This is a genomic window from Nostoc sp. DedQUE04 (assembly GCF_034530995.1).
Classification (GTDB): Bacteria; Cyanobacteriota; Cyanobacteriia; order Cyanobacteriales; family Nostocaceae; genus Nostoc.
Genome location: NZ_JAVRCA010000003.1, coordinates 129,486 through 241,871, shown reverse-complemented (window position 1 = coordinate 241,871; position 112,386 = coordinate 129,486). Strand labels below are relative to the sequence as shown.

At 41.6% G+C, this 112,386-nt stretch carries 104 protein-coding genes, 1 tRNA gene, 3 pseudogenes and 1 CRISPR repeat array; of the genes and pseudogenes, 63 read left to right on the top strand and 45 right to left on the bottom strand.

All coding sequences use genetic code 11. From position 1 onward, the window contains the following. Nucleotides 1–35 precede the first annotated feature (35 nt). The 3 genes from RM049_RS03705 to RM049_RS03695 form a co-directional block, all read right to left on the bottom strand. Nucleotides 36–353 (bottom strand): hypothetical protein, encoded by a 318-nt coding sequence (locus RM049_RS03705; RefSeq protein ID WP_322703195.1) that lies wholly within the window; start codon nucleotides 351–353, stop codon nucleotides 36–38. Between the two features lie 59 nt (nucleotides 354–412). Continuing rightward, nucleotides 413–763: a helix-turn-helix transcriptional regulator gene (locus RM049_RS03700; protein WP_322702512.1), complete on the bottom strand. Its 351-nt coding sequence runs from the start codon at nucleotides 761–763 to the stop codon at nucleotides 413–415. 250 nt (nucleotides 764–1,013) lie between these two features. Beyond that, on the bottom strand, nucleotides 1,014–1,256 hold the full coding sequence (locus RM049_RS03695; protein WP_322703194.1) for a hypothetical protein: 243 nt from the start codon (nucleotides 1,254–1,256) through the stop codon (nucleotides 1,014–1,016). A gap of 78 nt (nucleotides 1,257–1,334) precedes the next feature. Here RM049_RS03695 and RM049_RS03690 point away from each other — a divergent pair, with 78 nt between their 5' ends. The 8 genes from RM049_RS03690 (at nucleotide 1,335) to RM049_RS03655 (ending at nucleotide 5,146) form a co-directional block, all read left to right on the top strand. Beyond that, nucleotides 1,335–1,697 (top strand): hypothetical protein, encoded by a 363-nt coding sequence (locus tag RM049_RS03690; protein ID WP_322703193.1) that lies wholly within the window; start codon nucleotides 1,335–1,337, stop codon nucleotides 1,695–1,697. A gap of 127 nt (nucleotides 1,698–1,824) precedes the next feature. After that, on the top strand, nucleotides 1,825–2,052 hold the full coding sequence (locus RM049_RS03685) for a hypothetical protein (protein ID WP_322703192.1): 228 nt from the start codon (nucleotides 1,825–1,827) through the stop codon (nucleotides 2,050–2,052). A 115-nt stretch (nucleotides 2,053–2,167) separates the two neighbouring features. Then, nucleotides 2,168–2,479, top strand: coding sequence for a hypothetical protein (locus tag RM049_RS03680; RefSeq protein WP_322703191.1), 312 nt, complete (start codon nucleotides 2,168–2,170; stop codon nucleotides 2,477–2,479). Nucleotides 2,480–2,557: 78 nt separating this feature from the next. Continuing rightward, nucleotides 2,558–2,818 carry a hypothetical protein gene (locus RM049_RS03675; protein ID WP_322703190.1) on the top strand — a complete coding sequence of 87 codons (261 nt, stop codon included), beginning with the start codon at nucleotides 2,558–2,560 and terminating at the stop codon, nucleotides 2,816–2,818. 8 nt (nucleotides 2,819–2,826) lie between these two features. Then, nucleotides 2,827–3,237, top strand: a complete 411-nt coding sequence (locus tag RM049_RS03670) for a hypothetical protein (RefSeq protein WP_322703189.1) — start codon at nucleotides 2,827–2,829, stop codon at nucleotides 3,235–3,237. Further along, on the top strand, nucleotides 3,237–3,428 hold the full coding sequence (locus RM049_RS03665; protein WP_322703188.1) for a hypothetical protein: 192 nt from the start codon (nucleotides 3,237–3,239) through the stop codon (nucleotides 3,426–3,428). Before RM049_RS03670 ends, RM049_RS03665 begins: the two co-directional genes overlap by 1 nt. A 102-nt stretch (nucleotides 3,429–3,530) precedes the next feature. Further along, nucleotides 3,531–4,448 carry a hypothetical protein gene (locus tag RM049_RS03660; RefSeq protein ID WP_322703187.1) on the top strand — a complete coding sequence of 306 codons (918 nt, stop codon included), beginning with the start codon at nucleotides 3,531–3,533 and terminating at the stop codon, nucleotides 4,446–4,448. Nucleotides 4,449–4,564: 116 nt separating this feature from the next. Then, entirely contained in the window at nucleotides 4,565–5,146 is a 582-nt protein-coding gene (locus tag RM049_RS03655) for a thioredoxin family protein (RefSeq protein WP_322703186.1), read from the top strand. A gap of 101 nt (nucleotides 5,147–5,247) precedes the next feature. Here RM049_RS03655 and RM049_RS03650 read toward each other — a convergent pair whose 3' ends face one another. Together RM049_RS03650 and RM049_RS03645 are read right to left on the bottom strand one after the other, a co-directional pair. Beyond that, on the bottom strand, nucleotides 5,248–5,760 hold the full coding sequence (locus RM049_RS03650) for a hypothetical protein (protein ID WP_322685102.1): 513 nt from the start codon (nucleotides 5,758–5,760) through the stop codon (nucleotides 5,248–5,250). Nucleotides 5,761–6,605: 845 nt separating this feature from the next. Beyond that, on the bottom strand, nucleotides 6,606–6,869 hold the full coding sequence (locus tag RM049_RS03645) for a hypothetical protein (RefSeq protein WP_322703185.1): 264 nt from the start codon (nucleotides 6,867–6,869) through the stop codon (nucleotides 6,606–6,608). A 160-nt stretch (nucleotides 6,870–7,029) separates the two neighbouring features. On the opposite strand from RM049_RS03645, the gene RM049_RS03640 reads away from it, so the two are divergent. Next, nucleotides 7,030–7,476, top strand: coding sequence for a hypothetical protein (locus RM049_RS03640; RefSeq protein WP_322700710.1), 447 nt, complete (start codon nucleotides 7,030–7,032; stop codon nucleotides 7,474–7,476). 79 nt (nucleotides 7,477–7,555) lie between these two features. Here the strand turns inward: RM049_RS03640 and acsF are convergent, their stop codons facing one another. Further along, nucleotides 7,556–8,632, bottom strand: a complete 1,077-nt coding sequence (gene acsF / locus RM049_RS03635) for a magnesium-protoporphyrin IX monomethyl ester (oxidative) cyclase (protein WP_322703184.1) — start codon at nucleotides 8,630–8,632, stop codon at nucleotides 7,556–7,558. 696 nt (nucleotides 8,633–9,328) lie between these two features. Between acsF and RM049_RS03630 the strand changes: the two genes are divergently transcribed. After that, nucleotides 9,329–9,826: a TM2 domain-containing protein gene (locus RM049_RS03630; RefSeq protein WP_322700712.1), complete on the top strand. Its 498-nt coding sequence runs from the start codon at nucleotides 9,329–9,331 to the stop codon at nucleotides 9,824–9,826. Between the two features lie 122 nt (nucleotides 9,827–9,948). Here the strand turns inward: RM049_RS03630 and RM049_RS03625 are convergent, their stop codons facing one another. Further along, complete coding sequence (locus RM049_RS03625; protein ID WP_322703183.1) at nucleotides 9,949–10,641, bottom strand: DUF2996 domain-containing protein; 693 nt, start codon at nucleotides 10,639–10,641, stop codon at nucleotides 9,949–9,951. A gap of 312 nt (nucleotides 10,642–10,953) precedes the next feature. Continuing rightward, a complete protein-coding gene (locus RM049_RS03620; RefSeq protein ID WP_322703182.1) occupies nucleotides 10,954–12,000 on the bottom strand; it encodes a DMT family transporter in 1,047 nt (348 codons plus the stop codon). A 256-nt stretch (nucleotides 12,001–12,256) separates the two neighbouring features. Here RM049_RS03620 and RM049_RS03615 point away from each other — a divergent pair, with 256 nt between their 5' ends. After that, nucleotides 12,257–12,619: a hypothetical protein gene (locus RM049_RS03615; RefSeq protein ID WP_322685097.1), complete on the top strand. Its 363-nt coding sequence runs from the start codon at nucleotides 12,257–12,259 to the stop codon at nucleotides 12,617–12,619. Between the two features lie 1,286 nt (nucleotides 12,620–13,905). Next, nucleotides 13,906–14,895: a water stress protein WSP1 gene (locus RM049_RS03610; RefSeq protein ID WP_322703181.1), complete on the top strand. Its 990-nt coding sequence runs from the start codon at nucleotides 13,906–13,908 to the stop codon at nucleotides 14,893–14,895. A gap of 96 nt (nucleotides 14,896–14,991) precedes the next feature. Here the strand turns inward: RM049_RS03610 and RM049_RS03605 are convergent, their stop codons facing one another. Both RM049_RS03605 and RM049_RS03600 read right to left on the bottom strand, forming a co-directional pair. Next, on the bottom strand, nucleotides 14,992–16,509 hold the full coding sequence (locus RM049_RS03605) for an NYN domain-containing protein (protein ID WP_322703180.1): 1,518 nt from the start codon (nucleotides 16,507–16,509) through the stop codon (nucleotides 14,992–14,994). Nucleotides 16,510–16,572: 63 nt separating this feature from the next. Continuing rightward, entirely contained in the window at nucleotides 16,573–17,445 is an 873-nt protein-coding gene (locus RM049_RS03600) for a D-alanyl-D-alanine carboxypeptidase family protein (protein ID WP_322703179.1), read from the bottom strand. A 383-nt stretch (nucleotides 17,446–17,828) separates the two neighbouring features. Here RM049_RS03600 and mnmG point away from each other — a divergent pair, with 383 nt between their 5' ends. The 4 genes from mnmG to RM049_RS03580 all read left to right on the top strand — a co-directional run bounded on the left by mnmG (nucleotide 17,829) and on the right by RM049_RS03580 (nucleotide 23,560). Next, on the top strand, nucleotides 17,829–19,751 hold the full coding sequence (gene mnmG / locus RM049_RS03595; RefSeq protein WP_322703203.1) for a tRNA uridine-5-carboxymethylaminomethyl(34) synthesis enzyme MnmG: 1,923 nt from the start codon (nucleotides 17,829–17,831) through the stop codon (nucleotides 19,749–19,751). A gap of 399 nt (nucleotides 19,752–20,150) precedes the next feature. After that, nucleotides 20,151–20,333: a hypothetical protein gene (locus RM049_RS03590; protein ID WP_322673737.1), complete on the top strand. Its 183-nt coding sequence runs from the start codon at nucleotides 20,151–20,153 to the stop codon at nucleotides 20,331–20,333. Further along, nucleotides 20,303–21,652 (top strand): hypothetical protein, encoded by a 1,350-nt coding sequence (locus RM049_RS03585; RefSeq protein WP_322673736.1) that lies wholly within the window; start codon nucleotides 20,303–20,305, stop codon nucleotides 21,650–21,652. Before RM049_RS03590 ends, RM049_RS03585 begins: the two co-directional genes overlap by 31 nt. Before the next feature lie 930 nt (nucleotides 21,653–22,582). Next, nucleotides 22,583–23,560 carry a bestrophin family protein gene (locus RM049_RS03580; RefSeq protein ID WP_322673734.1) on the top strand — a complete coding sequence of 326 codons (978 nt, stop codon included), beginning with the start codon at nucleotides 22,583–22,585 and terminating at the stop codon, nucleotides 23,558–23,560. Between the two features lie 96 nt (nucleotides 23,561–23,656). Here the strand turns inward: RM049_RS03580 and RM049_RS03575 are convergent, their stop codons facing one another. From RM049_RS03575 to RM049_RS03550, 6 genes are all read right to left on the bottom strand, one after another. Continuing rightward, nucleotides 23,657–24,277 (bottom strand): hypothetical protein, encoded by a 621-nt coding sequence (locus RM049_RS03575; RefSeq protein WP_322703178.1) that lies wholly within the window; start codon nucleotides 24,275–24,277, stop codon nucleotides 23,657–23,659. A 28-nt stretch (nucleotides 24,278–24,305) separates the two neighbouring features. Next, nucleotides 24,306–25,670: a tRNA (N6-isopentenyl adenosine(37)-C2)-methylthiotransferase MiaB gene (gene miaB / locus RM049_RS03570; protein WP_322703177.1), complete on the bottom strand. Its 1,365-nt coding sequence runs from the start codon at nucleotides 25,668–25,670 to the stop codon at nucleotides 24,306–24,308. A 149-nt stretch (nucleotides 25,671–25,819) separates the two neighbouring features. Beyond that, nucleotides 25,820–26,383, bottom strand: coding sequence for a retropepsin-like aspartic protease (locus RM049_RS03565; RefSeq protein ID WP_322685092.1), 564 nt, complete (start codon nucleotides 26,381–26,383; stop codon nucleotides 25,820–25,822). A gap of 326 nt (nucleotides 26,384–26,709) precedes the next feature. After that, nucleotides 26,710–27,483, bottom strand: coding sequence for a nucleoside phosphorylase (locus RM049_RS03560; protein ID WP_322703176.1), 774 nt, complete (start codon nucleotides 27,481–27,483; stop codon nucleotides 26,710–26,712). 108 nt (nucleotides 27,484–27,591) lie between these two features. Next, nucleotides 27,592–28,719 carry an SAM-dependent methyltransferase gene (locus tag RM049_RS03555; protein WP_322703175.1) on the bottom strand — a complete coding sequence of 376 codons (1,128 nt, stop codon included), beginning with the start codon at nucleotides 28,717–28,719 and terminating at the stop codon, nucleotides 27,592–27,594. Between the two features lie 359 nt (nucleotides 28,720–29,078). Then, entirely contained in the window at nucleotides 29,079–29,678 is a 600-nt protein-coding gene (locus tag RM049_RS03550; protein ID WP_322703174.1) for a macro domain-containing protein, read from the bottom strand. A gap of 319 nt (nucleotides 29,679–29,997) precedes the next feature. On the opposite strand from RM049_RS03550, the pseudogene fusA reads away from it, so the two are divergent. From fusA to RM049_RS03530, 4 genes and pseudogenes are all read left to right on the top strand, one after another. Beyond that, nucleotides 29,998–32,001 (top strand): annotated as a pseudogene (fusA, locus tag RM049_RS03545) (elongation factor G). 816 nt (nucleotides 32,002–32,817) lie between these two features. After that, nucleotides 32,818–33,888: an acyltransferase family protein gene (locus tag RM049_RS03540; protein WP_322703173.1), complete on the top strand. Its 1,071-nt coding sequence runs from the start codon at nucleotides 32,818–32,820 to the stop codon at nucleotides 33,886–33,888. A gap of 461 nt (nucleotides 33,889–34,349) precedes the next feature. Next, nucleotides 34,350–35,231, top strand: a complete 882-nt coding sequence (locus tag RM049_RS03535) for a GNAT family N-acetyltransferase (protein WP_322703172.1) — start codon at nucleotides 34,350–34,352, stop codon at nucleotides 35,229–35,231. A gap of 62 nt (nucleotides 35,232–35,293) precedes the next feature. Next, nucleotides 35,294–36,082, top strand: a complete 789-nt coding sequence (locus tag RM049_RS03530; protein WP_322703202.1) for a Uma2 family endonuclease — start codon at nucleotides 35,294–35,296, stop codon at nucleotides 36,080–36,082. A gap of 13 nt (nucleotides 36,083–36,095) precedes the next feature. On the opposite strand, the gene RM049_RS03525 is transcribed toward RM049_RS03530, so the two are convergent. Then, nucleotides 36,096–36,812 carry a molybdopterin-dependent oxidoreductase gene (locus RM049_RS03525; RefSeq protein WP_322703171.1) on the bottom strand — a complete coding sequence of 239 codons (717 nt, stop codon included), beginning with the start codon at nucleotides 36,810–36,812 and terminating at the stop codon, nucleotides 36,096–36,098. A 95-nt stretch (nucleotides 36,813–36,907) separates the two neighbouring features. Here RM049_RS03525 and RM049_RS39210 point away from each other — a divergent pair. Further along, nucleotides 36,908–37,168 (top strand): annotated as a pseudogene (locus RM049_RS39210) (AAA family ATPase); the annotation flags it as partial. A 54-nt stretch (nucleotides 37,169–37,222) separates the two neighbouring features. On the opposite strand, the gene bioF reads toward RM049_RS39210, so the two are convergent. From bioF to RM049_RS03500, 4 genes and pseudogenes are all read right to left on the bottom strand, one after another. Then, the gene (gene bioF / locus RM049_RS03515; RefSeq protein WP_322703169.1) at nucleotides 37,223–38,443 is read right to left on the bottom strand and encodes an 8-amino-7-oxononanoate synthase; all 1,221 of its coding nucleotides are present in this window, start codon (nucleotides 38,441–38,443) and stop codon (nucleotides 37,223–37,225) included. Between the two features lie 91 nt (nucleotides 38,444–38,534). Then, entirely contained in the window at nucleotides 38,535–39,167 is a 633-nt protein-coding gene (gene ruvA / locus RM049_RS03510; RefSeq protein ID WP_099101282.1) for a Holliday junction branch migration protein RuvA, read from the bottom strand. Next, complete coding sequence (locus RM049_RS03505) at nucleotides 39,167–39,925, bottom strand: sucrose-phosphate phosphatase (protein WP_322703168.1); 759 nt, start codon at nucleotides 39,923–39,925, stop codon at nucleotides 39,167–39,169. The genes ruvA and RM049_RS03505 overlap by 1 nt, the downstream gene beginning before the upstream one ends. Nucleotides 39,926–40,065: 140 nt before the next feature. Next, nucleotides 40,066–40,260, bottom strand: a pseudogene (locus RM049_RS03500) (DUF1877 family protein); the annotation flags it as partial. A gap of 844 nt (nucleotides 40,261–41,104) precedes the next feature. On the opposite strand from RM049_RS03500, the gene RM049_RS03495 reads away from it, so the two are divergent. Both RM049_RS03495 and rdgB read left to right on the top strand, forming a co-directional pair. Next, nucleotides 41,105–42,541: a phosphoglucomutase/phosphomannomutase family protein gene (locus tag RM049_RS03495; RefSeq protein WP_322703167.1), complete on the top strand. Its 1,437-nt coding sequence runs from the start codon at nucleotides 41,105–41,107 to the stop codon at nucleotides 42,539–42,541. Between the two features lie 82 nt (nucleotides 42,542–42,623). Further along, entirely contained in the window at nucleotides 42,624–43,205 is a 582-nt protein-coding gene (rdgB, locus tag RM049_RS03490; RefSeq protein ID WP_322703166.1) for an RdgB/HAM1 family non-canonical purine NTP pyrophosphatase, read from the top strand. Between the two features lie 125 nt (nucleotides 43,206–43,330). On the opposite strand, the gene RM049_RS03485 is transcribed toward rdgB, so the two are convergent. From RM049_RS03485 to thiD, 3 genes are all read right to left on the bottom strand, one after another. Next, nucleotides 43,331–43,669, bottom strand: a complete 339-nt coding sequence (locus RM049_RS03485; RefSeq protein WP_012410794.1) for a P-II family nitrogen regulator — start codon at nucleotides 43,667–43,669, stop codon at nucleotides 43,331–43,333. Between the two features lie 357 nt (nucleotides 43,670–44,026). After that, nucleotides 44,027–44,635 (bottom strand): hypothetical protein, encoded by a 609-nt coding sequence (locus tag RM049_RS03480; protein ID WP_322700732.1) that lies wholly within the window; start codon nucleotides 44,633–44,635, stop codon nucleotides 44,027–44,029. Nucleotides 44,636–44,841: 206 nt separating this feature from the next. Then, nucleotides 44,842–45,675 carry a bifunctional hydroxymethylpyrimidine kinase/phosphomethylpyrimidine kinase gene (gene thiD, locus RM049_RS03475; RefSeq protein ID WP_322673716.1) on the bottom strand — a complete coding sequence of 278 codons (834 nt, stop codon included), beginning with the start codon at nucleotides 45,673–45,675 and terminating at the stop codon, nucleotides 44,842–44,844. 511 nt (nucleotides 45,676–46,186) lie between these two features. On the opposite strand from thiD, the gene RM049_RS03470 reads away from it, so the two are divergent. Further along, nucleotides 46,187–46,348: a hypothetical protein gene (locus RM049_RS03470; protein WP_322703165.1), complete on the top strand. Its 162-nt coding sequence runs from the start codon at nucleotides 46,187–46,189 to the stop codon at nucleotides 46,346–46,348. 231 nt (nucleotides 46,349–46,579) lie between these two features. Continuing rightward, the gene (locus RM049_RS03465; RefSeq protein WP_322703164.1) at nucleotides 46,580–49,465 is read left to right on the top strand and encodes a choice-of-anchor D domain-containing protein; all 2,886 of its coding nucleotides are present in this window, start codon (nucleotides 46,580–46,582) and stop codon (nucleotides 49,463–49,465) included. Nucleotides 49,466–49,742: 277 nt separating this feature from the next. Here RM049_RS03465 and RM049_RS03460 read toward each other — a convergent pair whose 3' ends face one another. Then, nucleotides 49,743–50,171, bottom strand: a complete 429-nt coding sequence (locus tag RM049_RS03460; RefSeq protein ID WP_322703163.1) for a hypothetical protein — start codon at nucleotides 50,169–50,171, stop codon at nucleotides 49,743–49,745. Between the two features lie 119 nt (nucleotides 50,172–50,290). Between RM049_RS03460 and RM049_RS03455 the strand changes: the two genes are divergently transcribed. Together RM049_RS03455 and RM049_RS03450 are read left to right on the top strand one after the other, a co-directional pair. Next, entirely contained in the window at nucleotides 50,291–52,141 is a 1,851-nt protein-coding gene (locus tag RM049_RS03455) for a S8 family peptidase (protein ID WP_322703162.1), read from the top strand. Nucleotides 52,142–52,267: 126 nt separating this feature from the next. After that, the gene (locus tag RM049_RS03450) at nucleotides 52,268–52,501 is read left to right on the top strand and encodes a hypothetical protein (RefSeq protein WP_289796246.1); all 234 of its coding nucleotides are present in this window, start codon (nucleotides 52,268–52,270) and stop codon (nucleotides 52,499–52,501) included. On the opposite strand, the gene RM049_RS03445 is transcribed toward RM049_RS03450, so the two are convergent. Together RM049_RS03445 and recA are read right to left on the bottom strand one after the other, a co-directional pair. Further along, nucleotides 52,488–52,811 (bottom strand): thioredoxin family protein, encoded by a 324-nt coding sequence (locus RM049_RS03445; protein ID WP_094347267.1) that lies wholly within the window; start codon nucleotides 52,809–52,811, stop codon nucleotides 52,488–52,490. The two genes, RM049_RS03450 and RM049_RS03445, sit on opposite strands and share 14 nt — an antisense overlap. A 371-nt stretch (nucleotides 52,812–53,182) precedes the next feature. Continuing rightward, nucleotides 53,183–54,262 carry a recombinase RecA gene (gene recA, locus RM049_RS03440; RefSeq protein ID WP_292865143.1) on the bottom strand — a complete coding sequence of 360 codons (1,080 nt, stop codon included), beginning with the start codon at nucleotides 54,260–54,262 and terminating at the stop codon, nucleotides 53,183–53,185. A 493-nt stretch (nucleotides 54,263–54,755) separates the two neighbouring features. Here recA and RM049_RS03435 point away from each other — a divergent pair, with 493 nt between their 5' ends. From RM049_RS03435 to RM049_RS03390, 10 genes are all read left to right on the top strand, one after another. Next, nucleotides 54,756–55,289 (top strand): hypothetical protein, encoded by a 534-nt coding sequence (locus RM049_RS03435; RefSeq protein ID WP_322703161.1) that lies wholly within the window; start codon nucleotides 54,756–54,758, stop codon nucleotides 55,287–55,289. A gap of 12 nt (nucleotides 55,290–55,301) precedes the next feature. Beyond that, nucleotides 55,302–55,742: a hypothetical protein gene (locus RM049_RS03430; RefSeq protein WP_322703160.1), complete on the top strand. Its 441-nt coding sequence runs from the start codon at nucleotides 55,302–55,304 to the stop codon at nucleotides 55,740–55,742. An 8-nt stretch (nucleotides 55,743–55,750) separates the two neighbouring features. Beyond that, the gene (locus RM049_RS03425) at nucleotides 55,751–56,206 is read left to right on the top strand and encodes an HNH endonuclease signature motif containing protein (RefSeq protein WP_322703159.1); all 456 of its coding nucleotides are present in this window, start codon (nucleotides 55,751–55,753) and stop codon (nucleotides 56,204–56,206) included. Between the two features lie 148 nt (nucleotides 56,207–56,354). Continuing rightward, a complete protein-coding gene (locus tag RM049_RS03420; RefSeq protein WP_181931398.1) occupies nucleotides 56,355–56,624 on the top strand; it encodes a type II toxin-antitoxin system Phd/YefM family antitoxin in 270 nt (89 codons plus the stop codon). Next, entirely contained in the window at nucleotides 56,611–56,892 is a 282-nt protein-coding gene (locus RM049_RS03415) for a type II toxin-antitoxin system RelE/ParE family toxin (protein ID WP_322703158.1), read from the top strand. The genes RM049_RS03420 and RM049_RS03415 overlap by 14 nt, the downstream gene beginning before the upstream one ends. A gap of 61 nt (nucleotides 56,893–56,953) precedes the next feature. Continuing rightward, entirely contained in the window at nucleotides 56,954–58,222 is a 1,269-nt protein-coding gene (gene xseA, locus RM049_RS03410) for an exodeoxyribonuclease VII large subunit (RefSeq protein WP_322703201.1), read from the top strand. Beyond that, nucleotides 58,215–58,442 (top strand): exodeoxyribonuclease VII small subunit, encoded by a 228-nt coding sequence (gene xseB / locus RM049_RS03405; protein ID WP_099102361.1) that lies wholly within the window; start codon nucleotides 58,215–58,217, stop codon nucleotides 58,440–58,442. Before xseA ends, xseB begins: the two co-directional genes overlap by 8 nt. Before the next feature lie 253 nt (nucleotides 58,443–58,695). Beyond that, complete coding sequence (locus RM049_RS03400) at nucleotides 58,696–60,954, top strand: ATP-binding protein (protein ID WP_322703157.1); 2,259 nt, start codon at nucleotides 58,696–58,698, stop codon at nucleotides 60,952–60,954. Beyond that, nucleotides 60,951–61,430, top strand: a complete 480-nt coding sequence (locus RM049_RS03395) for a response regulator (RefSeq protein ID WP_322703156.1) — start codon at nucleotides 60,951–60,953, stop codon at nucleotides 61,428–61,430. Before RM049_RS03400 ends, RM049_RS03395 begins: the two co-directional genes overlap by 4 nt. A 947-nt stretch (nucleotides 61,431–62,377) precedes the next feature. Then, complete coding sequence (locus tag RM049_RS03390) at nucleotides 62,378–66,520, top strand: PAS domain-containing protein (protein WP_322703155.1); 4,143 nt, start codon at nucleotides 62,378–62,380, stop codon at nucleotides 66,518–66,520. Between the two features lie 3 nt (nucleotides 66,521–66,523). Here RM049_RS03390 and RM049_RS03385 read toward each other — a convergent pair whose 3' ends face one another. The 5 genes from RM049_RS03385 to RM049_RS03365 all read right to left on the bottom strand — a co-directional run bounded on the left by RM049_RS03385 (nucleotide 66,524) and on the right by RM049_RS03365 (nucleotide 72,349). Beyond that, complete coding sequence (locus tag RM049_RS03385) at nucleotides 66,524–67,531, bottom strand: chemotaxis protein CheB (RefSeq protein WP_322673705.1); 1,008 nt, start codon at nucleotides 67,529–67,531, stop codon at nucleotides 66,524–66,526. A 749-nt stretch (nucleotides 67,532–68,280) separates the two neighbouring features. After that, nucleotides 68,281–68,760: a plasmid segregation centromere-binding protein ParR gene (locus RM049_RS03380; protein ID WP_322673704.1), complete on the bottom strand. Its 480-nt coding sequence runs from the start codon at nucleotides 68,758–68,760 to the stop codon at nucleotides 68,281–68,283. 5 nt (nucleotides 68,761–68,765) lie between these two features. After that, entirely contained in the window at nucleotides 68,766–69,929 is a 1,164-nt protein-coding gene (locus RM049_RS03375) for a ParM/StbA family protein (protein WP_322673703.1), read from the bottom strand. A 239-nt stretch (nucleotides 69,930–70,168) separates the two neighbouring features. Continuing rightward, on the bottom strand, nucleotides 70,169–70,801 hold the full coding sequence (locus RM049_RS03370; protein ID WP_322673702.1) for a DedA family protein: 633 nt from the start codon (nucleotides 70,799–70,801) through the stop codon (nucleotides 70,169–70,171). A gap of 465 nt (nucleotides 70,802–71,266) precedes the next feature. Next, nucleotides 71,267–72,349: a Gfo/Idh/MocA family protein gene (locus RM049_RS03365; protein ID WP_099102323.1), complete on the bottom strand. Its 1,083-nt coding sequence runs from the start codon at nucleotides 72,347–72,349 to the stop codon at nucleotides 71,267–71,269. A gap of 338 nt (nucleotides 72,350–72,687) precedes the next feature. On the opposite strand from RM049_RS03365, the gene queC reads away from it, so the two are divergent. Beyond that, nucleotides 72,688–73,365 carry a 7-cyano-7-deazaguanine synthase QueC gene (gene queC / locus RM049_RS03360; RefSeq protein ID WP_322703154.1) on the top strand — a complete coding sequence of 226 codons (678 nt, stop codon included), beginning with the start codon at nucleotides 72,688–72,690 and terminating at the stop codon, nucleotides 73,363–73,365. 88 nt (nucleotides 73,366–73,453) lie between these two features. Here the strand turns inward: queC and RM049_RS03355 are convergent, their stop codons facing one another. Together RM049_RS03355 and RM049_RS03350 are read right to left on the bottom strand one after the other, a co-directional pair. Then, entirely contained in the window at nucleotides 73,454–74,887 is a 1,434-nt protein-coding gene (locus tag RM049_RS03355; RefSeq protein WP_322703153.1) for a hemolysin family protein, read from the bottom strand. An 88-nt stretch (nucleotides 74,888–74,975) separates the two neighbouring features. Then, nucleotides 74,976–75,677: a hypothetical protein gene (locus tag RM049_RS03350; RefSeq protein WP_322674734.1), complete on the bottom strand. Its 702-nt coding sequence runs from the start codon at nucleotides 75,675–75,677 to the stop codon at nucleotides 74,976–74,978. A gap of 295 nt (nucleotides 75,678–75,972) precedes the next feature. On the opposite strand from RM049_RS03350, the gene RM049_RS03345 reads away from it, so the two are divergent. After that, a tRNA-Ile gene (locus tag RM049_RS03345) sits at nucleotides 75,973–76,045 on the top strand. A 98-nt stretch (nucleotides 76,046–76,143) separates the two neighbouring features. On the opposite strand, the gene RM049_RS03340 is transcribed toward RM049_RS03345, so the two are convergent. Beyond that, a complete protein-coding gene (locus RM049_RS03340) occupies nucleotides 76,144–76,578 on the bottom strand; it encodes a hypothetical protein (RefSeq protein ID WP_322703152.1) in 435 nt (144 codons plus the stop codon). 106 nt (nucleotides 76,579–76,684) lie between these two features. On the opposite strand from RM049_RS03340, the gene pyrE reads away from it, so the two are divergent. Together pyrE and RM049_RS03330 are read left to right on the top strand one after the other, a co-directional pair. Then, on the top strand, nucleotides 76,685–77,308 hold the full coding sequence (pyrE, locus tag RM049_RS03335; protein ID WP_094347288.1) for an orotate phosphoribosyltransferase: 624 nt from the start codon (nucleotides 76,685–76,687) through the stop codon (nucleotides 77,306–77,308). 16 nt (nucleotides 77,309–77,324) lie between these two features. Beyond that, the gene (locus RM049_RS03330; RefSeq protein WP_322674737.1) at nucleotides 77,325–77,651 is read left to right on the top strand and encodes a hypothetical protein; all 327 of its coding nucleotides are present in this window, start codon (nucleotides 77,325–77,327) and stop codon (nucleotides 77,649–77,651) included. A gap of 278 nt (nucleotides 77,652–77,929) precedes the next feature. On the opposite strand, the gene RM049_RS03325 is transcribed toward RM049_RS03330, so the two are convergent. Together RM049_RS03325 and RM049_RS03320 are read right to left on the bottom strand one after the other, a co-directional pair. Continuing rightward, complete coding sequence (locus RM049_RS03325) at nucleotides 77,930–79,444, bottom strand: sensor histidine kinase (protein WP_322703151.1); 1,515 nt, start codon at nucleotides 79,442–79,444, stop codon at nucleotides 77,930–77,932. Next, on the bottom strand, nucleotides 79,441–80,124 hold the full coding sequence (locus RM049_RS03320; protein WP_322684369.1) for a response regulator transcription factor: 684 nt from the start codon (nucleotides 80,122–80,124) through the stop codon (nucleotides 79,441–79,443). The genes RM049_RS03325 and RM049_RS03320 overlap by 4 nt, the downstream gene beginning before the upstream one ends. 148 nt (nucleotides 80,125–80,272) lie before the next feature. Between RM049_RS03320 and RM049_RS03315 the strand changes: the two genes are divergently transcribed. The 3 genes from RM049_RS03315 (at nucleotide 80,273) to aspS (ending at nucleotide 83,533) form a co-directional block, all read left to right on the top strand. After that, nucleotides 80,273–80,542 (top strand): hypothetical protein, encoded by a 270-nt coding sequence (locus tag RM049_RS03315; protein ID WP_322703150.1) that lies wholly within the window; start codon nucleotides 80,273–80,275, stop codon nucleotides 80,540–80,542. Nucleotides 80,543–80,688: 146 nt separating this feature from the next. After that, a complete protein-coding gene (locus RM049_RS03310; RefSeq protein ID WP_322703149.1) occupies nucleotides 80,689–81,339 on the top strand; it encodes a hypothetical protein in 651 nt (216 codons plus the stop codon). Nucleotides 81,340–81,745: 406 nt separating this feature from the next. Further along, nucleotides 81,746–83,533: an aspartate--tRNA ligase gene (gene aspS / locus RM049_RS03305; protein WP_322674742.1), complete on the top strand. Its 1,788-nt coding sequence runs from the start codon at nucleotides 81,746–81,748 to the stop codon at nucleotides 83,531–83,533. A 182-nt stretch (nucleotides 83,534–83,715) separates the two neighbouring features. Here aspS and RM049_RS03300 read toward each other — a convergent pair whose 3' ends face one another. Then, nucleotides 83,716–84,354 (bottom strand): DUF4241 domain-containing protein, encoded by a 639-nt coding sequence (locus RM049_RS03300; protein ID WP_322703148.1) that lies wholly within the window; start codon nucleotides 84,352–84,354, stop codon nucleotides 83,716–83,718. A 216-nt stretch (nucleotides 84,355–84,570) separates the two neighbouring features. On the opposite strand from RM049_RS03300, the gene RM049_RS39205 reads away from it, so the two are divergent. The 4 genes from RM049_RS39205 (at nucleotide 84,571) to RM049_RS03280 (ending at nucleotide 88,509) form a co-directional block, all read left to right on the top strand. Next, nucleotides 84,571–84,969 (top strand): DUF3011 domain-containing protein, encoded by a 399-nt coding sequence (locus RM049_RS39205; protein WP_416212608.1) that lies wholly within the window; start codon nucleotides 84,571–84,573, stop codon nucleotides 84,967–84,969. A gap of 355 nt (nucleotides 84,970–85,324) precedes the next feature. Further along, nucleotides 85,325–86,605, top strand: a complete 1,281-nt coding sequence (locus tag RM049_RS03290; RefSeq protein WP_322703146.1) for a pitrilysin family protein — start codon at nucleotides 85,325–85,327, stop codon at nucleotides 86,603–86,605. A 112-nt stretch (nucleotides 86,606–86,717) separates the two neighbouring features. Continuing rightward, nucleotides 86,718–87,581: a fructosamine kinase family protein gene (locus RM049_RS03285; protein WP_322703145.1), complete on the top strand. Its 864-nt coding sequence runs from the start codon at nucleotides 86,718–86,720 to the stop codon at nucleotides 87,579–87,581. Nucleotides 87,582–87,870: 289 nt separating this feature from the next. After that, nucleotides 87,871–88,509, top strand: coding sequence for a histidine phosphatase family protein (locus RM049_RS03280; RefSeq protein WP_322703144.1), 639 nt, complete (start codon nucleotides 87,871–87,873; stop codon nucleotides 88,507–88,509). Nucleotides 88,510–88,735: 226 nt separating this feature from the next. Here RM049_RS03280 and ltrA read toward each other — a convergent pair whose 3' ends face one another. The 3 genes from ltrA to RM049_RS03265 all read right to left on the bottom strand — a co-directional run bounded on the left by ltrA (nucleotide 88,736) and on the right by RM049_RS03265 (nucleotide 92,407). Further along, the gene (gene ltrA, locus RM049_RS03275; protein ID WP_322703143.1) at nucleotides 88,736–90,604 is read right to left on the bottom strand and encodes a group II intron reverse transcriptase/maturase; all 1,869 of its coding nucleotides are present in this window, start codon (nucleotides 90,602–90,604) and stop codon (nucleotides 88,736–88,738) included. Between the two features lie 753 nt (nucleotides 90,605–91,357). After that, nucleotides 91,358–91,498, bottom strand: a complete 141-nt coding sequence (locus RM049_RS03270; protein ID WP_322703142.1) for a hypothetical protein — start codon at nucleotides 91,496–91,498, stop codon at nucleotides 91,358–91,360. A gap of 42 nt (nucleotides 91,499–91,540) precedes the next feature. Then, nucleotides 91,541–92,407 (bottom strand): WYL domain-containing protein, encoded by an 867-nt coding sequence (locus RM049_RS03265; RefSeq protein ID WP_322703141.1) that lies wholly within the window; start codon nucleotides 92,405–92,407, stop codon nucleotides 91,541–91,543. Nucleotides 92,408–92,725: 318 nt separating this feature from the next. Here RM049_RS03265 and cas3 point away from each other — a divergent pair, with 318 nt between their 5' ends. The 12 genes from cas3 (at nucleotide 92,726) to cas2 (ending at nucleotide 105,058) form a co-directional block, all read left to right on the top strand. Further along, a complete protein-coding gene (cas3, locus tag RM049_RS03260; RefSeq protein WP_322703140.1) occupies nucleotides 92,726–94,858 on the top strand; it encodes a type I-D CRISPR-associated helicase Cas3' in 2,133 nt (710 codons plus the stop codon). Nucleotides 94,859–95,194: 336 nt separating this feature from the next. Continuing rightward, nucleotides 95,195–95,659: a hypothetical protein gene (locus RM049_RS03255; protein WP_322703139.1), complete on the top strand. Its 465-nt coding sequence runs from the start codon at nucleotides 95,195–95,197 to the stop codon at nucleotides 95,657–95,659. After that, nucleotides 95,622–95,882: a DUF433 domain-containing protein gene (locus tag RM049_RS03250; RefSeq protein ID WP_322703138.1), complete on the top strand. Its 261-nt coding sequence runs from the start codon at nucleotides 95,622–95,624 to the stop codon at nucleotides 95,880–95,882. Before RM049_RS03255 ends, RM049_RS03250 begins: the two co-directional genes overlap by 38 nt. Then, nucleotides 95,879–96,265: a DUF5615 family PIN-like protein gene (locus RM049_RS03245; protein ID WP_322703137.1), complete on the top strand. Its 387-nt coding sequence runs from the start codon at nucleotides 95,879–95,881 to the stop codon at nucleotides 96,263–96,265. Before RM049_RS03250 ends, RM049_RS03245 begins: the two co-directional genes overlap by 4 nt. Further along, nucleotides 96,262–99,561 carry a type I-D CRISPR-associated protein Cas10d/Csc3 gene (cas10d, locus tag RM049_RS03240; protein ID WP_322703136.1) on the top strand — a complete coding sequence of 1,100 codons (3,300 nt, stop codon included), beginning with the start codon at nucleotides 96,262–96,264 and terminating at the stop codon, nucleotides 99,559–99,561. The genes RM049_RS03245 and cas10d overlap by 4 nt, the downstream gene beginning before the upstream one ends. 44 nt (nucleotides 99,562–99,605) lie before the next feature. After that, the gene (cas7d, locus tag RM049_RS03235; protein WP_322703135.1) at nucleotides 99,606–100,640 is read left to right on the top strand and encodes a type I-D CRISPR-associated protein Cas7/Csc2; all 1,035 of its coding nucleotides are present in this window, start codon (nucleotides 99,606–99,608) and stop codon (nucleotides 100,638–100,640) included. Between the two features lie 6 nt (nucleotides 100,641–100,646). Next, nucleotides 100,647–101,354, top strand: a complete 708-nt coding sequence (cas5d, locus tag RM049_RS03230; protein WP_322703134.1) for a type I-D CRISPR-associated protein Cas5/Csc1 — start codon at nucleotides 100,647–100,649, stop codon at nucleotides 101,352–101,354. A 114-nt stretch (nucleotides 101,355–101,468) separates the two neighbouring features. After that, nucleotides 101,469–102,089, top strand: a complete 621-nt coding sequence (locus tag RM049_RS03225; protein ID WP_174712088.1) for a 2OG-Fe(II) oxygenase — start codon at nucleotides 101,469–101,471, stop codon at nucleotides 102,087–102,089. Further along, nucleotides 102,079–102,915, top strand: a complete 837-nt coding sequence (cas6, locus tag RM049_RS03220; RefSeq protein ID WP_322702264.1) for a CRISPR-associated endoribonuclease Cas6 — start codon at nucleotides 102,079–102,081, stop codon at nucleotides 102,913–102,915. Before RM049_RS03225 ends, cas6 begins: the two co-directional genes overlap by 11 nt. A gap of 31 nt (nucleotides 102,916–102,946) precedes the next feature. Continuing rightward, complete coding sequence (gene cas4 / locus RM049_RS03215; protein ID WP_322703133.1) at nucleotides 102,947–103,540, top strand: CRISPR-associated protein Cas4; 594 nt, start codon at nucleotides 102,947–102,949, stop codon at nucleotides 103,538–103,540. 212 nt (nucleotides 103,541–103,752) lie between these two features. Beyond that, nucleotides 103,753–104,757, top strand: a complete 1,005-nt coding sequence (gene cas1d, locus RM049_RS03210) for a type I-D CRISPR-associated endonuclease Cas1d (protein WP_322691612.1) — start codon at nucleotides 103,753–103,755, stop codon at nucleotides 104,755–104,757. 13 nt (nucleotides 104,758–104,770) lie between these two features. Continuing rightward, nucleotides 104,771–105,058 carry a CRISPR-associated endonuclease Cas2 gene (cas2, locus tag RM049_RS03205; RefSeq protein WP_322674756.1) on the top strand — a complete coding sequence of 96 codons (288 nt, stop codon included), beginning with the start codon at nucleotides 104,771–104,773 and terminating at the stop codon, nucleotides 105,056–105,058. A gap of 267 nt (nucleotides 105,059–105,325) precedes the next feature. Then, a CRISPR array of direct repeats spans nucleotides 105,326–106,230; the repeat unit is 37 nt; unit sequence ATTGCAATTTATCAAAATCCCTATTAGGGATTGAAAC. A 290-nt stretch (nucleotides 106,231–106,520) separates the two neighbouring features. On the opposite strand, the gene RM049_RS03200 is transcribed toward cas2, so the two are convergent. Then, nucleotides 106,521–107,105 (bottom strand): NAD(P)H-dependent oxidoreductase, encoded by a 585-nt coding sequence (locus RM049_RS03200; RefSeq protein WP_322691611.1) that lies wholly within the window; start codon nucleotides 107,103–107,105, stop codon nucleotides 106,521–106,523. Between the two features lie 161 nt (nucleotides 107,106–107,266). Here RM049_RS03200 and RM049_RS03195 point away from each other — a divergent pair, with 161 nt between their 5' ends. The 3 genes from RM049_RS03195 to RM049_RS03185 are packed head-to-tail and all read left to right on the top strand — an operon-like array spanning nucleotide 107,267 to nucleotide 108,439. Then, nucleotides 107,267–107,509 carry a hypothetical protein gene (locus tag RM049_RS03195; protein WP_322674758.1) on the top strand — a complete coding sequence of 81 codons (243 nt, stop codon included), beginning with the start codon at nucleotides 107,267–107,269 and terminating at the stop codon, nucleotides 107,507–107,509. Next, nucleotides 107,506–107,895 carry a type II toxin-antitoxin system VapC family toxin gene (locus RM049_RS03190; RefSeq protein WP_322691610.1) on the top strand — a complete coding sequence of 130 codons (390 nt, stop codon included), beginning with the start codon at nucleotides 107,506–107,508 and terminating at the stop codon, nucleotides 107,893–107,895. The genes RM049_RS03195 and RM049_RS03190 overlap by 4 nt, the downstream gene beginning before the upstream one ends. Before the next feature lie 55 nt (nucleotides 107,896–107,950). Further along, the gene (locus tag RM049_RS03185; protein WP_322703132.1) at nucleotides 107,951–108,439 is read left to right on the top strand and encodes an NUDIX hydrolase; all 489 of its coding nucleotides are present in this window, start codon (nucleotides 107,951–107,953) and stop codon (nucleotides 108,437–108,439) included. Here RM049_RS03185 and RM049_RS03180 read toward each other — a convergent pair. The 3 genes from RM049_RS03180 to RM049_RS03170 all read right to left on the bottom strand — a co-directional run bounded on the left by RM049_RS03180 (nucleotide 108,436) and on the right by RM049_RS03170 (nucleotide 112,238). Beyond that, nucleotides 108,436–109,170 (bottom strand): amino acid ABC transporter ATP-binding protein, encoded by a 735-nt coding sequence (locus RM049_RS03180; RefSeq protein WP_322674759.1) that lies wholly within the window; start codon nucleotides 109,168–109,170, stop codon nucleotides 108,436–108,438. The two genes, RM049_RS03185 and RM049_RS03180, sit on opposite strands and share 4 nt — an antisense overlap. Next, nucleotides 109,163–110,653, bottom strand: coding sequence for an ABC transporter permease subunit (locus RM049_RS03175; RefSeq protein ID WP_322703131.1), 1,491 nt, complete (start codon nucleotides 110,651–110,653; stop codon nucleotides 109,163–109,165). The genes RM049_RS03180 and RM049_RS03175 overlap by 8 nt, the downstream gene beginning before the upstream one ends. A gap of 604 nt (nucleotides 110,654–111,257) precedes the next feature. After that, a complete protein-coding gene (locus tag RM049_RS03170) occupies nucleotides 111,258–112,238 on the bottom strand; it encodes a 2-dehydropantoate 2-reductase (protein ID WP_322703130.1) in 981 nt (326 codons plus the stop codon). Nucleotides 112,239–112,386 lie beyond the last annotated feature (148 nt).

Here is a 112,386-nt window from a genome sequence, read left to right as displayed (position 1 = left end):
TTTCTTAAATCCTTTTCCAGCAAGCTTTTCGAGACTTAACGGGAAAAGTCAGGTTCCAGAACGTGGCTTGATTCCCACTGCTCCCAAGCTTGCTCAAATTCGGTCAGATTTAAAAAATCGTCTGGGTCGGGTGGTTCATCACTGCGATCGTAAAAAACAGAAACTTGACCGTCGTCATCTACTTGACGCGGTGCTTCTCCGAAGTGTGCAGGATTCCAACGATCGCCATTGGTTATTTCATCCCAGTAAGAATCGTAATTAGGGGGGAAGGGGGGAGCCGCAGCTTCTTCGATCGACTCCACCGCGAACAATGTCAGCTGCCTGTGGGCCGCTCCGTTGTCGGATTCCGTCATAATTAGGTTTAGTGTTAATCCCCGTCGCAGTGCTTGCTTACAGCACTGCGGCGAATTTTTTAGATTTCGGACTTATGCGATCGCTTGAGTTGCTTCCAGTCGTCTGGAAGTTCGCCCACCTCTGTAATGCCCAAATCTCTGCATATAGCTTTCAACTGAGCAAGGGATGGGCCATCATCAAGTAGGTCAGCGACATCTATCTGCATTGACTTTGCAAGAATCTTAAGGGAAACCCCCAGTTCACGAGCTAATGCAATAGCACGATCAAACCTGGGGATAGATTCTCCCCTCTCCCAGTCACCAATAATACGAATGCCTACTTTCATTCGACGGCTTAATTCTGGTTGAGTTAGGTTTGCGCTTTCTCGAAGTCCTTTCAAGGTTGGCTGCTCTCGATTTTCTTCATTCATACTAGCAAATTAGTGCTAGCAGTAAACTGCTTGAAATAAAAAGTATCTGGCAGTAAACTGCTAGTTAGTGGACAAAAAAGACCAGCCGATGTAACTGACTCGGTAAGGGACAGGTATTTTGGCTGGTTTCACCTAAAGTGTCTCATCTCAGTAGCAAATGCCAAATCCGGGAAATTAACACTTATGTGTAATAGCCGTTGAAAGCTGATGAAGAGTGTTTCAGGCTACCAGTGTCCCGTAAGTGGTGAAGTCAGCGAGTCGAGAACTGAAGTGTTTGTCTATACAAGTCGCGGCTTAGATAAAAGCTGGTGACGTGCATTTGTATGGGCCCCCAATCTGTAACCGATCTTAGTAGGGCATTCCACATTACCAATGGGCTTATGCCGACGTGGTGACACGGTGGGCTGTGGAAATTAAGACCTGGGTGAAAATCCCGTAGAGGCTGGCGTGTAGGTAATGGCTCACGCACAGATGCACGATCGCGAAATTGCATTCCACCGTGTGGTTATGCAATTGCTCACAGTTTCTTATGAATTTCGCGCAAAACTGCGGCCGGTCGCACTTTTTTTATATGACAGAGATTAAGGGAAAGTATGTAACACGAAAAAAACGGATTCGCCAACTAGAAACAGAAATTGAGCAGCTAAAAAACCAGGTTTTGACCCTCACTCAACTGCTTGATGATGCTCACGGGATAATTTACCGTTCCCGTCCTGGCTTGGCACGTGCCGTCGAGCGAGATTTCCATGAAGAGTTGCTGCCATCAGAATTACCGCCCGCAGCGCTGGTAGCGATCGCTAAAAAAAGGGTACAGCGCAAAATCCGCAATTTATCAATTGCACCCCGCGCCGACTTGGTGATGGATCGCGATCGCAATGGCCGCCTAATTATTAAGGGCACAGCTAACTCTTCAGCACCGCGCCCTCAAACTTAACTATTTTTCTAGGAGGAATATGCCTATGAAATAACTTTGATTTATATAAGCCGAAAGTACTTTCAACCAGTCAATTGAAGTGGTTTTCCGCGACTGCCTCACAGAGTTTGGATTAGGGGGTTAATTCATGACTATCAGAGAATACGACACGGACGACCAGCAACAAGCTAATGACTTGCTTGCTGAAACCACATCTAACTTTGTTGCATATCTAGCGATAGAGTACAACTTGCCTGTCACACGAGCTAGTTACCTGTGTGGCTTAATCTTGCAAGTTTTACCTGAAAAGATGCACGAAACACCTGACTTTCGTGAAAGCATTCGGCAGATTGTAGCCATACAGTTTTCACAATAGGGGCAACGTTAATTCAAAAGCGATCGCAGTCTGGTTGAGAAGTGCGATCGCAAATGAATTCATCTACCTAAACACTTCAAACTTGTACAAGTAAAAAATAGCACATTTTGAGCAAATGCAAGTAACAACTATCACTTACCAAAGAGTTCTAAATCTCGGCGACTACAATTCGTGCAGATTAGAGAAAACTGCCGTAATACCTGATGACTATGAAGACGAAGAAATTGCGACACAAAATCTTATAGAAAGTGTTGAGCACCAAATTCATGAGGAGAATATACACAACCAACTCGATAAAGAAATCAGAGACAGGAAGAAAGAATTAACGGCGCTCTCTTTAGAGGTTGAGAGTTTAAAAAATGAACTCCAAAGACTCGGAAAAATCAAGGATGAGCCAGACTCAGATGATATCCCCGACGGATTTTAGCTGAAGTTTTTTAGGCGAACGCCTCCCTACCAAAGAATGCGATCGCCCAACTATCGATACCAAAGTTAGTTTACCAAAATGCACACCATTATTAATACCCCATCCGTGTTTAGTTGCAAATTACCGGCCGCTGGCTGGATAAATCTCGCCCAAATCCGCCAAATTCAATTTGAAGACTTACCCTCCCGCACTGCCGTAGTAACTTGGCACAACGGTGACAAGCAAACATTCTTCGGTGAAGATGCTGCAAGTCTTCTCGCAGCCTGGGAGGAAGCAGTCACACTATTAACTGAACGCCCTGGCAATCACCGATTAAAAAATCGTAGAGTTTTTTCTTAGGTAAAAAGATGAAAATCAAAACACTCCATGCACATTTCCTTATTTCAATTGGTAGTTACAGCAATGAGCGAATTGGCTTTTCAGTTGAATTAGATGAAACAGAATCTATTGAATCAACTGTAGAAGAGTTGCGAGAAAGAGCTAAAAGAATTGTCGGCAAAAAAGCTGAAGACCTTTACGATGAGAGGAGTAAAATTTGGCGCGAATGTGTTGAATTAGAAAAGAAGCTCAATACATTACGTAAAGAATGGGATGCTACGGCTGAATTCTTAAAAGCCCAAGGACTAAATCCTACTGCTCCTTCAATGCCTCAATTCAGAAATTTGCTTACTGCTGTCACTGTTAAAAGTGAAGTTGTCACCGAAACAGAAGATGAGGAAAGCGATAATTACGACGAAGATGATGAGGATTATATGTAATGACTAACAATATTCCACATCCAGATCCAACCTGGGATTACTACATTGAATGGCACAAGTTAATTAGGGCTAAAGCTCAGTTAGATAAATTAATTGAGTTTATCTCAAAGGTTGAAAATGCCACAGAAGACACTCAAGAAATATTGATAAAGGACTTACACTCACTTACCGACACTCTCGAAAGCATATAACCGCCTGATGAGGCTAGTGTGTCCAAAGCATCCGCAAGTTAATTAGAGAAAGTGCAGCGTTCAGAGTGAACTGCACCACTGAATTGTGGCGTTTATATTTTCATGCACCGCCCCGAACCAATCGACGAGCTGCGCGACCTCTGTCAGCAACTCGAACATCTCAACCGGGTGCAATCGCCAATTGTGAATTATGCCCGTCAACTGTTGGCGTGGCAGTTCCCAGAAGTGGCGCACACTAGGAGCGCATCTGCCAAGCCAGGATTGCTACCGCCCCTTTGGGCATGGTTAGCTAAGAGGCTGGAAATTTCGCCAGCTGGGAAAACCCGAATTGAAAATAGCTATAAAATTTCCATTGCCAAGGACTACGACATTGAGTTTGACCCCATCTTGGAACTACACGCTAATTGGATGTGCGATATCTCACTTTTTGAGCAGCACTTAGAAGCGAGAATCACTCAAATGCTGTATCTAAGTGAATTTAAGCCATACATGAGCGTGTTTGACAAATTCGGTTTTGGCTTGCGAGTGCGATCGCGGTTGCTGACGAGAATTTATCCCTTTGAGTCTTTCTTGGGTGTAAATGGTAAACCCGTAATTGAATACGAAGTTAGAGAAGTGAAGAGAACCGAGCGCGATCGCAAAAACGGAGAAACCACCGTGAGGCGTTTGGCTGGTGAAACCAAACGCATTAAACGCAACCGCAGCCGCGACACTTTCAAAATGCGTTTGGGTATGGGTACTGTTCTGGAACAGTCGGGGGATGGACTTGTTGAAAAGGCTAGCAGTTCGTCGCTGTGCCGAATCAGCCTGTGGCAGTACGTCTTAACCGGCGTGGAAACTGGAAGGCTACCAAGCAATGACCTGACCAAGGAATTGATTAGCTACCGTGACTCACTCAAAGCTAACGTCACCGAACAAGGTGAAAAGCTGCTAGGCGGTAAACACATTCAGGGAAAGCTCATGAGCAAGGTCGTTAACCTACTGTTCCAAGAATTGTGTAAACTGATTCCCGTGACCTGATGCGATCGCCCTTCATTTGTATGAAGGGTTTTTAAATCTTTCAAACTTTCAGTTACCCTGAAAATATACTGATAACAAAAACCGTTAATTATCAGCGTAAAAATATTGGGTGAACTATGGCTTTAACTGCTTCAACTATGTTGCCGCTAGGCACTAAAGCGCCAGATTTTAATCTACCGGAAGTAGTATCTGGAAAGGCAACTTCACTTTCTACCTTTGCAGATAAAAAAGCATTGTTGGTAATGTTTATTTGTCGGCATTGCCCGTTTGTAAAACACGTCCAACAACAATTAGTGCAGTTAGGCAGAGATTATTTTACAAGTGATTTAGCGATCGTTGCTATTAGTGCTAACGATGCAAAAAATTATCCAGATGATGCGCCAGAGTCGTTACAAGCATTTGCAACAGAACAAGGGTTTAATTTTACCTTATGCTACGACGAGAGTCAGGAAACGGCGAAAGCTTACACAGCAGCTTGCACGCCAGATTTTTTTGTATTTGATGAGCAACGCCAACTTGTGTATCGGGGACAATTAGATGATAGCCGCCCCAGTAATGGTAAACCTGTAACAGGTGCAGATTTACGCGCAGCCATTGAAGCAGTGCTAGCGGGTAAACCTGTTACGAGCGAGCAAAAGCCGAGTGTTGGTTGCAATATTAAATGGAAACCAGGAAACCAACCCAGTTATTTTGGTTAAGAGGGATTGGGGATTGGGGATTGGGCATGGGGCATTGGGGATTGGGCATTGGGCATTGTAAAAACTTTTCCCTACTCCCTACTCCTTAGTGCCCACACCTATTAATGTTTAATTTCTAAATTTAATATGTAGTATCCTAATTGGACTTTTTCTGCCCACAATTCATATTCCAGCCGCAAATTCTCTGGCAAGGGATGTCCGTTGAGAGTTAGGCTACGAGTAAAATTTCGTAAACGAATCGGATCGTTAGGTTGCAATGACTCAGTTGGCAACCAATAGCGACTAATGCCATAAACACCTTGTTCCCAAAAGTGACGATAACTCACTTGAGCGTTACCTTGCATAGTCATGATGACTCGGTAAGGGGAAATCTCCAGCCACAATATTCTGGGACTGTTAGGGGCGTAAGCTTTGCTCTTGCTTTGAGGAAGTGTGTCTTCTGGACTTATGACACTCTCTACTTCGCAGCTAATTAAAGGTGGTGCGGTCATCAGTAAATGAAACCGATCGGTATCCTTTTGATACAATGTTGCGGCAGTTTCGACAACAGACCAGATCGGTAGGTCAGTGGAAATAAGTGATAAGCACACGGGCTTGCGGTGATGGGTCAGCATGGGAGCGATAAGGGCTAAAAGCTATTGAACAAAGTGAAATGAACACTCTAGCTGTCTAATAGGTCGGGCTAAGAAACTAAATAGTAAAGCAGGCTTAATATTAATGAATCCGTTGATTTGTTAATAAGCTACACAAATCTGGATGAAACAGGTAGAATGTCAGCTTACACAGTAAAAATGGTACTTTTATCTAGAGAGAGCTAATTCGTAAGTAAAGCTTGTAAATATTCTAAGGCTATAGCCTCAAAACAGTGGCAGTCGTTTAGATGCTAAAAACCTTCTTCAGGGAGACTTACCGTAGATTGGAGTAAGTTTCATACAGCCAAAAGCAATAGGATACTAGGAAGGAAGTCACCAGAAGCGACAAACTAAGTCGCTGATGAAGTTCCAGTGTATTCAAATGCCAGTGTATCCTAATGTCGGCTTCTGTTATATCCGTAAAAACTCACGAAAACCTTTCTCACCAAAATATTGCTGAGTAAAAAGTAAAATTCATTGAGTCAGCAATACTTTGGTCTGCCCATTGCGCGTCTGGCAGAGAAGAAAAAGCAAAGATTTCCATTTCAAAGCAGCAAAATATGAGTAACCGTGTGAAGTGAAAGTTGCATCTACGGTTTCACTTCAGGAGGTAGGAGGCAGAAGGAACCCACATTTACAACATGGGATTGTGGCAATGACACTTTGTCTCTCGCGCTATGCGCCTTGATACAATTCTTTTTTTGATTGGGCAATGACTCAGAAGTAAAGTTTTGACTTCTGCCTCCTGCCTGGTTGTTGAGCGTAGCGATGCACTGAGCTTGTCGAAGTGTCGAAACACCGCCCCCTGCCTTTATTTGTGAAATATCTTACTTCAACTGGTCAAATTTTGAATATCCGATCGAGTCGATTTCAATAAGCAAAAAGGCATATTGCTTTCTCATTTCAGTAGATTCAGCAAGCAAAAAGGCATATTGCTTTCTCAAAATGCTTGATTGCTTTCTCATTTCGGTATATCGCGCATTCATTTCGGTAGATTCAGCAAGCAAAAAGACATATTGCTTTCTCAAAATGCTTGATTGCTTTCTCATTTCGGTAGATTTAGCAAGCAAAAAGACATATTGCTTTCTCAAAAGCTTGATTGCTTTCTCATTTCGGTATATCGCGCATTGATTACGACATCGCTATGTAACAAAAAGCATTAGAGAATTGCCGGAGTTCTCTCAAGCCGATCGATACGGAAGTTTTTTAAAGTAAAGAATATTAACCGTACTGTATTACAAAGTTCATATCATGGCTCGGAGAAAAAGAACCTCTCAGGTGTTAGAAAAAGCAGTGCGTCGTGCTGCTAGCATCAACTCAATCGATCCGAATTTAAATCTAGGCAATGGACTTACCCTACCGTCCTTCTCAACCCTAATTGAGACGATGCGAACTAGAGAAAATTTATACAACACTGCTCTTTCCAACCTGGATAAGTTGTACCATGAAATGCTCCAAACAGAGCGCGAGTTGGCAGATATGGCAGAGCATATGCTCTTAGGAGTTGCTACTCAGTATGGTAAAAGTAGTGTGGAGTACGGTATGGCAGGAGGTGTTCCGAAAAACCAGCGCCGCAAGGGACTGCGAGGGGAGTCACCAGTTTCTAATTTAGAGCAACCGTCATTTATTGCTGGTGTGAACGGCAACGGCAGCAAAAATGGCAACCAGAATGGAAACAAAGCAACAACAGCAAGTTAACTTGTATTCGCTAGCAACGACAAAAAAAGTGGCTCTGCAATCAGCAGAACCACCAAAGCTTTCGCAAATTTGTTATAAATTAACGAACTGCCCCTTGAGCAGAAACAGTATCAATCGGTTTCATCAGGTACAGCCGCAATAACTGCCAGCCGTTGGAGATGTAAAGCGGTAATTTTTGGAAGAATTGCAAGAATTTGGGAGTGTTGGAGTTAGCGATCGCACCCAACTTCTCATTATTGTTTATACAAACATCCAAGCGCTGATAAAACTCTGGATTCTCTACATCCAGCATCAGTGGGAATACCCTACCTGCGTTTTCGTTGGTCTTCTTAATTACATGGATATCGTATTCCCGTGCATCCAATCCCAAGGTGGCATAAAAGTCCTTGCGTTGGATGTCATTGAGATACATTGTCGCAAATACCGACAACAGGAAGAACCGACTCCACAGCCGTGCTTTCCAATCATTCAACATTTGCGGCTGGGATTTCATCACCGCATCAAAGAAATCACCGTGACGGTTTTCATCCTGACACCAGTTTTCAAAGAACCGGAAGATTGGATAAACCCGGTCTTCAGGATGTGCTTCTAAATGGCGATAAATGGTGATGTAGCGCCAATAACCGATCTTCTCAGAAAGATAAGTAGCGTAGAAGATGAATTTCGGTTTAAAGAAGGTATAACTGCGACTCTTAGTCAAAAACCCTAAATCTAGGGACAGATTAAAGTCCGACAAAGCTTTGTTCAAAAAGCCAGCGTGACGCGCTTCATCCCGTGACATCAGGTTAAAACACTCTGCCAAAACAGGGCTTTTTCCTTTCAAGCGACGACCAAGTTCTTTATACAGCAAAAAGCCAGAAAACTCTGCCGTACAAGAACGTTCTAGAAATTCAACGAACAATTTGCGAGTTTCCCCGTCAATATGATCCCAGGATTGTTCAAACTCGGCATCCCGAACAAAGTGGTGGCGGTTGTAGTCAGTGCGGAACTCTTCGAGAATGGCTTGTAACTCGTCTTCATTGACGGAGATATCCATCCGGGCCATTTCATCAAAATCGGTAGTATAAAACCGAGGTGTTAACAGGGTTTCTTTTGCCGGGACTTTAATCCCTGGCCGGATTTCTTCAAAGCCTGGTTTTTTGAGGGAATCTACCATGTCTTGATTTCTCTTTCGTCTTTATTATCTTAAGTAGACCTTTCGGGTGACGTTCCTACGTCTCTACCGCCACGGTAACGGCAGTTCCTCATGGGGAAACCCCGTTGGCGCTAGTCTCTCCCTTTGGGAGAAGACCGGACTGCCTCACCAGAAATCCTCTGGCAAACCGTAACAGCCCACAATAATCCAATTGTATAAAGTTCAGTCTACCAAGGTGCGGGTGAGAAATTTCTAAGCAAAACATTAAGAGTTGCAACAATCATTCCATATTTGCGGAATCAAAAATCGCGGATTGGTAGTCAAATAAATATAGTTCAGCAAGCAGCATTATGTCGTTGAAGTGGAGTAGCACTTACCTCTTGATTTTCAAAGCACTACTATCTCAGTAATTTTCTCTGGTTGTTACTACAATAAATTTATGGGGTTCTATTAATACATTAGACAGCTTAAAATTAACAATTCATGAGTAGCATAATTACTGAAAAATCTAAGTAATTTAGTTATTTTTTGCACCTTTTTCAATAATTCTAGATTAGACAATGCCCACAACTTCAAATCAGAACAGCAGTGTCTATGATGAAAATTGTTAGAAAGCAACTGGTGCAAGATGTAAGTCTAGCTATTAGCACTTGGTATAAAAAACAGTCCGAAAAACCATCTTAAACAATAGAGTAAATCCAAAGGGTTGAAAACAAGATGAATCTTGAAAACAATCAGCAGCATAAAGACCGACTTCTTGTCTCTTATATCTTGTGTGCAGTCGGATTTATTGGGGTAGGAGGATTGCAGCGTTTCTACAATGGCAAGATCGGAACTGGTTTGTTATGGCTGTTGACTGGTGGTGTGTTTGGTATAGGGCAGTTCGTGGATTTGTTCTTTATCCCCAACATAGTTGACGAATACGAACATAACTTGAGATTAAAAGCGGGTGTATCTCCCTTTGGTGTGCCGTTGAATCAAGTAGTAGTTGCTTCTCAAGTCCACCAACCAACAGGCAACCAACTCATGATGAAACTGATTGAAGCGGCGGAAAACAAAGGTGGTATTTTAACTGTCACTCAAGGCGTAAAGTTTACAGGAGCCAGCTTTGCTGAAGTGGAAGCTACTCTCAAAGAGATGTACAAATCAGGTTATGTAAAAATTGATAACGACCCCAATACTGGAGCCGTTACCTACCATTTCCACGAGCTTTAATTGTTATTAGTCATTTGTCATTTGTCATTTGTCATTTGTCCTTTGTTATTTGTTATTTGTCATTTGTTAAAAACCAATGACCAATGACCAATGACCAACAACTAATGACCAATGACCAATGACTAATTTCTACCTAACCACTTTTGACCGTCCAAGCGCTGAACTAAGCCATATACCAACAAATCGAGGGTAATTTTGCGCTCATCGATTAAGAATGACTCAAGAGTGCTAGGTTTTTTACCTTCATTACAAGAAAATCCCTTTTTTCCTTGAATATCTTCATCGGGGAAGTACAGGTTAAACTGACGCTTACCGATTTCTGACCAACTGCCAATAATTTGCCAGCATTCTTCGGCGGATTCAAAGCCAGTGATTGACATCTTCTGCTTGGCAAAAGACACCTGTAAATCTTGCACACCTTTTTGAGCGATCGCTTTTTGTAAAGCTGGCAAGTAGTCTTGCTCAATGAACTCTACAAATGGCTTATTTTCAACAGCTGGGGCTTTTTCCTTTTTAGGGGCTTTAGCGGCGGGTTTTTCTTCTGTTGCGTCGTCGTCGGCGGGTTTTTCTGCTTTTGCGGCTTTAGCTGCGGCGGCGGGTTTTTCTCGCTTGGGTGATGCAGCAGCTGGTTTGGCAGCATTGGGATTATCTTCGGGGTTTGCGGCTTTAGGATCTGGCGCGTTGGCAGTAGGAATATCTGTGGCTTCGGGTGAATCTGTACTAGGAGCGTGTTCTTCAGCTACACTGGGAGCTTGCTTGTCAACAGTGCTGGGAGCTACTTCTCCCGCTTGATTGTGATTGGTTGGGTCTGCCATTGCTCAGGTCAATCCTTTAATCTAGCTTTGGGAGCGATCGCTCACCTTGATGTATCGGGTATTTTTATTTTGACATACTAGTACCTCTGTGCAGAATTCGTAATTTGTATTTGTAATTTGTAATTTATATACCGCCAGGGTTTCATTTATTTGGGATGGGTGGTTTACTTGCAATACTGTTCGGTTAAGGTAAGAGACGCGATGCGCTGTCTCTACAATATTTAGACGCGATGAATTGCCGTCAAGACAATATTCAGTCTTTTGTCTTGACGGCGATAAATCACGTCTTTAGCGATCTAGAATTTTCATCCTTCAAATCCCTTTGAATCCCATACCAGTTTCTACCTGTTGCTTTGCTGGAGTAGAATTTACCTTGCTGCTAGCAGTCTGACGCCTAGTGCCAACTTGGCTCAAGAATATACCTACTAAAATCAAGCTACCGCCAATATATTGAGGTCGGGTAGGGGCTTCACCCAAAATTAAATAAGCTGCTATAATTCCTACGATTGGGCCAAATGAGCTAATTAAGGAAGCTGTAGATACAGTGGAAGTTTTCAAGCCTTTAACCCAAAAAGACTGGCCTACCACCACAATCAACCCGCCATAGAGAAACATCCACTGCCACAAGAATGGTGAGAGAACATCAGCGAAATGATCCTTGCCATAGAGGACTAAAGCAATAAAGAAAAAGATTACAGTTCCTAGTGCAGTCCGAAAGATGCTATAGATTCCCAAAGGAATCTGCGAAAGGTGTTTCTTGCTAATAATCGTAGAAGCGGCTATGGCCACAGATGCAGCTGCGGCTAAAAGTTCCCCTATACCTAAACTGAAACCTGCCATGTTTATCATGGTTTCTGTTGGAGGTTGAAGGATAATAGTTAGGATAACGCCAACAAAAGCTGCGATCGCACCAATAAATTCCCAAATATTTACTCGTTCTTTCAATAACCAGACTGATAAAGCCAAAGTTAGAGGCGGTTCCAAACGTCCCACCAAGATGACATTGTTCACCCTTGTGAGTGCCAATGCCTGGAAAATTAAGCCAGGGGCTAACGCTCCTGATAAAATAGCTACTGCTGTTAGACTGACCCAATCTTTCCTTGAGAGTTGTTTCAAATTAGCTTTGTTCCACTGCCGCCCATAGATTAGGATCAGAAGTATCAAAGCGCAAAGGTTTCCCACGAATAAAACATTACATAAAGAAATCGGATTGCGGTTGCCGATCAAATATTGAACGCCAATTTCTGTTAGCTTCCGAGTAACAGCACTAGATGCTCCAAAAATTAGCATTGCTAGCCAGAGATATGTTTGTCCCGAAATTCTATGGATTTGGCGATGTATTCTTTTGGCTCTAGTCACAATAACATCACTGCAATGAAAGCATTGCTCATCATATTAAGTTATCCTTACGCACTTCAAAATGAGGTTTTGTTGAGAAAATACTTAAATTATCCTGTGACTTTGAGTAACCATGATTACCTGAGAAAATCCTGAGAATTGACTAAATTTTCTCAAGGGATAAATTCATAAAAATAGTGGCTTAGTTTCAATAAGCTCTCACTGCCACCTGAGATGCTTGGGATGTTCAGGATAAAACAAAGAAGAGAAGTAATAAATGAAACTCGCACCCTTACTTACAAGTGTAGCCTTGGTTGGTTTTTTCACAGTTTGGGACGTACCATTAAAGGCGATCGATCCGTCATTAGTGCAAGCATCAGCAGCCGAAGAAATGTCTGTAGCACAAAAATTAGATTTGCTTACTAAAAGTAAGGGTCAAATTGGTAGTGGCGATCAACTACGTCGTTTCTTTTTTGGTGACTTGGAACCAATCGGTATCCAGGTAGGTGGTGCAGGTCATGTAGTTAACCTTTATAACAAAGCTAATGATGTCACATTCGCTTACTGTTCGCATTACGATGTGATTGTAGCGATTAAGAAAGGTAAGGTAACTAAATTTGAACCCAGCGAAGTGAAATAATAATAAATCCACTTTCAGGGTAACTGAAACTAGAGCAGCAATTGAATTGTATCTAGGTTGCAATATATAAAGAAAAGTCCGGAGTAGTGGAAACGTCTCCGGCTTTATGCTGTGCGTTTGCGCTTTAGCAAAAGTTTGATTTAGTTCTGGCAAAAAAATATGAGGTTTTTGGAATAATCAGGATAAAGGGAAAAGGTAAAACATGAAATTTTATTTTTTATATTGCCTTTAAACTATTATTTAATTATTGCTGTTTCAGGTATTTCAAAATGAAGATTTTCAAAGCGATCGCCTTGTAAGCAAAAATCTTTTAATAGCTATTAAATTAATTAGTTTATGCAAACTCACAGTTAATCAATAACAGTTTCATAAACAGAAAATTTACTTCTATATTTATGTGTCCCAATTATTTTTACTTTGTTGAAACAATATAAAAGGGAGCATACCAATTTTGCCAAAAGATACAGGACTGATACAAAAACCCTGTAAAAACCTCTTTCGTTGGCGCTCTTGACGTCCTTCTCCCAAGGGGAGACGCTAATACCAATTCAAAATTCAAAATTCACGCATTAAGAAAGTGAGAATTAGCATAGGTTTTATGGTTTGCATCTGTATCATATTTTTTGTGAATTGGTAGAACGCGAAGGCGGATCATTATTTCATTATTGTTCTCAGCCAAAATTCCGTATAAAAATAAACTTGCGCATTTGGGATGCTCCCATCTAAAAAGCAGATTGTCGAGTGAAACTACTCAGCAACTACTAAATCTTAACCAAGGTGCTATTAAACCTTAATGATTAGGAAAAATTTTCTTAACATTAGTCAAATATACTGTTACTAAGATAACTTCAAATAAAGGTTGTAACCTAATTTTTTGACTTCAAATCGCAAATTAAAGATACTTAATTTTTGGTTAATTGTAATTAAATTTTGAAATAATCTGTTCCAAAAAAATGTGTGTAAGTGTGTGTAAATAAATGTAGTTTTGAGATTTATACCTCCGACATAAAGTTCTCACACTTCCTACTTTTACAGGTTGAGCAAATAGTAATTACAACAATCTTGAGTTAAGTTGTCCTAACCTGTTTACAGTCAAAAATTTAGTATTATTTCAGTTTTGCAAACTTCTCGGCTATATAAGCAAAGTAAGATAACGCAGACTAATCTAAATTTTCAGCCTGGGAAAGTTAGCTTTGTTTGTATTGTACTAGCTTTTAGTCAGGTAGCAGTTTGCATATTTGGAGTGTTCCCAAACGTTTTACAGTTTGAATAAGGGGAAAATTCTCATGGCTCTTTACGGCTATACCATTGGAGAAGACCGCGACGGCAACGCTAGTAATGGCAAGCAGCTTGACGTTTACCGCTTTTCGATCCCTTCTGGGCCTGGAGGTTCTATTACTCCTACAAGAGTAGGTACAGTCAATCTTCCAGCTACTGCTACTACCGCCGATTTAGAAGGTTTGGGAACTAACCCTCGTACCGGAAGGGTAGGTGCGGTTAACGAAGCACGCGTTACTGGTGCTACAACACCAATCGATCCAACTGTTACTGTCGTTAATAATGTAGATCAGCCTTTTGCTCCAGCCACGACCTCACCAACCCGTACATCATCTGACCTACGTCGTTTTGGATTTGAGTCAGGTGCTGACTTTGGACGTGACTATTCAGTAGCTGCTCAACCAATTGTTCTATACAACATTTCAGGGAATCCGAATCCCGCAAATGGGCCAGTAGGAAGCTCTCTTTATAAAATTACTACAGCTACCCCTGGAACTGTTAGCCTTGTAGACGGCTTTGGCGCACCTACTACTACTGCACAAAGACAAGGAACTCAACCTACCAATCCTGGAAAATTTGCCGATGGATTAGCTATCGACAATCTCAATCCTGGTAGAACTCGCGCTCTTGCTAGCGATTTCAGGACTAATGATGGAGATGGAAACCAGCTTTATAAAGTCGATCTACTCACTGGTGAACTATCTGCACCGATTACTCTAAGAACTCCTTCAGGACAAGCTCTGAATGTCAACGCAGATTCTGGGTTGTCATTTACTAACTTCGGTTCTCAAAGATTGCTGGGTTGGCTGGAAACTGGCGCTGTCTATGAGATCACAGGCTACCAAGATGAACTTGCTGCATCAGGTCTAGGTTTAGGTAGTGCCACAGGTACTAATGGCGCTGGCTTTGCAACCGCCACCTTACTTGGTAACGTTAATTTACCAAATGCTGTGAGCGGAGTCGTTGATTATGAAGGCTTTACGATTGTTAATGAATAACAGTCGTCAATAGCATACTCTTTCTTCAACTCTTGTAAAAAGTACTTTTGCAAGAGTTGAAGAACGGAGCTAAGGATAAAAAAGTGCCAAGCGGGATTATGACTGATTAACTGAGTTTGTAGTAAGCACTTTAGTCATTAAATAAGAGCTATCACTATTCAAAGTTTTATTTGATGAGCCATTAGAGCCTATAGTTAACGTTTCTCTCAAAATTAATTTATTGTTCTCAATCGATAAACAAATATTTGTTCCTTCAATAATTTTTTTCAAAAAAGTTGTCAGTTTTTCAACATGCTTTTCTCTTTTTTGGTCAAAGGCTGGAATTTTCTCTCTCAATATTTTGTGAATTTGAGATATAGGAATACCACCTTGTTTCAACTGACTTAATTGCTCAATATTCTGCTTTAATTCCTCTAAAGCTTTCTTCGTTACTACTAAAATATCATCATTTAATGAACTCTCGCTAGTTACTTCATTAGTTGGAATATCCTCTATTTTTACCTGGGGAGCAGGTATAGGTATAAAGCGATCGCAAACAGACTTGAGAATACGATTAATTTGTCCTTCGTAAGCACATCCAATTACAGTTTTTCCATACTCATGGAGCTTTTTAGCTAAAGCGGCAAATGCACCATCGCCTGATACAATAACGAAAACTTGCAACGTAGGACGACTCTGGGCTAATTCCATAACATCAATGGCTAGTTGCATATCTGCTGCATTCCGTTTATGGCTGTAATCAAAAATTTGAATTGCTTCGATGCCAAGTTCTTGAATTTCATTCTTGAGTAGCCTTAATCGAGAATCACTCCAGTCGGCATAAGCACATTGGATAGCAATTTTATTAACTAAGTTAGTATTTTCTAGATTTGTTTGAATTTGTTTAAGAGAAAAATTTAGGTTAGGGTTGCTTCTACCCATTGTTAAATTTTCAATATCATAAAAAATAGCTGTATTGAACTGCCCAATATTAGGTGAAGTATGAGCCGTGGAAGTAAACTGCTCTACACGAATCTGACGCTGCTTTAACTCTTTTAACTCAGCAATTAAAGACGTTATTTCTGGCGCTGACTCTGAACTACTCGTTTCCTGTTTTAACTCCGTAATTGTTGTTGTTAAGTCATTAACTTGTAATTTTGCTTGTTGTAATTCTTCTTGTAACTGCTCAGTTAATGTATTAATCTGACTCTGGGTTTGGACAGTCTGCTCCCGAAGTTCCCCAATGGTTCTGGAGAGAATATACTGGCGTTGCTGATAAGCTGTTACTAAAGCTTGTTGAACGATATCACATTCTTTGGGAAAAGCTTCACGGGTACACACTTGTAAAACTGTTTCATAACCTGCGATCGCAATTTCTAAATTACTAGCAATGTTCCCTTGTTCAAACTCTTGAATAATGGTACTCAGTTTGATAATGACTCTAGCTAAATTAATAGCAATGGCAGGTTCTTTAGCAAAGCGATCGCTTACCCATTTTCGCAACTTTAAAGCTAAATCCTCGTTGAGTTTACTTAAGTTATGTTGCAGAATTGGATATACTTCCTGATTTTGATAAGTTGCTCTCAATAAATCAATTAGAAAGTCTTGCTCCTGGTTAGCAGCTTCATTTGGCATAGCTAAATCCCTGACAATACACATTTAAGTTTAGTATTCCCAAGTTTTCATACTATTGAACAATTAAAGCGGCGTAATCCAATAAGTAATGCCTCTAATAGCTTGTTTTTTAAAACCATACAAAGATAAATTATCTTCAGATAAACCCACATAAGTCCAATGTGGAACATCGTTTTCTACAGTTTGAAACCAACCATTTTGATTAAGAGCTTTTCTCTGCTCTTTACTACCTACACGTAAATCAATGGCTAATCCCCAGAGATGTTGTGAAGTTCCGGGGGGGGCAACTAAACCGAGAATTTTTGTTTCTTTACCTTGTTGAACTTTTGCTAAAACTCGATCGTTAGCATACTTGTGCCAAAATCTTAAATTCGTGTTGAAAGTGCGAGTGCAATCACCAGAGCCATAACCAGATTTTAGCGGAATTTGTTGTTGTTCTCGCGCTTTATTTAAAGCATCAGCCGCCGATTTTTGTAAATAACAGTCGTTAGTGCCATCAACATGACCCATTGTTAAAGTAGCTTGAAACTCTTGGGTTTCTTGTTCATTAACAAAGATATCTTTTGGCGGTAGTTTAATCCCAATATCGGGATTTACAAATACTGCACCATAGCTTCGTAGCAAAGTATATTCATAAGTACCAGGTTGGGGAATTGTAGGTAATTTTCTAGCGATCGCAGATAAAAAACGCTGTTTAGCATCTAATTTGGGATCGGGAATAAATGGTTCCGAGCTTGTATTTTTAGAGGTATCTATACAAGGTAATGAATTATTAATCAAGCATTGTTGTAATGGTTGAGCAGTTATAGCAACTTTGTGGTGGGTAATCTCATTGCTAGCGACTAATACAAAAATCATCAATATAACGATACTGATGAAACTTGTCTTTCTAATAAACCTAGTAATATTTCTTTGATTTCTGAGGGTAAGTTTCATTCTAAATAATTAATTAGCGATCAAAAATAAAGTTAATACTTTTTTTGACGATATTGATTATTGCTGAATTAAAATCGCAGATAGTTTATCGACACTGAACTATCGTTAAATTCAAATTCGATAAAACATCTAATATATACCAGTTGTAAATTAATTTGTGCTGGGTTAACGCTCTGAACAATAACTGCGAACGAAAAACCGGAATATTGTCACAAATTTTAAAAAGATGAGATTTTTCACTTATTACTAAACTTAAAAAATGGAACCTTGCTTTTAATTGAGTACTAGTAAGTTTGATAACTTTTTTATCAGAAAGTTACATCCATGAAACCACTGGAACAGTTAAAATTGAAAAGAACTCTAAGCTTGCCGATCCTGTAAGTATGACCATGCACAATTCCGTTGAATTCCAAGACGCTTTTGATGTCATAGTCGTCGGTGCAGGTCACTCCGGTTGCGAAGCAGCTCTCGCCTCTGCACGCCTCGGTTGTCGTACCCTGCTATTGACGCTCAACTTGGATAAAATCGCTTGGCAACCTTGTAACCCAGCAGTAGGTGGCCCGGCTAAATCTCAGTTGACTCATGAGGTAGATGCACTCGGCGGGGAAATTGGTAAAGTAGCAGACCGCACCTACTTGCAAAAACGTATCCTCAACTCTTCACGGGGGCCTGCTGTTTGGGCATTACGCGCCCAGACAGACAAGCGCGAATATGCAGCGGTGATGAAAAATGTTGTTGAGAATCAAGAAAACTTGACAATCCGCGAAAGTATGGCAACAGATTTGGTGCTGGGCGCTAACAATGAAGTCATCGGCGTTGAAACATATTTTGGTGTAGGATTCCAATGTAAAGCACTCATCTTGACAACCGGCACCTTCCTGGGAGGCAAAATTTGGGTTGGTAACAAATCAATGCCAGCCGGACGCGCTGGGGAATTTGCGGCTGAAGGATTGACACAAACCCTAAATCGCTTGGGATTTGAAACCGGCAGACTTAAAACTGGAACTCCGGCGCGGGTAGATAAGCGATCGGTAGATTATAGTAAAATGCTCATCCAGCCAGGAGATGAAGATGTGCGCTGGTTTAGCTTTGACCCAGATGTGTGGATAGAACGGGAACAGATGCCTTGCTACATCACCCGCACAACCGCCGAAACCCATCGCCTGATTCAAGAAAATTTGCACCTGTCGCCAGTTTATGGTGGTTGGGTAGAAGCCAAAGGGCCGCGCTATTGTCCTAGTATCGAAGATAAGATTGTCCGGTTTGCCGATAAAGAAAGCCACCAAATCTTTATTGAACCAGAAGGAAGGGATATACCCGAACTTTATATTCAAGGGTTTTCTACAGGGTTGCCAGAAAATTTGCAACTGCAAATGTTGCGGACTCTCCCTGGTTTGGAAAAATGTGTGATGCTGCGTCCCGCTTATGCAGTGGAATATGACTATTTACCAGCAACTCAGTGTTACCCCACACTAATGACTAAAAAGATTGCGGGGCTGTTTTGTGCTGGGCAGATTAACGGCACCACAGGTTATGAAGAAGCTGCTGCTCAAGGGCTGGTGGCGGGAATTAATGCCGCTCGATTTGTTCGCTCTCAAGAAATGATTGTCTTTGCCCGCGAGCAAAGTTACATTGGAACGCTAGTTGATGACCTGTGTACAAAAGACCTACGGGAACCTTATCGGATGCTTACAAGTAGGTCAGAGTACCGATTGCTATTGCGTTCTGACAATGCCGACCAACGTCTGACACCCTTGGGAAGGGAGATTGGTTTAATTGACGATCGCCGCTGGGATATGTTTACCCAAAAACAGGGTAATATCACCACAGAAAAACAAAGACTGCAAGCCACACGAGTTAAAGAACATGATGAAATTGGAATAGCGATCGCATCTGATACCCAACAAGCAATTAAAGGTTCGATTACCCTCAACGACTTGTTGCGGCGTCCAGGATTACATTACGTCGATCTCGACAGGTTCGGACTGGGAAACCCCAACCTCAACCGGGCCGAGAAAGAAGGCGCAGAAATTGACATCAAGTATTCTGGCTATCTCGCAAGGCAACAAAATCAAATTGACCAAATTGCCCGCCAAGCGCACCGCCAGTTACCTGGGGATTTAGACTACACAACAATTGATACTCTTTCTAAAGAGGCACGGGAAAAGCTGACTCACATAAAACCACTTACCCTTGGTCAAGCTGCACGTATAGGTGGTGTCAACCCAGCGGATATTAACGCCTTATTATTATATCTAGAATTGCGTAGAAGCAAGAGCCAGTCAGAGTTTCCAGCGTTAGCTTAACACAAGCTTGATAAAGACTGAGTATAGTAGTAGGGAGAGAGATTGGTATGATAGATGACATAAAGATTAGTAGTGGCATCATCAACAATCCCCAGATGCAAGTTGAGTTTAATACCAACACTCAATCAACTTATCTCAATTAGATGGGGGATTGGATGTTTCATTATTCAGGAGGCAGGAGGCAGGAGTAACCCACGCACAACTGCATAGGATTGGCGAAAGACCGGAGGCAAAGCGGCTCCTCTGTTTGTTTATCGCCCGATACATCTCAATACAATTCTTCTTTTTAAACAGGGTAATTACCCAAATCTGAAGTTTTTATTCATACTTATTTACTTCAGTAATAACTGCCCTCGACCTACTGCCTCCTCTGATAATCCTAATTTTCAGGCAGTCTCAATGAAACAAGTTTCACCACCAAGTATGAAAGAGGGACTGGGGACTGGAAACTGGGAACTGGTATTTTTACTCAGCACTCAGCACTCAGCACTCAGCACTTTCAAGTCAGTAGAAGTGGCGTTTCCTCGTCCAAGCAACAACCCAGAACGTCTATGTTACAAGAAGCCAGCACCCGTCTCATAGTACCAGAACCATCAGAAGACTTAATCACCAACGAGCCTTGGTCGATAGAAAACTATGCTGATGGCCTAATGGATGAACTCTTTGCCGATATCGACTACATTCTGGATGCTAGTGGTAATCTGCCTTCTCAAACTGTTAGGCACAGTAGTCAGAACAGATCGAGCCACTCTGTTGCTGGAGTTTCCGCCCAAGCTCAACGCCAATCGCCTCCAGAATACGTGCCTCTGCAAACAGTTATGATACCACAGATTACTCTGAACCAAGGAGTACAGTCAGTTGCTCAAGATCGGCACAAGCAATTGAGTACCGTTGTATTTGACACCTCTACTGTTAAACCAGTTAGTAGAAAGCGTCAAAAAACTAGTTCGGTTTTGGGCAAACTGCTGATTGTAGGAACAACTTTAGGCGTGGCGATCGCTAGTACGATCTACTTGGTGCAGTCTGGAGTCGTATATCTTTTAAATAACAAATTGCCTGAGTCAGCGCTTCTATTGCCGCAATCGCAGTCACGGTTGCCCGTAAAAACAGAAATTGAGGCAGAGTTAGTTGACTATATGCTCCAATCGCTGGCTGTTATAGATAAGCAAGGAGCAAAAAGCAATCAAAAATCTTTCAATCCAGGATTCTCCAGTCAGGCAAATACTAACCAAATAGCCTTTGGTCGCCAGCAAGCAACTGGTAATCTACCAGCACTTCCACTTCTAGCTAATAATACACCACCTGCCCCTAATCGTTCTGGAAGCGTTGTTGAGCGCATCTATGTCCCCGTTTATCAAGCGCCGTCACCAATGCGCTACGCCCTTCCAGCCATTCCGGGGACTCCCACACTTTTACCACAAGTTGCCAGCGCGTTACGGGTATCTCAACCTAATGTTGTCAAAACTGCCCTGAATACAGTGCGACAAGCTGCCAAGCCTGTAACTGTCAATATGTTAGCTGCGGCTGTACGAGCCGAACTAAAACCGGTGGCAGCCAAAACTGCACCCATTACCGTGCGCCAAACACCCAAACCTCTGCCTGCATTACCAGTAGTTCCATTGCGTGCTGCACTCGCACCAGAGTCAGAACCAACTATTACCCAAGAACAAGTATATCCGGCAACGGCGATCGCAGTTGCTCCGAGTAATACCTTAGAGGGATTGCTAGAGTTGGGCAACAAATCTGCCGCTTTGTTTAAAATTGATGGCGTGACTCGCCGCATCAATATGGGTGAAAGTATCGGCTCAAGCGGTTGGACACTAGTAGATGTCAGTAATGGCGAAGCAGTCGTCCGACGTAACGGCGAAGTGCGATCGATTTATGCAGGACAGAAACTATAAATTTTTTAACTCACTATCTGATTGAGGGGAGTTTAAAGATTAAACTCATCTATTACCATTAACAGTACTGCGACCAGCAATAATTGATTGAAATAATTTGATTGCGTCAAATATTCCTCTGTTAGTTCTCTGCCTTTATCTGCACTGTTAGGATTGCCTGCTGATATGTAGCCTGACTAATGCGATCGCGCCTTAATAGTTTTAATATTATCAGCTTTATTGATAGCAAGATCGCTTTTACCTCCAACATACTCTAGTAACTATTGAGCGAAGATTAATTTTTTGAGAATTTGCCGATTGATTTCAGTAACTTTGATACTTTCAATGCCAAGTTGTGTAAATACTGTTGATAAATCTTTATTAAAATAAGTTTCAACTAAATCATCTAGTAATCATATAGTTTTGTCCTTTTAAAAAGGATTTGCATAACTCTTCACCCAAGAATGGTTTTCCTCAAAATGGACATCTAAAATTGGGTAACTTCCTGGCTTAATATCAAATTTAATTGGGTTGATTTCCTTTGATAGCTTAAGAGTTACACATTCGCTACACTGCTATTAACCCAAGATGTTTAGGCGTAGTCTGTCGTAGACATCGCTCTGTCGGTAAGAAAAATTAAATATTTATTATAAATAGCTGAAAATTTTGTCTAATTATCTCATAAAGCAGCGAAATACCACAACCTTTAATCAATATAAGCAGAAAATCAGGTTTGTGGTGAAGAATTGGAAGACAGTATTGAATTTCCCTACCTAAAGATAGTTCACAGAAATAAATTTCAATGTTAGAACTACTATAATTTATGTTTATTATAGTTCCATTATGGTGACTATATGAAAACCTACATCGTGTATACGTCTTCCTTAAGCAAGATATATTTAGCTAAAAAAGTTAGTTTGCTAATTGATGTAATCCTCAAACCTTAACAACATGAAACAACCTAACTATTTTCAAAATAATTCTAAAAACTCTTTAAGAGAAAAGTATCATCTTTACAAAGGCGAAAAGCTGAACTGGCTTCAAGTAACTCTTCGGCTTGAAAGGTCAATTATCTCTATTATTCTTCCTTGGGTAATTTTTTGTACTATATATGGTACTTTCATATCATTTTTAGCTCATTTAGGATTACCAATAGCATTTTCAGATTCTAGCAATATTCTTACCAATGCTGTTTTAAGCTTTAATATTGGCTTTACATTACTATTAGTCTTTCGGACGAATACAGCCCATGATAGATTTTGGGAAGGTCGTCAACTATGGGGAGCTTTAGTTAATACATCGCGTAACTTAACTCGTGGAATTGCGATAATAGTTAAAGAGAAGACACCACAAGATAAATTAGAAAAAGAAGCAATGCTTCGGTTAGTGACTGCTTTTGCAGTTGCAATGAAGTTACATCTTAGATCGGGGCCTTTAGACACTCAGTTGGCATCATTAATGTCTGAAAAACAATATTTATACCTCCAAGATAGCGATCATCCTCCACTACAAATTGCTTATTGGATAGGAGATTACTTGCAGTATCAGCATGACCGAAATTGCCTAAATGTCTATCAACTAACTACTTTACATAATTGTGTAAATGAGTTAGTAGATATTTTAGGCGGTTGCGAACGTATTTTAAAAACGCCATTGCCTTTGATATATACTATTAAATTAAGACAACTGTTATTAATTTTTTGTCTTATATTACCTTTGGAAATTGTGAGCTTTTTAAATTGGTGGACTGGGATAGTAATGGCTTTTGTCAGTTTTACATTATTAAGTATTGAACAAATTGGTTCAGAAATTGAAGAACCTTTTGGCTTTGATCCTAATGACTTACCTTTAAATACTATTTGCAATACAATCTCAAACAATGTTGAAGAATTAATCAGGCTTACTTCTAACAATGTTCGTTCTTATTAAATCCATAAATAAGTTTTATCAGTCAAGTTTTGATGAGAAAGGAGAGGTTTTTCCTTTATTAAACATAGAAAATACTTGGTTGAAAAATATAATAGTTTAATAAATAGTTCGCCAAGCTTTTACCGTCCCTTTACCAATTTCGCTATCAACAGTTTGACCTCCTTCTAAAACTAGTCTGATATCTAAATTCTCATCTGGAGCATTTTTCAAAGCAGTGGCTAATTCTGGACTGACAGCAAATGTGCCGGTTGAACCGTCTAATTGAAAAACTTTTTCTCTGACCTTGAGCAAAAGCTTATCGACTTTTTTAGTCGTGACAAATCTTAGATAGTCAGGTCTGGGATACACACGACCTGCGGTGTAGAAAGAAGACATTGCTTGACCCGAATTTACTGTTACGAGTACTCGAATGCTCGAAGGTGTCCACAAACTAATAACTTGCGTTGAACCCCCACGGTACAAATAGCCACCTAAAGAATTGCGGTCGAAAACTCCAACCAACTCCCCTTCAAAAGGGTCAACAATTCTTACGGCTTTAGACCAAGGCACATCCATATCGGGGGACAGTCCAGCCGATTTGACCATTGGCAAATCGTTTGATGCTTGAGCAAGAATAGCTATTTCTTGAACAGTGAAAGCAGCACAATGTTGAGGGGAAATTACAGCCAAGCTAGCCCCAAAAAGAAGAACTGGAATCGTTTGCGGTAACTTCATCATAAATCAGGGTATAATCTTCAAATACTTCTTAGTGCAAAACAGTTTGCCTCACTTCAACTGGTTCACCCGTCAAACTAAAAGGTCGAACTTCGGTAATTTTTACCTTTACTAACTGCCCTTTGAGTTCTTTGATGTTGCCGCTAAAAAAGGTCAAACGATTACCGCCAGTGCGTCCCATCACCTGGGTTGAATCTTTAGGATTTTGGTCTTCTACTAAAACTTCTTCAATGCGTCCAAAGTAACGTTGCGATCGCTCTGCTACTTTTAAGTTTCCCAGATGATTGAGCCGTTGCAGGCGATCGCTTTTAATTTCTTCACTCAGTTGATTGTCCCACAAAGCGGCTGGTGTCCCCGGACGCGGCGAATATGCTGCTGTATTCAACATATCAAAGCCAATATCTTCCACCAGTTTCAGGGTATTTTCAAACTGTGCTTCTGTTTCCCCAGGAAAACCGACAATTACATCGGCACTAATCGAGGCATCTGGCATATACCGCCGAATGGTATCGATAATCCGGCGATATTTCTCATGGGTATAACCCCGCGCCATCGCCTTTAAAAGTTCGTTATCCCCAGATTGAAAGGGAATGTGGAAGTGTTCGCACACCTTGGGTAACTCAGCACAAGCCTGAATTAATCTTTCAGTAAAATAACGGGGATGGCTAGTAGCAAATCTTAACCTTTCAATTCCCGGTACATCATGTACGTAATAAAGCAAATCTGTAAAGTTGTGCAGATGCCGACCTTCTGGTGTGACTCCAGGTAAATCTCTGCCGTAAGCATCAATATTTTGACCGAGTAGAGTAATTTCTTTGTAACCTTGCCGTCCTAATTCTGCCATTTCAGCCCGGATAGCTGACGGCGTGCGAGATTGTTCGACACCGCGCACATTGGGAACTACGCAATAAGTGCAGCGTTCGTTACAGCCGTAAATCACATTTACCCAAGCGGTCACTGTACTATCTCGTCGCGGCTGGGTGATATCTTCAATAATGTGAACTGCTTCGGTTGCAACAACTTGGTTGCCTTCAAATACTGACTCCAGCAAATCTTTCAGACGGTTGGCGTGTTGTGGGCCCATTACCAAGTCTAATTCTGGCACTCGCCGCAACAGCGCTTCTCCTTCTTGCTGGGCAACACAACCAGCGACAATGAGGGTTAAATCAGGTTGCTCGTGTTTGCGCTTTGCTTGTCTGCCAAGATAGGAATATACCTTTTGTTCAGCATTATCCCGAATTGTACAGGTATTGTAGAGAATCACATCTGCATGATTCGGATCTTCACACCACTCAAAGCCCATGTCTTCCAAAACGCCAGCCATGCGCTCTGAGTCAGCTTTATTCATCTGACAACCGAAAGTAGTAATGTGATATTGGCGTTTAGAAGTGGTCATGGGCAATTATGCTGAATCAGCGTAATGTATGTCAGGTTTATTTCTATTCTATAACGCTCTTAACCGGCTTCAGGAGTGCTGAGTACCTTGGCTCAGATTCCTTTTAATATTTCAATATAAAAACCTCAAAAAGTTACAAGCTGCAAGCATTAGCGGTGATGAAATTCAACTTCTGTTTCCAGAATTTTAATATCATAGTTGCCAAAAAAATCGTGCCCTAGTAGCCCGATGCTTGCTTTTGGTGCGATCGCTACTTGAAGATTATTGGCTGTAACTCCACCTACTGCAATAGATTTTACCTTACTGGTTGAGAATTTTACTTCACTACCATCAGCAATTTGGGCTTGCATTGTACCTGTAGCCTGGAGGTTAAGTGTATTCGCCATATCTTGAGTGATAATGGTTCCACTAGCACCTGTATCTACAATCATTTCAAAGGTTTTTTTGTCGTTGAAGGTGACATCAATCACAGGAGTTCCACCAAAACGGCGTTTGATTGAGACTCGAAAAACTCTATTGTCTGAAGGTGCAGCTATGATATTGCCACAAATTCTTCCCAATCCAACGGTTTTACCAGAGGAAGTTATCATGTAACACGCTCCTGGATCGTCTGCTGTTGCCCGATGAGAGAATGCTAAAAATATCAGCGTCGGCATTAGTGCAATTGCAGCTAGATTAACGGTTGTAATCCAACGCCTCCAAGCATTCTTCATGTTATACCGCGCTCCATTTTTTTTGACTACTCTTAATATCTAAACTCATCATGGTGGCTGTAAAACATGGTGTTAAAAGAACAGGCTTTTAATATAAAAACTTAAATTATATCTATCTAAAATAGACATTTATAACCACTTTTTTAGTTTTTAATTAGCTAATTTTTTATATATGTATCTCAAAAATATAAAATCGCATCTTACTCAATACATCTTACATAGAATTACTGATTGGAAAATTAAAGATTAGGTAAAGACATGATGAAACTACTTAGAGCAGATTCAATCTGACATACTAATAAGTTGGATAAGATAAATTTGTTAGCTTACTCAAAGGTTGCTGCTGTATTTACAGCAGTTGCGATCGCATTTTTAACGGCGATATCTTTTTGTTCTAGAATGATATTTTCACTATCAGTACGCGAAGCAACTACACCGCAAATAGCTGCTGCGACAAAATTATAGACTCCTGCCATTTTGAATAGTGTGCCGCATTCCATCTCGTAATTCAAGATATTCAAGTGCCGATATTCTTCTGTGATGCCATGCAGCGATCGCATTAAATTTGGATTGGCTGAATCAGTGCGTTCTTGTCCTTCGTAAAAAGTATCAACTGATGCCGTAATTCCGATGTAATGTTCAACCTTTAATTCTCGTGCGGCTTTAACTAAAGCAACTGTAAGAAAAGGATCGGCTGCGGCTGGATATTCCACAGGTGCAATGTCATTCGCTGCACCTTGGCGGCATAATGCTGCACTGCTAATAACAACGCTACCGACTGGTATATAAGATTGAATGGAACCGCAAGTTCCAATGCGAATAATTTGCCGGATTCCTACTTGTACCAACTCATTGACAACAATACTTAATGAAGGCGCACCCATACCACTTGTAGCTGATAAGATGCTGCGACCATTAGATAAGTATCCAACATAGCTATTGAGTCCGCGATTTTCTGACAACACGCGGACATCTTGTAAATAAGTTTGGGCAATTAGGTGCGATCGCTCTGGATCGCCAGATAATAGAGCCATATTAGGAGCCGATGAACCTAAATCATCTTGCCCAAAGCCAATGTGATAGAAACGTTTATTTGCCATTCAATGCTACTCACACACTTATTGTTGGCTCCTACAAATAAAAAGCCAAAAATTGCTCTCGATAGGTTGGGCGATCGCTAGATTATTAGGACTTATGCAATTAACTTATCATGCATGAACCAACAAGTATTGACCATTACCAAGAATTTCACCATCACAACCGTCAAAATACACAATGCACAAGAGTAAATAAAGTCTCCACATCCGGCAGAACTTGCCATAGTTCATGCCATAATTTAAATCTTTGACTTTAGCTTGGTTCTGGTCAAAACTCATCAACCAATTTATCAGAGTCTTTGAGTAGTTAGCGCCATTTAAATACCATTGATTAATAGTTTTCAGGTCTGTATTAATCTTTGGGATGACATCATAACTCCATACCCGCATGTTTGGAAAAACATATTTGTCGATAAAAGGATGGGTTATATTATAAGGTAATCTGGTTGTGATTATGTGAATTAACACCTTGCCATCATCTTTGAGGAGAGAAGCCAGTTTTTGAAATGATTTCGTTAAATTCCCTACATGTTCAAACAGGCCAATCGCCATAACTTTATCAAACTTATTCTCAAAATCAATATCATTAAAGTCCTTTTCATATAGAGTGAATCTATCTGAACTGAGGTAACTGGTAGGGTCTCGCATTTTTTTCCGCATATATTCGCATTGCCCGTGGCTCAAATTAAGAGCCGTTACTTTTACATGCGGAAACCGGGAAAGAATGTAATTTGATGCAGAACCCCAACCGCATCCCAAATCTAAGATTTCATCTCCGTCTTCGATGCCTGCTTTTGCGATCAAATCATCGAGCATCTGCATTTGAGCTTGCTCAAGGTTAGATGCTCCTTTTTCCCATAAAGCCATTGTGTATTTGGGATATAAAAGTTCTGTCTCTTTTAACATTAGACTGAACATTTCTTCGGGTAGGTTGTATTGAATCTTCATTAGTTCGTGTGACCCTTCTGCAAGGCGATCGCTTTCTTGCAACAGCCATTCATAGGGAACTAAAAGAGAAGGAAAATATTTGTAGCTGATTTGCATGGAGAGATTTAAAAGGGATTTAAGCAGAGTATCGGGGATTTTTAGCCCATTGATATAAGCCTCTGCTCCTGCCATTACGATTGCATTGAATGCAGCGATCGCTGTGCGGTTAGCTTGGTAAGCAATTCGGTTTTTGTTATTCACATCTACTAAAAGAGTATGTCTTTGGATTTTGTCTGTAATGCTGGAAGTCATGTATACATTACCTTAGATTTTTAGTTATATTAAATTTATGACAAAACTAAATAATCGTCTTTTACCATTTCGGTCGACGCTAAATTCAAAACTCCCATAAAATCAAGGATTTATCACTCCCTGATTCTACTTAAAATGGTAAAATACGAGAAATAAAATTGAGAGTCAGAAAATCAATTTATGTATTAAAAATTAATATTTTTTTATGAACTTTAATAAGAACATAAAGCTCCCTTAATTAATAGTGTTTATCTTCAGGTTGCAAAAATATTTGATAAATTGCATTTAAATTTTTAACACCATTGGGAACACTATATTTTCCCTGGTAATGAACTCAGACTATTATCCAAAGTCCTACTTTACCTAAAATCTCCTCCTTCCCATATCTGAAGTTGTCTTTCAGCCGCAACTATGCAATTGAGATATTTAGGTGGATAGAGAAAATGGTCATAAGCTAATGCCATCTGTCTAGCAGCTTCAGTGTATGGCACTCGTCCTATTCCCGTACCCAATCCAGGACAGGCAATGGTGTTAATTTTTTGCCTAGCGTGTTGATTATGGTGGCGAACTGCCAGCAGCATCGCCCACATCGCAATATAAGGAATATCTGTCCCAGCAATAATCATGGGAACTCGCATAGTCGGTGTATGAGCCAAAAAAGGATGTTTGTGATGGCCTGTTTCCACAATCATTGATGTTCCCACAGGCTGTTCGCCCAAATAATCCTCAAGAATGCGCTGCTGGACTCTTGCCATTAAGGAAGGGCCGAAAAAACGGATAATTGCCGCATCTATGCCACCATCCATCATTCCAAAAGAGTTAGCAGGGCTGACCATACAATCAAAATCTGGCAACCACTCGAAATAGTTATTCACTATTTCTACATTGGGTAAGTAATTAAAATGTTCTTCAAAGGCTGCACACAACAAAGAGTCGGGAGCTACCAATATCAATTTCAAGCTTTCATTTCCTCCGCTTGAATATCTATTTTAAACGTCAGCTAGGGCAAATATCAACTGTCTGACTTTTCGCGTCAGCTAGAAAGGCCCACGAAAAACCTAACCCCCTAACCCCCAACTCGTCGCGGGAAGGGGGAAAATTCAAAGTCTCTCTCCTTTTAGGAGAGAGAAATAGAAGTGAGGTTTTTCAGATATCGTAAAAAGTCAGAACTGTTTGTCTGTATTATCAGCCTTGTCTTTTATTTATACTACATATATAATACAAAAAATATCACCACTCAGTTGGTGACTGTTTGTCGCTTGAACAAAAGGAAATTTTATGATTCCCCGAACACGCATCCGAAATATTGGTATCTCTGCCCACATCGACTCTGGTAAAACTACGCTGTCAGAGCGAATTCTCTTCTACACGGGCAGAATCCACGCTATTGAGGAAGTGCGGGGAGGCGGTAAGGGTGCAACGATGGATTTTATGCCAGAGGAAAAACTACATGGTATAACCATCACTTCTGCTGCTACCACCTGCTAGTGGCACGATACGCAAATCAACCTGATTGATACACCTGGACACGTAGATTTCACAATTGAAGTGGAACGCGCCCTGCGGGTATTGGATGGGGCAGTGATGGTGCTGTGTGCTGTGGCGGGCGTGCAGTCCCAGTCCATTACGGTGGATCGGCAAATGAAGCGCTACCGAGTGCCGCGTTTGGCGTTCATCAACAAAATGGATCGGACGGGAGCAGATCCATTTCGTGTAGTACAGGGAATACGCGATCGCTTGCAACTCAATGCAATGTTGATCCAGTATCCTATCGGCAGTGAAGACCAATTCCAGGGAGTGATTGACCTGGTAGAAATGACTGCTGACTACTTTGAGGGTGAAAACGGGGAAAATCACGTCAAAAATTCGATTCCCGAAGCTCTTAGGGATGAGGCGCAACAGGCACGGGAGAAGTTGCTAGATACTTTGTCGCTGTTCTCAGAACCGATGACGGAGATGCTACTGGCGGGTGAGGAAATTCCCAAAGCATTCATTTGGGAAACCATTCGACAGGCAACCTTGAGTCTAGAATTCACGCCTGTACTGCTGGGTTCGGCATTCAAAAATAAAGGAGTACAAAACTTATTGGATGCAGTTACGCTTTATCTACCATCTCCTATAGATAGAGAAGTGGTCAAAACCGCAGAGTCGGTGAGTGTCTACCCTAACCCCGATGCTTCTTTGATAGCATTGGCATTTAAACTCACTGTCGAATCCTTTGGGCAGTTGACCTATACCCGGATTTACTCTGGGACGCTCAAACCCGGCGATACCGTCTACAACTCGCGGACTGAACAGCGAGTGCAAATCGGTCGCTTGGTGAGAATGCACGCCAATAAGCGAGAAGAGGTAAAAGTTGCCGTTGCTGGGGATATTGTGGCTCTGTTGGGTGTAGATTGTGCTTCTGGTGATACATTCTGTTCTGGAGAACCACTGGTATCTCTAGAGAAGATGTTTGTACCGGAACCAGTAATTACGCTGGCAATTACGCCCAAGAAACAGGAAGATAGCGATCGCCTTTCCAAAGCACTCAATCGCTTTCAAAGGGAAGACCCCACCTTCCGGTTGAGTATCGACCCCGAATCAGGATCAACTCTGATTTCTGGGATGGGCGAACTCCACTTGGAAATCTATCTCGAACGCATTCAACGAGAATATAATGCCGAGGTTTACGTTGGTAATCCTGCCGTGGCGTACCGGGAAACCATTAGGCAACAAGCTACTTTTGACTACCGATTCAAGAAACAGTCAGGCGGCCCCGGTCAGTACGCCCATATTACTGGATGGATTGAACCCACAGATCAGCCGTTTGTCTTTGAGAATCGAGTGGCTGGGGGTGCGATTCCCAAAGAATATATCCCGGCGTGTGAGAAAGGTTTCCGTGAGGCGATGCAATCAGGACAGCTGGAAGGCTATCCGGTAACTGGGGTGAAAGTCGTTCTGGATGGTGGTTCTTATCACCCAATTGACTCTTCAGAATTGGCTTTCCGGTCAGCTTCCCATCAAGCAATTGAAGGTGCGATCGCTAATGCAAAACCCTACATCCTGGAACCCATCATGCTTGTTGAGGTGGAAACACCCAACGAGTTTATGGGAAGGGTTCAGGGTGACTTATCCTCCCGTCGAGGTTTGTTGTTGGGTTCCGAGACAATGCAGGGATACACGGTGATTCGGGCAGAAGTAGCGCTGGCGCGAATGTTTGGGTATTCTACAGAATTGCGATCGCTCACTTCTGGCATGGCTACTTTTTCAATGGAGTTTGCCTGCTATCGGCAGTCCTGAACCAACATTAGCAATTAGTATCTCCAGCTTGTCCGATCAAAAAGACAAGCTGGAGCTTAATTAAATCATTTAATCAGAGAAAGCCGTAGGGCCCAGCAGTAAATACCGTTCGGTTAAGGAATTTCTTTGTTGAAGCAGGCTGTTCTTGAGCAAGGGAAGAAAAGAAGCTGTTCTTGAGAGAAGAATTACTGAACAATGACCCTCTTTTCTCCCCTGCCTCTCATCTACCCCTGCTTCCCCTGCTTACCTCAACGCAGAAATTCCTTAACAAAACGGTATTGCCCCAACTGGGGAGAGCATCAACAACGCCGTTGTTCCCAGGTCTAATTATTCAATCACGTCTTTATCATCAGTTTTTAGCGCCTTAAGAGGGTGTTTGAAAAGTTTTGAGGGGTCAAATTTTATGCTAATCGCTTCACCACTATCCTGCATAATCTTCTTGTGCGGTCGGGTCTTAATGCTTAATTTTATAGACTTAAATTTCTGCCAATAGAGAGATGTTTATTTAATACTAAATTCTTCTTTACTAGGTATCCTTGCAATAAAGGGATTTTTGCAATTGTATAAAAATTTGTACTTCGCTAAGTCCTCAGTAATTTATCATAATCTAAATAAGTATATCCAAGGGAAGAAATAATCTTAATGCAGATTTTTAGCAATTGATTTTTATCATAAATACTGTTAGCCTTATGATTTACAACTTATAACAATTTTGTGCAGATTAATTAGAAAATAATATATATGAGACAAAATTTATTGTTTTATAAAAAAGTCTATGGTATAGCCTTAATTTTGTAGTATAAAAAAATAATTAAAATGGTAAAATCAGAAATAGTTGAGCGTATAGTAAAAGAAAGAATTGAATGGATTGATTGTTGGAAAGGTCTTGCCATAATTACAGTTGTTGTAGGACATATAGTCAACCCGATATCGAAATATATTTACTGGTTTCATATGCCGCTTTTTTTCTTTATCAGTGGATATCTCTATAAAGAAAAAACTGACTACTATACTTTTTTTAAGAAAAAAATATTTCATCTTCTAGTACCCTATTTTTCATTTCTTTTTTTATTTACTCTATTTCAGTATTTACCATTGATAATTGACAGTTGGCAGCAAAAAAAATTATTGCCGATAGATCAAATTATCATATATACATTGATGATAATTTGGAAACAATTATATGGTGGGGCAAATCTGGTGCTTTGGTTTGGTGTATTTTGGTTTGTAACTTGTTTATTTCTTACGCAGCAGGTATATAACCCGATCTATATAAAGTTTGGCTCTAATAATTGGCTGATGATAAAAATTATTCTTGGCTGTTATTGTTTAGCAATGATTAATTATTACTTCCTTAAAAATGTTATTTTCCCTTGGAATATTAATGTAGTTGCAATGGCACTTCCATTTTATTGGTTAGGACACATGGCAGCTAAATCATTATTAATTAATTCGAGGACATTAATATTAGTAATAATAATATTTCTGTCTGCATTTTTACTAGATAATAGGTCTTTGCTATATTTCAATTTTAATATGAAAAATACTACCTATAGTGTATTAGTTTTTAATGTAATCATAGCTTTGTCTGGTATTATTATTACACAGCAATTGGCGATACTACTTCATAATAAGTCTTACATAGGAAATGCCCTACGCGAACTTGGTAGTGCTTCTATGCTCATTATGTATTTGCATCAACCAATACAAATAACTATTAAAAATTACCCAATATTTGCATCTCCAGGAATTAGGGTAATAGGTGCATTATTGATTTCATATATTATCTACAAACTTATCATCAATTATTCAATTATGCGTAAGCTTTTCTTGGGTGATTTTTCAACTTATGCAGTAGTGGAAACTATCAAGAACTCAAAAGTATAAATTTGCACCCAATACTTTTCGGTTGTGGACACCGCCAGCACTGCGGTGTAAAGCCTACGCCAAAAGTGTGGTAACAGGTTCATTGTTATAGCTGGGGACTGGGGACTGGGGACTAGGGACTGGGGACTGGGGACTAAGGACTGGGTGAAAAGTCTTTTTGTGTTTAGGTTCGATCGTCTGTTGATGTCCTAACACTACTGGCGACGGCTATAAATGCGCGATCGCTCTTAGTAAAACGTGCCATCCTATTTACAGGTGCTAATAACCAAGCAGCCCAAGCAGTTTATCAACAAATTGGCTTTTTGCCTACTGGCGAGAAGTATAGCTTAGTCTTATTTGAAGTAATGAGTAATAAGTAATAAGTAATGGGTATTACTCATTACTCATTACTCATTTATTTTTTCTGGATTTGCTGGAATTGATTTTGTAGTCTCTACTGAATTGATTGTAATACTTGAACTATGAGCCAGTATCGTTTCAAACAGTCATTTTCTGCCGATCCCAGCTTAAGCGATAAGCTTTTTGACTTGATGGAAGTCACATTTCCCGGACTCAGCAGTTTAGCAGAATGTGCAAGAAAACTAGGTGCATCCTGGGAAACAGCTTCAACTCCCTTTATTCGCTTTCATGATGATATAGCTATTACCCATGTGGGAGTGTTAGAAATTCCCATGCAAATTATGGGACAAAGGCTCACTGTCAGAGGAGTTCATGGAGTAGCTACCCGTGCAGAATTTCGCCGGAGAGGGTATTACCGGGAAGTGATGCAGGAAGTGCTAGGGTATTGCGATCGCGATCGCCTTTATGAAACCCTGGTACTGACGACACCACAACCAGAGTTGTACTTACCTTTTGGCTTTCGTGTTGTCGAAGAACACATCTTCAAAATTAAGTGTAACTCCACAAGTAGCACTGATAGCTTCAGAATACTGGATTTTACCAATACTAAAGATTACACATTGCTACACAGACTTTTGGAAACACGCATTCCTGTCTCTAATATAGTTGGCGTAGTCAACGAAAAACCTGTGTTCTGTGTCAATGAAGGAAGTCGTCCCTTATATTATGCAGAAGATTTAGATTTAATCGCCTGTATGGAGATAGAAGATAACCGACTTCATCTTTTCGATTTAGTGACAACGCAGATATGTTCTTTGAAGAATATTCTTAGTAAGATACCTCAACCCATTGAAGAAGTAGTGATTTACTTTAGTCCAGAACTTCTGGATGTCAAAGATGTGCAAGCATTCACCCATACATTTGATGAAACCGTGCTGATGGTTCGTGGTAAATTTGCAGCAGAAGGCGAGAAATTTATGCTGCCGCGTTCTGCAAGGTGTTGAGTTACTCAAAAACAATTAAATCATAATAGAACTGAGAGTTTCATCATCAGGATTGCTTTATGATGTATCAAACTGACCCGCCGCGATCGCCAAAAGATGTATTGCCAACCATGTACGATCTTCCTAGTGAAGACCCAGAGGAGCCTGGTTTGCCCGATCAGTTTCATTTATTGCAACCTCGTCTGTTAGACGAAACCTTTCGTCCACCAAATTATCCAAGCGACGAGATATTTGTTGCTAGCGATCTGAATCTTTATTACGATCCGCGCCGTCCACTATGGTATAAGCGACCAGATTGGTTTGCCGTTTTAGGTGTTTCCCGCCTCTATGAACAACGAGATTTACGTTTAAGTTATGTCCTTTGGCAAGAGGGAGTTCAGCCTTTTATTGTGGTTGAATTGCTGTCTCCAGGTACTGAAAAGGAAGACTTAGGGCAAACATTGCGGGATATCAAGCAACCACCAGCAAAGTGGGAAGTATATGAGCAGATTTTGCGTGTGCCTTATTATATAGTATTCGATCGCTACAAATATGAGTTAAGGGTATTTAAGTTAGACGGTGGTCGTTATGCTGAAATCACACTGTCAGAGTCGCGCTTCTGGATACCAGAACTAGAATTAGGCTTGGGTGTTTGGCAGGGACGCTATCAAGATGTAGAACAGCCTTGGTTACGGTGGTATGATTGGACAGGCTGCTGGGTATTGACTTCTACAGAACAAGAAAGTCAAAGGGCTGAACAAGAAAGTCAACGGGCTGAACAGCAAAGTCAACGGGCTGAACAAGAAAGACAACGGGCTGAACGGTTGATTGCACAATTGCGATCGCTAGGTGTTGAACCCGATTTAGATTAGCTTTTTGCCTGTTTTATAGCCCTGCAAACCACTCATAGCCTCGATCTTCCCAATAACCTTTAGTAGGTAACAAATTGCTGACGAATGTAATTTGAGTTACCCATTTGCTTTGCTTGTAGCCTAGTTTAATTGGGGATGCTAGGCGCATCGGCGCACCATTATCAACTGATAAGGGTTGTCCATTCTTTTGATAAGCCATGAGAGTTTGGGGATGTATGGCAGAAGCAAGATCCCAGCTTTCATAGTAGCCATCGGCAGATTTGAAGTAGACATAACGGACATTTGACTTCGGCTGTACCAGCGCTACTAAATCTCGTAATCGCACACCTCCCCATTGAACGATCGCAGCCCAGCCTTCAACACAGACATGGCGAATTACCATTGAAGTCAAGGGAAGTTTTTGAATATCTGCCATGCTCAATTGCATCGCATTATTAACCTCACCATCAATTATTAAGCGAAACTGTGCCGGATCGATTTGCGGGGTAAAATCAAAGGTATTAACCAGCAATTTATCTGCTTCTATGGCACTGACAGGAAATTCAGGTATAGGTTTTTGAGTTAGCAGAAGTGCTTCAAGACTTTGGTTTAGTGGCTCAGAGATTTGCCGCAAATTATCTGAGAACAAATCTGTTCCACAGCCACCAAGAAGAAAACCTACCCCTGAAAGTCCAGATACTTGCAGTAACCGACGACGGGATAGGGTAGGTTTGGGAAGAATCAGACTCATAAAACCTCTACAGAAAAATAGATTTCACTAAACGGACGCTTTCTGCTTCAATACTTGTAAACAGTATGACAGTAAGAACAGCGATCGCCAGAGTAGCAGGAAAGAGGGACAAACTGTCTTCTTCTCAAGTTGAACTGATGCTGATAGCAGGATACTCCGGTATTGGCAAGTCAGCATTGGTGCAAGAAATTTATAAACCGATTACGCAACAACGGGGCTACTTTATTTCAGGCAAATTTGACTAGTATCAGCGCAATATTCCTTACTTTGCGATCGCTCAAGCCTTTAAATCACCGATCGAACAATTACTGACTGAAGAGGATGTACAACTGTGTCAGTGGCGAGACAACCTCATGGGAGTTTTTAAGACTTTATCAATAAGTATGTAATTACGAATTACGAATTACGAATTACGAATTACGAATTATATTGCAATCCTTCAGCACTGCTACCAATTTTTCAATATGTGCTACTTCATGAGTTGCCATTAAAGATATTCTGATTCGACTTGTGGGCACTGTGGGGGGACGAATTGCTGGGGCAAAAATGCCAGCATCTCTTAGCTGTTTTCCAGCTTTGAGCGCATCTGTAGCATTAAGTAATTGAAAACATAATATGGGTGATTCAGAAGGCAGCAATTTCAGGTTAGGTAACTGTTGCAGCAAAGTTTTCAGATAATGTATATTTCCCGACAATTGGGCGCGGCGTTGCGGTTCTTGTTGCACTATTTTAATTGCTGCTAAGGCCGCGGCTGTATCAGCAGGTGAAAGCCCAGTGGTATAAATCCAACTGGGTGCGCGGTTTTGCAAAAAATCAATTAGGGCACTACTTCCTGCTACATAACCGCCTAAACTACCTAAAGCTTTACTCAAAGTGCCAACTTGAATTAACGGCTTTCCCGTACATCCAAAATGTTCGACACACCCAGCGCCAGTTTTTCCTAGTACCCCAGTGGCATGAGCTTCATCGACTAGCAGCATACAGTTAAATTCATCAGCGAGATCCAACAGTGCAGGCAACGGACATAAATCGCCATCCATGCTGAAGACGGTATCAGTAAGAATCAAACAGCGTCGGTAGTTTTGTCGCTGTTGACTCAACTGAGTTTTCAATACTGCCATATCGCAGTGTGGGTATTCCACAACTGCTGCACCGCTAAGAATCGCTCCATTTTTCAGACTGGAATGATTGTACTGGTCAGAAAATATTAAATCGCGCTTGCCTACAAGGGCAGTAATTGCACCCAAATTGGCTAGATACCCGGAACTAAATACCAAGGCATCTTCTGTTTGTTTGGTAGATGCGATCGCCTCTTCTAACTCCCTGTGTAACTCCCGATGCCCACTGAGTAATCTCGAACCAGTACTACCAGTCCCAAATTCCGCGATCGCAGCAGTTGCAGCCGCCATCAACCGTTCATCTCCAGCCAATCCCAAATAGTCATTGCTGGCAAAATTAATTACCTCTTGCCCAGCTAAAACCACCGTTGCACCCGGACGACCACTGATCGGTTGTACTGAGCGATACCAGTCCGCCCGATGAATTGTTGCTAACGACTGTTCTAGCCAAGCATAAGGATCGGTGGGGAATGGGGACTGGGGACTGGGGACTGGGGATTGGGAATTGGGCATTGGGCATTGGGCATTGGGCAGGGGGCAGGGAGCAGGGGGAGAATAACTAATAACAAATGACAAATGACAAATGACCAATGACAAATGACAACTAAACTTGTTCGCTACTGAGATGAGCGATCGCTTGTTTAATCCAGTCTTCGACATAGGCATCTTTGGGTAGTCCGATGTCTTCGCTGACCACATGCAGGGCGTGACTGACTTCATGGGCAGTATATCCCAAGGCGAAGAGGGTCATTTGCACTTCTTCGAGAATTCCTGGTGCTGGCCCGCCTGTGGCGACGAAGAACCCGGCTGATTTGCGCCACTCGACTAATTTGCTTTTCAGTTCCAAACAGATGCGTTCGGCGATTTTTTTACCGACACCGGGAGCCTGAATGAGGATTTGTGTATTGCCAGCGATAATTGCTTGGACTAAATCTGGTAGTTCCAGAGTGTCTAAGAGGGCGATCGCTAAGGCTGCACCAATACCTGTGACAGTCAGCAAGTGGCGAAATAAATCGCGTTCGGCTGGGGAAGCAAAGCCATAAAGAAAGGGCACTTCTTCACGAATTTGCAAATGGGTAAAAATTTGCGTTACTCCTCCCGATTCTGGTAACTGGTTTGCTAGGCGTTGGGGAACTTGCAAATCATACCCCAAGCCATTCACTTCCAGAGTCAGAATCACGCGATTAGCGCCAATTGTTTGGATACCAGCGACTATACCTTTTAAATAACTAATCATTACAAGAGACCAAAATAATTTAAGCCTTCGATAATTCCACCTGCACAAAATCCTCTTGCCAGGTAGTGATAGTCTGCGGGATGCTCATTGTGCCATTGGAGTAACTCTTTTCGGGCATTCCCCACAATGATTCCCCGTTCGTTGCCTACAGCAAATAAAGCAATATCATTACCCGAATCACCACAGACAACTGTTTGTTCTGCTGCAAATTTCCACTTCTGGCGCAAAAACTGCATTGCTTGACCTTTATCGCTGGTCAGGGGTACAATGTCAAGGTCTATTCCGCTACTGTAGATTAACTTTACATTTAATTTAGCTTTTTGCAACTCAGCTTCAAGTTGTGGTAGAACATTCGCAGATACTTCTTGTTCTAAAAAACAACTCACTTTGAAGGGACGCTGTTCTGAATCTGGTTGCCGAACTAACTCAGGATATTTTTTTGTAATAGATAATACAGTTTCCCGTTCCCATCCGGGAGAAAGGATTTCTGACCAACCTGAGTCTGGAGTATCAGTACCATCAAGGTAAATTTCTGTACCCACAGATAGGACGAGGGCATCGGGTTGCAAAAGATTTTTTTGAGCTTGGAGTTCTTTGTAAAGTACAGGCGATCGCCCGGTAGAATAAACGATTTTAGTACCGTATTCTTGGCGATGTTGACTCAGCAGTTGATTTAGTTCTGGTAAAGCGCTGTCATCACCCACAGTCCGGTATACGAGGGTGTCATCTAAATCGGTTACAAACAGAAATGGTTTCATGATTAATACCTCTTGCAAAATCTCGTTATTCTACCGTGTGAGGGGGCTTTTGCAAGAGATTTCTTTGTTGAAAACAAAATATTGTATCAGACACTAAATTCGAGGATCAATGCTTAACTAAACTGTATTCTATGTAAAGCTCAGGATATGTATAACAACACTACATCACCACACTTAGCTGCTTCTTGAAAGAACTCTACCACGTAGATATAGTAATCAGTTATGTACTCTAATGCTTCCTTTCCTTCTTGCCATATATGTGGATAAACGTCTGCTGTCAAAAGTGCTGAAGGATCGAAGCGGGCTTCCAGATCGGTCTTAGAAATCTCGCTTAATTCTTTTGCTACTTAATATAGCCTTCCGATTTCCGATTTCACTGGTTCATTATCTCGTTTCCAAGCGCAGCCTGGGAACGAGTCAAGCCTCATCAAACCAAGTTTTTAGGACTTGTGTGTACACTCTAGCCTTTTATGATATCTGTATATATTTCAGGAAATAAATCAATTTATAAGTTCATTACAATGATTGCTGCAAATACTTAAACCTTTCTTATATATGGAAGAACATTAGCTGCAAAGTATTAAGCCTTTGCAAGAAATAATTATACATTAGCTGTAAATACTTAAGCCTTTCTTATATATGGAAGAACAATTGTTGCAAAGTATTAAACCTTTGCAATAAATAATTATACATTAGCTGCAAATACTTAAGCCTTTCTTATACATGGAAGAACGTTAGCTGCAAACGCTCAATTTTTGACAACTAATGTTTAAATTTGAGCGATGTCGAATGAGACTTAGCACCAAAAAACAATGTAGAGACTTAGTACTACGTCTCTTTGGCTTAATGCACTACGATACAATCAATTTAACCACCTCTACTGCCTGCGCTCGTAGTCAACACCTCTTCACAACATTCGACTCCAACTGATTCTCCCTCCGACATTCCGCCTCTTGAGAGTGGCGATCGCCTACATTTGTGATGACCCGTAGGCAAAAATGGATAAAGTCGAGCTTAGTCTTTGGTTTTATTCCTCTGTTCAAGCTACCCCTAGATTTTAAAAAATTAATCATAAATTTTGTGTTGAATATTATTAGTACATACTTTTACTAGATTCTTTTTTTACTCTGCACACTGTATAAATGCTAGAATCCTCAAGTAGACAGTTAGGATACTTAGATGCCAGTTGTAACTAACTCAATCAAGTTTGGTACAGACGGCTGGCGGGGCGTTATCGGTGACGAGTTCACCTTTGAACGCCTAGCCCTGGTCGCGCCAGTTGCCGCAAAAGTATTATATGATACGTATTTTTCTACGGTGGGTAGCCGGACAATAATTGTCGGTTACGATCGCCGATTCATGGCCGAAGACTTTGCTCGTGCTGTTGCCGATACTGTCTCTGCTGTCGGCTTTGATGTGCTACTGAGCGAAAGCTTTGCCCCAACTCCAGCTTATAGTTGGGCAGCAAAAGAACTCAATGCTTTGGGGGCGCTGGTAATTACAGCCAGCCATAATCCTAGTGCATATTTGGGGTTAAAAGTCAAGGGATATTTTGGTGGGTCGGTACCGCCAGAAGTCACAAAAGAGATAGAAGCGCAGTTGTCGGTTGGAGTACCACTAGCAGCTACCCCAGGCAAGCAAGAGAAGTTCGATCCCTGGCCCAGTTATACCCAAGCGCTAGAAGGTAAAGTTGATATCGCTAAACTTCGAGAAGCGATCGCATCTGGCAAACTGACATTATTTGCCGATGTTATGCATGGCGCGGCGGCTGGCGGATTGGCGAAACTACTAGGCGATCGAGTCAAAGAAATCAACAGCGATCGCGATCCCCTCTTTGGAGGCGGTGCGCCGGAACCATTGCCGAAATACCTTTCAAAGCTATTTGAAGTCATCAAGACTCACCGAGAAACCGATCAATCGGGTTTAACAGTGGGGTTAGTATTTGATGGAGACTGCGATCGCATTGCAGCAGTAGATGGAGAAGCCAACTTCCTCAGCTCCCAAGTATTAATCCCGATATTAATCGACCATTTAACCCTGCGGCGCGATTTTAAGGGTGAAATAGTTAAAACTGTTAGTGGTTCCGACTTGATGCCCCTTGTAGCAGCACTACATAACCTGTCAGTCTTTGAAACAGCAGTTGGTTATAAATACATCGCTGACAGAATGTTAGTAGCAAAAGTGTTGCTGGGCGGTGAAGAATCGGGAGGAATTGGCTATGGCAGCCATATTCCCGAACGCGATGCATTGCTGTCAGCATTGTACGTACTAGAGGCGATTGTCGAATCTGGTTTGGATTTAGGTGAATATTATCGCTACTTGCAGAAACAAACAGGATTTATCTCAGCATACGATCGCATTGACTTGCCCTTAGCAAATATGGAAGTGCGATCGCGTCTTTTGCAACAATTGCAAACCCAACCCTTAACGGAAATTGCAGGGAAAGCAGTGATTGATTGCCAAACAATTGACGGCTACAAGTATCGCCTTGCAGATAAAAGCTGGTTAATGATTCGCTTTAGCGGGACTGAGCCAGTTTTACGCCTGTACTGCGAAGCCTCGACAATTGAGCAAGTGCATCAAACTCTTGCTTGGGCGAAACACTGGGCGGAGTAAAATTAGTGAGGAGTTGAGAGTTAGGAGTTAAGAATTAATAACTCATAACTTATCACTCCTAACTCCTAACTGATAACTTTTTATGACATTACTTGTAGTAGCCACAGGAAATCCAGGTAAGTTGCGGGAAATGCAAGCTTACCTGGAAAATTCTGGTTGGGAATTAACCCTCAAGCCTGAAGAGTTGGAAATTGAAGAGACGGGCGAAACTTTTGCCGCTAACGCTTGTCTAAAAGCGTCACAAATTGCTAAAGCTACAGGAAACTGGGCAATTGCTGATGATTCAGGCTTGCAAGTAGATGCCCTAAATGGCGCACCAGGAGTTTATTCTGCACGTTACGCCAAAACCGACTCAGAACGCATTGCCAGGGTACTCAAAGAATTAGACAACGAGGTAAATCGGCAAGCTCAATTTGTTTGTGCAGTAGCGATTGCTCGTCCTGATGGTGCGATCGTATTAGAATCTGAAGGTGTTTGTCGCGGCGAAATTCTCCACGTGCCTCGTGGTGATAATGGTTTCGGCTACGATCCAATTTTTTATGTGCAAGAGTTGCAATTAACTTTTGCTGAAATGACACGGGAGTTGAAGAGGTCAATTAGCCATCGAGGCAAGGCTTTTACAGCTTTACTTCCGCAATTAGAGAGAGTTAAGAGACGCGATTAATCGCGTCTGTACAAAAGTTAAGAGTAGAGACGCGATTAATCGCGTCTGTTAGAAGTTATGAATTCTGCTAAATCTTCATTCATTAGTCTTGACTCATAACTCTTAACTCTTAACTCATAACTTTTTTAAACTGCTTCTGTGTTCTTTTCGCCAGTGCGAATCCGAATCACTTGCTCAACAGGCGAGATGAAAATTTTACCATCGCCGATTTCACCAGTGCGGGCAGCAGCAATAATTTTGTCTACCACCATATCAACTTGATTGTCGTCAACGACGATTTCCACTTTGAGTTTTTGGAGAAACTCAACGGTGTACTCAGAACCACGATATCGTTCAGTTTGACCTTTTTGCCGTCCGAACCCCCGGACTTCAGAAACAGTCATGCCAACAATACCAGCGTTAACTAAAGCAATTTTCACCTCATCTAGCTTAAATGGGCGGATAATAGCTTCGACTTTTTTCATCTTCTTGACTCCTGACTTCTACTAGCTTCGTTTATATATCTAACCAGATCCGCTGTCCGAAGCTGTAACTAGCAGTGCTTTTCCTAAAAAATATGTAATAATTACAACTTTTTTAAAGTGTAAGTGCTTTACTTGAGGGTTTATGACATAACAAGCGGCAAGGATTTATTAATTGGATAATCTTTGAGGTTCTAACATCAAGAAGTTGCTGTCAATTTAGCATTTTATGTAGCTTTTATAACCTAAAAATAGATTGTTTCCACCATTTAGCAGATTTGTTCAGATATTTAGAGAGCGATCGCAGCCAAATTGCATACTAGCCCGAAAGCCTGCTACTGCTGACTGTGGGAATGTCAACTAACGTTTCTGATGTTCAAACAAGGGACGCACAACGAAATATCCAGCACTAAAGGCAGTCAGCATGATTAACAAGATGGTAATAATTAACCACCAGCCATTGAGTCCCTTGACATCTGGCTCAGTAGTGGAATAATAACTGACTTGCTGCTCTTCTATAAAAATTGGTTCTGATATCGGAAAGTTCATTTCCATTACAGGTGCAGAAAAGTCTTGGCGGCGGCTTTTTTTAGCTGGTTGTTTGGACACAACAGATGGACGCGAACGAGAAACCTGCTGAGGTGAACGCGCTTGTTTTACTGGCTGTTTAGCAGTACTTTTAACATCACCAGAAGCTTGGTTAGCTTGGGGATAATTAGCTGTAGCATGGGAATCGACAAAATTTTGCAAACGAGAAAAAGACTCAACGACTTTGGTAATTTCTTGGCGTAATAGTTGATTTTCTTGTACTAGTTGCTGATTTTGGGTGGTGAGTGCATTTAGCCTCGCCTGTGCTGCTTGCAACTCTGTTGACAATTCCCTGTATACAGATAGTGGTACAGAGGGAGGATAGGCTTGAGTAGTCGGTGTTGGCGAATTTCTGTGAACAGAACCTATGGTTGTTCGCATCGGGGGCTTGGTATTAAAAATCAAAGTAATTAGATCGTACAGAGATGCTAACAGAGATAGTCACCCCTGAAACTATGCCCAAGAATAATAGAAAAATACCGAAAGGGCAAAGATTTTTTATTTGGGCATTGAAGATGAGGTACTGAGAAAACTTTTCTTTAGTCCCTATCCCGAATGCCCAGTCTCCAATCTCTAATCCCTAGTCTCTAGTCCCTAGTCCCTAGTCCCCACAATGGGAAGAAGTGTCCCACAGGGCCTTGTCCTTCGCCAATATCTAGGGCGTAAGTGAGTGCGGTAGTCACATATTCCTTTGCCTGTTGCACTGCCTGCCACAAATCTTTTCCTTTAGCTAGATTAGCAGCGATCGCAGCCGATAGCGTACAACCAGTACCGTGGGTATTTTTTGTCTCTACTTGCTGGCAAGTCAAAACTTCTAACTTGTCCCCATCAAACCAAATATCAACGCCACGCAAATCCCCCTGCATACCTCCGCCTTTGACTAAAACAACCTTTGTCTTTAAAGTCTTGTAAATAATTTCCGCAGCAGCTTGCATATCCTCTAAAGAATTAATTTGTAAACCGCTCAAAATCTGGGCTTCATAGCGATTGGGCGTGATCATAACCGCTTTCGGAATCAAGGCATGGCATAAAGTCTTTACAGCATCATCATCAATCAATTGTGCTCCCGTGCGTGACACCATTACTGGATCGACTACTAAATTATTGATTTGTAAAGCTTCCACTTGCTGGGCAACAGCAAAAATAATTTCCTGATTGAGCAACATTCCAGTTTTAGCAGCTTGTACGCCAATATCCTCAACTACTGCCTGAATTTGCGCCACAACAGCCTCTGTTGGCATAGCATCGACCCTCTTCACTCCTAGAGTGTTTTGTGCCGTGACGCAGGTTATAGCACTAGTACCGTGGACACAGTGAAAAGCAAAGGTACGTAAATCAGCTTGAATTCCTGCACCACCACCGCTATCTGAACCAGCAATGGTTAAAGCAACAGGTATTCTGGAGTTTATTTCAGCGTTCATATTATGAAGATTAAGTAAGTTGGTGTCATCACAAACTATCTCAAAGATTGATGAACTAGGCTAAAATCCTTTTTCTTCCTGCGCGCGATCGCAATCTAACTTGAGAGTTCTGAATTATTTAGAGAAACTTCATCAAATCCTTGCACAAAGCGCTTTTTATGCTCATATCATTCTGGAAATTAATAGAACTCCAGCAGACATATCCATAATTTTTTGAATCTGGTTGTAAAAAAACTTACCAGGTTCAGAAGTTTTACTGATATCAAGTGCTATTTGTAAAGGTTAGTTTTAACTAAGTTCACAACGCTCAGTTACACCGCTTAAAACAGGTTCAACTAAGTTGTTACATTAGTCCCCTTAAGTTAAAGGGTCAACCTAACTAAAGTTTCAACCAATTTAACTTCGATCGCTTTAACTTTAAGTCCCCAGTTATCAGCTAAGGGTGAATTTTACCATGCAGATTTGGCAACCTTCTGACCTAAAACAACGCATAAAGTTCAGAGGAATTACTATGCCAAATCCGCTCGTTTTTTTGAAAAAAACAGATGCTAAAGCTGGTTTACAAAGAGCAGCAATGTCTACGATGGGCTACGCCTACGCAGCGGCTAAAGATAAAGTCTGGAGTAGAAGTATCTACGCGCTAATCGTCCAATTAATCTCAACAAAACTCTGACGATTGACGGTATTGATATTCCTGATTTAACCATTAACGGTTGACAGGAGAAAAATTTTTCAGTTTGACAACAGTGTTTCTATAATCGACGCGATTTTAAGTCGCGATCGGATAACTGTGACTGTCCTTAACAGTTCAGATAGATGGCTCATTCAAATAACTACTTAGCAACTGAAGAAAGTTGCTGAGATTGTACTACCAATTTCCCTTACACATATTCGGAGTAAACAGATGGCTGGCAATACATATTACGTTTCTGCAACAGGCAGTGATAGAAATAATGGCTTAGACGAAGAATCTGCATTTCTCAGCTTGGGTAGAGCCGTATATGAGATGAAAGCAGGCGACACCCTCTATGTGATGAATGGAAATTATCAAATGAAAGGGATTACGCTTTTTAACTTGAATGGCTCACCAGATAACTGGACAACAATAAAAGCTTATCCAGGGGCTACGCCGACGATCACAACAACGGGAAGTGGCATTAATATATTGAGTTCATCCTACGTGCGGATTGAAGGACTTAATATAAAAGGCAATCGGGAAAACATCACTCTCGAATATGCCTTGCAAGAGAAGAATAACCTGAATAACCCCTTGACCAATAGTAATGGTATTGCTGTTAATGCATGGAAAAACGTTGATGGTGAAGGTGGTACTAATCCCCATCATATTGTCATCACTGGTAACACAATCCGTAACTTTCCAGGTGGAGGTATAGCATTCAGTAATTCAGACTATATAACTGTTGAGAAAAACATTGTGTCTGGAAATGCTTGGTATTCACCTCACGGCAATCAGGGAATAACCTCTCTCAACAGTTTTAATTTTGATAACAATACCACTGACTACAGAATGATTTTGCGAGACAACATTGTCTACGATAACCAAAGTTTAGTTCCGTGGAAAAATGGAGGCGTTGACAAAATCACTGAGGGACATGGGATTATGCTTGATACTACCGATATCAGCAAAGATAATGTGCCCTATACAGGTAAAGCATTAATTGCAAATAACATTACTTACAACAATGGAGGTGCAGGCATTAATGTTTTCAAAGCTACCAATGTTGATGTTATCAACAACACAGCTTACAAGAATGCCCAAGTTCTTACAGATTCTGGAGAGATTAGTGTTACTTACTCGGAAAATGTACGTGCCTACAACAACATTTTGTATGCAAGCGACAATCAATATGCTAACAGAATTAAGTACGACACAAATGTAATTTTCGATCGCAATCTTGTTTATAACTCGAACCTATTCCAAGCTTCAGATAATTTAAACGCTACAGGGTTACAGAATCTTTTGGGTCAAGATCCTCAATTCGTTGATGCAGACAAAGGGAATTTTGCACTCAAACCTGGAAGTGTTGCGATCGATGGTGGTTCCAATGCCTTCAATAGCATCACTAAGAAGACTCCTCAGGATGGTGATGGTAATGGCAGTACAGTCATTGATATTGGTGCATACGAAGCTCCCCGCAACTCCACCAAAACCCCAGAAATTCAAGTTCTCAATGGCAATGTTGACATTATAGATGGCAACACCGCTATTAACTTTGGCGAGACTCTTGTTGGTGAACCCTTGACTAAAACCTTTACTATCAAGAATACCGGTATAGCTGCACTCAACCTAAGTAATCTTAAACTTCCCGACGGATTTAGTTTGGTTGGAACTCTTCCAACGAGCGTGGCTGTTAATGCTTCCACTACCCTATCGGTGGCACTCAACCCCACTACAACCGGCGTCTATAGTGGCAGCCTCAGTTTAAACAACAACGATATTAATGAAAGCCACTTTGACTTTGCCATTAGTGGCACAGTTAATGCTCCAGAAATTCAAGTTCTCGATGGCAATATTAACATTACAGATGGCAACACCACTGCCATTAACTTTGGTGAAACGACTGTTGGTGACAGCTTAACCAAAACCTTTACCATCAAGAACACCGATACAGGCATACTCAAGCTGAGTAATCTGAAACTTCCAGACGGATTTAGTTTGGTCGGAACTCTTCCAACGAGCGTGGCTGGTAATGCTTCTACTACCATATCGGTAGCACTCAACCCCACTACAGCCGGTACTTATAGTGGCAACTTCAGTTTAAACAATAACGATAGTAATGAAAGCCCCTTTAACTTTGCTATTAGTGGCACAGTTAGACCTGCTCCTGCCCCGGAAATTCAAGTTCTCAATGGTACCAACTCCAATGACACCTTTGTTATCCAACGAGGTGATGGCAATTACAGCATCACCAACTTTGGTGGTGTAGGTACTGGCTCAAATCCTCCGGCTACGGTCATTGCCAAGATAGATACCTTACAATTTATTGGGACTGAATTGACTGCGAGAAATCTGCAATTAACTCAAAATGGCAACAATTTAGAAGTCAGCTTTGGAAATGTGGCTAATACTAAAGTCACTCTGCAAAACTTTAAGTTAGAAAACCTAGACAACTTAGCCGCATCGACAACAAGACCTGCCATTGGCAATATCATCTTTGATGGAGAAGACAGTGTTACCAAAAGCTTTGATGTGATTAATGCCAACTCCACTCAAACATATATTTCTACAACAAACACTGTCACTTTCCTCAATGACTTGAACAATAACATCAGCGGTTTTTACGCTTCCAACGATGTGATTAATGGTCAAGGGGGTAATGATACCATCGATGGCAGTGGTGGTGACGACCTACTGCGGGGTGGTACTGGCAACGATCTTCTCATTGGTGGACAAGGCAATGATACTCTTGTGGGTGGCATCGGTGCTGACTCTTTCCTCTACAACACCAATTCCATCTTTAATAGTGCGGTTGTGGGTATTGATACTATCGCTGACTTCAATCGCTCTCAAGGTGATAAGATTGTCCTCGATAAGACTACCTTTACTGCTATTACTTCTGTTGGGGGAACGGGTTTTAGTAACGCCAGTGATTTTCAAATCAGCAGTTCAGGGGCACTTAGCAATGCTGTAATTGTCTACGACCGTATGACTGGGCAGTTATTTTACAATCAAAATGGCAGTGCTGCTGGTTTCGGCAGTGGTGGTCAATTTGCACAACTTACTGGTGCGCCCAATCTTACTGCCTCTGACTTTATCATTCAAGCATAGCTATGTAGTTCGCCAAGGAAACTTGGCTCTTTTAAGGGCAAGGGGGAAAGGGAAAAGATGTTTACTCCTTTAACCTTTCCCCTTTTCCCAGCCTTCACCTAACAATTATTGAATTTATGGAGATGTTTAATAAATGGTAGTCAAGTAAAAGCCATTCCAAAAAATATCTTTCCAATAAAAATGTCGTTGTCCATGAATAATATCACCACTAGCGATCTAACTTTTTGACCAGAAATAGCCGTATTATTTGGAACTTATAGTTTTAATATAACTACTGCTATGGTTGCGATCGCAACTCTTGTAATACCCCCTGCAAAAACTTCCCCCATTCTGCTGCTAAAGGGATTTCTGTAAACGGAACCCGCACGGAATTAGCAGATTCGGAAAATAGAAATTCTAATTCTATGGAACGACCTTTCTCTGGTGGATTGTTTACATCTACTGATTTTTCATCTACTAAAACCTGGATTTGTTTGATATCAAGCAAGGAGAATGTTTCTAGTTTAATCGGCCCTTGAGGCGTGGGTTTTCCCCAAGTGATATTGTTTTCTTTTTGACCTAATACAGCATAAATATCATACTTGGCCCGTTCAAATTGCTCTGCCCAAGTGCGATAGGCTTCGACTTTTTGATACTCCTTCGAGCCTTGCCAAGCCAACCAGAAAAACATTACTAACAGCGGCAACCACAAAAGACCACGTTCCATCGTTTAAAAAAATCCTCAGTTTTGAGTGAAACTTGTAACTAAAAGTGCAAAATCTACCAACAAGGGGTCGAGATAAGTTATGGTATGAGCAAACTGGCAAAAAGCGGTGATGAGTTAATATGAGAAAACTTATATTATGGTGCTTGTTTGTCATTGGGCTGGGAGCTGCCATATTTGGTTTCCTGAATTTCCAGGGATTGGCAGCTAAAGGAGAGTTTGAGACGATTTTGCTTGATTTTCGGGAAGATATTCCATCACTTGTAGTGGAACAGGATTTGCAAGCGATCGCCAAACAATACAACGTTACACCCCAATTAGACAACAAGTTTTCCAAAAAAGATAATGTGTATATTATCAAGGGCGATCGCCAACGGCTCCAAGAACTGAAAAAATCTCAGTTTGCCCAAGCGACAGAATTCATTGAACCAAACTATATCTACAACAAGATTCCACAACCAGGTAAAACCGCTTGGCTAGGTGAATTTTTAACACCCCAAGAAGATGAAGAAGCAAGTCCTTCATTAACTGGCCCTAATGACCAATATTACAGCAAGCAGTGGAACTTGCACAAAATCGGTGTTGAAGGCGCATGGAGTCAAACCAAAGGCAGTGGCATCACAGTCGCAGTTATTGACACCGGAATTACCAAAGTTCGCGACTTGTATGAGACAAAATTCGTCAAGGGCTATGATTTTGTTAACGACCGAGAAGAAGCTACAGACGATAATGGTCACGGTACCCATGTTGCCGGAACTATTGCTCAAGCCACAAATAATAAATATGGCGTCGCTGGAATTGCCTACGAAGCCAGTCTGATGCCCCTGAAGGTACTCAGTTCTTATGGCGGTGGTACCGTTGCCGATATTGCCGAAGCGATTAAATTTGCTGCTGATAAAGGCGCAGATGTGATTAATATGAGCTTGGGTGGTGGCGGTGAAAGCCAGTTGATGAAACAAGCGATCGAGTATGCTCATAGAAAAGGTGTTGTTATTATTGCCGCAGCCGGAAATGAAAACGCCAATGGAGCAAGCTACCCAGCTCGCTATCCCTACGTCATCGGCGTTTCGGCAATTGGCCCAGATGGCGAAAGAGCGCCCTATTCTAACTTTGGTGCAGGGGTAGATATCTCTGCTCCTGGTGGTAGTGAAGCTGGTAAAATTCTCCAAGAAACCATCGATGAAAAAGGCGAAGGCGTATTTCTCGGCTTCCAAGGTACAAGCATGGCTTCTCCCCACGTTGCTGGTGTTGCGGCATTAATCAAAGCTGCTGGCATCAAAGAACCAGATGAAGTTTTAAAAGTCCTCAAACAGTCCGCACGAGTTATTCAGGATGATGGTTTGAACTATTATGGCGCTGGACAACTCAATGCAGAAGCAGCAGTCAAACTAGCCTTTAGCGGACAAATCAGTTTTCCAGATTTCTTTCGGTGGTTACGGGATAGCGGCTATCTTAACCCCGGCTTTTGGATTGATGGTGGTGCGGTAGCACTGTTACCCAAGATTTTAATGGTAGTTGGTTCCTATCTGCTGGCTTGGTTTTTACGCGTTTACTTCCCCTTCACTTGGAGTTGGTCTTTATCCAGTGGACTAATCGCCGGCAGTTCTGGGTTATTCTTCCTCAAGGGAATCTATATTTTTGATCTTCCCCAATGGCCTTTCCGGGTTTTGGGCAGTTCAATTCCCGAATTAGGTAATACTCTCCAGGGAACTGATGCATTAAATCCCCTATTTGCCAGTGTACTGATTCCCATTGTGTTGATGGCATTGCTGCTGGGACATCCTAGTTGGAAATGGTTTGCCATTGGTTCAACTTTAGGTGTAGCAGCGTGCTTAACTACAAGTGCGTTTTTCGAGCCGACAGTTTGGGGATTGGGAAGTGGTAACTTAGCACGTCTTTTCCTCATTGCTAATGCCCTAGTCTGTTATGGACTTGTTCGTTTAGCATTGAAAAACGAAGAGAAAATAGCATAAATGGGGAATAGGGAATGGGGCATTGGGCATAGCGCATGGAGAATCAATTTTTTTAACTCCTAACTCCTAATTCCTAACTCCCAATTCCCTACTCTCCTTACTCAGCACTCAGCACTCAGAACTGTTATGAGCATTACACTTACAGGTACAGTCGAACGTCGTGATATTGGTACAGGCGCATGGGCGTTAGTTACAGAGGAGGGTGTTACTTACGAAATCCTCAGAGGGGCTGACAAAGACCTACTCAAAGCCGGACAAAAAGCAAAAGTTAAAGGGCAGGTGCGTGAAGATATCATGACAACTGCCATGATTGGCCCTGCCTTAGAGGTCAAATCTTTTGAGGTAATTAGTTCTGATTAGCTGTGGAATCTAGAACTTCTTGCAGACGGCTTCTAAACTCCCCTTTGGGATGACCTCCTTTTACTTCACCAACAATCTGAAATTCCCCCTCTGGAGAATTGCAGAGGATGTAAGTAGGCCATCCCATTTCTGATTTATCGGGATATTGAGTCAATAAAATCTTGCGATACTTGCGGTAAGCAGTCGTATCTTGCATTTTTACATCGATAAACTCTAAACCCAGTTCTTCAGCCACCTTTTTGTCATAAAAAGACATTTTGTGGCAGATGCCGCACTCTTCTGAAGAGAACTTAATTACAGCTAAACTCATGGGTTGGCTACTCTTTGATTATAAACAAAGTTTTTTAGCATAATGCCATGAAATATTACCATATAGCTGGTCATTAGTGTCAATCTCAGGCTAAAACCCCGATCTAGTATTTTTATCCTTTTTCCTTAATAGTAGTCGTCAAGTTTAAATTAATGGGTTATCGGTAACAAACCAGTGCCGTGTCTACGACGGGCTACACCTACGCCAAAATATCAAGTTGGATGTGTTTATCAGTCCAAATCTATTCACGATCGGGATTTAAGCTTGTATTTAACAATATCCAAATCTCGATTTTTGAAAAAATAAGGTGCGTTAGCTGTCTTTGTAACGCACCATCTATTAGCAATTGCAGATTAATAAATCCGCATTCTTTACTCTTCTGGCTCTAAATCTACTTCTTCCTCTTCATCTTCGTCACTAGCTTTAGCGACAGAGTTAGCAGAAACAACAGCGCCTTTATCTAGCTTTTCACGCACTAGTTTCTTGATTTCTTCAGCAAATTCAGGCTTTTCTTCTAGATACTTAATGGCGTTATCTCGTCCTTGGGAGATATTATCGCCGTTGTAACTATACCAAGCTCCTTTGCGGACAATAATGCCAGTTTCTTCTGCTAAGTCAACAAGACAACCCAAGGTAGAAATACCTTTACCAAAAATAATGTCAAATTCCGCTATTCTAAAAGGCGGCGCTACTTTATTTTTGGCGACTTTGACTTTTACACGATTACCAAATTCATCTGTACCTTTTTTCAAGGTTTGAATTCGGCGAATGTCCAAGCGCACCGAAGCGTAAAACTTCAATGCGTTACCACCAGTTGTGGTTTCTGGGCTACCGTAAGTAACACCAATTTTTTGTCGCAACTGGTTGATGAAAATTACTGTACAACCAGATTTACCAATATTGCCAGTAATTTTACGTAGAGCTTGGCTCATTAACCGTGCTTGCAGGCCAACGTGAGCATCACCCATATCGCCTTCAATTTCAGCACGGGGAACCAATGCTGCTACTGAGTCTATAACTACAATATCAACCGCAGCAGAGCGAACAAGTTGATCGACAATTTCTAAAGCTGATTCGCCAGTGTCAGGTTGGGAAATCAGCAAATTGTCAATATCTACACCCAATGCAGCAGCATAAGTAGGGTCTAGGGCGTGTTCAGCATCAACAAAGGCAGCAATACCGCCATTTCTTTGCACTTCGGCGAGCGCGTGTAGCGCTACTGTAGTTTTACCAGAACTTTCTGGCCCATAAATTTCAATTACCCGCCCCTTGGGTAAACCACCACCCAATGCTAAATCTAGGGTAAGCGCTCCACTGGAAATCGTTTCCACCCGCATCCGGGTAGCATCGCCCAAGCGCATGATTGCTCCTTTACCAAAGCTGCGCTCAATCTGGTTGAGCACCATAGTCAGTGCTTTTTGCTTGCCAGAAGTATCGGTGTTGATAGCCATTCCTGCCTCTAATGCCTCTTAATATATGGTTTTAAGGAGTGTTGGTGTCGGAGTTTGAGTAGAACAGATATACTATTTTAACCAGAAAATTCTGGAATAGGACTTCTCAAATCAAAAAAGGGGTGTGACAAGATCGTAACTCGATCGCTACCAGATTAGGGTAGTTTTGCACAATGATACCAACTTGCATTCAGAGATAGCTTTTTTTGGCTGGGTAAGCAAGGGTTTTCAAAGAAAAAATTACCTAAACAACTGAGCTTACGCAGTGTACATAGTTAGACTGCTTGATTTTCGAGAGATAAAAGCTTAGTACAACGCGACGCGATCGATCGTTAAATCGTTGAATTTTGCTCACTCACAACATAAACCGTAGTAGTCTCTGACATCGATAAGTTTAGTAAAGTTAGCGTTTTTATTGAATCTGACCTGTTGGCATGGAAATTATGTACTGATAAAATTGTGATATAAATTACATTTATTATTCTAAGCAAACGTGAATAAGTCACAGGCTATTAAGCTACTTGAAAATGAGGCATGGACAAAAGCAGATGCTATACGTGCTTTGGAAGTAATTGACTTTAGTACCAATCCTGATGAGATTACCATTCGTAGAGCTATTTCGCGTTTTGCTGGTTCTGAATTAATTAAGCGTCAGCGTCTTCAGGCTGCTCAGAAAGGACTGGTAACCAAGAAAACTAAAGAGATTGAGTTAAAAGAGCAAGAATATGCTGCCAAAATTGACCAAGTTAAAAAGTATCCGAAACAGGAAAGAGAAAAATACGAAGCTGAAATTAAAAGCTTGTCTCAGAGAAATAATATTTTAGAAGTTGAACTCAAGACAATATATTCTCAAAATAAAAACTTAACAGAAGTTAATGAAAAGCTCAAAAAAGACAATAAATCTCTAAAAAATTTAGTCGATCAAATTAAACTTAAACTAGCTATGAATACTAAAGAAATTCTCAAATATGAAGACAGTGAAATTCGGAAAGCAGTAATTACTTTTTTTAAATGGACTTTAGGATAAAGTACTGAATATATGAGCGGTCAAAAAGGTAAAAAAATAAATTTTAGAGGAATGAGTTATCGGGCTGTTCAACTCGCTAACTCAAAGAATCGGAGTAAGCTTCATGAAAAAGACCAGATTTGGCTGAAAGAAAACTTTTACAAAAATATTGGCTGGGATAATGTTGTTAATTTTTATCAAAAAGTAGAGGAATTTATAGATAATTATTATATTGAAGAATTGACACTTGAAGAATTATTTCTCGAGGCTGATAGGATTGGTAATAAATATCTCACTAATCAAGAAATAAACGAGTATAACCAAAGATTATCTAAAGAAGTTAATGAGGTTGCAGAAGAAATAGATAAGCAGTTTTCTGAGACGGAAATGGAATTTATTGATTTCAGTCAAAATACTAATATAAAATATACAAAAAAACATAATCAAAAGACATATAGAACACTAAAGCTTTAGCAGAAAATATGGTTAACATTGAAGATAAAGACCTTAAAGAATTATTTGAGCTTGCGGACATAATCGGTAACAAGCGATATCACAGGCTAACTCATGAAGATTTTGAAACTTATAGGAAATTCGATTATTGGCGCTATATTATTAATGGTGATTTTGAGTGTGGAACAACTCAAGAAAGTAAAGATTGGGTGAGAGAAAATTCTAACTGGTATTGTCCAATTTGTGGATCTCACTACTCTGACAAAGGTGGTAAGAACATAGATCACAAACTACCTCGGTCACAGTATCCTTGGTTATCAATGGAATTCAAGAATTTATGGGTCATTTGCGAGGTTTGTAACCAAGAAAAGGGTGAAATGCATTGGTACAAGTATGAACACTATATATTTGTTCACTATCCCGATGTTTATCTTGCTGTAAAGATGGCACGTCCTAGCCAGTTACTCCAGTCTTTGAAGGATTAAACCAAATAGCGTAATCACTTATTGCTTTAAGACGCACTGAAAAATCTAACATTCAATAATGAACAGTGTATTAACTTGAGCCAGAATTGAGATGAGAAGATTTATCTGCTAGAATATAGTCAAAATGTCTAAAATAGTCAAAATTTCTATGCAGACCTATACTCTCACAGATGCTCGTAACAAACACGGCGAGGTTTTTGATAAGGCTGCTACTGAGCCAGTTCTACTAACTAAGCAATCACGGCCTAGCCATGTGATTATTTCAGCCGAGAGCTACCAAAAATTAATTAATCGGTTGGAAGAATTAGAGGATATGGTTTTTGGTCAAGCTGCTGAAGTTGCTCTGAGTCAGTCCAAAATGATTGGTACAGAGGCTTTTACATCTGCATTAGAGCATTTAGCTAATGGCGAAGCTTGATGGTCTAGCAACTGTTCTTGATTTTCTGAACGGTTTACAGCCTAAAATAGCAGCACAGATTGCAAAAAAGGTTTTGGCTTTGAATGTTGAGCCTTTACCAGCTGATAGTGAGCAGCTATCTGGTTATCAGGGTTTATATCGAGTTGATAGTGGTGAATATCGAATTGTTTACAGGTATTTTCCCGATCGCGATTTAATAGAAGTGATTTTAGTCGGTAAGCGCAATGATGATGATGTCTACAAAAGATTGAAGCGTTTACTCGGTTAAACTTCGGGTTTCATTAAAAATGCTAGAATCGCTCCAGCACAAATGCTTTCAGGCATCTTTGATGACTCTCGACCTTCCCGACTCTCTGATTCTTGATACAGCGCTTTCAGTTTCTGGATTAACTGACTATATCCGTTTGCTGTTAGAGCAAGATAAACAATTGCGGCAAGTTTGGGTAACTGGCGAAGTTTCCAGTGCTAACAACCATCGCAGTGGGTTGTTTTTTACGCTGCAAGATCCCGATCGCACCGCCGGAATTAAGTGTGTAGTATGGAATACCCAATTGCCAAAACTCGCCCAAATGCCTGTTCCTGGCGAACAGATAATCATTTTGGGCAGCATTCGCGTCTATCCGCAACGGGGAGAGTATCAGTTATCAGTTTGGCAGACTCTACCTGCTGGTGTTGGTTTACAGGCGTTACGCTATCAACAACTCAAAAATCGCTTGCTGGCTGAGGGATTATTCGACGCGCAAAGAAAGCGATCGCTCCCCATTCATCCCCAAACGATCGCTGTTGTCACTTCACCAACGGCTGCTGCTTGGGGCGATATTCAAAAAACCTTGAAGCAAAGGTATCCAGGTTTACACGTTTTATTTTCTCCCGCGACCGTACAAGGCGAGCAAGCACCAGAATCTATTGTCAAAGCAATTGAGCGGGTGGAAAGAGATGGACGCGCCGAAGTGCTAATTTTGTCGCGGGGTGGTGGCGCGGTGGAAGAATTAGCTTGCTTTAATGATGAACGAGTGGTGCGATCGCTTGCTAGTTGTTCTATTCCTGTAATTACTGGGATCGGCCATCAACGAGATGAATCTTTAGCAGATTTAGTCGCAGATGTATGTGTGCATACACCGACTGCGGCAGCAGAAATGGTTGTACCAGCACTTTCAGAGTTGTATACTGAGCATCGCCAGCGAGTTGTCGCTTTACATGAGGCAGTGCATGACTTTAGGGAAAATGCTGAGAATAAACTGCAAGTATTGCGGAACCGTTTGCGACGTTTGCGGTTAGATCGGCAAGTGCAGCAGGAAGTGGAAAAGCTTGCTTGGAAGCGTCAGCATTTGGTGCAAATTACCACGGGGCGATCGCAGCAAGCAACGCAGCATTTAGAATTGTTGCGGCAGAAATTGGCTAGTCTTGACCCGAAAGCGGTGTTGCAGCGTGGTTATGCGGTGGTGAGAAGGGAAGATGGAGCGATCGCTCGTTCGGCAGCAGAGTTGGCTGTGGGGCAAGAGTTAATGATTCAATTGGGGCAAGGTGAGGTTAAAGTGAAGGTTATGGAAGTGAACGAACCGCAGAGGCGCAGAGGACGCAGAGAGATTAATGGTTAAACGTAAGGGTGCTTCTAGTTCTGAGGAAGGTTGGAATTATGAGGCGAAGGTTGCTGAAATAGAGGGAATTATTACTCGCATTGAGGCGGGTGAGTTGGAATTGGAAGCTGTGTTTGACCAATTTGCAACTGCTGTGGAGTATTTGCGTCAGTGCGAAGGTTTTTTGCAGCAGCGACAACAGCAGGTAGATTTGTTGATTGAAACATTAAGCCAAGAGTAGATGCCGGAGACTCCAGTTTGAGTCTAGGCTAGTAGTGTGAATATAGAAGTTTGCTTTTTAAGTCAGGACTCAAAATCTCAAATATAAAGCAATACAGTTCAGATAAGCCCAAAACACTTGTAGAGACGGCGATTTATCGCGTCTCGAAAACCAAAAATTGTTGCCACTAGCCCTTAACTGAACCGTATTGAGATATAAAGAGTTTCTGCCTCCTTGAAGCCAGAATTCTAATGAGGAGTTGGATAAACAGAGAATGACTGATGAAATCATTGATTTGACAAACTGCGATCGCGAACCGATCCACATTCCCAGTTTGATCCAGCCTCACGGGGTTTTACTGGTTTTGCAAGATCCCACGCTGGAAATCGTTCAGGTGAGCAGTAATACTCAGCAAGTTATTGGTCGTCAACCTGATGAATTGCTGGGCAAGTCGCTATCAGATTTACTCAATGTCAAGCAGATTAAACTAATTCAACAATGTCTGGCAGAGGATTTTGAGAGCGTTAATCCCCTAAATATAATCATCAAACATCAAAAGAAATCAATTCATTTTGATGGCATTGTCCATCGTTTAGATACTATTATTATTCTAGAATTGGAGCCGAAAAAAGCGAAGGAAAAAATAGGCTTTTTTGACTTTTATCAACAGGTAAGAGGAACCATTACCCGCATTCAGAAAGCACCAACGTTGCTAGAAATGTGCCAGATTGTGGTGACAGAAATTCGGCGAATCACTGGTTTCGATCGCGTTATGGTCTATCGATTCGATCGCGAAGGAGCAGGTAGGGTCATTGCTGAAGACACCAATCAGGAAACGCCCTATTTGGATTTACACTATCCGTCCTCTGACATTCCCAAGCAAGCCCGACAGCTATACACCTTGAACTGGCTGCGGCTAATTCCAGATGCTAGCTACCAGCCTGTCACCTTAATTCCAGCGAACAATCCCTTGACAAATCAACCGCTCGATCTCAGTTTATCTATATTGCGGAGTGTTTCTCCGATTCATCTAGAGTACCTGCAAAATATGGGCGTGACTGCCTCTATGTCTATTTCTCTGATGCACGAGCAAAAGCTTTGGGGATTGATTGCCTGTCACCATTCGTCACCCAAATATATTGCTTACAATATCCGCACCATCTGCGAGTTCATTGGACAGGTGATGTCTGTGGAACTGGCAAATAAAGAAGCAAGTGAAGATATTGATTACAAAAGTCAATTAAAGTTATTACAAACTCAATTTGTCGAAGGCTTGTCTCAGGCTGAGTATTTCCTGGATGGCATGGTGCAAATGAAGTCTCAATTACTCAATCTGGTCAGCGCCACAGGAGCGGTGATATGTAATGGCGACCAGTATATTCAAGTGGGTAAAACGCCATCGCAGTCAGAGGTTCACGCCTTACTTGATTGGATTAAACCTCAACTGCATCATAACTTGTTTGAGACGCGATCGCTGACGAAAAATTACCCTGCTGCCTCCTTCTTTAAAGCGATCGCTAGTAGCGTGTTAGCTCTGGAAATTTCTAAAGTTCACCACAATTATATTCTCTGGTTTCGTCCAGAGGTTATTCAAACGGTGAATTGGGGCGGCAACCCCAACAAGCCTGTGGAAGTTTTCTCAGATGGCAGTTTAAGAATGTCTCCTCGCAAATCCTTTGAATTATGGCAAGAAACGGTGCAAGGATCTGCCCTACCCTGGAAGCCCTGTGAAATTGAGGTGGTTACTGAACTGCGAAGCCTGATTGTGGGCGTTGTGTTACGGCAGGCAGACAAACTGGCATCGATGAATTTTGAGTTACAACGGAGTAACGAAGAACTTGATTCTTTTGCCTACGTTGCTTCCCATGACCTCAAAGAACCACTGCGGGGCATTCACAACTACGCTAACTTCTTAATGGAAGATTATGCAGATGTACTAGATAATGATGGAATTGCCAAACTGCAAACTTTGGTGCGGCTGACGCAGCGAATGGAAGACCTGATCAATTCTCTCCTCCATTTCTCGCGGTTGGGACGCGCCGAACTGGTCAGGCAATCAGTGAATCTGCATGAGTTAGTGCCTCAGGTAATCGCCATTTTGACCATTTCCCGACCGCAGAGCGAAGTTGAGTTTCGCATTCCTCAACCCCTGAAGAGCGTTCAAGGCGATCGCGCTCAGATTAATGAACTATTCAGCAACCTGATTAGCAATGCTATTAAGTACAATGATAAACCTGAGAAATGGGTCGAAATAGGTTTTATTGAAGGCAATGGGGAAAGCAAAGTTGCTTCTAATTCTGTAACTTTCTACGTTCGTGATAACGGTATTGGCATCCCCCAAGAACATCTCGACAAAATCTTTCAAATCTTCCGCCGCTTACATGGACGGGATGACTTTGGCGGTGGGACTGGCGTAGGGTTAACCATTGCCCGGAAAATTGTGGAACGTCATGGTGGTAGAATTTGGGTGGAATCTACCCCAACTCTTGGTAGTACCTTTTACTTTACCCTGTCGGCGGAGGCAAATACATGACTCAAATTTCAGCCTCCCCGATCCCGGAAAAACCACTACTTTTAATTGTCGAGGATAGCAATGAAGACTTTGAGACACTGCAAAGATTTCTAGGGCGTTCTACCATTGCGATCGCTATTCAGAGGTGTGTGAATGGAGAACAAGCCTTGGCGTTTCTTTATCGCACAGGTAGCTATGTGGAGCGCAAAAGTGCGCCCCGACCCGGCTTGATTATGCTTGACTTGAACCTACCCGGAACCGATGGACGAGAAGTGTTACGCCGGATTAAACATGATGATAACTTGAAGATGATTCCAGTGGTGGTGTTTACTACCTCTAATAATCCCAAAGATATTGAAGTATGTTATCAATATGGTGTCAACAGCTACATCGTTAAACCAATCAATTTTGCTCAACTGAAAAGAGATATTCAGATGCTTGTGGAATATTGGTTTGAAGTGACGACGCTGCCTGATTATCCCAAGGATTATTTATGAGTCAGAGATATTGCATTGTCTTATATCTTATATAGAACTCCTATTTGATTTTTGAACAAGACTCAGTACAAATCTATGCCTTATTTCTTGTTCCCTATTCCCTATTCCCTATTCCCTACCCACGCAAGTAAATTTAGGAATCAAACCGGATTCCTATATATATTACTTATTGAGTATATTTGCAATTGTGATAATGGCGATCGCATTCAGTTTATATATGTCCTGCCATTGGTCTAATATTATGCTGAATAAAAAATTTATTATTCAGACTGCAAAGCTTAGGCAACGAGAGAAAGAGGGTTTTAAGATTTTTATATAGATGCAGTCCGACAATAATAACTAACGGACTTCTAAGAAATAGATTATTCAAATAAACGTACACGCATACTCCTACAGAGAAGCAAGCTACGCAAAGCGTCTGTCTGCGACACGCTGCGCGAACGTAGAGAAGAGGCTTGCCGCAGGCTACCACTCCAGACACAGAGAACACAGACAAAGGAGAAATAGAGAGGGTTTTTTCGTCAGTTTTGGGGCATTTTTTTATTTGCAAGTCCCTAATGAATCAGATATAGCAACCGAATTGAAATGCGAGAATATTAGGAGATTCAAAATTTCTAATTATAAGCTGTACAGCGATTTTATCTGTGTCACATGATTTAGGATTAGCTATTACAATCTTCATAGAAAATTGGTATTATTGAATGAATATTTATAGATTATTCTCTGGCAAAAGTGATATAAATTTTATAAGTACGTTAAGAATAAAATTATACATTAAATTGCTCGAATAAGTTAACGCAAAGCAGATGTAAAAAGCGAACCAATAAATCTATCAAATATGCTAAAATCCGGGCATCATGAGGGTTATAACATTTCTTGAAAAATGTCAATTTTCTATGCCAACCTGCTGAATGTGGGTTAACATCTACTTGATTAATTAATTCACAATGTCTCAGCAACAGCGCGCTCTCTTAATTGTCGATGATTCCCCAGAAGATCGAGAACTCTATCGGCGGTATTTACTGCGCGATCGCGAATATTCTTACACTATCCTAGAAGCAACGCTGGGACAACAGGGGCTAGAACTTTGGCAGCAACATCAGCCCGATGTAGTATTGCTTGATTATCGATTGCCCGACCTAGACGGACTGGAATTTCTGGCACAATTGCAACCCTCGTCGAGCCAACAGCCTTGCCTACCCGTGATTGTCGTCACTGGACAGGGCAATGAGGCGATCGCAGTTAAGGCGATCAAAGCGGGCGCACAAGATTATCTTGTCAAAGAGCAAATTACCCCAGAAGGGCTGCAAATAGCGGTCAATGGGGCAATTGAAACAGTGCAGCTACGCACCCAACTACAACAGCGGATTGAACGAGAGCGCGTAGTCTCACATATTACCCAAAAAATTCACCAATCGCTAAATCTGGATGAAATTCTTCAGACAACTGTAGCCGAAGTGCGAGAATTTCTGCACACCGATCGCGTCTTGGTTTTTCAGTTAAAACCTGATGGTAATGGGACAGTAGTAGCAGAATCGGTTGGGGAAAAGTGGCGATCGCTGCTTGACTCTACTATGTACGATCCCTGCCTCGCAAAGAACTACCTTGCATGGAATCCATTGGAAACTGTCAGCTACGATACCGTCTTTGTCGAGAATTATATCCAACGCTATCGTCAGGGTTACGTAACGGCAATATTTGATATTCAGCATAGCAGTATCGATCCCTGCCACGTTGAATTGTTGGCTCAGTTTCAAGTGAAAGCTAATCTGGTCGTGCCGATTATTTACGATGACCACTTTTGGGGGTTGCTAATTGCTCATAACTGTGCAATTCCTCGAAAGTGGCAACCCTTAGAGATCGACTTGCTCAAAGAACTGGCGATTCAAGTTGGCATTGCAATTCGCCAAGCGGAACTCTATCAGCAGGCACAAAATGAACTGACCGAGCGCAGACGGGTAGAAGCAGAATTACGGGAGAGTGAAGAACAGCTGCGATTAGCACTATCAGCTTCGCGGATGGGAACGTGGAACTGGAACATCCAAACGGGAAAAATTTCCTGGTCGGATAACCTGGAAGCCTTGTTTGGACTAGAACCAGCAGAATTTGACGGTTCATTCGAGATGTTTGCTGCGCGAGTCCACCCTCAAGATCGCGATCGCGTGCTGACAGCCGTCGAGCTTGCTGTCGCCACCGGAGAAGACTATGACATTGAATTTCGGGTAGTGTATCCCAACGGTAAAATTCGCTGGGCATTAAGCCAGGGTAAGGTGCTCTACGACCAACAGGGGCAACCAATTCAGATGGCCGGTATCGATTTAGATATCACCGAACGCAAACAGTCAGCCGAAACTCTGCGCGAGAGTGAGGAACGTTTTCGGCAGCTTGCAGAAAATATTGATGCGGTGTTCTGGATCAAAGAAGTGTCGGAAAATCGAATCAGCTATGTTAGTCCTGCATATAAACGACTGTGGGGATTAAACCCACAAGAATTGTATCAAGGACAACAAATATGGATCGATCGCATCCATCCAGAGGATCGAGAATCTACAGACAGAGCGTTTCATGAAAAGGCTGTCGCCGGGAAATTTGATCAGGAATATCGGATTATTTTACCCAATGGTAATATTCGCTGGGTTCACGATCGCTGCTTTCCCCTGCGAGATGAAACAGGAGAGATTTATCGGTTTGCCGGGATTGCCGAAGACATCAGCGATCGCAAACAGGCAGAGCAAGCTTTGCGAAACAGTGAAGAACGCCTGCAAATGGCACTGGAAGGTTCTGGTGGCGGTCTATGGGATTGGAACATTATTACTAATGAAGATTATTTAAGTTCCAGATGGCTGGAAATGCTCGGATATGAAAAAGGAGAGTTACCGGATGACTTTAGCAGTTGGCAGCAACTAATTCATCCTGACGATAAAGTTTGGGTGATGGAACGGTTGAATGCCCATCTTCAAGACGATTCGGTGTCTTACAAATTTGAATATCGGATGTTAACCAAGTCTGGGGAGTGGAAATGGATTGCCAACCACGGAAAAGTGGTTTTGCGCGATCGACAGGGCAATCCCCTGCGAATGGCAGGCATCCATCATGATGTCACAGATCGCAAACAGGCAGAGCTTGCTTTGCGAAAGAGTGAAGAATTTAAGAACCGCATTTTAGACAGCAGTACTGACTGCATCAAGGTATTAAGCCTCGACGGGCGGCTGCTGTACATGAATACAGGTGGACTGTGTTTAATGGAAATTGATAACTTAAATTCCTATCTGAATACTGAATGGCTCTGTTTCTGGGAAGGTAGTTCTCGGCAACAGGCAGAGGATGCACTTGCTGCCGCTAAAACAGGCGAAGTCAGCATTTTTCGCGGATACTGCCCAACTGCAAAAGGCACTCCGAAATGGTGGGAAGTAGTCGTTAGCCCGATCTTGGATGGCTCTGGGCAGCTGGAACGAATCTTGTTGATTTCACGAGACATTACCGATCGCAAAAAGATAGAACTCCTGTTGCAGGAGAGCGAAGCCCGGTTGAAATTGGCGTACAAAGCTACGCAATCGGGATTATGGGACTGGGACATTATTCGCAACAGAGCTCATGTATCTGAAGAGTATATCAATCTGTATGGGCTTGACCCAAGCACAAAGGAAATCACCTATGAACTGTGGTTAAGTCGCCTGCACCCAGACGATCGCACCTCAGCCGATGAAGCGGTGACTCACACCATCCACCAACAGCAAGAACACTATGAAGATGATTTCCGCATTATACATCCTGATGGCATTCGCTGGTTAGCGGCTAGAGGTCAGGTTTTCTATGATGTTGCGGGCAATGCGGTACGGATGGTAGGCAACGTCCGGGATATCACTGCTCGCAAACAAGCTGAAATCGAACGCGATCGCCTATTTCAACTAGAACAAGCAGCCAGAGCCGAAGCCGAACGCGCTAATCGGATCAAAGATGAGTTTCTGGCGATTCTCTCCCATGAATTGCGATCGCCTCTCAACCCGATTCTCGGCTGGACAAAACTGCTGCAAACCCGCAAATTTAGTGAAACGAAAACGGCTGAAGCTTTAGCTACCATCGAACGCAACGCCAAACTACAAACTCAACTGATTGATGACTTGCTCGATGTAGCCAAGATTCTCCGGGGCAAACTCAGCATCGATGCGGCTCCTGTAAATTTGGCATTTGTAATTGAATCTGCGCTCGACACAGTAAATACAGCAGCCCTTTCCAAATCAATTGTGTTGCATTCAGTACTGCCGAATATTGGGCAAGTCTCTGGAGATTCCAACCGCCTTCAACAAATCGTTTGGAATTTACTTTCCAACGCGATCAAGTTTACTCCCAAAGGCGGACGGGTAGAAACCAGATTAGAGCGAGTTGACGATCGGGTACAGATTATCGTTAGTGACACTGGTAAAGGCATTAACCCAGATTTTCTCCCGTATATTTTTGAATCATTCCGTCAAGAAGATGTCTCAATTACTCGCAAGTATGGCGGGTTGGGATTGGGATTAGCGATCGTCCGGCAGTTGGTTGAGGCGCACGGCGGCACCATCACGGCTGATAGTCCAGGTGTTGGCTTGGGAGCCACCTTTACAGTCCAGTTGCCACTGCTGAATGTGGAACCGGAAATCAAGCAGACAGATGAGTTGCCACAACCCGCACTCGGACTCACGGGAATTAAAATCCTTACAGTTGATGATGACGCCGATGCTCGTGAGCTAATAACAGTATTGCTTGCTGAATACGGCGCGCAAGTCCTGACTGTTGCCTCTGCGACAGAGGTTTTAGCAAACTTAGAATCCTTTCAACCCGATGTTTTAGTCAGTGATATTGGAATGCCCGAAGTCGATGGCTATTCTCTGATTCAACAAATCCGCGCTTTAACTCCCGAAAAAGGGGGAAAGATTCCCGCGATCGCTTTGACTGCTTATGCTAGAGTTGAAGACTATCAACTAGTGATCGGCAGTGGCTATCAACTGCACGTTACCAAGCCCCTCGATCCAGAAGAGTTAGTTCAAGCTGTGGTAGTACTTGCACGCAGTAAACAAAACCATCCCATTTCTCAAAATGATTCGGTTTAACCTTCAATCAACACCTGTGTTTGGATTGACCTTTAAAAGTACTTCTCGAATAATGGCGGAAGACTCCTTGGCAGAGAGTGCCTCCTCTTTGAATCGTGCCGCCAAGGTTTGATTGCGAACCTCCATCCTTGAAGCCATACGATGTGATAAAGAAGCTTTCTCTTCCAATGCCCTCAAAGCGATCCATAGTGCATCTTCCACCTTATCATACTGCGTGGCCAGCAAAGTTTCTGCTGAATAAGCATGACCCGTGCGGCAGCGGAAGCGCAACAAATTTCCCTCTTCGAGTTCCCAGAGGATACCGCCGCAGTCAGGACAGCCAAAGGTTGATGGTTTACCAGGTCGATTGCTTTCGTTTTCTACTGCTTCCAAATTCAATTGCACTATTTCAGTTTCAAACTCTATCTCGCTAGGTACTGGGTTTTCCGGTTGTACTTTCATTGGTGTATTAACTAGAGCTACTAAAGTAGAAGGAATATCTGAAAGTGGCAGAATATGGTCAATATCCTCTACGTTCTCGATCGCATTACGTGGCATATCAGGATACAAAGCATCGTCAGGATTTTGGACAATTGCCACACCGCGCCGCATTTTTACAGCCATTAGTCCTGCCGTGCCGTCGTCAAGCAGACCTGTTAGTAGCACAGCAATCACTCGCTGCCCATAAGTTCGCGCTGCACTGCGAAACAATGGATCGATAGCAGGACGACAACGGTTTTCTTTTGCACCCCGCGTCAAACGCAAATATCCTTTTTCTACCAGTAAATGGTAGTCAGGCAAAGCGACATAAATCGAACCACGAACAATAGCTTCGCCGTCCTGAGCGTGAGACACTGGCAAGTTGCCAGCACGACTTAATATTTCTGGCAGAAAACTCTTGCTGTGACTGGATACATGAAGGACTATAATTACAGCAGCATTGAGATCGGGCGGCAAATGCTTGACTAGATAAGTCAGCGCCTCAACTCCACCTGCTGATGTTCCAACGACGATAATATTCTGTTCAAGCATTAATGTAACAATTTGACTAGTATAGCAGCGTGGGCAACAAAAGCACATATACCGCCAGTCTTAACATTAACGCAGCCAAAGAATTTGCTCACCTAGCTTTGAGAGGATTATATTCTTTTTTGAGGAATAGGATTTTAGCTCGACTTTATCCAAAATTAAGAACTCGGCTTTCCTTATCCGGCAAAAACCCTGGCTTTTTGGCAAATACTTTTTCCATGTCACTGATTTCCGGTCAAGTCCAAAAACTAAAACTATCGTCCCTCAATGGTTTCAGTATCAGGTTTTGGGTTTCATAAAAATGGATAAAGTCGAGTTAAGAATCCTTGATTTTTTTAGTTGAACAAAGTTAAACCAACCTATAAATATTTGATTTTTTCAGAATAATAAAAGAGCGCTAACTGAGTACTCAGAAATGCTTTGATTATTTGGGCTTTGGCTAGTTGTCTAGTGGGGAGATTGGTGATTTTAAATTGTATAACTTGAATAGCTGACTTTTCACATTATGTGGAAAAGCGCACGAAAAACCTAACCCTCTAACCCCCTTCCCGATGCTCTAAGGGTTGAAAATTCAAAGTCTCTCTCCTTTTAGGGGAGAGATTTAGAGAGAGGTTTTCCAGATACCGTGAAACATCAGCTTAAATAAACGCGATCGCATTTCTAAAAAAATATAAACATTAATAATCCTTAATAGTATTAACTATTAAGGATTGTTAACATGAGCAAAAACTGCTCACAAACCTGATTTTTCCTTAAAAATCATCGAGAAACTGACTAAGGCGACTGATTACGGGGTCAACCTCTTGAGGAGGGGTAGCAACAGTATAAGAAGTATTATTTACTACTTCTAATTGAGTTGGAGACGGAATGAACGAGCGATCGTTGACGATGAGCGCCAGTTGTGCAACTTGTTGAGAAAGTTGCAGTAGATGATGTTCCATCGCCTCCAAACGATTAGATCCCTTGGCAAAAAAACGTTCCTCAAGTCCAGCCACTTGACGTTGCAGTTCACCGATTTGTTGATCGATCGGTGTATTTACTGCCGTTTGTGGAGCAGGTTGTACAGTTTCCGGTACACATAAAGATTGCCACAAGGCTTCTTTACAGAGATCGCTGAAAGTCTTGTCTGGTTGTTTTTCCAAATAACTTTCTACTTGCGCTAACAAGCTTTCATCAGCAAGCTCTGGGTTGAACGTGACGGATTTAACTACCTTTTTTGACCATTGGAACATCAGCTTTATGCCCTAGCAGCGCGATTGGAGGATAATTGTGCCTCTCCATAAATATACTGCCCCAAAGCATTCGCCTGACGGGAAGGTGCTGCTAAATGAGCATTAATCTTTGCTTCTTTGAGCAGACGTTGAACGTCGTCCCAGAAGAACTCACCACCGCCGCCAGTAAGAATCACATCGGTGACGCGTTCTGGCAACCAGGCTAGCACACGGCTACAGATTTCGCGCGAAAACATCTCTGTGAGGTTGGGAAGAAAATCATCTAGGTTGGTGGGCTTGCTAGCGCCTTTAGGACGGTAAAAGCGTTCACCTCTAGGTTTGTTGACAGCGGAAATCAGTGCTAGAGATTGACTATCTGCTCCCTCGATTTCGGCGGACACCAATTCATAAAACTTATTCATCCCGAAGTCTTCGCTCTTAGAAGCACCTCTGGCAAAACGGAAGTTATCTACCATCAAAAGATCGACGGTTTGATGACCAATATCGACGATCGCCACCGATATTTTTGTAAAATCGGGACTACCAGGGTTTTTCTTGGGTTGAGCTTCAGACCATAACAGGCTACCGTAGCCTTCTGGCATGACCCATACCTTACTGACGTTCAGCGACACAGATTCGCCTCGGAAGTTCAACACGTGAGGGCCACCTACTTGGCTAATCAATTGTGCTTTTTCTTTTTCAAATTGCTCTAAGGAAAGAAAAGGCAGACCAAGTACAACTGAGATATCGTCTCTGAGTTTGAAGTAGCCAGCACTTGCTAAAACTTTTACCAGTGCAGCTTCTACCTTAGATTGTCCAACTCCTAAATTCGCCCCAAAATCGGCTGCCAGTTGACCAACAGCATATCCATTTCCTTGATACTCCAGCCACAAATCCATTAAGGGGTCAGTAGCTCTGGCTTCAAAAACACCACCGCGTACTTGTTCGATTGACATCTGCTTGACGTTGGCAGGTACGAACACCACACTGCCTGGTTCGCGACTCACACAAGTTTTTGTGGAAGTTCTGCCTAAATCAACACTGAGAATGGTTTTCCCAGAACCACCGGCTGGCTTGCTAGTGGGAGGATTATTATTAACAGCATTGATAGGAGTAGATGCTAACGGCTGCCTATTCATGGGTATAGCAGCAGCATTGATAGGGGTAGCGGCGGAAGGTTGGTCTGTCATGAAAGCTCCTAGTTCAAACTTAACTGTAAAAAGTTGTCATGCTCATCTTACAAAAATGCGAGCAACCAGAAATTCTAGGTTGCGTCAAGTGTAGCTAGAAATACGCCAAAAATTAATTCCGGCGATACCTCTGGTAAGCTCTGCCAACGCACATCTAGTATTATTTGGCATAGTGTAGGCGAATTTTGGCCAGATGTAACCCCTGCTTTCACTGCTTTCAAACCAAAAGCGTCCGTGTTTCATCTTCTAGTGCGTCTAGTGCGTCTTAACTGGCGCTTGAATATCCAGAAAACAAATGCTAGAACCAAACCGCCAAGCACGATTTTAGATACAGGAGCAAGGTACTTGTCCACAAGTTCATACTGACTACCCAATATGTATCCTGAGTATGTTAACAAACCCACCCAAGCAGCGCTACCTAATGTTGTGTAAACCAAAAATGGTAGCAAAGGCATATTGCTAATACCTGCGGGAACAGAAATTAAGGTGCGGATTCCTGGCACAAGACGACCAATTAATACTGCTGTTCTACCTTGTCGGTCAAACCACTCTTTGGCTTTGGTAATATCTTTACTGGATATAGCCAGCCATTTGCCATACTTGTCAGCCCAAGCTTTCAAACGGATTTCACCCAAAAACTTACCCGGATAGTACCAAATAAGTGCGCCCAATACAGAACCCAAAAGTCCTGCGAAAAATACACCAATAATATTCAGCTTTGCCTCTCCTGGTTGATATGGACTTGCTGTAAATCCAGCTAGTGGCATAATCAATTCTGAAGGAATGGGGGGAAAAAGGTTCTCTAAAAACATTAGTAAGGCGATTCCCCAATAGCCAAAATAGTTGATAGTATTAGTTATCCATTCAAGCATTGAGTTAATTCCTGAAATTGCTGGACTAGTCTTGTTGCTAAATTCAGCTTTAGCTTTTTTAAAGGGTAATTATTCTCGCTTGCTACAGTCAAGGGAATTTGGCTGCACTAAAAATTGCCATCACAACTGAAAAACAGAGTCAGACAAGTAGAAGCTAGGTGTCTGTTTCATTAATGTTGAGAGTTATAAAAGTTCGTAAGTAGCTCTACCTTTGAGATTGAACGATTTATCGCTCACTACAAACCTCACAAAATTAATCAAACGAACTACTAGGTTTTGTTTTCTAATTTTTTAGATCCCCCTTAGCCTGCTTTTTTAAAGGGACTAGGAAGGATCTAAAGATTTGATGGCAAATTTAAAAACATATTCTAGGTTTTCTGCGGAAGTTGAGACTGTGGGGTAGCACCGGGAGAGAAGGGAGAAAATTTCACCTTGTCCCCCTTGTCCCCCTTGTCTCCTATTCTTCTAGACTGTGGGGGTTAAAGATTGTACCCTTGGTTCCGATTGCCAGTCTAAGGGATTCCAAACTCGATCTTCCAGCGCCATCTGCTCAATTAAACTTGCAAGTCTCAAGGCTTTAAGAGCTTGTTCGCCACCTACTGAAGGTTGATTGCCACCGTGTACGCAGTTGACAAAATGTTCCAATTCTGCACTTAGGGGTTGAATATTGCTGGTGTAGACTTTTTCAATTACACCGTCTTGCCTGTAAAGTACTTGTCGGTGGTCGGTGAGAGAATTGGCAGCCGTTTGTCGGTGAATCAAAATTTCATTCTTGAGAAAATCTGCCTCAGTAAATGAATTTTTGCAATGGGCGACAATTCGGCGAATTTTGCGGTGAGTGACTTTACTAGCAGTCAGAGTAGCAACAATACCATTGGCAAACCCCAAGGTGGCGGTTACGTAATCTAAATAACCAGAGTCTAGGGAGCGAGTACCACTAGCAGTCAATTTCGTGACTGGGGAAGCAGCTAATTCCAAAAGTAGGTCGATGTCATGGATCATTAAATCCAGCACAACTGAAACATCGTTTGCCCGATCTGAGTAAGGACTCATTCTGTGGGCTTCTAGCGCCAGCAATTCCTCTGTTTTTAGAACTTGGCTCAGTTCTTTAAAAGCTGGGTTAAAACGCTCAATATGACCTACTTGCAGGATACATCCAGACTCAGCTGCGGCATTTACTAAAGACTCTGCCTCAGAAATACTGGCTGCGATCGGTTTTTCAATCAAAACATGAATTCCCGCTAACAGACAGTTGATGCCCACGGCATAGTGCAGACGGGTGGGAACAGCTACACAAACTGCTTCCACAAGGGGTAGCAGATCGCAATAATCTTCAAAAAAACGCACCTTGTACTTGCTGGCAGTTTCTAATCCTCGCTCGACGTTAATATCTGCCACTCCGACTAGTTCAACATCTTTCATTGAACTCAGCACGCGAGCGTGGTGTTGTCCCATGTTACCCACTCCAATCACGCCTATGCGGATTGGTCGTGGCTGGTTGCGCTGTGTATATGGATTCGGTTCTGCCACTGACATGCTATTTTGCACTATTATTCTCTCCTCAACCACCAAATTTAGAGACGCTACGGCCGTTGGCGTTTATACTCGAAAGCCGGTTACGATCCGTCTAAAACCATCCAGATGGTAACATAGAGCCTATGTTTATGAAGAATTTCAAAGTTTGCGATCGGTTCCCGTAATCTAAATATCTTTTGTATAGATATTTCGAGTTTGCTTTGGATTTTGCCCTTTCTCCAAAAATATATGTATTTTTATTAACTTTAAACCTTTCAGTACAACTTAAGTATAAATTCTCCTTGGCATCGCTTTCTGGCGTCTTGTTAAGGTTTGATGGAGTGATTTGAAATCCAAAATTTGCAACCGAGATGAAAGCTGTAATTTTGTTATCTGGGGGATTGGACTCTTCCACAATTCTGTACAAAGCTCAAGCTGATGGCTGTGAATGTCATGCTATTTCCTTTGATTACCAGCAGCGACATCGACGAGAGTTACAGTCAGCCTTTAGTGTCGCTCAAAAAGCTGCGATCGCGAAACATCAGGTAGTTAACTTTGACTTACGACAATGGGGCGGTTCGGCCCTTACTGATAATGCCATTGATTTACCCCAGGAGCGATCGCTAGATGAAATGTCTCAAAATATTCCTGTCACTTATGTTCCGGCTCGTAATACCATCTTCTTAAGCTTTGCTCTTAGTTATGCCGAAGCGATCGCCGCAGAGCGCGTCTATATCGGCGTTAATGCCCTCGATTACTCAGGATATCCTGATTGTCGCCCCGACTATATCCAAGCAATGCAGGAAGTTTTTCGCCTGGGAACCAAACAAGGGCGTGAGGGACAACCAATTAAGATTGTTGCACCCCTAATCAACCTGAAAAAAACCGAAATCATCCAACTGGGGAATCAATTGGGAGTTCCTTGGGAATTAACTTGGTCTTGCTATACAGGTGGAGATGTTGCCTGTGGTGTGTGTGATTCTTGTCGCTTACGGCTAGCAGCTTTTGCCGAATTGGGACTTGTCGATCCAGTGGCGTATGGACAGTAGAGGCATTGGACAATTCAATTTTAGATTTTGGATTGACAATTTTGGATTAAATTTCAATCTAAAATCCAAATTCTAAAATCTAAAATTCTTACTCCCCTGCCCCTCTGCTCCCCTGCTCCCCTGCTCCCCTGTCCCTCTGCCCCTCTTCCTCTAACCGTCGTAGCTGAATTTGATGCAGGCGTGGGCCAACAATTGAGATCACAGTGAATTCAAGATTTTGATAACAAAAGATTTCGCCTTTGGCCGGAATTTTCTGTAACTCATACAGCAAAAAGCCCCCTAGTGTTTGGTATTCTCTGGTCAGGGGCAAATTGAGATGCAAAACTTCATTGAGGTCTTCAAGGTTGATTTGTGCTTGCACTAAAAATTTATGCTCATCTAACATCTGAATCAGCAAGTCGTCATTGCTCTCAGGTTCGCTGGGATCGCCAATAATTTCGGCAATCACATCTTTGATTGTCACTAGTCCCACAGTAGAGCCAAATTCATTCACTACCATCACCATAGCGGGTTTCTCTTGCTGCATCATGGGCAAAAGTTCACTCAAGGGCGTGTGTTCTGGAACAAACCGGGCGGGACGCATCCAAGGTTGGATCTGTGTCTCTAAACTGAGGTTTCCGACTGCCAAAGGTTGTGCCAAATCTTTAAAATAAACAATACCGCGAACATCGTCTAAAGATTCACCAATCACCGGATAGCGAGAGTAACCAGTAGAAGCCATTTCCCTGAGTAATGTCTGGAAGCTAGCATCTTTTGGCAGTGTGATAATACTGGTGCGCGGGATCATGACATCTTGCGCCATGACATCCCCAAACTCAAAGACATTATTGAGCAATTCTCGCTCTGCACGCTGTAAACCAGTAGACCCCCATTCTGTAGAGATGATCAGTTGCAATTCTTCGGGAGTTACAGGCGGTCGCCAGCCTTGGCCTGTGTATTGGATGCCAAAAATCCGTAATAAAAAACGAGTTGATTGGTTAAGAATCCAGATGAAGGGGCCAAAAAAACGCACGATCGCTTTTACTGGAGGCCCCAAAAACCTCGCTAGCTGTTCTGAGTACAGCATGGCTAAGGATTTGGGACATAGTTCTCCGATCACAATTTGCAAATAGGCAATTAAGAAAAAGGCGATAGGAATTGATAGGGAATGGGCGAGGAAGGTAGTCATCCCACTGGGTAAAGGCCAGGATCTCAACCAGGCCTTCACCAGCACAACAATCGTACTTTCACCAATCCATCCCAGTGCCAAACTAGAGAGGGTAATGCCTAACTGGGTGGTAGATAGCAGTCGGTCAATACTGCGTTGTAACATTTCTACAGCGATCGCTGGAATATCCCCAGCCTTAACTAGCTGGTGAATACGCGATCGCCGCACGCTCACCATCGAAAACTCCGCCGTTACAAAAAAGGCATTTATGGCAATCAGTAGTAACACTGATAACAACCGCAGCGCCACTTCTATCAAACTTAAATTAGGAAAACCACTCACCGCCAAAGCTCGTGTAAAACTCACGCCCTCCATTTAGGGGGAATAGGGAATAGTAAAAAATAAAATATAATCACCAATGCCCAATGCCCAATGCCCAATGCCCAATGCCCTTTCTACCTTTCTACCTTTCTACAGGAATATTCGATGCCTCTAGCTTCAATTGTTGAGCGGGATAATCAGTGAGAGCAAGTGATATTTTCTTGACATCATCAAGTAAAGCTGTAGGAATGCTTACTGTACCTGAAAATGCTGGCCCATTTACAGGCAATTCTGTTGGTAAACCCTCTGTACTTGCACTCAGGGTTCGTCCTTTGTCATCAGTAACATCTAAAAAACTATACAAGAAGCGCACAGAATCCTTACCTTTGTTCTGCATTTTCACTTTCAGTAGTAAATCACCACCAGAGTAGCGAGCAGATTGTACAGTCATTGTTACACCCTGACTTTGGGCAGTAACCGGAAAACCTGGTAGGGGCTTTTCTTCAACTACTTCTGGGGGTTTTTCCTCTGGCTTCTGCTTGCTGCTGTTGGTTTCTTCATCATCTTCTTCGGGCTTTTCCGATTTAGCGGCTTTAGTTTTACCCTCAATTCGCGCCTTGACTATTTTCAGAATTTCTTCCTCTTTTAATAGCACTAGCCCTCCCTGTTGAGAGCTATTTGCCTTATTGCTGGCAAATTTAGTTGTAGGACGCCCATCTGGTGTAGTCACGCCTTTAAGTGCTGAACTCCCCAGTTCAAAGCCCAATAACGCGCTCACAGAACCTGCTCCCATCATCAGAATTAACAAAATCAAAGTAAGAAGTACAGTAGAATTTATTTTCATCGCTGACAAGCTATCACAATAGAATGCTGGTCTATTTAAGAATAGTGAAGCTTTTGACCTCAATCCTTAAAGGAACTTAATCAATATTAGTTTGCACTATATCTATGATCAAATTATGTAGTATAAAAATCTAATAAACTATTGTCCAGTATTCACACGTGGTAAATTTGTGCTATATTCATTGAATTGGCTAAACTCAGTGCGTGAAGTATTTTGCTCGCTCTAAAATTAGTAAATAAGGTTGACCTAAGAGTTGAAGTAATTTTCTCGTAGCAACCCACACACCAAAAAACAAGCGCCTTTGGCCGATTGGGGAGGCAACGAACTCATAATTCGTCTTCAGGCTGGTTCGATTCCAGCAGGGCGCACTGAATCATAAAAAATGGGCATGGGGCATGGGGCATGGGGCATTGGGCATGGTTTATTCTCCTTGTACCTGCATTTTCCCACTCCCCACTCCCCAATCTTACCGAGATGGTAATGTTTCAAACCTGAATTCTGTTCCTACTTTGAGTTTGTTGCTATAGCGAGGAGACACGAGCAACGATGTGTCATAAGGATTTGGTAAATCAGGAGTACGAATATAAGGATCGTTGCCAACTTGCTGAGTCAGGGCATCATGATATAAAGTATTAACCAAATTGGCGTCGCGGGCAATTTCATTTTCTGGGAAGGAACCACCGAAACCAGAACCAGATCCGAAAAATGAGTCTAGCTGACGCTTGAGGCTGCTACTATTTTCGTAGAAATTGCGATCGTGACGAAAATAAGCTCGTTCAAATACATCATTCATAGTTTCAGAATTGGGTGTTGCCGTTTGGGCAGATGCAATAGAGGGAAAAGCGACACCAGCAGCAAGCAGCACCAATAAACCACCAAAGGTTTTAAATTTTATACGCACGTTTTTGACTCCTCAACTTTTGCTTTGGGCGAATCTTAATTTATGCTGAAGTTCAGAACTCTGATGAGTTCAACCTTTGGTGTAGCACAACTTTTAATGTTTTGTAATGACGTATCCTACTGAAACTCTTACCCACTCAGATATTTGGGCAACCACTTCGGATTTGACCACTTTACGCCACAAGTTACTAGATTTATTTTGCCAACTTGCTTATCAAGAGGGTGATTTTCTCTTATCTTCTGGGCTGCGTAGTTCTTATTACGTCAATAAGACACAGGTAACACTCCATCCTCAAGGTGCTTTAGCAGTCGGACGATTACTATTTCCTTTATTACCTGTAGATACACAGGCTGTAGGTGGTTTAACAATGGGAGCCGATCCAATTGTGACAGCAGTGAGTATAGTTTCTGTTTATGAAAACCGCCCAATCCCAGCGCTGATTATTCGCAAGGAAGCCAAGGGTTATGGGACAAGAGCTTATATAGAAGGCCCCAGTTTACCAGAGGGCGCAAAAGTAGTAGTTTTGGAAGATGTAGTCACAACTGGGCAATCTGCTCTAAAAGCGGTTGAGCGTCTTAAAGATGCAGGTTATACCGTAAATCAAGTAATTTCACTGGTAGATCGACAACAAGGGGGAGGTGAGTTGTACCAGTCAGCGGGGTTGAAGTTTGAAACTTTGTTTTCGATTCAGGAAGTTCAAGAACGCTATCGACAACTTGCAAATTCATGAACTAAAGGAGATAAATATGCAAGCAACAGTATCCACACTAACACAAGAAAAAGTTGATAAAGCTGTGAGCGCAATTCTTGAAGTACTAGGAAAGCCAGAAAATGATTTACACCACAAAGCGTTAACAGCTTTTCAGAGTGGCGATTATCAAACTGTAAAGAGACTGGCATCTACTAACTTGACTGATGATTATTGCAAAGCTTTGGGATATCTGGGAGGAGCGCTGAAGTTGACTCCAAACACTGATACTATTTTGGCGGAATCGGCTCGTAGTGCAGCTGAATTTGTCAAAGAAAAAGCATTGCAGCACCTTGGTCTTAAGATCGCTGATGCTTTGAATTAATCAATGCAATGAGCTTGCACGATCGCTCTTTCGATGGTGGTATTGTACTTATACCGATTCAATTAATGATTGCAACACATTCTTGGGTAAAGACGCGACGCCAGTCGCTACAACGGGGAGGCAGCGCGGTCTTGGGGGTTCCCCCCATGAGCGACTGCCGTGGGAACCCCCGCAACGCGCTGGCTCATGAATCGCGTCTCTACAAATGGTGTGTTTGTCGCATTCTTTTTTCAAATTGGTATTACTTTTTTCGGCTTCTTGTAGTAATAAAAGAGGGATTACTTCATCGGTAAGGTGAGGGTGAATGCTGTTTGACCAGAAAGTGTTAAATCAAGAGTAAGGTCGCCACGATGTGCCCTGGCAATTTCTCGGGCTAGGCTCAGTCCTAGTCCGATTCCTTCTACCTTGCGGTTACGTGAGGGATCGCCGCGATAAAATCGGTCAAAAATGCGATCGTGATCGCTGAGTGGAATATCTTTTGATGTATTGACAATGGTGACGTGAAGAGTTGTTGGAGTTTGATGAGCGCGAATTTGTATCCAGCCGTTGGCGAGATTGTATTTAATTGCATTGCTAAATAGGTTTTGCAAAATTTGAATTAAAAGATCGCGATCGCCTTTTACCCACAACCCATCAGTAAAGTCAGTTTGCACTGTCAAATGGGGAGCTAGCATTTCCACATCTTCTAGCATCTCCATCAGCAACTCAGACATATCCACTTCAACCAGATACAAGCTCATTTTTCCGGCATCTGCCAGAGATAGCAGCAAGAGTTTTCGCATAATTCCACTCAGGCGGCGCACCTCATCTAACAAATTGCTTAAGCGCTGTTGTACTTCACTACCAGGATCGACCTGTTGGAGTGTTCGTTCTAGTTCGCCTTGCAAAATAGTCAGTGGGGTTTTCAGTTCATGAGCCGCGTCACCACTAAAGCGGGAAGCTTGGGTAAAACTCCGTTCCAAGCGGGACAACATCAGGTTAAACACTTGAATCAGTTCGACAAATTCAACATCAGTTGTCCCAATAGGAATCCGCTGATCTAGCCCTTTGACAGTTACCTGTTGAATTACGCCCGTTAATTGCCGAATGGGACGCAAAGCACCGCCAGAAACTAACCATGCTCCCACCGCAACCAACAGCAGCGCTCCCGGAATTGAAACCAGGAAGATATTGCGAATGATAGCCATATCTCGATCTACGGCTTGCAAGCTAACGGCAATGGCAATCTGAGCATTAGGTAATTTAGTTGCCCCAATCCGCCAGACTGCGGTTGTTGTCTGCTCTGTAACAAATTGAGGTGGGCGTGGACGAATCAGTGGTGGTCGCTCGAAGGATGGATTGGTAGTGGAGGGTAAAGGTGGTGGTTCTCTCTTCGGCGACGGTGGTAGAGGTGCCAACTCAAGACGCTTCAGCAACAGACGATTCACCTCAAGATCGGTAGGTAGGGAGTTGGATTGATAAAGTATATTGTTATTTGTGTCCAGCACCACCAGGGCGACGGGGGTTTTTGTATTGGTTCCGAAAGCATAAGATAAGGAATCTTCGTAAAACTGCCATCGCGATCGCTCGCGTGAGTTTTCTCTTTTGGAAAAGGCTGCGCCAGTGGGAGGTTCCTCTGGTGGAGGAAAGTTCGGAGTTGCCCGCATCAAGTGATTTAATAGTTCTGCATCCAGGCGGCTAATCTTAGCATTGTAAATCTGAAACCAGGAAACCGCGCCAAATCCGACTAATGTGCTGCCAGCTAGAGCCGCAGACAACAAAGCAATGCGGAGTCGAAACGAAGGAAGTTTCATGATGAAGAATCTGGCTTGCGAAATCGATATCCAACCCCTCGAATGCTTTCAATCCAGACTACTTGATCGATGGGGTCAATCTTTTTACGAATTCGCTGGATACAAACATCCACAACGTTGGTGTTGGGGTTAAAATCGTAGCCCCAAACGTGTTCTAAAATTTGGGTACGAGTAAAAACCCGTCCGGGAGAACGCATGAGATATTCTAGAAGATTAAACTCGCGGCTGGTGAGCTCTATCACCTGGCGATCGCAAGTGACTTCTCTAGTGATGCGATCGAGTTTGATCGGGCCAACGCAAAGCAGATTTTGGCGATCGCTTACACTCCGGCGCACAACTGCATGAATTCTAGCTGCTAATTCTTCCACAAAAAACGGTTTAGCGATATAGTCATCCGCTCCCAAATTTAGCCCTTGCAAGCGATCGTCTAGTTCATTCCGAGCCGTCAACAAAATCACCGGAGCATTCCGACCTTGCCGCCGTAATAGTTTTAGAATTGATAGTCCATCTTTTCCCGGCATCATAATGTCGAGTATTATCGCATCATATTCGTTGTCTAACGCCCGCAGATATCCGTCATCACCGTTATCGCAGTAGTCTACAACAAATCCCTGCTCCTTTAATCCAGCCCGGACAAAGTTAGCAATTTTCGCTTCATCTTCAACAAACAGAACATTCACAGCATTTATTAATTCATATATTCTTCTATTCTAAATTCATTATTTTTTATTCAAATTACAAAACTGTAATTTAGAAAATAGGAAAGCTGTAATTTTGAGGTGGCTCAATTAGAAATATGAACACCGTAGCTTTTGAAGGTTGATTTTTATGAATATTCGTCGAGTCTTAGCTGTAGCCGCAATTCCTTTTTTGATTGGTACATTCGGTTTTGTTGCACACAATCAGGCAAATGCCGCTAATCCACCTCATCGGAACGCCGAGATTTCAGAACACCCTAACAAACGGCAAATCTCTGATGAAAAACCACAAGTAAGACATTCTAAACCCCGTCCACATCAGAAAAATCGTACTCCCCAACGTCCCCAAGCTCATAATCAAGAAGCAGTTCAAAACCGGGTAGAACGCAATAACCGTTAATTTATGCACCCTTGCATTTTGCCTCGCCCTCAGCGGCGATCTCGTCAGAGTATTGTTGTTTCTAAATTACAAAACTGTAATTTAGAAACAGGGCAAACTGTTATTTTGAGAAGACTTAATTAGAAATATAAACTTTTGGAGATTTAATGATGAATATTCGTAGAGTATTAGTAGCGACAGCGATTCCTGTTCTGGTTGGCACATTTGGTTTTCTTTCACTCAATCAAGCAAATGCTGCTAATCAATTCGAGCGAATTGCACAGGCGCAACAACCGCCCAACGAACCATCAAACGAACAGCCGCGTCCACCCAGACCTGATTTTGCAGCCGCAGCAACCAAATTAGGAGTTACAGAAGCCCAATTAAAGGCGGCGTTAGGAGTTCCAGCCAATCCACCAAATCCAGGCGATCGCAATCAACGCCCACCCAGACCGGATTTTAAAGCCGCAGCAACCAAATTAGGAGTTACAGAAACCCAGTTAAAGACGGCGCTAGGAGTTCCAGCCAAGGAGCCAAATCCAGGCGATCGCAATCAGCGCCCACCCAGACCTGATTTTGCAGCCGCAGCAACCAAATTAGGAGTTACAGAAGCCCAATTAAAGGCGGCGTTAGGAGTTCCAGCCAATCCACCAAATCCAGGCGATCGCAGTCAACGCCCACCCAGACCTGATTTTAAAGCCGCAGCAGCAAAGCTGGGTGTCACTGAACAACAGTTGATCGATGCACTAGGTGTTCCACCTCATCCTCCTGGCGATGGCGGAGCCTCTTCCCAAGAAAATCGTCCTAATCAACCATAGACCACGCAGTAGGGGCGTAAGGTCTTGCGCCCCTACAACAGGTAAGGTTTTTTCCCCTTTAACATGACGTGAGTTCGATGAACCTCTCCCGGACAACCTCCCTCTCCCACGGGGAAAGGGAGGAGCAACGAGAAATTAGGGTTTTGGCTCCCCTCTGGGTGTCCAAGAGGGGTTGGGGGAGAGGTCAAAAAAGGGCTTGTCGAACTCACGTTAACATGAGTCCCTTTCCCCCAAAACCCGACAAGTATTGGGTGTAGTTCAAATAGATGAAAGATGCTGTATATATAGTGTGAGATTATTTGATTTTTTCTTTCACCAGAACTACTACAATTACTATTGATGCTAGATAATGGGAAGGCTTTGACATTTTCTTGCCAATCTAGCCCGGAAACAATAACTAAGACTTATGCGAACTCACTATTGCGGCGAACTCCGAAAAGAACATATTGGAGAAACTGTTACCTTTTACGGATGGGTAGACCGTCGCCGCGATCATGGTGGTGTGATATTTTTAGATTTACGCGATCGCTCTGGAACTGTCCAAATCGTCAGCGATCCGCAACGCACCCCAGATTCTTACGAATATGCGAACGCCCTGCGAAATGAATATGTTGTCGAAATCACTGGTAGGGTAACACAACGTCCCGAAGAATCGTTGAATACCCGCATCCCCACAGGCGAGGTAGAAATCTACGCCGATAAAATTGAACTACTCAATGCTGTTCGCAAACAGTTACCTTTCCAAGTTTCTGTAGCTGACACCGAAACAGTGCGAGAAGACTTACGGCTGAAATATCGTTATTTGGATTTGCGACGCGAACGTATGGCGCAAAATTTGCAACTGCGTCATCAAATTGTCAAAGCCATGCGTCGTTATCTAGAAGATTTGGAAGGTTTTATCGAAGTCGAAACCCCAATTCTTACCCGTTCTACCCCAGAAGGAGCGCGGGATTATGTTCTACCCAGTCGCGTCAATCCTGGTGAATGGTATGCTTTGCCGCAATCACCCCAGCTATTTAAACAATTGCTGATGGTATCCGGCTTAGATAGATATTATCAGATTGCCCGTTGCTTTCGTGACGAAGACTTACGCGCTGATAGACAACCAGAATTCACTCAGTTGGACATGGAAATGAGCTTCATGTCCCAAGAAGAAATTATCGAACTAAATGAGAATTTAGTTTGCCATATCTACAAAACAGTTAAAGGCATTGAGTTACAGCGCCCTTTCCCGCGTCTCACTTATGCTGAGGGGATGGAACGCTACGGTAGTGATAAACCAGATACACGCTATGGTTTGGAATTAGTTGATGTCTCAGATATCGTCAAAGACTCTGGTTTCAAAGTCTTTCGGGATACTGTTACCAATGGTGGTATCGTCAAAATCCTCCCCATTCCCAATGGTAACGATGTAATTTCTAATGTCCGCATTAAACCAGGCGGCGACTTATTTAAAGAAGCCAGCGAAGCCGGTGCGAAAGGTTTAGCTTATATCCGCGTCAGAGATGATGGCGAAATTGATACTATTGGCGCGATTAAAGACAACTTAAGCGAAGAACAAAAACAAGAAATTTTGCGCCGTACAGGTGCAAAAGCTGGACATTTGCTATTGTTTGGGGCAGGGGAAGCTGCTACAGTTAATAAAACTTTAGATAGATTACGACAAGCGATCGCTAGAGAATTTAACCTAATCGATCCAGAAAAAATCAACTTGTTGTGGATTACAGATTTCCCAATGTTCGAGTGGAATGCTGACGAAAAACGTCTAGAAGCATTACACCATCCGTTTACAGCACCACATCCTGATGATTTGAGCGACTTAAAGACTGCACGCGCCCAAGCTTACGACTTAATACTCAACGGCGTAGAAATTGGCGGCGGAAGTCTGCGGATTTATCAGCGAGAAATTCAACAGCAAGTGTTTGAAGCGATTGGGTTATCTCCTGAAGAAGCACAAAGTAAATTTGGCTTTCTTTTAGAAGCATTTGAATATGGTACACCGCCGCATGGTGGCATCGCCTACGGTTTAGATCGTTTAGTAATGTTGCTAGCTGGCGAAGAATCGATTCGGGATGTCATTGCTTTTCCAAAGACACAACAAGCACGTTGTTTGTTAACAGATGCGCCTTCAAGTGTAGATGCTAAACAGTTGAAAGAATTACACGTTGCTTCGACTTATAAACCAAAGTCTTAACTCGACTTTATCCAATTAGGCGGCATAAACAGCAATATCGTTTGTTTCGTTGCCGATACCAAACAAGCCAACCCAAGGTGCGCTCTATCACCCAGTGTTTTGGAAGCAAAACAAACCTTTTGCGCTCTTTGGGTTGGAGTACTACTTGTATAATCCAACGGCAATTTTGATGATTTTAATATTCAAAACTCAGTGACAATGTTAACAATTTTATCTTCGGTGTCGTATCCAAAGTAGGTTGGGTAAATACCATCTCCATACCCTGATGAAAAGGCAATTATATTTAATTGAGTAGATTTATCTATACAAACATTTGCCCAATCCCATGTAGGTCTGTAATTTTTTCTTAATTCATCTTGAATCAGGTCTATCAAGCTTTCTTCTTGGGGATTAGCAATGTATGCATAGTATATTGAATCATCAAGAATTTTTACTGCATCAAAATCCATAAAGCAACCGACTCCAGAATCAACTGGATAACCCAAGGTGTCATTTTCTGTAAGCGAAGCTAGTTCTTCATCAGAGCAAATACCTAATTTCCAACTTATGGGAGTTTCTTCGCTAATACGAATTATGGCATAAGCCACTCTTTGGTCATTATTTCTTGGATAATGAGCAACAATTAAGAAAACAGGATATTTACCAATTGGTAAAGACTTTTGAAAAGCTTCACTATCAGGAAAAGCAAGTGGGTCACAAGCTACTAATCTTCCTGAAGTTAAAATTAATTCCCCAACATAATGGGTTGTAAATGTAATATCTCCAATTGAACTAGATAGTTTTTCACCTCTTAAAGCTTTATAAAAATTAATAGTATCCATTTTTGTATAACGTTTGAAATAGATATTGTAGCATAAGTATAGTTCAAACCCTTGCAATGCTTAAGTGCTTGATAGAAGCTGTTATCTTTGATGAAGTTAAAAGTGCAAATTTTTTTTGCATTTAATCTGATTTATGCATTGGCTATGAATGCAATTTGCTAGAATTACTATAGTTTTTGTTTCTGAAATTTGGAAGAAATCTAGCATTTTATTATTATGATTATGCGCCTTCCCACAATTGCTGCGACCTTTCTGGTTGCTAGTCTTGGTATCGGTACACTTTTGAGTATTGCTGCCCCAGCTTCGGCTCAAGAGATAATAACTTGTGCAAGCCAAAATAATCGAAGGAATACTTGTTCGGTAAATACAAGAGGCAGAGTGAGGCTTGTTAGGCAATTGTCTAACACCAGTTGTAGAGGAAATTGGGGCTATCGAAGAAATCGGATTTGGGTAAAAAATGGTTGCCGAGCTGAGTTTTCAGTTGGCGATCGCAGAAACGATAGATATGACAGAGATGATAGAAACGACAGATACGACAGAGATGATAGAAACGATAGATATGACAGAAACGATAGATATGACAGATATGATAGAAACGACAGATATAACAGATAGGAGACTGGGTATTGCATCAATATAGTTAAGCAGAAATTAAGAAACTTACTTCTGCTAACTTTTATAAGTAAAGCCCTTATCAACTCTAAGAAGGTATTGATTTCTATGTATGTTAATCAAACATTGCTTTCGAGTGCGTGTCTAGTTGGCATTTATCCAGAGTTTCAAAACTTTGGATAGATGTTTCGGGTATATACAGCTAATTTCAAGTTGATGAAGTACACAAGCTGTCAAGTATTCTTTGCGTATCTTGCTAATGCGATCGCCTCTTTTTTTGTAGAGAAGCGATCGCAGTGCTTATTTTATAGTCGCAGATAAGATAAGAGAGTAACATGCTCCTCACACACAAGTAGCAATGACCTCAACCCTGCGGAAATTTCCCCGTCTCAATGCTCCGACGCTGCACAAGTTGCCCAATGGTTTGACAATCATTGCCGAGCAAATGCCAGTTGAAGCCGTAAACCTCAACTTGTGGATAAAAGTTGGCTCAGCTGTCGAACCTGATGCCATTAACGGCATGGCTCACTTTTTAGAACACATGATTTTTAAAGGAACAGAACGACTGGCAAGCGGCGAATTTGAACGTCGAATTGAAGAACGGGGTGCTGTTACCAATGCCGCTACTAGCCAAGACTATACTCATTACTATATAACTACTGCCCCCAAAGATTTTGCCGAGCTTGCGCCACTACAAATAGATGTAGTATTGAATGCGAGTATTCCTGATGATGCCTTTGAACGCGAGCGATTGGTAGTTTTAGAAGAAATTAGGCGTTCAGAGGATAATCCCCAGCGGCGTACATATCGGCGGGCGATGGAGACAGCTTTTGATTATCTACCCTATCGTCGTGCGGTATTGGGGCCAGAATCGGTGATTGCCGGACTTAAACCGCAACAGATGCGAGATTTTCATGCTGATTGGTATCAACCCCAGTCAATTACGGCTGTGGCTGTGGGCAATTTGCCCGTAGAAGAATTAATCGCAACTGTTGCGGAAGGATTTACAAAAGCCACTAAAACTCCCCACTCCCCACTCCCTACTCCCCACTCCCCCCTGAATCCTGAATCACCATTTACAGAAATTGTTCGTCGAGAATTTATTGATGAAAGTCTGCAACAAGCAAGACTAGTAATGGTTTGGCGGGTTCCCGGAATGACTCAGTTAGATTGTACCTATGGATTAGATGTTTTAGCAGGAATTTTGGGACACGGACGGACATCAAGACTGGTAAGGGATTTACGGGAAGAACGGGGATTAGTTTCTTCAATTTCTGTGAGCAACATGAGCAACGAGCTACAAGGGGTATTTTATATTTCAGCTAAATGCGCAGTAGAAAATTTAGCAGTTGTAGAGAATGCGATCGCTCAACACATTAGCAAACTACAAACAGAGTTGGTAACGGAATTAGAAATTGCGCGTATACGGCGGCGAGTAGCTAACAAATTTATATTTGGCAACGAAACACCAAGCGATCGCTCTGGGTTGTATGGTTATTATCAATCTTTGGTGGGAGATTTGGAACCCGCCTTTAACTACCCAGCGATAATTCAAAGCCAAGACGCAACAGACTTGATGCAAGCAGCCAAAGAGTATCTATCTCCTAGTGCTTATGGTGTAGTTTTTGTCAAGCCGTAAATTAAAAATTGAGAATTGGGCATGGGAAAGAGGCAGAGGGGCTGGGTGCTGCTCTTGCTGAGGGGAAAACTCTCTTCCCTTGCTCCCTTGCTCCCTCATCCCCAATTTAATCATGTGGACTCAAATCGACACCCATATTAGCCAGGTAACTGGCGAAAAATTTCAGAGTCAGCAACGGCGATCGGTTGGTGGCGGGTGTATCAACCAAGGTTATGCTGTCTCTAATGGTGAGATAACCTACTTCGTCAAACAAAACCTTGCATCCCAAATTGCAATGTTTGAAGCTGAGGCGTTGGGTTTAGAGGAAATGCTAGCAACAGCTAGTATTCGCATCCCCAAACCAATTTGCTGGGGTACTGCTGATAATTCTAGTTACATCGTTCTGGAATGGTTGGAACTTGGTAGCGGTAACAGCAATTCGTGGCTAGAAATGGGACGCAAGCTAGCAGCGATGCATAAAGCTAGCAATAGTCAAGTTTTTGGTTGGAAAATTAACAATACCATTGGTTCCACACCTCAAATTAATACTTGGACAGCAGACTGGACAGAATTTTATATTAAATATCGCCTGGGTTATCAATTTCAATTGGCAAGGCGACGGGGAGGTAATTTTCCCCAACAAGACAAGTTACTAGCAGCTATCCCGGAACTATTGGCAGATCATCAGGTGCAACCTTCTTTAGTACATGGCGATTTATGGGGCGGAAATGCTGGGTGTACTGCATCGGGAGAACCAGTGATATTTGATCCAGCAACTTATTTTGCGGATAGAGAAGTTGATATCGCCATGACCGAATTATTTGGTGGTTTCCCCGCAACGTTTTATAAGGGTTACAACGAGGTGTTTCCGTTAGATGCAGGCTATGAGCAGAGAAAAACGCTTTATAACCTGTATCACATTTTGAATCACTTCAATTTATTTGGCGGTAGTTACGATTCGCAAGCCAATAGGATGATTGACCAGATTTTACGATAAGGGATGCGGATTAAATTAAAGTGCAAAACTAGTGACACAGCGTCGCGGAAAGTGCCACGAGACACAAGGGAATCAGTGCGGTCTTCGGGCTTTGCCCCAAGTGGAGCATCTAGCGGCGTCCTTACTTCAATAATCCCACGTTTTTAAATGTGGGTTCCCTTCTGCCTCACTTCGACTACGCTCAGTGACCACCTGCCTTCTGAATTTGTCCTGATGTCACAGACTCGATTGCGAGATTGATGGTATTTTATCTTTGCACAAACTCCTTTATCCCAATCGCATACAAGCTATGACACTCAATTTATATTTACTGCGACATGGAGAAACTACCTTTAGTCAAAGTGGTAATTTCTGCGGTGAAACTGATGCGGAGTTGACAACAGAGGGGATGCAGATGGCATCCGCTTTTGCCGATGTTTATCAACAATTGAAGTGGGAAGGGGTTTATGTTAGCCCGATGAAGCGCGCAATTGCAACTGCCAAGCCATTTTGTGATGCTATCGGTATGGATATGCAGTTGCGTGACGGACTTAGAGAAGGTAGTTACGGCGAATGGGAAACTAAGAGTAAATTGTTTGCCCAAGAGAATTACGCAGAAAACTATCTAAAATGGGTGACAGAACCGGCTTGGAATGCACCACTAGGTGGAGAGACTGCGGTAGATATTGCTAACCGTTCTATGCCTGTAATTGCTGAAATTCAAGAAAAACATCCCCAAGGTAATGTTTTAGTAGTTTCCCATAAAGCCACAATTCGGATTATGCTTTGCAGTTTACTGGGAATTGATTTGGGACGCTATCGCTATCGGGTGAATATTTTGGTCGCGTCGGTAAGTATGATTAAATTTGACGTTAATGGCCCTTTGTTAGAAATATTAGGCGATCGCCATCATATACCCGATCGTATTCGCTCTCGTGCGGGAACATAATAGTCTCTTAGGGACTTGCAAAAAATAAATTATCCCAAATTCTTTCTAGATTTGTAGGGGTACAAGACCTTGCACCCCTACAATTGGATATTTTTTTAACTGCAAGGTGCTGCTTCGCCCGCCTTAAGAGGTTAGGGTCGAGGTGAGCATTACTGCGTCACCCCTCCCATGCGGAACCGTGCTTGCCACTTTCATGACACACGGCTACTCAATGTGTACATCCTTGTCAATAATGGACTTCTGACCCGTTAATCCCCAAAAATGTAGGAATATCATTACACCATTCCCAATTGAATTTCGACATGAATTTGTTAATCCTATCTAGGAATTTGGAAGTGTCCTTTTTCCTTATTTCAATCAGGTCTTCTTTGGTCTTTTCGTCATGGCAATGCCGATGCAATAGTTGTAGGTTTTTGTATTCATCCTTACCGCTTAAAGCTCTAGGGATAATGTGGTCTACTTCTAAGACATCCCATTCTTGAAAGTGTAATCCGCAATGAGTACATTTCCCCTTCTGCTTTTTAAGCAGATATGCTTTACGACAAGACATTTCGGGGTGTGCGCCCATTCTTGTACTCCAATAAACCAAGTCGCCGTCGTAGGGGCTTTTATCGCTTTTAACTTTTACATAATTAGTGCTACTGCAAGAGAACTCCTTATGTTTTAGTAACCGGAGGGAATTTGCATTTCCTTCCCTGGTTGCGAATACCCAGTTATCACCGCCAATGGTTGTCCAGTATTTGATGTGACCATCATTAATGTTTCCACATCGGCGTTTTGCCCATCGTCGAAGTTTCAAGTAGATAAGGTGGTCTTGTTTTGATAATTCTCCGACGGTTTGAGCGTCGGATTTTGAGTAGAAGGATGTCCATCCCCTGATGACAGGGTTAAGGTCTTTGATTATTGCCGATTGTGGCGAAGACCTATGTTTTAGGATAATCCTCCTAATTTTCTCTTGATGCGCCTTACTTGACTTCTGGGATGGAATGATGAAAGTGTTGAAACCTAATAATGTACCTTGGGCATTTTTATTGCTTCTGTACTTGCCTGCCGGGTATTGCTGAATATGATGACCTAGAAAGTCAAATCCGGCAATTCCATCCTCGCTTAGTTCCGGGTGGAACGTGTGGGTTAGCCGTGTTTTATCAGGCTTCAATTCCAGACCTATGCCTTTTAACCATTCCGAGACAATTTCCTGGCATCTTTGGACAACGGTTTTGTCTTCATGGAGAATCACAAAATCATCCGCGTATCGGATTATATTGGGCGTTTTGAATTCCACGCCTTTTTTGTGAAACCAAGTTTCCTTTCCTGAATAACTCATTTCGGGAAATTCTCGTTTTATCCTTTCTTCAAGACCGTGGAGGGCTATGTTAGCAAGTAGTGGAGAAATGACCCCACCTTGTGGAGTACCCTCAGATGTGGCAGTAAAAACCCCTTGGTCGATGACCCCTGATTTTAGCCAAGACTTAATTTGTTGTCTGACTTTGCCTTTTTGATTAAGCTTCTGGAGTAGGGCTAAATGGTCAATGCGGTCAAAACATTTCGCTATGTCCGCGTCTAACACAAATTTGGCTTTACTCTGGACACAGTTTTTAATCTGTTTTATCGCATCATGGCATGACCTTCCTGGTCTAAAACCATAGGAGTTTGGCTCAAAGAGTGCCTCCCATTCTGGCTCTAGCGCAGCTTTAATAACTGCTTGTAGGGCGCGGTCGTACATTACGGGTATTCCTAATGGTCGCTTTTCATCCCTTCCAGGTTTTGGTATCCATACCCTACGAGTGGGCTGAGATTTCCCGGTTAGTTTAAGCGTCCTAGTCAGTTCCAAACGCGCTATTGGGGACAGGAATTTAATACCGTCTACGCCTGCCGTTTTCTTACCCTGATTTTCAACACTTACCCGTCGTACCGCAAGAACCTTGTTATACCAGGACTTCATCAACGTTTTTTGGAGCTTACGAACTCTCTTGACATTTCCACAGCGTGAAGCGGCATAGATGCGCTTTTGCAACCGGAAAACATATCGTTCAGCTTTACGCCAATTAATATCTTCCCATCCCTCAATATTCCTTGGAGAATTTGAATTAGGCATATGCGTTGCTACTTGTACCTCTTGCTCTCACACATTGCGGGTTACGTTAGCTTATCCCGGCGGTTATGCCATCCTTTTTGTGGCATTGCCTGTTAATTCAGGCTGGGCATTTGCTTCTTAACCCATCCCTCCCTCTTATCTCTTATGGCTGACACCTACCTGTTACCTATTTCAGGAGAATATAAGAGGGTTACTTCGTTCCCATAACCCATATCGAGCCGTTAGGGCGTGTCTCTCCACCGGGGTTCTAAGAAGTGCGCTATCTCGGTCATCGAGTCCTGATAGTCTTTACCCTTGTCGGTTATTTCCAACCCAAGAGGTAGGAAATAAAAATTTCCTACGAGCTTATATCCCTTGGCGGTATACTAACGATGGTTCAAACGACACTTGGTTTTCTCTACCCATAGGACTCTTGCTTGCGGGGAGGGTGTTCAGCTATCCCCATCCTTATCGCTTTCGTCCCCGCTTTATAGATTTGATGGTAAGTCTCCTCTATAGGGGAAACCAGTTTTACTGGTTCTTTACGTGCTTTCAACCTCGCACCGAGGCGGTAGGGCTTGGTATATTAAGGATTCGGTTATAATTTAGGCACATTATCCTAAACTTTCCCTTCTCTTCTAGCTGTTTTTGCCGTTGGCTCGGCTAGACTTCCTTACCTACATGGATTGTGAGTTTCACTGGTAAAGGATTAAAGTGCGAACTCAATCCTTTCGGATTACTTTACCAATGTCGGTCATCCCTGAGCATTATTACTCATTTCGACCGAACGAATCGCACCGATGGCGTAACCGCCCGCCGTAGGCGATCGCGTGGGTTGACAAAGCCCTCAGTAAATAGGAGATTAATTTGATCGGGTATGAGGATTTGTGCCTTGCCGAACCGATTTATTTTCATAGGTTCTAGCCTATATTAGGTAAGAAGCCTATCCCACAAGACTTAACTCCTGGTTTCGATATCGTATAACTGGCAGAGGGTGAGCAGTTTTTGTTTAAGGCGATCGCGCAGACTCTCAGGTGATATCACTACACAATCGGGCGCATACTGCATGACTTCGCGCATAAACCAAAAGGTACTCGATACTCGCCTAATTACTCGCCGAACTCGTGGTTTATCTGGTAGCCATTCATTAATTTCATCTTCTGGTTTAGCTTGATAGGCAAACGCTAAACCAGCAAATAAATGCATTTCTACTTTTATTTCATCTAAGTTAGTACGCCACTGACCAGAAATTGAAGTCACAGCAGCATCTGTAATTCTGTCTAAACGTAAACTCCAGTTATGAATTAATTCTGGAATATCAAAGTTTCCTTCTGTTTCTTCACAGCAGCAATCAAGATATTGCCGCTTTTCGTGGGGTGTAACTTTGGCATGGCGAACTGTGAAGTTTAATAAGCGTCCGGCTGCATCTTGATAAGAAAGTTGAAATGGTTGGTTTCGCAGGATGTAGTTATCTACTTGTAAGCGCCAAGATGGGGGCAAATTTTCTAGGAAACGTTCGATTTCGCCTCGCAACGGTAATGATAGTTCGCTGCGTTCGAGAAGTAAGTTTGCAATGATTTGGGCTTGTTCAATTTGCCCGATGTCTGTCAACGCATTGATACATCTATGTAATGCTCTGATGCGTAATTCTTTCCAATCATTATTCTTCCCGATGAGTAACTTACGTTGAGCGATCGCTTTAATTAACTTAGAGATGTTAGGCTCCTCTCCCCACATCATACCGAATTCACGAGCGATCGCTTCTAGCTCGGCTTTATCACGTTCTGATATCGACAGTGTAATAGATTGACCTTTTCGACTCATTTTTTACACGGACACTTTTATACTTATAAATCTTGTCAATCTCTATTTTGCGTGTCAATATAGTTTTTAACAACCAGTTACGGACACTATTTAAGTCAATTGAAAAACTCGCACCAATGGTGCGAGAAATAGCCCGGAAATGTTTTATACCTATCTAAAAAACTGCAACCAATAGTTGCAGAAATTTGTGGGTGGTATTTAGCACATATATAAAAACTGCCACTATTGGTGACAGAAATTGCTTGGATTCATAAGTTTGTCATTCTTTCAACATAGCAGTTCAGATAAACTAAGCATTTGCAGGGAATTTTTAAGGATATGTCCGAAAATTACAGCATAAATCTCAAACCTGTTTATTCCCAAACCGTCCCTACACCTGACGGCGTGAAATTACCTAAAGAGTGGTTGCTTTCTTGGCATCAAGTCGAAACTTTGGAGGCATTGCGCGATCCAAATATTGATATAGTGTTCAACACTGCCATAACTGGGGATGGTAAAAGCTTGGCTGCTTTTCTTCTGGCTATGACAGATGGTGTATCCACAATGGCAACTTACCCGACTAACGAGTTAGCGAGAGATCAGGAAAAGCAAGTACAAAAATACAAGGACGAATTTCAACCAAAGAAAAACCCACAGATTTATCGTCTGAATGCAGCTATTCTGGAAGATTTTATCGAAACGAATAAATTACCAACAAAACAGTCTGGATTAACTAATCTTTCCAACCAAGCAGAAATTTTGCTGACTAATCCCGATATTTTTTACTATATTCACGATTTTCGCTATCTTAGGCGTTTAAAAAAAGATGGTAAAACCAAGGGAGAAAACGCCAATAAGCTATTCAGTAAAATAGATGATAACTACAATTTGTTTATATTTGACGAGTTTCATGTATTTTCCTCCGCTCAAGTTGCAAGTATATTCAATGCAATATTGTTAATTAAGCATACCGTTCCAGGTAAGAAATTTTTGTTTTTATCGGCAACGCCAGATGATTTATTGCTAGATTTTTGCGATCAATCTGGCATTAATTATAAAGAAATTAATCCGGCAAAAAAAGAAAAATATTGCTTTTCAGAAAATGCTACTCAATGGCGGCAAATTAGTCAACCAATAACTTTATTTTTTCCGCAAACATTAGAACCTAATTTTTCATCTAGTTATGATTGGCTTATAGAAAATTCCGAATCAGTAATTTTAAAGTTTTTTCAAGATTATCCAGGCAGTAAAGGCGCAATTATTCTCAACTCTATTGCTGCGGTTAAGAAACTAGTTAAGCATTTTAAAAATATTTTTAAACCTTTAGACTTAGAGGTTAGAGAAAATACAGGTTTAACTGGTGAGACAGAAAAAGCTGAATCAATTGCGAAAGCCGATTTACTTATAGGAACATCAACTATTGATGTAGGTGTGGATTTTAGAATTAATTTTTTGGTATTTGAAGGTGCTGATGCAGGTAATTTTATTCAACGCTTTGGCCGGATAGGCAGACACAAAGATTTTCACCCTCATCCTTATCATGCTTATGCTTTGATTCCCAAATTTATTGTTCAAACATTATTCAAATCTGATTCAGACTGTTTGCAAGATGGCAAAATTTACGACCGAGTAACCTTTACACAAGCTATTCGTTCAAGTTACCCATTTGTAAATGAATTTAAGCAGTACCCTAAACGCTGGGGTGCTATTCAATCAGCTTGTGTTCATCAAGAATTGAGACGACTGACTCATCAATATCCCGATGCAGAGAAAAACTTTAAAGAGACTATTGAAGCAGCGCTTGATGTAAATATTTGGACAAAATATGAACAAATTAATCAATGTTTACAAGAAAAGAAAAAGAAAATCATTGATGAAGCACGAAGTTTTCGGGGAAGTAGTCAGTTAGATTGTGCAATTTATGATTCAACAAATCTAGAAGAACCAGAAAATGAACGTTTTAAAATTTATAACTTACCAGGGATTCTCAGCAATTTTAAGTTTGAATGGATGGATAGAAAGGAATTTATACAACAAGCTGAGAAATCTAAAGTTACAACCACTCGTTTTCAAGAAGCTTTATGCTGTTTGAAACTGACTGGCTACCGAGAAGTAAGAGAAGACTGGAAATTTTACTATCCAGAAGATATCAGTGAAATTGCCAAATCTGGTAAAGTACAGGTTCTAAAAGGTTTAGAAATTCGCCAACCCCACGGTAGCGGGATTAATAAAATAAGTGATGCTGTATCGGGTAGGGGTTTAGTATGCTTTCTTTCAGATTGCGATCGCACTTACCTCAGAGCAAAGTTAGGTTTACCTATCCACTTTCAAGCATACTCCTTAGCAGATAAATATAGTAGCGACGATAAGAAGTCGCCACCGTACACTATAGCATTTGGTAAATCTGCACTAATGCTGGAAACCTTACTTTGGTTTCGGAAGCCGAAAAAGGATGATGGCTGGATTTGTTAGAAAGTTGTGGAGAAAGGGTTTTGCCCGAAATCAGAAGGCAATAGAATTTCAATCCCTAAGAGGTATTACGAGTATTTATACTCATACAGTCCTATACTGCTTTCCTTTCTCCTTATATATAGAGTAGAGCATATTGTCCCCGTTCAAAACAAAAAGGCGAATCACATGGCAATAGAGAAGTAGATTAATCATAAGGCAATATAGACTATTGATATTTGGTGAGGTGAGTGGCACAATGGTCATAACAAACACCTCATGGAGGCTTCCTATGTACATTCACCTGAACGACAGTGATATTTCACAAATGCCAGAACGCTTGCGCCACTTGTTTCTAGAGTGGTTGCCAGAAATCTGAAAACCAAAAATTCTAGCCTTAGCCAAGGATTAGCTCAGAAACCGTCTCCAAGTGAAGTTGCTTCTAAGCAGTTACATATTTTTGACAATCTAACTCCAGAGGAGAACTCAGAAAACTCCCATGTAAAGCTGAGTCAACTATTCGATGCAGGTATCACGAGGAAAGGAATGTCTGTACGAGTCAAGCTAAAGCGAGGAGTGGCAAAAAAGTTACATCGTGACTATATTGATGGTTTAGAAATTTCACCCACAGGAATTATTGTCTATAACGGCGAAGATTTTGATAAACCAAGTCCTTTAGCAGCAAAGTTTAATGGTGGTGCAGCTAATGGGTGGGAGTACATTGAAGTAAAGAAAAACAATCAATGGATTCGTTTAGAAGAATTACGACAAATTTGGAGAAGCACCAATGACCAAGAACGATTTACTTTCCCGAATTTCCATTGACCCAAATATTTGTTTCGGTAAACCTTGTATCAAAGGTCATCGTATATGGGTTGCTTTAATTCTTGACCTTCTTGCAGGTGGAGAAACAATTGAGACAATCTTGGAAGAATATCCAGGCTTGGAACGAGAAGATATTCTCGCCTGTATTGCTTATGGTGCAGAAATGACAAGAGATAACTATGTAGAAATTCCTATTGGAGTGCAAAAGGAAACAAAAAAGTGAATATTAAACTTGATGAGAATATGGGTAGTTTGCGAGTAGCTACCTTATTACGGCTTGCGGGACATGATGTTGCAACAGTAAAAGAACAAGGTTTAATTTCCAGTCCTGATGAAGAATTAATTGATGTCTGTCGGCGTGAAAGTAGATGTTTAGTAACTACAGATAGAGGATTTGGAAATCGTCTCAAATACAAACCTTCTAGCTATACAGGAATTGTAGTGATTAGGTTGCCACCTCGTCCTATTTTTGCAGATTACCGTGCAGTTGCAGAAACTCTAATTGCTGGACTGGAAGCAGCCGATGTAACTGGAAAATTATGGATTATTCGCCAGGGTAATATTCAGGAATTTCAAGATATTGAAGTAAAAGAGGAAGACAAATGACTGATGAAAATAAGTTTGATGAATATCCTGAAATTCCAGACCTAGATAACTATGAGGAAGACGAAAAAGATACTCCTATTAAGCGCGAACTTTTAACTATTAGCCTCTTTAAAAAAGCGATTAAAGAAGTACCAGAGAATAAGGGAGATTCCATAATTATTAGTTTTTCTGAGAATGTGTTACCTAAACTCATTCATCAATTAGTGGGAGCAACAGCTAAGGGAGGTCAATTCACAGAAGACCGTAGATCCGAAGGTAAAAATGTTGAACGTAGTAAACATGACCAATCTTTATTATCTCATCTGCTTAATGGTCTGTTCCCGACCTACCGGATTATTCAGAAATTAAAGTCATCAGAACTGGAAACTAATCCTGTTAAGCGTCAATGTGAAGAAAAGGAAACTCGTATATTTGTAGCTGCGTATATTCTACATGACTTTGAAAAATTCCCCGACTATCCAATTTGGTTGAAAGAAAATAATACAGATGATGTATTTAAAAATCGTGATTGGCGTAAAGACCCTGCAAAAAAATCAGATGCACCAAATTTAAGACGCGGGTATGTAAAACAAAAAATTCAGGATTTTAGTTTAGATAGTTTTTTGGGTGAAGATTGGGAAAATTCTATCGATGATATTGTGTGGCTGAGTAGTAATGCTGGTGATGGAAGTGATGCTGATCGAGGTTTAGAAATTCGTGGTTTGCGTCCTAATTTAAATGGTCGAACGCGGAATATTCTGCACAGATTGTTAAAAATGTCGGATTTATTTGCTTCATTATTAAAGCATCCTCGCGATGTAGAAAGTGATGGCAGAAATGAAAAAATACCTGAGTTATTAAACGACTTAAGTAATGGTCAGTTAACATTTAGCTATCATGCATTATCAGACAATCGTGGTGTGCTGACGAATATTATTAATAATGCTTTGATGGATGTACATCCTAAGCAATACTACACACAGTTATTGTATTTGCCAGATGGTTTAGTATACCTTGCCAGTAAAGATGCACCTGCAATTCATACTGCTGATATTCCCAATCAGGTTGTAGATAAAATTAAAACATTATGTAGTAAGCAGTTAACAAAACGACAAACAGGTTTTAGTCGAGATGGTAAAGGTTTCAAGTTCGCTGATTACTACTGGTTATTTTTCCGCGCTAATGAGTTAATGGAAGTCAGCATTAATGCAGCTATCAGTATACTGCCTGATACTAAATTAGCCTCATCTGGGAAGCGAAGTGAAAGTTTACAATCTTTTCAAACACAAGGAGAATTACCACAAAATATAGATGTTGTATTTGGTAATGAAATTCAAATTGATAGATTAGCTGAATTTGGAGATATTATATGTCGAGGTATTTGGGGTAAATGGCAAGAACGCGCCAATGAATACCAAAAACAATTTTCTAAAGCTGAACGTAAAAATATTCCTGATTTAAATCTGACTGAAAAACTAGCTGAATACTTAGGTTTGTCAGAGGAAATACTAGCTTTAAGACAAATTCAATCTCTCAAAAAAACAGGAGGTGTTCCTTTAGATTGGTATTATTTATCGGCTAAATATTACCAGAAAAATCTAGGTAAAAATTTAGCGCAAAATATTGAATTGATGGAAGGTATGGTTAACTATACTTCCAACCTTATTGAGCCTATTTTAGAAGATTTTGCAATTCCTGACGGTTGGAGTGATTTACGCACTTATGTAAGTCGAGTTATTTCTTTACCAACAGGTGCAGTTATTGAACCTAAGCCAGACCAATTTTTAATAGAAATAAGCAGGTATAACGCTGCAAAAGTTACAGGAAGAGGTAGAGAAAATGTTTGTGCTATATCTAGTTCTCCCTACACTGTAACGGAACAAATGGAGTCAGCAACGTTATTTGCACCACAAGTTTATAGCAATCGCCAAATTTTATTTAATGCTCAAGCTGCAAAGCGACAAATTTGCTCAGTTTGGTCAATTGAAATCATGCTGAGGCAAATTTTGATGAGTAAGACTAACGCTACTGGTGCAGACTTTGAAGGTCGTAAATATCGCTATCTCTATCTCTATCCTGCTTATTTCTTTACTCCAGAAACAAATAAGTTTTTGCAAAAAGCTTATAACGCTATATCTCAAACTCGATTTGATGCTGAACTTCGCAAACATTTTATTTCCAAAGAACAAGTTGCAATTTTTACACCTGACAACTATCAAAAAGTCGATGATTTGTTGATTAAGCAGGATATTTCACCAGAAGATGATAAGACATTTAAAATTAGCTATCCCGATGATGAAACATTAACTTTCTTCTTTATTGGTTTACCACCAGGAAGAGAACCAACAGATACAGAATCGTGGATAATGCCAACTTGGTTAGCATTTGCTTTACCACTTTTTCTAGATGTGAAAGTCGTAGCATCAGAATCACCTGTGCCACCTTTCATTAGTGGTGCTGATTTTGAAGAAACAGTTTTAATTGATGGAGAACATCAAGCAATTCGTTCTTTGATTCAAAAAGATAACTATCGTTTAGATAGCATTCTACCTCGTAGTTCAGAAAAACGTGAATTTTCTCCCCTCAATACTCTCACTGCTGCTTATTCTATTCACTTGGAAGTTAACCGTAAAAAGGATGGCGCTCCAGATTGGGGAAAATTAGCAGATTTAGCACGGGATTTAGAAACTAGTCCTCTTTACGTTTTTCATTACCTTAATAAATGGTTGCGTAAGCAAGACAAAATTGATTCTGTATCTATGGCGAAAGTTCGCCTATACTTGGATTTTTATCACTATTTTGAACCAAAAGGAAAAGCTGTGAATCAACTGCGTAAGTTAACAGAACTCTACCGTCGTTTTTATCGTTCTAAAAGTCAATATGCCAAAGCTAATGCAATTCTCAAACCAATTGATGAGGCTGCTGATGTAATTTTGAAAATTGATAAATCTATGGCTAGTAATACTGAATCATTAATAGATGTGGTAGCGGCTCGTTTAGCCAAGTTGATGAATAATGTGCGACGGAGAGCGGCTGAAGGAAAACCAACATTAACTTTAATTGATGGTAAGTGGAAACCTGCCTTAACTTCTGAAGAAGAACGTCAAGCAGTTTATGAGTTTTCTAAGTATTTTGTAAAAGAAATATTTGAGGGAAGCTTTAAAAGCGATCGCGCACGTTTAGCAGGTACTCAACTCAATTTAATTAGAGATACTTGTGAATACCTTTATCGCCTAGCAGATGATGAAGAACGTAAAGCACGTCCACAAGATGAACCTGATGATATTCCTGAATTAGAACTTGAAGCATCAGTCTAATTTATTCTTTATTTTCCAGCTAACTAAATCGGAGCAATCAAATCATGAAATTCTTGAAAACACTCGATTCTAAATTTTTCCACGATGTAATCCCTGCTAAACCAATGGGAAAATATGTTCATTTCATTACTATTCGTGTTACAGAATCTTACCCTTTATTCCAGACGGATGGCGAACTTAATAAAGCCAGAGTACGTGCTGGAATTGAAAATAAAGAACCTATTAGTCGCTTGGCAATGTTTAAGCGCAAGCAGTCTACACCAGAACGTTTAACAGGTAGAGAATTACTACGCAACTACAAAATTGGTGACTCAGAAAAATGTGACTACAACGTAGATTTCAGCAAAACTACTCCTGATTGTATTCTCTACGGTTTTGCTATTGGTGATTCTGGTTCTGAAAAGTCAAAAGTAGTTGTAGACACAGCGTACTCTATTACACCATTTGATGATTCTCACCTTAACTTTACCCTCAATGCACCTTTTGAAAATGGGACGATGAGCCGTCAAGGGGAAGTAACCAGCCGTATTAATAGTCAAGACCATATTTTACCTCAAGTCTTTTTCCCCAGTATTGTCACGCTGAAAGATCCCACTGAAGCTGGATTTATCTACGTATTCAATAATATTCTTAGGACACGCCATTACGGAGCGCAGACTACCCGCACTGGTAGAGTGCGTAATGAGTTAGTTGGAGTCATTTTTGCTGATGGTGAGATTGTTAGTAATCTTCTCTGGACTCAAAAGATATATGACGTAATGAGCAATGCAACTCCAAAGCAAATTAATCCTCCCGATCCGCTCAATGAAGACGAGGTTTTAGAAGCGGCGACACAAGCAATTACTGCTCTGATGTCTCAAGAGTGTATTTTTCATACTGATTTTGTTGGTGCATCCTTCACACAACTTTTGAGTGAAGTGAAGTCTATCACCAGTGATGAAACTCGATTGCAAGAAATGTTGAGTCAAGTAAATTCTGAATCATCTGTTTATGCTCAAACATGGGTTCTTAAATCAGGTAAGAAAGACCCTAAGAAGGATACTAAAAATAATAAGAAAGCTGTTGCTGCAACGGAGTAATTTAAGATGGTGTCAATCTACCGTTGTCAAATAGAACTTCATGAAAGCCTCTATTACGCAACTCGTGAAATCGGGCGATTGTATGAAACAGAGCCAATAATTCATAATTACGCTCTCTGTTATGCACTGGGTTTAGTTGATAGCCAAATCTACTCTACTACCGTTGCTGAAGAGCATTCTTATCGATATTTTTGCCCCGAACAAGTGCCAAAATATGAGGAGCATTTAACGCCACTCAATCAACAGCAAATTTATGTAACTCCGGCGCGATCGCTCAATCATTCTTCTATCCTCAACACCTGGAAGTATGCTAACAACAACTACCACGTTGAAATGGAGAAAACACAGAAAAATATCCCTAGTTTTGGCAGAGCAAAGGAAATAGCACCTGAAAGTCTATTTGACTTTTTTGTCATCTCCCAAAAAGAACTTAAACTACCAAGGTGGATTCGCTTGGGTAAATGGATGAGCAAGGCTGAAGTAACGGTTGAAAAATTACCGAAACATAAAATTTCTGAAGGTATATTCACTTGTACACATCCATTAAATCCTTTAGATGTGATGTTCACTAATCAAGTGATGAGCTATGACGTGGTAAATATGCCTCCAGTTAGTTTAATTCAAAATGTGCAAATGCGAGGTCAATATTATCAATTTGACGGCATTCAAAACTTAAAAATTCCAGTTCGGATAGAATATCGTTTTCGTAATTAATCATTTCCTAAAACCTTTACCACGTTTTCTCTTTTTCGCAGGTTCTAGCGTCCAGTCACAAATTGCGTTACAATATTTAACCCCTGTTAGTTCTGTACGCTCCCCACACTCATCGTGAAACACTATCAACAACAAACCAACGCCTTCCCCAGCGATTACCTAAACAACTTGTGGGGAGAAATCCAAGCTTGTCCTTACTTTGCTATCAACAACCTCAACCGCGATTTTGTCGCCACTAAAGGATTTTCTGTAGTGTTCCAGCGTTCTGGATTAGCAAAAGTAGAACAGCAGTTTCCCTACTTCAAGCCTTACCTAGATTTGGCTCTCCAGCCGAGTTGTAATGCTTTTTATCTTAATCCTTTACAGCTAAAGGAAGGCTCCCGTGTCGATCCGCATATCGATCGCTCCCTGCGTTCCTACTCCAAAACCATTGAACCGCCTGCGGTTGTCAGTGTTCTCTATGTGCGCGTACCAGCAGATATGGAAGGGGGAGAACTGGTATTGCGATCGCACAAACGCCAACTTGGGCAAATTAAGCCCCAATTCAATACTTTGGTTTATTTTCAAGGTGATTTAACTCATTCGGTTAACGCTGTCAAAACCCCAGGAAATCGCTTAAGTCTCGTTTGCGAACAGTATAGTTTGAGTGATGCTGAACTCCAGGAAATCCCTGAGTTTACTGTAGAGTCAAGAATCACTCAGTCTACAACCAAAAAGAGAAAGTATGCCTCATAGTTTAGTGTTGAATTTGCTACCTCAATCGCCTATTCCACCACAGTATCTTACAGGTAGACATCTCCACGCCCTATTTTTAACTCTTGTTAGTTCTGTAGATAGCACATTAGGCGATCGCTTGCACGATTCCACCGCAGATAAAGCTTTCACCCTCTCTCCCTTACAAATTAATTCCCCCCTTTTGAAGGGGGGTAAGGGGGGATCTAAATTGCAATATTCACATCAACAACCCATTCCCGCCGGAACACCTTGTTGGTGGCGCATCTCCTTATTAGATGACACTCTATTTGGTAAACTTACCCAACTTTGGCTAAATCTTAATCCCAATCGCCCTTGGCATCTTGGCCCGGCTGACTTGTATATTACTAGTATTCAAGGCACACCCCAATCTATTCAACCTTGGGCGAATGCCAATACTTATGCTCAATTATACGAAGAAGCTAGCGATCGCAATTCTTCCATTAACCTTACCTTCTCCACGCCTACCGCCTTCCGTCAAGGACAGTATGATACTACCCTTCCTACTAGAGAATCTGTATTTAATTCCCTACTTTCACGGTGGAATAAATACAGTGGCATAGAATTGACTCAGATTGCGATCGAGTCAATATTTCCCTCATTTGTCAACATTCACACAGAAATATTAGCTGATTCTCGCAGCAAATTTATTGGCATTATTGGCGAAGTTAACTACAAGATTTTGGGAGCAGTTGAACCCATACAAATTAAGCAAATTAACGCTTTAGCTGATTTTGCTTTGTATGCAGGAATTGGTCGCAAAACAACAATGGGTATGGGGATGACACGGCGGCTGTATTCTCCATAATTCTAATAATCATTTAAAAACCACCTAAGTTATGAACCAAACTGAATATATTTCTATTGCGGTATTGAATCAATATGCCTATTGTCCGCATCGCTGTTGGCGGATGTTTTGTGCAGGGGAATTTACTGATAATCAATACACAATTGAAGGCACAACTTTACACGATCGCGTCCACACTACAAGCGATATACAGCGAGGAGAAACTTGGCAAATTAGAGCAATTTGGCTAAAGTCTGAGCAATACAAACTCATCGGGAAATCTGATTTAATTGAATCCGAATCAGGTCAAGTTTATCCAGTGGAATACAAACGAGGACGCAAAGGCGAATGGGATAACGATGAGTTGCAAGTTTGTGCCCAAGCCTTATGTTTAGAAGAGATGACAGGAGAACCTGTAACTACTGGATATATCTATTATGCCCACTCCCATCAACGGCAATTAGTAGAGATTAATGCAGAGTTACGGCAAAGTGCGATCGCTACTATTGAATCTGTCACAAATCTCCTAGAAACAGGAGCAATGCCAAAACCAGTTTACAGCAAACGTTGCCAAGGATGCAGTCTTTATTCGCAATGTTTACCCAAAGCAACCGATAAGGTCAAAAGTTATCAGGAAGTCAATTAAATCATACTCTGGTAAATTCTTGCTTGAGGACATATTAACTTTCAAGACTGTTCAAATAAGATCCCCCCGCCTGTGGCGACCCCCTTAAAAAGGGGGTAAAGGAGGAAGATAAGCCCCCCTTTTTAAGGGGGGTTGGGGGGATCTTCGTGTAGTAAATAAGCTAACAAAATTGTATTGAGTTTGATAACTTTCAATTAATTAAGGATTAAATCATGGGAACACTTTACGTAACACAAGCTGATGCTTTTATCGGTAAAGTTGACGAACGTCTCACCGTCAAAGCTGAACAAAAAACTATCATGGATATTCCTTTAATTAAACTAGAGGGAATTGTAGTATTAGGGCGGGCTACTATTTCTCCCGCCGTCGTTAGTGAACTTTTAGAACGTCACATTTGTTTAACATTTCTCACACAAAACGGACGATATTTAGGGCGTTTAGAACCAGAAGCTACTAAAAATATCTTTGTTCGTAAAGCCCAATGGCAAGCTGTGGGAGAATCAGAACCAGCAATACATTTAGTCAGAGGATTTGTCCGGGGTAAATTAAAAAATTACCGCCACACTTTACTTCGCACTCAGCGAGAACATCCCGATGTTGATTTGAATAATAACATCACTCGATTGGAAAACGCGATCGCACCAATCGAAAAAACTAACAGTATTGATTCCCTCAGAGGCTTAGAAGGTGCTGGTAGTGCAGCTTATTTCGGTTGTTTTCAACAGCTAATCAAAACCTCAGAATTTATATTTGAAGCCAGACGCCGCCGCCCACCAACCGATCCAGTTAATGCGTTATTGAGTTTTGGGTATTCATTGCTACGTCATGACGTGCAAAGTGCTTTAAATATTGTTGGTTTCGATCCCTATCTAGGATACTTACACGTCGAGCGTTATGGTAGACCTTCCCTAGCCTTGGATTTAATGGAAGAATTTCGTCCTTTAATAGTGGATGCTGTAGTGTTGTCCCTGATTAACAAGCGATCGCTAACCCTAACTGACTTTACCACCGAACCGCTCAGTGGTGCTGTGTCTTTAACCAAAGAAGGACTGCATACATTTCTTCGCGCTTATCAACAAAAGAAACTATCGAGTTTTAAACATCCAGTTTTGGGAAACAAATGCACCTACCAAGAATCCTTTGAAATTCAAGCGAGGTTATTAAGTAAGTACCTCATGAACGAAATCGATAAATATCCCCCTTTAATTCTCAAATAACTCCTCCACTTCTATGTATATTGTTGTCAGCTACGACATTCCAGAAGATAAACGTCGGACTAAAATCCATTCGATTCTCAAATCCTATGGACAATGGATGCAACTGAGTGTGTTTGAGTGCGATATCACTCTGACTCAGTATGCTAAACTGCGATCGCGTTTAGCCAAATTGATTAAACCCGACACTGACAGCGTTCGTTTTTATTTTCTCTGTGGCTGTTGTCAGCGAAAAGTCGAACGCATTGGCGGAGAACAGCCACGAGACGAAACAATTTTCTTTGCTGAGTCTCCTTCTAGCTAGGTTTCTGCATCTCAAATGCGCGGAAGGGTAGGTGTAAAAATTTCACAGCCAAAAAAAATGCTTCTATCCCAACTCCAGCAAGGCTTTGAAGCCATTAGTCGCCTAATCTTCATCCGCGCAATCCCTGAAATGCTTATCAAAATACGATTTCAGCCTTTAAATTTTCCTGGCGCTCTTTCCAAACGAATTCTCTAATGCTATGATTGCTCGATAATCGCGCAACCGCACCTTGAAAACTAAATACAGCTTGGCTTTCAGGCTCCCGCTATTGCAATTTATCAAAATCCCTATTAGGGATTGAAACAAATCGCTTTCGAGCCAAAAGTCCATTCCTGGATAATTGCAATTTATCAAAATCCCTATTAGGGATTGAAACATAGCTTCGCCCCTTCCTCTGTGTTTGATATTATTATTGCAATTTATCAAAATCCCTATTAGGGATTGAAACTTGTCGATTGCAGTTTGTACATCGGCTGGAACTGTGATTGCAATTTATCAAAATCCCTATTAGGGATTGAAACTTAGAATTCCCGTTGAGCCGTGCTAGCCAGCTAGATTGCAATTTATCAAAATCCCTATTAGGGATTGAAACTATGCAGTCCGATTATTCCACTAAATACTTTGCTGTTATTGCAATTTATCAAAATCCCTATTAGGGATTGAAACAATCAGAATATTTATCAAAGGGCTTGGGATGCTCCATTGCAATTTATCAAAATCCCTATTAGGGATTGAAACGAGTCGCAGTTACTTAAACCGTTAGGGTGGAAAAAGATTGCAATTTATCAAAATCCCTATTAGGGATTGAAACGGTAAAGCGGCAGTTGGTGTTGGCTCTCATGTTCATTGCAATTTATCAAAATCCCTATTAGGGATTGAAACAGTTAGGGGAATATCTGCTGAGTAACCGCACTTGTAGCATTGCAATTTATCAAAATCCCTATTAGGGATTGAAACTGTATTAAGTAGCCGGCGATATTTCTGGGATTAATTGCAATTTATCAAAATCCCTATTAGGGATTGAAACGCTCTTTTAAAAGCTTGTGATTTTAACTTAGAAGCTATTGCAATTTATCAAAATCCCTATTAGGGATTGAAACAGAAACCAAAGAAAAGCTTTTATCTAAATCATCGAATTGCAATTTATCAAAATCCCTATTAGGGATTGAAACAGTGCGAGTCGTTTATGAACAAGCTGTATGGCATATTTGTTTACTTACAGCGAATTTCAAGTTAGTGACCTACACAAACTAAGTATCAAAACCAGGTATAAAGCCTGTTTTACTTCTAAATTCTGACTCCTGAATCCTGAATTCTACTGTATATAGGACTCATATTTGATTGCGTGAAAAAAACTCAGTACACCTTTATTCCTTCTTCCCAGTCCCCAGTCCCTACGATTAATTCAGAAATCAAATCGGATTGCTATAGGTGTTCGTTATTTACTGAACACCTGAAGAATTTAGTTAAGCTTCAGCAATATCTTTGTTAAGCCATCGCCTAACTGCTCAATAGATTGTTGCTGTTTCGGATCTTTTAACGTGCCATCAGCATCAAAGGCTTCATAAGCTTTGGGTACTGCTATTTGATCGGGAAGTACCAAAACTTTGATGTTTCCCAAAATAGAGCGCAGGTGAACCAACCCCCGCAAACCACCAAGAGCGCCTGGGGAAGCGCTCATAATACTAGCAACCTTCCCTGCAAAAGCAGTCAAAGCCAAAGGTGCTTCATTTTGATATGGACGGGATGCCCAGTCAATGGCGTTCTTCAAAACTGCTGTGAGTGAACTGTTATATTCTGGCGAAGCAATCAGTAATCCTTGATGAGAAATCATCAAGTCCTTAAACGTGCGGGCATTGGCTGGTAGTCCTTCTTGAGCTTCCAAGTCTTCATCATACAAAGGTAAGGGCAAATCGCGGAGGTCTATATAAGTCACTTCTGCGCCTGCTGCCTTAGCGCCAGCTGCGGCGATTTTTACCAGTTTTTTGTTGTAAGAATCTATCCGGGTGCTGCCTGCAAAGGCGAGGATTTTCGGTGTAGATGCCATAATTCTAGGTTGAATGGGAAGGATTAACCTGTTCAACTGCATTATCCTGTTTTCAGGCGATCGCTGTTTGCTACTTTTAGAGTTTCTTTACAAACTATCTCTAAGTTACAAAATTACACTAATTCTAGTGAAGACTGAAAATTTGCCTTTGGAGTCGAAATATGAATGCTCACAAGATAGAAGTCGTTTTAACTGAAGATGGAACTTTGACACTACGCGGTTTACCCTTTCATGCCGGAGATGCTGTGGAAGTGATTATTCTGGAAACGAAAACTTCACACCACCAAGCAGCGCCAAAACCCAAATTTGAGACAAATCCAAATCTATTACACAACACACAGCCATACCGTTATGACGACCCCACAGAACCCGTAGCCCTAGAGGACTGGGAAGTTTTGCAATGATTGTACTTGATACTCATATTTGGGTTTGGTGGGTTCAGAACGATTCACGACTGACTAAACAACAGCGACAATGGTTACAACATTACGAGTCTGGCGGTTTAGGAATCAGCATTCTTTCTTGTTGGAAAGTAGCTAAATTGCTAGAGAAAAAGAGACTAATTTTACCTTTAGCTATTGATAAATGGCTAGAAGCTGCTTTAAGTTATCCAGGAGTACAACTATTAGATTTATCTGTGCTGATAATCATTGATTCAACTCAATTAAGCGGCTTCCATAACGACCCATTTGACCAACTTATTGTGGCTACAGCCAGATTTTATGATTGTCCTTTGTTAACTTCAGATGCCAAAATTCTTAACTACCCTGGCGTGAAAACACTGAAGTAGATTTAGATCGCTGTTTGCTACTTTTAGAGTTTCTTTACAAACTTTCTCTCAGATTATGGCGAATTGGTCAGATTCTTATCTCGGCAAGTTACGACAAATTGTAGGCGATCGCTTACTTCTATTATTTGGCGCACGTGTGATTATCGAGGATAATTTGGGGCGCGTTTTGTTGCAAAAGCGGAGTGATTTCAAACTTTGGGGGCTACCTGGTGGCTGTCCAGAAGTAGGTGACTCTGCCGAAGAATGTTCAGCACGAGAAGTTTTTGAAGAAACTGGTTTAACAGTTAAGCGTTTTGAAGCTGTGGGGTTTTCTTCCAATCCAGCCTTTGAAACTGTAACTTATCCCAATGGCGATCGCGTCCAAAATTTCATTTTAATTTTGCGAGCCGTTGAATGGTCAGGCAGTCTCGCTTGCTTAGATGGAGAATCGCTGGCGCTGGAATTTTTTGATTTAGCTGACTTACCTACGTTAATGCCAAACGATCGCCCTGTTTTAGAAAAGTTTCAAGAATACAAAAAAAGCGGCAAATTCCTGATGTTCTAAAGCATTTTTTCCAAAAACTGCTTGGCGCGATCGCACTGAGGATTTTGAAAAAACTCGCTAGGAGTAGTATCTTCTGCTAAACTTCCCCGATCGAGGAACATAATCCGATTGGCAACTTCTTTGGCAAAGCCCATTTCATGAGTAACGATCGCCATTGTCATTCCAGATAGTGCTAAACCTTTCATCACTTCCAGCACATCTTTGACCATTTCGGGATCTAAAGCAGAGGTGGGTTCATCAAATAAAATCATCTCTGGTTCCATTGCTAATGCACGGGCGATCGCTACTCGCTGTTTCTGTCCCCCAGATAGTTTGGATGGATACACAGACACTTTTGATTCTAAACCTACCTTCTTCAGCAATTCTAAGCCATGTTCTGCTGCTTTTTGCTTGTTTACTCCTTTCACCTTTATCGGGGCGTAGGTGACATTTTCCAGCACATTCATGTGTGGAAACAAATTAAAATGTTGAAATACCATTACCAAATGCTGGCGTACTTTCGCAATGTTTGCTTTAGGCTTGGTAATTTCTTGGTCGTGAAAGTAGATTCTCCCTCTGGTGGGTTGTTCTAACAAGTTTATGCATCGCAGAAAGGTAGACTTACCCGAACCAGAAGGGCCTAATATGGCAACCACTTCCCCTTGGTAAAACTCAGTGGAAATATCTTTGAGTACGTCGAGTTTGCCAAAGGATTTAGATAAAAATTCTGTGCGAATGATTACATTACTCACTTTCTCGTAACCTCCTTTCTAAAGCGGATGCACCCAAGGTCATACCCATTACCAAAACATAGTAGATTAACCCTGCAAATAGTAGTGGTTCAAAATAAATATATTTGTTTGCACCAACGATTTGAGCGCTGCGTAATATTTCCACTACCCCAATGGTTGACACCAGCGCGGAATCTTTGAGCAATCCGATAGTTTCATTTACCAATGCGGGAAGAATGTTCTTCAAGGCTTGGGGCAAAATCACATCCCACATCATCAACCAATAGGGAACACCCATAGACATCGCCGCTTCACTTTGTCCTTTATCCACTGCTTGAATCCCACCTCTGATGGTTTCCGACATATAAGCGCCAGAATTCAAAGTAAAAGTTAGCACCCCAGCCTCTAATGCGGAAATGTCATAACCTGTAAGCTGAGGTGTTGCATAGTAAACCAATGCTAACTGTAATAGCAAAGGTGTACCTCGAAAAACAGAGGTGTAGGCGTTAGCAACCCAGGTAAGCGGCTTGATGCCGAGAATTTTTAACAGAGACAAGATTGTTCCCCAGATTAACCCCAAGGTTACAGATAATAGGGTAAACAACAAAGTTAACGGGATTCCCCGCAGAATAAAGGGAATGTCAGGAAGAATTCTGGTGAAGTCGAGATTCAATCCGCCTTTGGTAGGAGTTGAAGATGCAGAATTGGCGGCGGTATTCTGTGAAAACCATTTGGTGACTAGTTTAGCCAATGTGCCATCATCCTTCATTTGTTGAAGGACTTTGTTAAACGGTTCTACAAAAGAAGAACCTTTGGGAAAAGCGATCGCCGATCCACTTGCCTCTTCTGAGGGAATAGTATTAAATTCTAAATCTGGGTTAGCTTGGGCAAATCCTTTAGCGACGGTATCCTCAACAATTGCGGCATCAATTCGCCCAGATTTGATTTCCTGAACTACTTCCGGCACTTTATTGAGTTGCTTTAGTTGAATACCTGCAACTTTTTTAGCAATTTTTTGGGCATTTTGTTCTTGTATCGTTCCTAGTTGCACCCCAACTTTTTTCTGTGATAAGTCTTGGGGTTGCTTGAGATTGCTACTTTTAGGAGCGACAATTGTATCTTTGGCTTCGTAATAAATAATTGAAAAATCAATGTTTTTTTGACGTTCTGGAGTCGGAGTCATCCCAGCCATAACAAAATCAGCGCGATTTGCTTGGATTGCAGGGATTAATCCATTAAAATCAGATTCCATTATTTTAAGTTTAAACCCTAGTTTTTCAGCAAGGGTTTTGGCAATATCTATATCAAAGCCAACGATTTGGCGATCGCCTCCTTTCGTATCATAAAACTCATAAGGAGGATAATCTGGGGAAGTAATCATCGTCAGCGTGTCTTTCCCTAAAGGTGAAGCAGCTTTTAGAGAATTAATATGTCCTGTGATGATGCTGATTCCTACTGCTGCTACAACCAGTATCGTCAATAGCCATCCTTTTTTTTTCTTCATAAAATATTCCGCACTTAAACTGCTACATCAATCGAGCAAATAATACCTGTGATATCATGTCCGCTTGATTGCTTATTAAACCCGAAGAACCCCACCCCGCCAAAGCTGTGCTTTGTCTCCCCTCCCCGCCTGCGGGGAGGGGTTGGGGGTGGGGTTCTTTTATTATGGGTAATTTGGCGGACATGATATTATGCCAATGCATTGGCTTGTTATGCCATTACATCGGCTTGTTATGCCATTGCATCGACTTGTTATGCCATTGCATCGACTTGTTATGCCATTACATCGACTTGTTATGCCATTACATCGACTTGTTATGCCATTACATCGGCTTGTTATGCCATTACATCGACTTGTTATGCCATTGCATCGACTTGTTATGCCAATGCATCGGCTTGTTATGCCATTGCATCGACTTGCAAGCCTTAATTAATGCATAGTAAAGTCTCTGCTTAGGGAACTCTAATAAATAAATTATTCAATCTTGTGGGGTGGGCAACATGAGCGCCCAATTCACAGGACGGGCAAGATGCCCATCCCACAAGAAATATTGTGATATTTTATTACTTGGAAGTCCCTTAATCCCATGAAAACTTTGGGACTGTCAAATTCTGACTTTAGTCGCCTCCAGCAACTTAACGCTGGCATAAATAGCATCAATATGAGGTGTGGGAATTTGAGTAAGTTTTCCCAATTCTGCCACCGCACCAACGATCGCGTCTATTTCAGTAGCGCGTCCGGCTTCAATATCTTGTAGCATTGAGGTTTTATGGGCACCAACGTTTTCTGCGCCATTAATTCGCTGTTCTAAAGTAATGCCAAATTTTATACCTAAGTTTTCGGCGATCGCTTGAGTTTCACTCATCATTTGTCGCGCTAGTTCGCGGGTGAGAGGATAGCGGCAAATATCCTCTAAAGTCGCGCCAGTTAAGGCACTGATCGGATTAAATGCCACATTTCCCCACAACTTGATCCAAATTTCCGTGCGAATTTGATTGCGGATTGGTGCTTTGAATCCTGCCTGTTTTAAAGTTTGTGCTAATAATTGGATGCGTTCGGTTTTAGTGCCGTCGATTTCACCCAGAGTAAAGCGATCGCCTTCAATATGTTTAATTACACCTGGTTCAATTATCTCAGTAGCCGGGTAAACAACACAACCGATAGCGCGTTCAGCACCAATACTAGTTTCAATAATCCCATCTGGATCGACAGATTGAATCCGCGTACCTTCATACTCACCGCCATGCTGACGAAAGTACCACCAAGGAACGCCATTTTGGGCTGTCACCACCATCGTGTGAGCATCGTAGAGTGCAGGGAGAAAAGGTGCGATCGCCGGAATACTGTGAGCCTTCACAGTTAAAATTACGACATCCTGTGGCCCAGCTGACTGAATATCGCTAGTTGCCAGAAATGGAGTAGCAATTTGGCTAGAACCATCTGCCATAAACAACTTCAGCCCATTTTTTTGAATTGCCTCCAAATGAGAACCACGCGCAATTAATGTCACCTCTTCACCTGCAAGTGCCAGTTTTGCGCCTAAATATCCACCAATCGCACCCGCGCCAACAATACAGATTTTCATTTTGTCAAAAGAATATGAGTCGTAGAAGACGGTATCCAATTAAGTTCCCAATAGTGAATTCTCCAGCTGAGAGTGGGAAGATTCACAACTACTACTCATAACTCATAACTCATAACTCATAACTCATAACTCATAACTCATAACTCAT

Bases quoted from the DNA above. Each gene is read 5' to 3' on its own strand.
- RM049_RS03700 (WP_322702512.1), bottom strand. From the start codon at position 763: ATGAATGAAGAAAATCGAGAGCAGCCAACCTTGAAAGGACTTCGAGAA.
- RM049_RS03565 (WP_322685092.1), bottom strand. From the start codon at position 26,383: ATGAAGAATGCTTGGAGGCGTTGGATTACAACCGTTAATCTAGCTGCA.
- RM049_RS03485 (WP_012410794.1), bottom strand. From the start codon at position 43,669: ATGAAAAAAGTCGAAGCTATTATCCGCCCATTTAAGCTAGATGAGGTG.
- xseB (WP_099102361.1), top strand. From the start codon at position 58,215: ATGGTTAAACGTAAGGGTGCTTCTAGTTCTGAGGAAGGTTGGAATTAT.
- RM049_RS03680 (WP_322703191.1), top strand. From the start codon at position 2,168: ATGCAAGTAACAACTATCACTTACCAAAGAGTTCTAAATCTCGGCGAC.
- RM049_RS03575 (WP_322703178.1), bottom strand. From the start codon at position 24,277: ATGATGAAGTTACCGCAAACGATTCCAGTTCTTCTTTTTGGGGCTAGC.
- pyrE (WP_094347288.1), top strand. From the start codon at position 76,685: ATGACGTATCCTACTGAAACTCTTACCCACTCAGATATTTGGGCAACC.
- RM049_RS03535 (WP_322703172.1), top strand. From the start codon at position 34,350: ATGAGCCAGTATCGTTTCAAACAGTCATTTTCTGCCGATCCCAGCTTA.
- aspS (WP_322674742.1), top strand. From the start codon at position 81,746: ATGCGAACTCACTATTGCGGCGAACTCCGAAAAGAACATATTGGAGAA.
- acsF (WP_322703184.1), bottom strand. From the start codon at position 8,632: ATGGTAGATTCCCTCAAAAAACCAGGCTTTGAAGAAATCCGGCCAGGG.
- bioF (WP_322703169.1), bottom strand. From the start codon at position 38,443: ATGCCCAATTCCCAATCCCCAGTCCCCAGTCCCCAGTCCCCATTCCCC.
- RM049_RS39205 (WP_416212608.1), top strand. From the start codon at position 84,571: ATGATTATGCGCCTTCCCACAATTGCTGCGACCTTTCTGGTTGCTAGT.
- RM049_RS03690 (WP_322703193.1), top strand. From the start codon at position 1,335: ATGACAGAGATTAAGGGAAAGTATGTAACACGAAAAAAACGGATTCGC.
- RM049_RS03525 (WP_322703171.1), bottom strand. From the start codon at position 36,812: ATGAGTCTGATTCTTCCCAAACCTACCCTATCCCGTCGTCGGTTACTG.
- xseA (WP_322703201.1), top strand. From the start codon at position 56,954: ATGACTCTCGACCTTCCCGACTCTCTGATTCTTGATACAGCGCTTTCA.
- RM049_RS03625 (WP_322703183.1), bottom strand. From the start codon at position 10,641: ATGGCAGACCCAACCAATCACAATCAAGCGGGAGAAGTAGCTCCCAGC.
- RM049_RS03350 (WP_322674734.1), bottom strand. From the start codon at position 75,677: ATGAAAATAAATTCTACTGTACTTCTTACTTTGATTTTGTTAATTCTG.
- RM049_RS03285 (WP_322703145.1), top strand. From the start codon at position 86,718: ATGTGGACTCAAATCGACACCCATATTAGCCAGGTAACTGGCGAAAAA.
- RM049_RS03465 (WP_322703164.1), top strand. From the start codon at position 46,580: ATGGCTGGCAATACATATTACGTTTCTGCAACAGGCAGTGATAGAAAT.
- RM049_RS03290 (WP_322703146.1), top strand. From the start codon at position 85,325: ATGACCTCAACCCTGCGGAAATTTCCCCGTCTCAATGCTCCGACGCTG.
- RM049_RS03450 (WP_289796246.1), top strand. From the start codon at position 52,268: ATGAGCATTACACTTACAGGTACAGTCGAACGTCGTGATATTGGTACA.
- RM049_RS03675 (WP_322703190.1), top strand. From the start codon at position 2,558: ATGCACACCATTATTAATACCCCATCCGTGTTTAGTTGCAAATTACCG.
- RM049_RS03610 (WP_322703181.1), top strand. From the start codon at position 13,906: ATGGCTCTTTACGGCTATACCATTGGAGAAGACCGCGACGGCAACGCT.
- RM049_RS03195 (WP_322674758.1), top strand. From the start codon at position 107,267: ATGAATGCTCACAAGATAGAAGTCGTTTTAACTGAAGATGGAACTTTG.
- RM049_RS03280 (WP_322703144.1), top strand. From the start codon at position 87,871: ATGACACTCAATTTATATTTACTGCGACATGGAGAAACTACCTTTAGT.
- RM049_RS03685 (WP_322703192.1), top strand. From the start codon at position 1,825: ATGACTATCAGAGAATACGACACGGACGACCAGCAACAAGCTAATGAC.
- RM049_RS03370 (WP_322673702.1), bottom strand. From the start codon at position 70,801: ATGCTTGAATGGATAACTAATACTATCAACTATTTTGGCTATTGGGGA.
- RM049_RS03530 (WP_322703202.1), top strand. From the start codon at position 35,294: ATGTATCAAACTGACCCGCCGCGATCGCCAAAAGATGTATTGCCAACC.
- RM049_RS03390 (WP_322703155.1), top strand. From the start codon at position 62,378: ATGTCTCAGCAACAGCGCGCTCTCTTAATTGTCGATGATTCCCCAGAA.
- miaB (WP_322703177.1), bottom strand. From the start codon at position 25,670: ATGACCACTTCTAAACGCCAATATCACATTACTACTTTCGGTTGTCAG.
- RM049_RS03430 (WP_322703160.1), top strand. From the start codon at position 55,302: ATGAGCGGTCAAAAAGGTAAAAAAATAAATTTTAGAGGAATGAGTTAT.
- RM049_RS03460 (WP_322703163.1), bottom strand. From the start codon at position 50,171: ATGGAACGTGGTCTTTTGTGGTTGCCGCTGTTAGTAATGTTTTTCTGG.
- RM049_RS03615 (WP_322685097.1), top strand. From the start codon at position 12,257: ATGAAACTCGCACCCTTACTTACAAGTGTAGCCTTGGTTGGTTTTTTC.
- cas6 (WP_322702264.1), top strand. From the start codon at position 102,079: ATGCCTCATAGTTTAGTGTTGAATTTGCTACCTCAATCGCCTATTCCA.
- RM049_RS03580 (WP_322673734.1), top strand. From the start codon at position 22,583: ATGAAACAACCTAACTATTTTCAAAATAATTCTAAAAACTCTTTAAGA.
- cas2 (WP_322674756.1), top strand. From the start codon at position 104,771: ATGTATATTGTTGTCAGCTACGACATTCCAGAAGATAAACGTCGGACT.
- ltrA (WP_322703143.1), bottom strand. From the start codon at position 90,604: ATGCCTAATTCAAATTCTCCAAGGAATATTGAGGGATGGGAAGATATT.
- RM049_RS03640 (WP_322700710.1), top strand. From the start codon at position 7,030: ATGGCTCGGAGAAAAAGAACCTCTCAGGTGTTAGAAAAAGCAGTGCGT.
- RM049_RS03560 (WP_322703176.1), bottom strand. From the start codon at position 27,483: ATGGCAAATAAACGTTTCTATCACATTGGCTTTGGGCAAGATGATTTA.
- RM049_RS03415 (WP_322703158.1), top strand. From the start codon at position 56,611: ATGGCGAAGCTTGATGGTCTAGCAACTGTTCTTGATTTTCTGAACGGT.
- RM049_RS03540 (WP_322703173.1), top strand. From the start codon at position 32,818: ATGGTAAAATCAGAAATAGTTGAGCGTATAGTAAAAGAAAGAATTGAA.
- cas10d (WP_322703136.1), top strand. From the start codon at position 96,262: ATGACTGATGAAAATAAGTTTGATGAATATCCTGAAATTCCAGACCTA.
- RM049_RS03630 (WP_322700712.1), top strand. From the start codon at position 9,329: ATGAATCTTGAAAACAATCAGCAGCATAAAGACCGACTTCTTGTCTCT.
- cas4 (WP_322703133.1), top strand. From the start codon at position 102,947: ATGAACCAAACTGAATATATTTCTATTGCGGTATTGAATCAATATGCC.
- RM049_RS03655 (WP_322703186.1), top strand. From the start codon at position 4,565: ATGGCTTTAACTGCTTCAACTATGTTGCCGCTAGGCACTAAAGCGCCA.
- RM049_RS03315 (WP_322703150.1), top strand. From the start codon at position 80,273: ATGAATATTCGTCGAGTCTTAGCTGTAGCCGCAATTCCTTTTTTGATT.
- RM049_RS03420 (WP_181931398.1), top strand. From the start codon at position 56,355: ATGCAGACCTATACTCTCACAGATGCTCGTAACAAACACGGCGAGGTT.
- RM049_RS03355 (WP_322703153.1), bottom strand. From the start codon at position 74,887: ATGGAGGGCGTGAGTTTTACACGAGCTTTGGCGGTGAGTGGTTTTCCT.
- RM049_RS03600 (WP_322703179.1), bottom strand. From the start codon at position 17,445: ATGAAACTTACCCTCAGAAATCAAAGAAATATTACTAGGTTTATTAGA.
- RM049_RS03265 (WP_322703141.1), bottom strand. From the start codon at position 92,407: ATGAGTCGAAAAGGTCAATCTATTACACTGTCGATATCAGAACGTGAT.
- RM049_RS03270 (WP_322703142.1), bottom strand. From the start codon at position 91,498: ATGAAAATAAATCGGTTCGGCAAGGCACAAATCCTCATACCCGATCAA.
- RM049_RS03590 (WP_322673737.1), top strand. From the start codon at position 20,151: ATGAAACAAGTTTCACCACCAAGTATGAAAGAGGGACTGGGGACTGGA.
- RM049_RS03395 (WP_322703156.1), top strand. From the start codon at position 60,951: ATGACTCAAATTTCAGCCTCCCCGATCCCGGAAAAACCACTACTTTTA.
- RM049_RS03470 (WP_322703165.1), top strand. From the start codon at position 46,187: ATGCCAAATCCGCTCGTTTTTTTGAAAAAAACAGATGCTAAAGCTGGT.
- RM049_RS03400 (WP_322703157.1), top strand. From the start codon at position 58,696: ATGACTGATGAAATCATTGATTTGACAAACTGCGATCGCGAACCGATC.
- RM049_RS03670 (WP_322703189.1), top strand. From the start codon at position 2,827: ATGAAAATCAAAACACTCCATGCACATTTCCTTATTTCAATTGGTAGT.
- RM049_RS03375 (WP_322673703.1), bottom strand. From the start codon at position 69,929: ATGACAGACCAACCTTCCGCCGCTACCCCTATCAATGCTGCTGCTATA.
- RM049_RS03705 (WP_322703195.1), bottom strand. From the start codon at position 353: ATGACGGAATCCGACAACGGAGCGGCCCACAGGCAGCTGACATTGTTC.
- RM049_RS03665 (WP_322703188.1), top strand. From the start codon at position 3,237: ATGACTAACAATATTCCACATCCAGATCCAACCTGGGATTACTACATT.
- queC (WP_322703154.1), top strand. From the start codon at position 72,688: ATGAAAGCTGTAATTTTGTTATCTGGGGGATTGGACTCTTCCACAATT.
- RM049_RS03585 (WP_322673736.1), top strand. From the start codon at position 20,303: ATGTTACAAGAAGCCAGCACCCGTCTCATAGTACCAGAACCATCAGAA.
- RM049_RS03185 (WP_322703132.1), top strand. From the start codon at position 107,951: ATGGCGAATTGGTCAGATTCTTATCTCGGCAAGTTACGACAAATTGTA.
- RM049_RS03695 (WP_322703194.1), bottom strand. From the start codon at position 1,256: ATGCAATTTCGCGATCGTGCATCTGTGCGTGAGCCATTACCTACACGC.
- RM049_RS03175 (WP_322703131.1), bottom strand. From the start codon at position 110,653: ATGAAGAAAAAAAAAGGATGGCTATTGACGATACTGGTTGTAGCAGCA.
- RM049_RS03300 (WP_322703148.1), bottom strand. From the start codon at position 84,354: ATGGATACTATTAATTTTTATAAAGCTTTAAGAGGTGAAAAACTATCT.
- RM049_RS03200 (WP_322691611.1), bottom strand. From the start codon at position 107,105: ATGGCATCTACACCGAAAATCCTCGCCTTTGCAGGCAGCACCCGGATA.
- RM049_RS03325 (WP_322703151.1), bottom strand. From the start codon at position 79,444: ATGAAACTTCCTTCGTTTCGACTCCGCATTGCTTTGTTGTCTGCGGCT.
- RM049_RS03190 (WP_322691610.1), top strand. From the start codon at position 107,506: ATGATTGTACTTGATACTCATATTTGGGTTTGGTGGGTTCAGAACGAT.
- RM049_RS03650 (WP_322685102.1), bottom strand. From the start codon at position 5,760: ATGCTGACCCATCACCGCAAGCCCGTGTGCTTATCACTTATTTCCACT.
- cas3 (WP_322703140.1), top strand. From the start codon at position 92,726: ATGTCCGAAAATTACAGCATAAATCTCAAACCTGTTTATTCCCAAACC.
- RM049_RS03555 (WP_322703175.1), bottom strand. From the start codon at position 28,719: ATGACTTCCAGCATTACAGACAAAATCCAAAGACATACTCTTTTAGTA.
- ruvA (WP_099101282.1), bottom strand. From the start codon at position 39,167: ATGATTAGTTATTTAAAAGGTATAGTCGCTGGTATCCAAACAATTGGC.
- cas7d (WP_322703135.1), top strand. From the start codon at position 99,606: ATGAAATTCTTGAAAACACTCGATTCTAAATTTTTCCACGATGTAATC.
- RM049_RS03330 (WP_322674737.1), top strand. From the start codon at position 77,325: ATGCAAGCAACAGTATCCACACTAACACAAGAAAAAGTTGATAAAGCT.
- RM049_RS03170 (WP_322703130.1), bottom strand. From the start codon at position 112,238: ATGAAAATCTGTATTGTTGGCGCGGGTGCGATTGGTGGATATTTAGGC.
- RM049_RS03495 (WP_322703167.1), top strand. From the start codon at position 41,105: ATGCCAGTTGTAACTAACTCAATCAAGTTTGGTACAGACGGCTGGCGG.
- RM049_RS03445 (WP_094347267.1), bottom strand. From the start codon at position 52,811: ATGAGTTTAGCTGTAATTAAGTTCTCTTCAGAAGAGTGCGGCATCTGC.
- thiD (WP_322673716.1), bottom strand. From the start codon at position 45,675: ATGAACGCTGAAATAAACTCCAGAATACCTGTTGCTTTAACCATTGCT.
- RM049_RS03455 (WP_322703162.1), top strand. From the start codon at position 50,291: ATGAGAAAACTTATATTATGGTGCTTGTTTGTCATTGGGCTGGGAGCT.
- RM049_RS03505 (WP_322703168.1), bottom strand. From the start codon at position 39,925: ATGAAACCATTTCTGTTTGTAACCGATTTAGATGACACCCTCGTATAC.
- RM049_RS03605 (WP_322703180.1), bottom strand. From the start codon at position 16,509: ATGCCAAATGAAGCTGCTAACCAGGAGCAAGACTTTCTAATTGATTTA.
- cas5d (WP_322703134.1), top strand. From the start codon at position 100,647: ATGGTGTCAATCTACCGTTGTCAAATAGAACTTCATGAAAGCCTCTAT.
- mnmG (WP_322703203.1), top strand. From the start codon at position 17,829: ATGACCATGCACAATTCCGTTGAATTCCAAGACGCTTTTGATGTCATA.
- RM049_RS03425 (WP_322703159.1), top strand. From the start codon at position 55,751: ATGGTTAACATTGAAGATAAAGACCTTAAAGAATTATTTGAGCTTGCG.
- rdgB (WP_322703166.1), top strand. From the start codon at position 42,624: ATGACATTACTTGTAGTAGCCACAGGAAATCCAGGTAAGTTGCGGGAA.
- RM049_RS03250 (WP_322703138.1), top strand. From the start codon at position 95,622: ATGACCAAGAACGATTTACTTTCCCGAATTTCCATTGACCCAAATATT.
- RM049_RS03660 (WP_322703187.1), top strand. From the start codon at position 3,531: ATGCACCGCCCCGAACCAATCGACGAGCTGCGCGACCTCTGTCAGCAA.
- recA (WP_292865143.1), bottom strand. From the start codon at position 54,262: ATGGCTATCAACACCGATACTTCTGGCAAGCAAAAAGCACTGACTATG.
- RM049_RS03385 (WP_322673705.1), bottom strand. From the start codon at position 67,531: ATGCTTGAACAGAATATTATCGTCGTTGGAACATCAGCAGGTGGAGTT.
- cas1d (WP_322691612.1), top strand. From the start codon at position 103,753: ATGGGAACACTTTACGTAACACAAGCTGATGCTTTTATCGGTAAAGTT.
- RM049_RS03310 (WP_322703149.1), top strand. From the start codon at position 80,689: ATGATGAATATTCGTAGAGTATTAGTAGCGACAGCGATTCCTGTTCTG.
- RM049_RS03480 (WP_322700732.1), bottom strand. From the start codon at position 44,635: ATGCGAACAACCATAGGTTCTGTTCACAGAAATTCGCCAACACCGACT.
- RM049_RS03380 (WP_322673704.1), bottom strand. From the start codon at position 68,760: ATGTTCCAATGGTCAAAAAAGGTAGTTAAATCCGTCACGTTCAACCCA.